97 protein-coding genes and 2 tRNA genes (2 of these 99 cut by a window edge) are annotated in these 115,343 nt (G+C 36.8%); 62 read left to right on the forward strand and 37 right to left on the reverse strand.

Annotation, left to right across the window (positions count from 1 at the left end; translation table 11 throughout):
* From purN to guaA, 4 genes are all read left to right on the forward strand, one after another.
* Nucleotides 1-230, forward strand: partial view of a phosphoribosylglycinamide formyltransferase gene (gene purN / locus NOV28_RS01125; RefSeq protein ID WP_255926690.1) — the end only. It extends 334 nt beyond the left edge of the window; the window shows 230 of its 564 coding nt (coding positions 335-564); the start codon falls outside the window, past its left edge; the stop codon is at nucleotides 228-230.
* 97 nt (nucleotides 231-327) lie between these two features.
* Complete coding sequence (gene purH / locus NOV28_RS01130; protein WP_255926692.1) at nucleotides 328-1,845, forward strand: bifunctional phosphoribosylaminoimidazolecarboxamide formyltransferase/IMP cyclohydrolase; 1,518 nt, start codon at nucleotides 328-330, stop codon at nucleotides 1,843-1,845.
* Between the two features lie 125 nt (nucleotides 1,846-1,970).
* The gene (purD, locus tag NOV28_RS01135; protein WP_255926694.1) at nucleotides 1,971-3,209 is read left to right on the forward strand and encodes a phosphoribosylamine--glycine ligase; all 1,239 of its coding nucleotides are present in this window, start codon (nucleotides 1,971-1,973) and stop codon (nucleotides 3,207-3,209) included.
* A 105-nt stretch (nucleotides 3,210-3,314) separates the two neighbouring features.
* Nucleotides 3,315-4,844, forward strand: a complete 1,530-nt coding sequence (gene guaA / locus NOV28_RS01140) for a glutamine-hydrolyzing GMP synthase (RefSeq protein ID WP_255926696.1) — start codon at nucleotides 3,315-3,317, stop codon at nucleotides 4,842-4,844.
* A 46-nt stretch (nucleotides 4,845-4,890) separates the two neighbouring features.
* Here the strand turns inward: guaA and NOV28_RS01145 are convergent, their stop codons facing one another.
* Nucleotides 4,891-7,047, reverse strand: a complete 2,157-nt coding sequence (locus NOV28_RS01145; RefSeq protein ID WP_255926698.1) for an outer membrane beta-barrel family protein — start codon at nucleotides 7,045-7,047, stop codon at nucleotides 4,891-4,893.
* Nucleotides 7,048-7,217: 170 nt separating this feature from the next.
* On the opposite strand from NOV28_RS01145, the gene NOV28_RS01150 reads away from it, so the two are divergent.
* The gene (locus NOV28_RS01150) at nucleotides 7,218-8,570 is read left to right on the forward strand and encodes a DEAD/DEAH box helicase (protein WP_255926700.1); all 1,353 of its coding nucleotides are present in this window, start codon (nucleotides 7,218-7,220) and stop codon (nucleotides 8,568-8,570) included.
* Nucleotides 8,571-8,610: 40 nt separating this feature from the next.
* Here the strand turns inward: NOV28_RS01150 and NOV28_RS01155 are convergent, their stop codons facing one another.
* From NOV28_RS01155 to NOV28_RS01190, 8 genes are all read right to left on the reverse strand, one after another.
* The gene (locus NOV28_RS01155) at nucleotides 8,611-9,057 is read right to left on the reverse strand and encodes a hemerythrin domain-containing protein (protein ID WP_255926702.1); all 447 of its coding nucleotides are present in this window, start codon (nucleotides 9,055-9,057) and stop codon (nucleotides 8,611-8,613) included.
* A 4-nt stretch (nucleotides 9,058-9,061) separates the two neighbouring features.
* A complete protein-coding gene (locus NOV28_RS01160) occupies nucleotides 9,062-9,718 on the reverse strand; it encodes a GDSL-type esterase/lipase family protein (protein WP_255926704.1) in 657 nt (218 codons plus the stop codon).
* Between the two features lie 140 nt (nucleotides 9,719-9,858).
* The gene (locus tag NOV28_RS01165) at nucleotides 9,859-10,713 is read right to left on the reverse strand and encodes a phage tail-like protein (RefSeq protein ID WP_255926706.1); all 855 of its coding nucleotides are present in this window, start codon (nucleotides 10,711-10,713) and stop codon (nucleotides 9,859-9,861) included.
* 278 nt (nucleotides 10,714-10,991) lie between these two features.
* A complete protein-coding gene (gene ahcY / locus NOV28_RS01170; RefSeq protein ID WP_255926708.1) occupies nucleotides 10,992-12,305 on the reverse strand; it encodes an adenosylhomocysteinase in 1,314 nt (437 codons plus the stop codon).
* A gap of 195 nt (nucleotides 12,306-12,500) precedes the next feature.
* Nucleotides 12,501-13,952 carry a TolC family protein gene (locus tag NOV28_RS01175; protein WP_255926710.1) on the reverse strand — a complete coding sequence of 484 codons (1,452 nt, stop codon included), beginning with the start codon at nucleotides 13,950-13,952 and terminating at the stop codon, nucleotides 12,501-12,503.
* Nucleotides 13,942-17,136 (reverse strand): efflux RND transporter permease subunit, encoded by a 3,195-nt coding sequence (locus NOV28_RS01180; RefSeq protein WP_255926712.1) that lies wholly within the window; start codon nucleotides 17,134-17,136, stop codon nucleotides 13,942-13,944. Before NOV28_RS01180 ends, NOV28_RS01175 begins: the two co-directional genes overlap by 11 nt.
* Before the next feature lie 14 nt (nucleotides 17,137-17,150).
* Entirely contained in the window at nucleotides 17,151-18,233 is a 1,083-nt protein-coding gene (locus NOV28_RS01185; protein ID WP_255926714.1) for an efflux RND transporter periplasmic adaptor subunit, read from the reverse strand.
* Between the two features lie 135 nt (nucleotides 18,234-18,368).
* Nucleotides 18,369-18,749: a hypothetical protein gene (locus tag NOV28_RS01190; RefSeq protein WP_255926716.1), complete on the reverse strand. Its 381-nt coding sequence runs from the start codon at nucleotides 18,747-18,749 to the stop codon at nucleotides 18,369-18,371.
* A gap of 221 nt (nucleotides 18,750-18,970) precedes the next feature.
* Between NOV28_RS01190 and NOV28_RS01195 the strand changes: the two genes are divergently transcribed.
* On the forward strand, nucleotides 18,971-19,582 hold the full coding sequence (locus NOV28_RS01195) for a 4'-phosphopantetheinyl transferase family protein (RefSeq protein WP_255926718.1): 612 nt from the start codon (nucleotides 18,971-18,973) through the stop codon (nucleotides 19,580-19,582).
* Here NOV28_RS01195 and NOV28_RS01200 read toward each other — a convergent pair.
* From NOV28_RS01200 to porU, 3 genes are all read right to left on the reverse strand, one after another.
* The gene (locus NOV28_RS01200; protein ID WP_255926720.1) at nucleotides 19,558-21,819 is read right to left on the reverse strand and encodes an FUSC family protein; all 2,262 of its coding nucleotides are present in this window, start codon (nucleotides 21,817-21,819) and stop codon (nucleotides 19,558-19,560) included. The two genes, NOV28_RS01195 and NOV28_RS01200, sit on opposite strands and share 25 nt — an antisense overlap.
* 77 nt (nucleotides 21,820-21,896) lie before the next feature.
* Nucleotides 21,897-23,015, reverse strand: a complete 1,119-nt coding sequence (porV, locus tag NOV28_RS01205; RefSeq protein ID WP_255926722.1) for a type IX secretion system outer membrane channel protein PorV — start codon at nucleotides 23,013-23,015, stop codon at nucleotides 21,897-21,899.
* 27 nt (nucleotides 23,016-23,042) lie between these two features.
* Nucleotides 23,043-26,948 carry a type IX secretion system sortase PorU gene (gene porU, locus NOV28_RS01210; RefSeq protein WP_255926724.1) on the reverse strand — a complete coding sequence of 1,302 codons (3,906 nt, stop codon included), beginning with the start codon at nucleotides 26,946-26,948 and terminating at the stop codon, nucleotides 23,043-23,045.
* 162 nt (nucleotides 26,949-27,110) lie between these two features.
* On the opposite strand from porU, the gene gldJ reads away from it, so the two are divergent.
* Complete coding sequence (gene gldJ, locus NOV28_RS01215; protein ID WP_255928670.1) at nucleotides 27,111-28,709, forward strand: gliding motility lipoprotein GldJ; 1,599 nt, start codon at nucleotides 27,111-27,113, stop codon at nucleotides 28,707-28,709.
* A 61-nt stretch (nucleotides 28,710-28,770) separates the two neighbouring features.
* Nucleotides 28,771-30,045 (forward strand): UDP-N-acetylmuramoyl-tripeptide--D-alanyl-D-alanine ligase, encoded by a 1,275-nt coding sequence (locus NOV28_RS01220; RefSeq protein ID WP_255926726.1) that lies wholly within the window; start codon nucleotides 28,771-28,773, stop codon nucleotides 30,043-30,045.
* Here the strand turns inward: NOV28_RS01220 and NOV28_RS01225 are convergent.
* Nucleotides 30,042-30,647, reverse strand: a complete 606-nt coding sequence (locus tag NOV28_RS01225) for an NUDIX hydrolase (RefSeq protein WP_255926728.1) — start codon at nucleotides 30,645-30,647, stop codon at nucleotides 30,042-30,044. The genes NOV28_RS01220 and NOV28_RS01225 overlap by 4 nt on opposite strands.
* A gap of 32 nt (nucleotides 30,648-30,679) precedes the next feature.
* Between NOV28_RS01225 and NOV28_RS01230 the strand changes: the two genes are divergently transcribed.
* A complete protein-coding gene (locus NOV28_RS01230) occupies nucleotides 30,680-31,066 on the forward strand; it encodes an SRPBCC family protein (protein WP_255926730.1) in 387 nt (128 codons plus the stop codon).
* Nucleotides 31,067-31,117: 51 nt separating this feature from the next.
* On the opposite strand, the gene NOV28_RS01235 is transcribed toward NOV28_RS01230, so the two are convergent.
* Nucleotides 31,118-31,816, reverse strand: a complete 699-nt coding sequence (locus NOV28_RS01235; protein ID WP_255926732.1) for an ABC transporter ATP-binding protein — start codon at nucleotides 31,814-31,816, stop codon at nucleotides 31,118-31,120.
* 168 nt (nucleotides 31,817-31,984) lie between these two features.
* Here NOV28_RS01235 and NOV28_RS01240 point away from each other — a divergent pair, with 168 nt between their 5' ends.
* The 7 genes from NOV28_RS01240 to NOV28_RS01270 all read left to right on the forward strand — a co-directional run bounded on the left by NOV28_RS01240 (nucleotide 31,985) and on the right by NOV28_RS01270 (nucleotide 39,667).
* Nucleotides 31,985-32,311: a Sec-independent protein translocase subunit TatA/TatB gene (locus NOV28_RS01240; RefSeq protein WP_255926734.1), complete on the forward strand. Its 327-nt coding sequence runs from the start codon at nucleotides 31,985-31,987 to the stop codon at nucleotides 32,309-32,311.
* Between the two features lies 1 nt (nucleotide 32,312).
* Nucleotides 32,313-32,882, forward strand: coding sequence for a phosphatase PAP2 family protein (locus NOV28_RS01245; protein ID WP_255926736.1), 570 nt, complete (start codon nucleotides 32,313-32,315; stop codon nucleotides 32,880-32,882).
* Between the two features lie 97 nt (nucleotides 32,883-32,979).
* Nucleotides 32,980-35,808 (forward strand): DNA polymerase I, encoded by a 2,829-nt coding sequence (gene polA, locus NOV28_RS01250; RefSeq protein WP_255926738.1) that lies wholly within the window; start codon nucleotides 32,980-32,982, stop codon nucleotides 35,806-35,808.
* Between the two features lie 18 nt (nucleotides 35,809-35,826).
* Nucleotides 35,827-36,096, forward strand: coding sequence for a YciI family protein (locus NOV28_RS01255; protein ID WP_255926740.1), 270 nt, complete (start codon nucleotides 35,827-35,829; stop codon nucleotides 36,094-36,096).
* Nucleotides 36,097-36,099: 3 nt separating this feature from the next.
* A complete protein-coding gene (locus NOV28_RS01260; RefSeq protein ID WP_255926742.1) occupies nucleotides 36,100-36,978 on the forward strand; it encodes a glycosyltransferase family 2 protein in 879 nt (292 codons plus the stop codon).
* Nucleotides 36,979-36,983: 5 nt separating this feature from the next.
* Nucleotides 36,984-38,606, forward strand: coding sequence for an amidohydrolase (locus NOV28_RS01265; protein ID WP_255926744.1), 1,623 nt, complete (start codon nucleotides 36,984-36,986; stop codon nucleotides 38,604-38,606).
* 2 nt (nucleotides 38,607-38,608) lie between these two features.
* On the forward strand, nucleotides 38,609-39,667 hold the full coding sequence (locus NOV28_RS01270) for a hypothetical protein (RefSeq protein WP_255926746.1): 1,059 nt from the start codon (nucleotides 38,609-38,611) through the stop codon (nucleotides 39,665-39,667).
* Here the strand turns inward: NOV28_RS01270 and NOV28_RS01275 are convergent.
* Together NOV28_RS01275 and NOV28_RS01280 are read right to left on the reverse strand one after the other, a co-directional pair.
* Nucleotides 39,664-41,142, reverse strand: a complete 1,479-nt coding sequence (locus NOV28_RS01275) for a lipopolysaccharide biosynthesis protein (protein WP_255926748.1) — start codon at nucleotides 41,140-41,142, stop codon at nucleotides 39,664-39,666. The two genes, NOV28_RS01270 and NOV28_RS01275, sit on opposite strands and share 4 nt — an antisense overlap.
* Entirely contained in the window at nucleotides 41,139-41,942 is an 804-nt protein-coding gene (locus tag NOV28_RS01280) for an FkbM family methyltransferase (protein WP_255926750.1), read from the reverse strand. The genes NOV28_RS01275 and NOV28_RS01280 overlap by 4 nt, the downstream gene beginning before the upstream one ends.
* A 126-nt stretch (nucleotides 41,943-42,068) precedes the next feature.
* Here NOV28_RS01280 and NOV28_RS01285 point away from each other — a divergent pair, with 126 nt between their 5' ends.
* Together NOV28_RS01285 and NOV28_RS01290 are read left to right on the forward strand one after the other, a co-directional pair.
* On the forward strand, nucleotides 42,069-43,694 hold the full coding sequence (locus NOV28_RS01285; protein ID WP_255926752.1) for an alpha-amylase family glycosyl hydrolase: 1,626 nt from the start codon (nucleotides 42,069-42,071) through the stop codon (nucleotides 43,692-43,694).
* A gap of 6 nt (nucleotides 43,695-43,700) precedes the next feature.
* Entirely contained in the window at nucleotides 43,701-44,216 is a 516-nt protein-coding gene (locus NOV28_RS01290; protein WP_255926754.1) for a TlpA family protein disulfide reductase, read from the forward strand.
* A gap of 18 nt (nucleotides 44,217-44,234) precedes the next feature.
* On the opposite strand, the gene NOV28_RS01295 is transcribed toward NOV28_RS01290, so the two are convergent.
* A complete protein-coding gene (locus NOV28_RS01295; RefSeq protein WP_255926756.1) occupies nucleotides 44,235-44,900 on the reverse strand; it encodes a DUF2461 domain-containing protein in 666 nt (221 codons plus the stop codon).
* Between the two features lie 141 nt (nucleotides 44,901-45,041).
* Here NOV28_RS01295 and NOV28_RS01300 point away from each other — a divergent pair, with 141 nt between their 5' ends.
* From NOV28_RS01300 to NOV28_RS01325, 6 genes are all read left to right on the forward strand, one after another.
* The gene (locus NOV28_RS01300; protein ID WP_255926758.1) at nucleotides 45,042-46,766 is read left to right on the forward strand and encodes a DEAD/DEAH box helicase; all 1,725 of its coding nucleotides are present in this window, start codon (nucleotides 45,042-45,044) and stop codon (nucleotides 46,764-46,766) included.
* 174 nt (nucleotides 46,767-46,940) lie between these two features.
* Entirely contained in the window at nucleotides 46,941-47,579 is a 639-nt protein-coding gene (locus NOV28_RS01305) for a DUF47 domain-containing protein (protein ID WP_255926760.1), read from the forward strand.
* Between the two features lie 28 nt (nucleotides 47,580-47,607).
* Nucleotides 47,608-48,750, forward strand: coding sequence for an inorganic phosphate transporter (locus tag NOV28_RS01310; protein WP_255926762.1), 1,143 nt, complete (start codon nucleotides 47,608-47,610; stop codon nucleotides 48,748-48,750).
* Nucleotides 48,751-48,860: 110 nt separating this feature from the next.
* On the forward strand, nucleotides 48,861-49,832 hold the full coding sequence (locus tag NOV28_RS01315; RefSeq protein ID WP_255926764.1) for a polyprenyl synthetase family protein: 972 nt from the start codon (nucleotides 48,861-48,863) through the stop codon (nucleotides 49,830-49,832).
* A gap of 88 nt (nucleotides 49,833-49,920) precedes the next feature.
* Nucleotides 49,921-50,871, forward strand: a complete 951-nt coding sequence (locus NOV28_RS01320; RefSeq protein WP_255926766.1) for a GSCFA domain-containing protein — start codon at nucleotides 49,921-49,923, stop codon at nucleotides 50,869-50,871.
* A gap of 108 nt (nucleotides 50,872-50,979) precedes the next feature.
* Entirely contained in the window at nucleotides 50,980-51,744 is a 765-nt protein-coding gene (locus NOV28_RS01325) for a TatD family hydrolase (protein WP_255926768.1), read from the forward strand.
* Between the two features lie 67 nt (nucleotides 51,745-51,811).
* Here the strand turns inward: NOV28_RS01325 and NOV28_RS01330 are convergent, their stop codons facing one another.
* The 5 genes from NOV28_RS01330 to NOV28_RS01350 form a co-directional block, all read right to left on the reverse strand.
* Nucleotides 51,812-53,065 (reverse strand): DEAD/DEAH box helicase, encoded by a 1,254-nt coding sequence (locus NOV28_RS01330; protein ID WP_255926770.1) that lies wholly within the window; start codon nucleotides 53,063-53,065, stop codon nucleotides 51,812-51,814.
* A 222-nt stretch (nucleotides 53,066-53,287) separates the two neighbouring features.
* The gene (locus NOV28_RS01335; RefSeq protein WP_255926772.1) at nucleotides 53,288-53,773 is read right to left on the reverse strand and encodes a DUF6438 domain-containing protein; all 486 of its coding nucleotides are present in this window, start codon (nucleotides 53,771-53,773) and stop codon (nucleotides 53,288-53,290) included.
* A gap of 89 nt (nucleotides 53,774-53,862) precedes the next feature.
* Nucleotides 53,863-54,846 (reverse strand): GTPase ObgE, encoded by a 984-nt coding sequence (gene obgE, locus NOV28_RS01340; RefSeq protein WP_255926774.1) that lies wholly within the window; start codon nucleotides 54,844-54,846, stop codon nucleotides 53,863-53,865.
* A gap of 72 nt (nucleotides 54,847-54,918) precedes the next feature.
* Nucleotides 54,919-55,497: an adenylate kinase gene (locus tag NOV28_RS01345; protein ID WP_255926776.1), complete on the reverse strand. Its 579-nt coding sequence runs from the start codon at nucleotides 55,495-55,497 to the stop codon at nucleotides 54,919-54,921.
* 42 nt (nucleotides 55,498-55,539) lie between these two features.
* Entirely contained in the window at nucleotides 55,540-56,094 is a 555-nt protein-coding gene (locus tag NOV28_RS01350) for a phosphoribosyltransferase (RefSeq protein ID WP_255926778.1), read from the reverse strand.
* A gap of 162 nt (nucleotides 56,095-56,256) precedes the next feature.
* Between NOV28_RS01350 and NOV28_RS01355 the strand changes: the two genes are divergently transcribed.
* From NOV28_RS01355 to NOV28_RS01445, 19 genes are all read left to right on the forward strand, one after another.
* Nucleotides 56,257-57,543 (forward strand): adenylosuccinate synthase, encoded by a 1,287-nt coding sequence (locus NOV28_RS01355; protein ID WP_255926780.1) that lies wholly within the window; start codon nucleotides 56,257-56,259, stop codon nucleotides 57,541-57,543.
* A gap of 214 nt (nucleotides 57,544-57,757) precedes the next feature.
* A complete protein-coding gene (locus NOV28_RS01360) occupies nucleotides 57,758-58,570 on the forward strand; it encodes an energy transducer TonB (protein WP_255926782.1) in 813 nt (270 codons plus the stop codon).
* Nucleotides 58,571-58,740: 170 nt separating this feature from the next.
* A complete protein-coding gene (locus tag NOV28_RS01365) occupies nucleotides 58,741-59,514 on the forward strand; it encodes a ParA family protein (protein ID WP_255926784.1) in 774 nt (257 codons plus the stop codon).
* A gap of 38 nt (nucleotides 59,515-59,552) precedes the next feature.
* Nucleotides 59,553-60,443, forward strand: a complete 891-nt coding sequence (locus tag NOV28_RS01370) for a ParB/RepB/Spo0J family partition protein (protein WP_255926786.1) — start codon at nucleotides 59,553-59,555, stop codon at nucleotides 60,441-60,443.
* Nucleotides 60,440-61,069 (forward strand): DUF5683 domain-containing protein, encoded by a 630-nt coding sequence (locus tag NOV28_RS01375; RefSeq protein ID WP_255926788.1) that lies wholly within the window; start codon nucleotides 60,440-60,442, stop codon nucleotides 61,067-61,069. The genes NOV28_RS01370 and NOV28_RS01375 overlap by 4 nt, the downstream gene beginning before the upstream one ends.
* A 30-nt stretch (nucleotides 61,070-61,099) precedes the next feature.
* On the forward strand, nucleotides 61,100-61,801 hold the full coding sequence (dapB, locus tag NOV28_RS01380; RefSeq protein ID WP_255926790.1) for a 4-hydroxy-tetrahydrodipicolinate reductase: 702 nt from the start codon (nucleotides 61,100-61,102) through the stop codon (nucleotides 61,799-61,801).
* A 71-nt stretch (nucleotides 61,802-61,872) separates the two neighbouring features.
* Entirely contained in the window at nucleotides 61,873-63,525 is a 1,653-nt protein-coding gene (lepB, locus tag NOV28_RS01385) for a signal peptidase I (protein ID WP_255926792.1), read from the forward strand.
* A 49-nt stretch (nucleotides 63,526-63,574) separates the two neighbouring features.
* On the forward strand, nucleotides 63,575-64,186 hold the full coding sequence (locus NOV28_RS01390) for a WbqC family protein (protein WP_255926794.1): 612 nt from the start codon (nucleotides 63,575-63,577) through the stop codon (nucleotides 64,184-64,186).
* 9 nt (nucleotides 64,187-64,195) lie between these two features.
* Nucleotides 64,196-65,899, forward strand: a complete 1,704-nt coding sequence (locus NOV28_RS01395; protein ID WP_255926796.1) for a S8 family serine peptidase — start codon at nucleotides 64,196-64,198, stop codon at nucleotides 65,897-65,899.
* Between the two features lie 106 nt (nucleotides 65,900-66,005).
* Nucleotides 66,006-66,485 carry a lipocalin family protein gene (locus NOV28_RS01400; RefSeq protein ID WP_255926798.1) on the forward strand — a complete coding sequence of 160 codons (480 nt, stop codon included), beginning with the start codon at nucleotides 66,006-66,008 and terminating at the stop codon, nucleotides 66,483-66,485.
* Between the two features lie 18 nt (nucleotides 66,486-66,503).
* Nucleotides 66,504-67,196 carry a YiaD family glycine zipper/OmpA-like lipoprotein gene (locus tag NOV28_RS01405; protein ID WP_255926800.1) on the forward strand — a complete coding sequence of 231 codons (693 nt, stop codon included), beginning with the start codon at nucleotides 66,504-66,506 and terminating at the stop codon, nucleotides 67,194-67,196.
* An 87-nt stretch (nucleotides 67,197-67,283) separates the two neighbouring features.
* Complete coding sequence (locus NOV28_RS01410; protein ID WP_255926802.1) at nucleotides 67,284-68,168, forward strand: UbiA prenyltransferase family protein; 885 nt, start codon at nucleotides 67,284-67,286, stop codon at nucleotides 68,166-68,168.
* The gene (locus tag NOV28_RS01415) at nucleotides 68,168-69,484 is read left to right on the forward strand and encodes an FAD-binding oxidoreductase (protein ID WP_255926804.1); all 1,317 of its coding nucleotides are present in this window, start codon (nucleotides 68,168-68,170) and stop codon (nucleotides 69,482-69,484) included. The genes NOV28_RS01410 and NOV28_RS01415 overlap by 1 nt, the downstream gene beginning before the upstream one ends.
* A 23-nt stretch (nucleotides 69,485-69,507) precedes the next feature.
* Nucleotides 69,508-70,233 carry an SDR family NAD(P)-dependent oxidoreductase gene (locus NOV28_RS01420; RefSeq protein ID WP_255926806.1) on the forward strand — a complete coding sequence of 242 codons (726 nt, stop codon included), beginning with the start codon at nucleotides 69,508-69,510 and terminating at the stop codon, nucleotides 70,231-70,233.
* Nucleotides 70,234-70,251: 18 nt separating this feature from the next.
* Entirely contained in the window at nucleotides 70,252-70,839 is a 588-nt protein-coding gene (locus tag NOV28_RS01425; protein ID WP_255926808.1) for an HAD family hydrolase, read from the forward strand.
* A 39-nt stretch (nucleotides 70,840-70,878) separates the two neighbouring features.
* A complete protein-coding gene (locus tag NOV28_RS01430; protein WP_255926810.1) occupies nucleotides 70,879-72,051 on the forward strand; it encodes a cysteine desulfurase family protein in 1,173 nt (390 codons plus the stop codon).
* Nucleotides 72,052-72,125: 74 nt separating this feature from the next.
* Nucleotides 72,126-72,443: a thioredoxin gene (gene trxA / locus NOV28_RS01435; protein ID WP_255926812.1), complete on the forward strand. Its 318-nt coding sequence runs from the start codon at nucleotides 72,126-72,128 to the stop codon at nucleotides 72,441-72,443.
* A gap of 137 nt (nucleotides 72,444-72,580) precedes the next feature.
* A tRNA-Asp gene (locus tag NOV28_RS01440) sits at nucleotides 72,581-72,654 on the forward strand.
* Nucleotides 72,655-72,688: 34 nt separating this feature from the next.
* Nucleotides 72,689-72,762: transfer RNA gene (locus NOV28_RS01445), tRNA-Asp, on the forward strand.
* Between the two features lie 453 nt (nucleotides 72,763-73,215).
* Here the strand turns inward: NOV28_RS01445 and NOV28_RS01450 are convergent.
* The gene (locus NOV28_RS01450) at nucleotides 73,216-75,435 is read right to left on the reverse strand and encodes a glycoside hydrolase family 20 protein (protein WP_255926814.1); all 2,220 of its coding nucleotides are present in this window, start codon (nucleotides 75,433-75,435) and stop codon (nucleotides 73,216-73,218) included.
* Nucleotides 75,436-76,085: 650 nt separating this feature from the next.
* Here NOV28_RS01450 and NOV28_RS01455 point away from each other — a divergent pair.
* The 5 genes from NOV28_RS01455 (at nucleotide 76,086) to apaG (ending at nucleotide 83,151) form a co-directional block, all read left to right on the forward strand.
* Nucleotides 76,086-77,354: a glucose-1-phosphate adenylyltransferase gene (locus tag NOV28_RS01455; RefSeq protein ID WP_255926815.1), complete on the forward strand. Its 1,269-nt coding sequence runs from the start codon at nucleotides 76,086-76,088 to the stop codon at nucleotides 77,352-77,354.
* An 81-nt stretch (nucleotides 77,355-77,435) separates the two neighbouring features.
* The gene (locus tag NOV28_RS01460) at nucleotides 77,436-78,473 is read left to right on the forward strand and encodes an SRPBCC family protein (RefSeq protein WP_255926817.1); all 1,038 of its coding nucleotides are present in this window, start codon (nucleotides 77,436-77,438) and stop codon (nucleotides 78,471-78,473) included.
* A 98-nt stretch (nucleotides 78,474-78,571) separates the two neighbouring features.
* Entirely contained in the window at nucleotides 78,572-81,382 is a 2,811-nt protein-coding gene (locus NOV28_RS01465) for a 2-oxoglutarate dehydrogenase E1 component (RefSeq protein WP_255926818.1), read from the forward strand.
* Nucleotides 81,383-81,416: 34 nt separating this feature from the next.
* Nucleotides 81,417-82,673: a 2-oxoglutarate dehydrogenase complex dihydrolipoyllysine-residue succinyltransferase gene (gene odhB, locus NOV28_RS01470; RefSeq protein ID WP_255926820.1), complete on the forward strand. Its 1,257-nt coding sequence runs from the start codon at nucleotides 81,417-81,419 to the stop codon at nucleotides 82,671-82,673.
* A 91-nt stretch (nucleotides 82,674-82,764) separates the two neighbouring features.
* Nucleotides 82,765-83,151 (forward strand): Co2+/Mg2+ efflux facilitator ApaG/CorD, encoded by a 387-nt coding sequence (gene apaG, locus NOV28_RS01475; protein ID WP_255926822.1) that lies wholly within the window; start codon nucleotides 82,765-82,767, stop codon nucleotides 83,149-83,151.
* Nucleotides 83,152-83,153: 2 nt separating this feature from the next.
* Here apaG and NOV28_RS01480 read toward each other — a convergent pair whose 3' ends face one another.
* From NOV28_RS01480 to NOV28_RS01490, 3 genes are read right to left on the reverse strand one after another with little or no spacing between them, the layout of a single operon-like run.
* Entirely contained in the window at nucleotides 83,154-83,711 is a 558-nt protein-coding gene (locus tag NOV28_RS01480) for a 3'-5' exonuclease (RefSeq protein WP_255926824.1), read from the reverse strand.
* 18 nt (nucleotides 83,712-83,729) lie between these two features.
* Nucleotides 83,730-84,692 carry a glycosyltransferase family 2 protein gene (locus tag NOV28_RS01485; RefSeq protein ID WP_255928672.1) on the reverse strand — a complete coding sequence of 321 codons (963 nt, stop codon included), beginning with the start codon at nucleotides 84,690-84,692 and terminating at the stop codon, nucleotides 83,730-83,732.
* An 11-nt stretch (nucleotides 84,693-84,703) separates the two neighbouring features.
* Nucleotides 84,704-85,585, reverse strand: a complete 882-nt coding sequence (locus tag NOV28_RS01490; RefSeq protein ID WP_255926826.1) for a lysophospholipid acyltransferase family protein — start codon at nucleotides 85,583-85,585, stop codon at nucleotides 84,704-84,706.
* Between the two features lie 85 nt (nucleotides 85,586-85,670).
* Here NOV28_RS01490 and NOV28_RS01495 point away from each other — a divergent pair, with 85 nt between their 5' ends.
* On the forward strand, nucleotides 85,671-86,246 hold the full coding sequence (locus NOV28_RS01495) for a thioredoxin family protein (RefSeq protein WP_255926828.1): 576 nt from the start codon (nucleotides 85,671-85,673) through the stop codon (nucleotides 86,244-86,246).
* 34 nt (nucleotides 86,247-86,280) lie between these two features.
* On the opposite strand, the gene NOV28_RS01500 is transcribed toward NOV28_RS01495, so the two are convergent.
* Nucleotides 86,281-87,642 carry an aldehyde dehydrogenase gene (locus NOV28_RS01500; RefSeq protein ID WP_255926830.1) on the reverse strand — a complete coding sequence of 454 codons (1,362 nt, stop codon included), beginning with the start codon at nucleotides 87,640-87,642 and terminating at the stop codon, nucleotides 86,281-86,283.
* A gap of 52 nt (nucleotides 87,643-87,694) precedes the next feature.
* On the opposite strand from NOV28_RS01500, the gene NOV28_RS01505 reads away from it, so the two are divergent.
* From NOV28_RS01505 to purF, 7 genes are all read left to right on the forward strand, one after another.
* Entirely contained in the window at nucleotides 87,695-88,501 is an 807-nt protein-coding gene (locus tag NOV28_RS01505) for an SDR family oxidoreductase (RefSeq protein WP_255926832.1), read from the forward strand.
* Nucleotides 88,502-88,605: 104 nt separating this feature from the next.
* Complete coding sequence (gene purB / locus NOV28_RS01510; protein ID WP_255926834.1) at nucleotides 88,606-90,033, forward strand: adenylosuccinate lyase; 1,428 nt, start codon at nucleotides 88,606-88,608, stop codon at nucleotides 90,031-90,033.
* A gap of 62 nt (nucleotides 90,034-90,095) precedes the next feature.
* Entirely contained in the window at nucleotides 90,096-93,791 is a 3,696-nt protein-coding gene (locus NOV28_RS01515; protein WP_255926836.1) for a phosphoribosylformylglycinamidine synthase, read from the forward strand.
* Between the two features lie 134 nt (nucleotides 93,792-93,925).
* On the forward strand, nucleotides 93,926-94,531 hold the full coding sequence (locus NOV28_RS01520) for a SatD family protein (RefSeq protein WP_255926838.1): 606 nt from the start codon (nucleotides 93,926-93,928) through the stop codon (nucleotides 94,529-94,531).
* Entirely contained in the window at nucleotides 94,531-95,232 is a 702-nt protein-coding gene (locus NOV28_RS01525) for a DUF3307 domain-containing protein (RefSeq protein ID WP_255926840.1), read from the forward strand. The genes NOV28_RS01520 and NOV28_RS01525 overlap by 1 nt, the downstream gene beginning before the upstream one ends.
* 37 nt (nucleotides 95,233-95,269) lie before the next feature.
* The gene (gene purC, locus NOV28_RS01530) at nucleotides 95,270-95,989 is read left to right on the forward strand and encodes a phosphoribosylaminoimidazolesuccinocarboxamide synthase (protein WP_255926842.1); all 720 of its coding nucleotides are present in this window, start codon (nucleotides 95,270-95,272) and stop codon (nucleotides 95,987-95,989) included.
* Nucleotides 95,990-96,012: 23 nt separating this feature from the next.
* Nucleotides 96,013-97,503: an amidophosphoribosyltransferase gene (gene purF, locus NOV28_RS01535; protein ID WP_255926844.1), complete on the forward strand. Its 1,491-nt coding sequence runs from the start codon at nucleotides 96,013-96,015 to the stop codon at nucleotides 97,501-97,503.
* A gap of 61 nt (nucleotides 97,504-97,564) precedes the next feature.
* Here purF and NOV28_RS01540 read toward each other — a convergent pair whose 3' ends face one another.
* Nucleotides 97,565-98,170 (reverse strand): porin family protein, encoded by a 606-nt coding sequence (locus NOV28_RS01540; protein WP_255926846.1) that lies wholly within the window; start codon nucleotides 98,168-98,170, stop codon nucleotides 97,565-97,567.
* Between the two features lie 308 nt (nucleotides 98,171-98,478).
* Nucleotides 98,479-99,519, reverse strand: coding sequence for a 3-dehydroquinate synthase (gene aroB, locus NOV28_RS01545; RefSeq protein WP_255926848.1), 1,041 nt, complete (start codon nucleotides 99,517-99,519; stop codon nucleotides 98,479-98,481).
* Between the two features lie 89 nt (nucleotides 99,520-99,608).
* Here aroB and NOV28_RS01550 point away from each other — a divergent pair, with 89 nt between their 5' ends.
* The 4 genes from NOV28_RS01550 (at nucleotide 99,609) to kbl (ending at nucleotide 106,245) form a co-directional block, all read left to right on the forward strand.
* The gene (locus NOV28_RS01550) at nucleotides 99,609-100,778 is read left to right on the forward strand and encodes a proline dehydrogenase family protein (RefSeq protein WP_255926850.1); all 1,170 of its coding nucleotides are present in this window, start codon (nucleotides 99,609-99,611) and stop codon (nucleotides 100,776-100,778) included.
* Nucleotides 100,779-100,883: 105 nt separating this feature from the next.
* On the forward strand, nucleotides 100,884-103,331 hold the full coding sequence (gene priA, locus NOV28_RS01555; protein WP_255926852.1) for a replication restart helicase PriA: 2,448 nt from the start codon (nucleotides 100,884-100,886) through the stop codon (nucleotides 103,329-103,331).
* A gap of 117 nt (nucleotides 103,332-103,448) precedes the next feature.
* On the forward strand, nucleotides 103,449-104,897 hold the full coding sequence (gene dacB / locus NOV28_RS01560; protein WP_255926854.1) for a D-alanyl-D-alanine carboxypeptidase/D-alanyl-D-alanine endopeptidase: 1,449 nt from the start codon (nucleotides 103,449-103,451) through the stop codon (nucleotides 104,895-104,897).
* A 154-nt stretch (nucleotides 104,898-105,051) separates the two neighbouring features.
* On the forward strand, nucleotides 105,052-106,245 hold the full coding sequence (gene kbl, locus NOV28_RS01565; protein WP_255926856.1) for a glycine C-acetyltransferase: 1,194 nt from the start codon (nucleotides 105,052-105,054) through the stop codon (nucleotides 106,243-106,245).
* A 53-nt stretch (nucleotides 106,246-106,298) separates the two neighbouring features.
* Here the strand turns inward: kbl and NOV28_RS01570 are convergent, their stop codons facing one another.
* The 5 genes from NOV28_RS01570 to NOV28_RS01590 all read right to left on the reverse strand — a co-directional run bounded on the left by NOV28_RS01570 (nucleotide 106,299) and on the right by NOV28_RS01590 (nucleotide 111,116).
* Nucleotides 106,299-107,606: a TSUP family transporter gene (locus NOV28_RS01570; protein ID WP_255926858.1), complete on the reverse strand. Its 1,308-nt coding sequence runs from the start codon at nucleotides 107,604-107,606 to the stop codon at nucleotides 106,299-106,301.
* A gap of 30 nt (nucleotides 107,607-107,636) precedes the next feature.
* Nucleotides 107,637-108,878, reverse strand: a complete 1,242-nt coding sequence (locus NOV28_RS01575; RefSeq protein WP_255926860.1) for a sulfate adenylyltransferase subunit 1 — start codon at nucleotides 108,876-108,878, stop codon at nucleotides 107,637-107,639.
* 81 nt (nucleotides 108,879-108,959) lie between these two features.
* Nucleotides 108,960-109,868, reverse strand: a complete 909-nt coding sequence (cysD, locus tag NOV28_RS01580) for a sulfate adenylyltransferase subunit CysD (RefSeq protein ID WP_255926862.1) — start codon at nucleotides 109,866-109,868, stop codon at nucleotides 108,960-108,962.
* A 65-nt stretch (nucleotides 109,869-109,933) separates the two neighbouring features.
* Nucleotides 109,934-110,626 (reverse strand): phosphoadenylyl-sulfate reductase, encoded by a 693-nt coding sequence (locus NOV28_RS01585; RefSeq protein WP_255926864.1) that lies wholly within the window; start codon nucleotides 110,624-110,626, stop codon nucleotides 109,934-109,936.
* Nucleotides 110,627-110,708: 82 nt separating this feature from the next.
* On the reverse strand, nucleotides 110,709-111,116 hold the full coding sequence (locus tag NOV28_RS01590) for an RrF2 family transcriptional regulator (protein ID WP_255926866.1): 408 nt from the start codon (nucleotides 111,114-111,116) through the stop codon (nucleotides 110,709-110,711).
* 83 nt (nucleotides 111,117-111,199) lie between these two features.
* Between NOV28_RS01590 and NOV28_RS01595 the strand changes: the two genes are divergently transcribed.
* Nucleotides 111,200-111,628 carry a DUF4268 domain-containing protein gene (locus NOV28_RS01595; protein ID WP_255926868.1) on the forward strand — a complete coding sequence of 143 codons (429 nt, stop codon included), beginning with the start codon at nucleotides 111,200-111,202 and terminating at the stop codon, nucleotides 111,626-111,628.
* A gap of 54 nt (nucleotides 111,629-111,682) precedes the next feature.
* Here NOV28_RS01595 and gldG read toward each other — a convergent pair whose 3' ends face one another.
* The 3 genes from gldG to NOV28_RS01610 are packed head-to-tail and all read right to left on the reverse strand — an operon-like array spanning nucleotide 111,683 to nucleotide 114,665.
* Entirely contained in the window at nucleotides 111,683-113,338 is a 1,656-nt protein-coding gene (gldG, locus tag NOV28_RS01600; protein ID WP_255926870.1) for a gliding motility-associated ABC transporter substrate-binding protein GldG, read from the reverse strand.
* 24 nt (nucleotides 113,339-113,362) lie between these two features.
* Complete coding sequence (locus tag NOV28_RS01605) at nucleotides 113,363-114,091, reverse strand: ABC transporter permease subunit (RefSeq protein ID WP_255926872.1); 729 nt, start codon at nucleotides 114,089-114,091, stop codon at nucleotides 113,363-113,365.
* A gap of 25 nt (nucleotides 114,092-114,116) precedes the next feature.
* Entirely contained in the window at nucleotides 114,117-114,665 is a 549-nt protein-coding gene (locus tag NOV28_RS01610; protein WP_255926874.1) for a CopD family protein, read from the reverse strand.
* A 139-nt stretch (nucleotides 114,666-114,804) separates the two neighbouring features.
* Here NOV28_RS01610 and NOV28_RS01615 point away from each other — a divergent pair, with 139 nt between their 5' ends.
* Nucleotides 114,805-115,343, forward strand: the start of a protein-coding gene (locus NOV28_RS01615; RefSeq protein ID WP_255926876.1) for a M12 family metallo-peptidase. Its footprint extends 1,621 nt past the window's final position; 539 of the gene's 2,160 nt are visible here — the first part of the coding sequence; the start codon lies at nucleotides 114,805-114,807; its stop codon lies beyond the right edge, outside the window.

The raw sequence follows: 115,343 nt of genomic DNA on the forward strand, positions 1-115,343 counted from the left end.
GAAAAGGAATGTGGGGACATCATGTTCATGAAGCGGTTTTGGAAGCGAAAGAAAAAGAAAGTGGTGCGACCGTTCATTTTGTAACTCCCGGGATTGATGAAGGCGAAATTATTCTTCAAAAATCATTTGAGATTTCAGAAGGTGAAACAGTGGAAACTTTAGCCCAAAAAATCCATCAAGTGGAATATGAAATTTTCCCGAAAGCGATTAATAAAGTTTTAGCAGATTGATTTCTATTGAAAATCATCAGTTTGAAGTAAAAAAATGATTGGAATTAAAATGAAAATTGATTTCCAAAGATTTAATAAAAAGTAAAAAAGAAAGAAAATGTCAAAAAAGAGAGCGCTGATCTCTGTTTCCGATAAATCCGGACTCATTGATTTTGCAAGGTTTTTAGAAGAAAATAACTACGAATTGGTTTCCACCGGCGGAACTTTCAAACATTTGAAAGATGCAGGTTTACATCCTATTCAGATTGATGAAGTGACCGAATTCCCTGAAATGTTGGACGGAAGAGTGAAAACTTTGCATCCGAAAGTTCACGGCGGTTTACTCGCAGTTCGCGATAATGAGGAGCACATGAATACCGTTCAGCAACATGAAATCGGGCTGATTGATATGGTGATTGTGAATTTGTATCCGTTTTTCGAAAATGCCAATTCCGATATTTCTTTAGATGAAAAAGTAGAATTTATAGACATCGGCGGACCTTCCATGTTGAGATCTGGAGCTAAAAATTTCAATTCGGTTAGCGTAATTACCGATGTGGAAGATTACGCAAAAGTTCAACAGGAAATCGCTGAAACCGGAAATACCACTTTAGAAACTAGAAAAAAACTCGCCGGAAAAGTCTTTAACTTGACTTCAGCTTATGACGGTGCGATTTCAAAAATGCTTTTGGATGAAGAATATCCGCAGTATTTGAATGCTTCTTACAAAAAAGTTTCAGATTTAAGATATGGTGAAAACCCGCATCAAACGGCAGCTTATTATGTTTCCACCACCGATAACGGAGCGATGAAAGATTTCGAAATTTTGGGTGGAAAAGAATTGTCATTCAACAACCTTCGCGATATGGATTTGTGTTGGAAAGTGGTAAATGAGTTCAAAAACGAAATGGCTTGTTGCGCCGTAAAACATTCTACACCTTGCGGAGTTGCGGTAGGAAATTCAGCTTTAGAAACCTATAAAAAAACCTTCGAATGTGATCCGGTTTCTATTTTTGGCGGGATTATTGGAATGAATTTTAACGTGGATGCAGCCACAGCAGAAGAGCTCAACAAAACTTTCTTAGAAATTGTGATGGCGCCATCTTTTGATGAAGATGCACTTGAAATTTTAAGAAAGAAGAAAAATTTAAGAATTATCAAGATTAAAAATCCAGTTTCCGATGCTCAAACTTGGGTGAAAGTGGATGGAGGAATTTTGGTGCAAGATAATGACAATCAGTTCTCAGAAAAAATTGAAACCGTGACGGTTTTTAAACCAACGACAGAACAAGAAAAAGCACTTTTGTTTGCGCAACGTGTTGTAAAATATGTGAAATCAAATGCAATTGTCGTTTCCAATGGTTATCAAGCTTTAGGAATTGGCGGCGGACAAGTAAACCGAATCTGGGCAACCGAGCATGCAGTAGAAAGAGCGAAAGAAAAGTTCCAAGGAGATTTGGTTTTGGCTTCTGATGCGTTTTTCCCTTTCCGTGACGTGGTTGATTTCTGCGCAAAAGAAGGAATAAAAGCCATCATTCAACCCGGTGGAAGTATGAGAGACGAGGAAAGCATCGAAGCAGCCAACGAACACGGGATTCCAATGATGTTCACCGGAATGAGACATTTCTTGCATTGATAATTTTTAAAAGAATAGCCCTCTGAAAAGGCTGTATTTTTAAGAAATGAATAAAATTTTTCTCCAAACTAAATTTGAGATTCCCTTTCAAATTAGTAATTTTGGAGAATCCAAATAATAAAACAATGAAAATATTAATCATAGGAAATGGAGCCAGAGAGTCTGCAATTGCAGTAAAACTGAAAGGCGACAAAAGAATTACGAAAATGTATTTTGCACAAGGAAATGCAACAACCGATCAACTTGGGCAAAATGTATATGAAGAAAGTGTAGAAGGGCTTAGAGATTTCGCCATCAAAGAACGAATCGATCTTACCATAGTAGGTCCTGAAGCGCCGTTGGTGGAAGGAATTGTAGATGAATTCAAAAAACATGGACTGAAGATTTTCGGACCTGAAAAAAGAACTGCAGAATTGGAAGGAAGCAAAGCTTTCTCTAAAAAATTCATGCAAACCAATAACATCAAAACCGCAAAAGCAGTCGTGTTTGATGCTTACCAAGATGCAATTGATTATGTAAGAAAGCAGCAATTTCCAGTAGTTATTAAAGCCAGTGGATTAGCTGGTGGAAAAGGTGTTGTAATCGCTGAAGATCTTACCGAAGCCGAATCTACTATTCACAAATTCATGATCGAAAGAATTTATGGCGATGCCGGAATTCAATTGGTGATTGAGGAATATTTGAAAGGTTTTGAGGCTTCTATTATCGCATTTTCGAACGGAAAAAATCTGTTCCCATGTATTCCTGTAAAAGACTATAAAAAAGCAGGAAACGGAGATACCGGACCGAATACCGGCGGAATGGGAAGTGTGGCTCCAAGTCCGGAATTTACGGCAGAACATTACCAAGATTTCGAAGAAAATATCATGAAGCCGACGCTTGCTGGTTTAGAATCGGCGAATATTCACTTCAAAGGTTTTATCTTTTTCGGGTTAATGGTGACCAACAACGGAACTTTCCTTTTGGAATATAACATGAGAATGGGCGATCCGGAAACTCAGGTGATTCTTGCTTTGATGGAAAACGAACTGTATGATGTCATTATGGATTGTTTGGAAGAAAGAGAAATCAGCTTGAAATTCAAGGATGAAAAAGCGGTTTGCCTCGTCATGTGTTCCGGCGGATATCCACGAAAAATAGAAACCGGTTTCGAAATCAGAAATATAGAGAAAGTACAACAAAGCCAAGTGCTTTTCGCTGGTGCAAAAGCTTCCGGCTCTCGAGTTTTAACTACCGGAGGAAGAGTTTTGAGTTTGGTCGCGACAGGTGCAACTTACGATGAAGCCCGCAAAAAAGTGTACGATGACGCCAAAACCATCCATTTCGATTACGAATTTTACAGAGAAGATATTGGCAAATTTTAAAAGTAAAAGGCGTGAGAAATCACGCCTTTTTTTATAAAAGATTTTGTTCTAATATTTTGAAAAAGAAGCAGTAAGAAAATAGAATTAATAAAAAGTAAAAATTTAATGAATAACGGTATTATCATCCTCGATTTTGGATCTCAGTATAACCAACTCATCGCAAGAAGAATCCGCGAACTCGGCGTTTATTCCGAAGTGCTTCCGTTCAATACAAGTTTAGAAGATATTTTAGCGAGAAATCCTTCCGGAATTATCCTTTCAGGCGGACCAAGTTCTGTGAATGCAGAAGATGCCCATTTAGTCGATAAAGCATTGTTTGAAAAAGGAATTCCTGTTTTGGGAATTTGCTACGGAATGCAACTCACCACGCATCTTTTAGGCGGAAAAGTGAAAAAAGGCGAAAAAGGCGAATACGGAAAAGCCAAATTTGAAATCCAAAAATCTAATTCATTGCTTTCTGGCATTAGCCGATTTTCAACGGTTTGGATGAGCCATTTTGATGAGGTAGAAACTGCTCCTGAAGGATTTGCCATCAACGGAACAACGGATGTGATTTCCGCCATTTCCGATGAAAGCAAGAAAATTTATTGCGTACAGTTCCATCCGGAAGTTTCTCATACCGAAGAAGGAGCACGAATGATTGAAAATTTTGTTTTTAATATTTGTAAAGCGCCAAAAGATTGGAAACTTACCAATTATATCGATAAAACCGTAGCCGAAATCAAGGAAAAAGTGGGAGATCAAAAAGTGATTCTCGGACTTTCCGGCGGTGTAGATTCTTCCGTGGCGGCAGTTTTAATTCATAAAGCCATCGGCAATCAATTGCAATGTATCTTCGTGGATACCGGACTTTTAAGAAAAGATGAAGCCGAAAAAGTGATGAAAAATTATGGGGAACATTTTCATCTCAACATCAAATTGATCGATGCAAAGGAAAGATTTATGGCCAAATTGAAAGGCGTTTCCGATCCTGAAGAAAAACGAAAAATCATCGGAAACGAATTCGTGGTGGTTTTTGATGAAGAATCCCATAAAATTGAAGGCGCAAAATTCCTTGCTCAAGGAACCATTTATCCGGATGTGATCGAAAGTCAGTCGGTAAAAGGTCCATCAGCAGTGATTAAATCGCATCACAACGTGGGCGGACTTCCCGAAGAAATGGATTTCGAATTGCTGGAACCTTTGAGAGAATTATTCAAAGATGAAGTTCGAAAAGTAGGCGAGGAGCTTGGTATTCCGCACCATTTGGTTCACCGTCATCCCTTTCCTGGACCTGGTTTGGGAATTAGAATCTTAGGTGATATAGATGAAGAAAAAGTGAAAATCTTGCAAGAAGCCGATGATATTTTCATCGAAGAATTGTATAAAAATAATTTGTACGAAAAGGTTTCCCAAGCATTTGTGGTTTTACTTCCGGTGAAATCGGTCGGAGTGATGGGCGATGAGCGAACTTACGAATATACCGCGGTGGTTCGTTCTGCCAATACCACCGATTTTATGACCGCGACTTTCAGTAAATTTCCTTGGGAATTTCTGGAAAATATATCGAACAGAATCATCAACGAGGTGAAAGGCATCAACAGAATTGCTTATGATATTTCGAGCAAACCGCCTGCAACCATCGAGTGGGAATAGGTTTTAATAAAAAAATCCTTCTGAAATTTCAGAAGGATTTTTCTTTTTATTCTTTACTTCCGCCACCGTCTTTTTCAACATTGGTTTTGGTGTTTTCTTTCACTTTCTGGTTTCCGAATCTTTTGATAAAGGTTAAAGAAAATCCGTACCAGTCGGCTTTGGTTGAGTTTCTGAAAGTTCCGATCGGTGTATAAGTGGTCACATCAAATACCGGTCTTTGGAAAATGTTGAACATCTGCAAACTCGCTTCCATTTGGGTTTTCGGGAAAATTTTAGTCACCGAAATATTATGGAAGAAATTCATTTGATTGCCATAAGAATTCCCGTAATTCTGACTAAACAGCCCAAACCACCCGTTGATATTGATATTTTTGTTGAAAAGATTGTTGTACGAAATGTTCGATGAACCGCCGAAATTGGTGAAATAATCTTTGGCATCTTTCAAATTATTCTGCGCGTTGAAATCGCTGTTGTCGGTATAATTTAAGTTCAAGCTTAAATTTACATTCAGTTTGTTTTTCAAAAATTGCTGATTGGTATTAAAATTCAAACCATATTTCGCCACTTTTCCCGGGAAATTTTCTTCCATTTGAATGGTTTTGTCGCCGTCTTTGAAATAAGTCGTCCAGTAATCCTGATTGCTGTACCAGTAACTCGCAGTGATAAAATATTTCTTGTAAAGACCAAGTTTCAGGCTGAATCTGTCGTTCGGGTTGGGTTTCAGATTCATATTTCCGCGCATATAAGTTCCGTTGTCCATAGGCAATTCGAAAGGATTCATTTCGCTGTACCAAGGTCGCCAAATATTGTGCTTGTAAGTCGCCGTAAGATCCGATTTTTCGGACAATGGATATTTCACAAGCAAATCAGGAAGCAACGTTCCATATGCATCTGTTTTTTCGATATTTCCTATGTCCTGTCGCACTTTAAACCAAATATATTCGTAGCGCAAACCGATTCGGGTTTCTAATTTTTTGAAAAATGTTTTGCTGAAATTGGCATACACCGAGTTTAAATTTTCCAAATAATGAAAATCATTGCTTCGGGAAAGATCCTCAAGCCAGTTGTTGGCCGTCAATCCGTAATAATCATACGGAATCACATAGTTTTTATAGCTGGTTTTTCCACCAAATTCAATCGTACTTCCGGATTTTCCCAAAGGTTGCGAATAATCTGCCTTGAAATAATAATCCCGGTTTTGGTTATCCGCCAAAATCCTAATTCCCGTCGGAATGCTGCTCGTACTCGAATTGATGAGGTGTTCGTTGGTATCCGTCACCGAACTGTAATTAATTCCCGCGTTCAAATCGAGGATTTTGTTTTTCTCTTTGTCGTAATATTTATAGAAAAGGTTACTTCCTAAATTTCTATTTAAACCGGTTAAATTTTGGGTTTTTACATAGTAATCCTGCAGATTATTTGCGATAAAATTTTCTCCGTACGCATCGGAAAAACTGGTTCTCTTGCTTTGGGAATATTCAAAAATAAAACCGACGTTGTTTTTGTCATTCAGTTCCAACTCGGAAGTGGTGGAGAATGAAGGTGATTTTCCCGTTTCCGTACTTTCCGTTTGTATTTTGGTGAGCGCATTGTTTTGCTCAATGAAATTTTCATTATAGTTTTTCATCACATAAGTATTGTCGCTGTAGCCTCCGGTGAGGGTTTCGGTGAAATTCTTTTTGTGATAATTAAGATTGAAATTGGCGTATTGCGAGTTCTTGGTATTCTGTGTATTGGTGAGGGAAACGCTGCCTTTTATGCCTTCATTTTCCATTTTTTTCAGCACGATATTGATGACCGGACCTGTCGCCTCATATCTTGCAGAAGGCGTGGTGATGACTTCAATTTTCATCAAATTATCTGCTGCGATGGTTTTCAGGTAATCTTTCAGTTCCTTTCCGGTGAAAACCGTTTTCCTGTCGTTGATGTACACCGTCACCGATTCTCCTTCTGCGAGCAGGTTATCATTGCTATCCATGCTCACTTGCGGCGTCATTCTCAGGATGTCCCAAGTGGTGTTTCCGGCGAGAATGGAGCTGTTTGCGACATTAAAAACCGTTCTGTCTGCTTTGTTTTCAATGGTTGGTTTTTTAGCAATTACCGTAACTTCGGCGATGTCTTTGGTTTTGGTAGAATCGTTTTTTACTTGTGCAGAAATCATCAATACAGGTAAAAAAGCCAAGATGGTTAATGTTTTTTTCATAAAGTTTTCAATCTTTCAATAAGACAACGGTACCTGCATCTTTGTTACATTATGTTTTCATTAAAAGGAGAAATAATGAATAATATTTATCAAAAGAGATGTTTTGTCTCTATTAATGAAACAGTTACAACTTTCAATTTCGTTTTTCTGAAATAAACTATCTTTGCAAAATGGAAAAAATCACTTTTGCCGATTTCGAACTGCCCGAAAAGATTCTCGACGTATTGGCCGATCAAAATTTATTTGAACCCACGCCGATTCAGGAAAAATCCCTGAAACCAATCCTTTCTGGCCGTGACGTGATGGGAATTGCCCAAACCGGAACCGGAAAAACCTTAGCGTATCTTTTGCCTGTTCTTAAAACCTGGAAGTACAACAAAAACGGAAATCCAACCGTTGTAATCCTTGTTCCTACGCGGGAATTGGTGGTTCAGGTGACCGAAATTGTGAAAAATCTTACCCAAAATATTACTGCGAGAGTAGTAGGAATTTATGGAGGCGTGAATATCAAAACTCAGAAATTACTTTTTGATAATGGTTGCGATATTTTGGTAGGAACTCCGGGAAGAATCATGGATTTGGCGATTGATAACGCAATTTCTTTGAAAGAAGTTCAGAAATTGGTGGTCGATGAATTTGATGAAATGCTGAATTTGGGTTTCAAAGTTCAATTGGCGAATATCTTTACCATGATGAGAGAAAAAAGACAAAATATTCTTTTTTCTGCAACGATGACTGAAGCTGTTGATGCGGTTTTGGAAGAATATTTTGCAAATCCGATCGAAATTTCCTTGGCAAAATCTGGAACTCCATTGGAGAAAATTGAGCAGATTTCCTTTAAAGTTGAAAATTTCAATACGAAGATTAATCTATTGGAACATTTGTTGAAAACCGATACTGATTTTTCTAAAGTGTTGATTTTCTGTAATAATAAAAAGAATGCCGATTATCTTTATACGAAAATTGATGAGCTTTTCCCTGATGAATTCGATGTGATTCACTCCAATAAATCCCAAAATTACCGTTTGAATGCGATGAGAAACTTCGAAGCTCAAAAAGTGAGAGGTTTGATTACGACTGACATTATGGCGAGAGGTTTGGATATTTCAGATATTACCCACGTTATTAATTTTGAAATTCCTGAAGTTCCGGAGCAATACATCCATCGAATCGGACGAACCGGAAGGGCTGATAAAAATGGGATTTCCATTTCGTTTGTTACTAAAAAAGAGGAAACTTTGCTTTTGGATATTGAATTGTTAATGGACAAAGAGCTGAAACTGAAAGATTTCCCATCGGAAGTGAAAGTGAATCCTGTAAAAATCGCTTCAGAAAAAGAAACGGTGGTGATGAAAAATGCCCACACCGTGAAATTGGAAGAAGGTGGCGGCGCTTTCCATGAGAAGAAAGATAAAAATAAAAAGATCAACCTCGGAGGACCTACCAAAAGGAATCCACCGAAGACAAAACCAACCAATCGCGCGCAAGCTAAAGCTAAATCGAAAGCGAAACGAAAAAAATAATCCCGGATTTCCGGGATTTTTTTTATAAAAATTGAAGTTGTTATTTCCAGAACAAGTCCTCGTATTCAGGCTCTTTGAGTTCAGGATAATTTTGTTTTAAAAGGTTTTGAAGTTCTTCCTCTGTGGCCGTTTTTTCAATCTCAGGGAAAATTTGTCTTTCTTCTGTTCGGATGTGGAGTTCGAGTAAATCGCGAAAAATCTGTATCTGTTCAGGAGTTTCAAAACCGTCAGAAATCATTTTTTCAAGTTCGCGATGTTGCGAAATGGCTTCTTCAATTAGAGGATGCGAGTTGCCTAAAATAAGAAAAATGGTTTCTTCTTCTTCTGCAAAATGAGGTTTTAGGTTTTGTTCATAAAAGAGAACGATATATTTTGACATTCTTTCCACGGAAATGTCTTTCTTTAAACCTTCTTTTAATTTCCAGCAGAGCAATAATCCAAAGTGATGATCTCTGCTCAACTGTACTAAAGCTTCATGTCTTTTCATCGTTCTATTTTAAATAAGGTTCCATTACTTTTTTCCAGATTTGATATCCTTCGGGTTTCATGTGAAGCCTATCTTCGAGAAAAAGCTCTTCCCGTATTTTTCCGTCTGCGCTGTTCATTGCTTTGGTAATGTCGATGTATTCAGCATTTTTTTTTCTATCCATGAATTTTTTAATCATTGCATTCGCAACAGTATATTTTGGCCACAATTTTTCACGACTCGGCGACATTTTCATCGACACATACGCTACGGGAACTTCGGGATAATATTTGCGGATTTCTGCATAGAAATGTTTAAAACGGTTAAAAACCTCTCTTGGTTTCAGGTTTTCGTTTGCTGCCAAATCGTTTTCACCACAATAAATAATGATTTGTTTCGGAGCATACGGTTTCAGCAATTCATCAGAATAGAAATTTAAATCAGTTAGGGTAGAACCACCAAAGCCACGGTTTACGAATGTTTTACCAGGAAAATAGCTGTTCACATCCCTCCAATAGGTAAATGAGGAACTTCCTAATAAGAGAATGGCTCCTTTCGGTGGTGGATTTTCCTTATTTAATGTTTTGAATTGCTGAATGTCGTCCCAAAAAGCGGGTTTGTTTTGACTGTAAACGTTTGCAAATAATAGAAATACAACCAAAAATGCTAATGCCTTTTTCATGTTTTTAATTTGAATTAAAAATACTGAAAAAAGCAATAGCAATACAAAAAACCAATAAAAATTTTAGCTATCAATGATTCATAAAACCATTATTCCACCGCCTTTTTATTTCAGTTAAAATGGTTTTATGGAGCAGTCCATTAATCTTTGAATAATGAAACCCGTGTCATGGAATCTACTACTACATCAACTGCTGCATCCGCTTCCATCCACAATTGATACCCTTTTCCTGTGGCCAAACTATCCGGATCGGCAATGGTGTAAAAATAAAAGGTTAATACTTGTGGATTTCCACTAGAACCGGATGGTAATAAGGAAATAGAATTGATCTCAAAACCAGTATTTGGATTTTTAAAAGTGGCTTTTACCGAACTTGCAGAGTTAGAACCTGCAGTAACTGTGGCGATTACTCTCCAAATATGAACTTGCCCATTAATTTCGTTTTCTCTCCAACGTTGGGTTGCTGCAGTAGTTCCTATATAAATATTTTCGGTTACTCCAGGAAATGGAACCGTAGTTTCTGGCCAACTGGTGGTAGGACTTGGTGCAAATATTAGTGGAGTAGTGTAGATAATTTGCTTTGCAGTGCCATAAGTACTTCCGTTAGCACCTAAATTTACGGTAGGTTTCGTTCCTCCGGCTCCGGAATTAATTTTTACTACCCCATCATTTCCGGCTTGCGAACTTGTTGCAACAAATAATTGTCGCCAAACGGTACCGTCCCAAAATTCAAAACGATTAGCGGTAGTGTTATAAATAAGAGTTCCTGAGGCAAGTGCATTGTTGACAACTCCTGCCGGTGGAATCGTAAGAGGATCGTTGTCTGCCAAACTAGTGTCTCTTTCAGTTGAGGAAAGCCTTGGAATGAGAATTCCCTTGGCATTGGAATTGATATCCAAAACAGTAGCTTTGTTAGGATCCTGAGTGTTGATGCCTACTTGTGCGAACGAAATAGAGAATAGCAATAATGCTACTCCAAGAGTAAATTTTTTCATCATTTGTGGTTTTGTGTACGTCAAAGTTAGTCACATTATGTGATTAAAATTAGGGTGTTTTCACCCTTTTTTTTCTAGTACTTTTGTAGGATATATCTAATACTCTTTTTTAATTAATTGATAGTATTTTTTTGAAGATTTTCTCGGTAATAAAGGCAAAATTTAAATGAATTTTTTACATAAAAAAAACGCTTCGGAATTAATCCAAAGCGATTTTTTATGTTTAAGATGTCTAATATCTAGTGTCTAGCATCTAACATCTAACATCTAATATCTAATTAGTATCTGTAATATTCCGGTTTGAAAGGTCCTTCTACTTCTACACCGATATATTTGGCTTGTTCAGGAGAAAGAGTTTCCAATTCTACACCGATTTTTTTCAAGTGAAGGGCAGCTACTTTTTCGTCTAATTTCTTAGGAAGGGTATATACTTCGTTTTTGTATGCTGCTGAATTGGTCCATAATTCAATTTGTGCCAAAGTTTGGTTACTGAAAGAGTTACTCATCACAAATGATGGGTGACCAGTTGCACAACCAAGGTTTACCAATCTACCTTCTGCAAGGATGATTATTTCTTTGCCTTCAATGTTGTAAATATCCACTTGTGGTTTTACTTCATATTTGGTGTCACCATAGTTTTTGTTCAACCATACCATGTCGATTTCATTATCGAAGTGACCGATGTTACAAACGATGGTTTTGTCTTTCATCTTTTTGAAATGTTCCGCTCTTACGATGTTGAAGTTACCGGTAGTAGTGATGATGATGTCAGCATTTTCTACCACAGTTTCCAATTTTTTCACTTCGTAGCCTTCCATTGCAGCTTGTAGCGCACAGATTGGATCTACTTCGGTAACAGTTACAATAGAACCAGCACCTCTGAAAGAAGCCGCTGTACCTTTACCTACATCACCATATCCACAAACAACTACTCGTTTACCCGCTAACATTACGTCGGTAGCTCTTCTCACTGCATCTACAGCAGACTCTCTACATCCGTATTTGTTGTCGAATTTGGATTTGGTTACCGAATCATTTACATTGATTGCCGGCATCACCAAAGTTCCGTTGGCCATTCTTTCATACAAACGGTGAACTCCAGTTGTTGTTTCTTCAGAAAGACCTTTAATTCCTGCAGTTAATTCAGGATATTTATCGAAAACCAAGTTGGTTAAATCACCACCATCGTCTAAGATTAAGTTCAAAGGTTTTCTATCTTCGCCGAAAAATACGGTTTGTTCGATACACCATTCGAATTCTTCCTCGTTCATTCCTTTCCAAGCGTAAACAGGAATTCCTGCAGCAGCAATTGCAGCAGCAGCGTGGTCTTGCGTGGAGAAAATATTACAAGAAGACCAAGTAACTTCAGCTCCTAATGCTACTAAAGTTTCAATCAAAACTGCAGTTTGAATCGTCATGTGAAGACATCCTGCAATTCTTGCCCCTTTCAAAGGTTGTGAAGGTCCAAATTCTTCACGGATTGCCATCAAGCCCGGCATTTCTGCTTCAGCGAGCATGATCTCTTTTCTGCCCCATTCAGCTAGGGAAATGTCCTTTACTTTGTAAGGAACGTATTGTGTTGTTGTGTTCATTGAATTGAAAAATTTTTGCAAAATTACGCAATTTTATTCTGACTTTCAAAAAGGTTCTACAGCAGTTTTTTTTGTAAAAAAAATTAGAATGTTGGGGATTCATCTTACTTTTTTTAAGTTTTTTTTCTTTTTGTTAAATAAAAATCTGCCTCATTACTGAGACAGATTTTTTGTAGATTGTTTTTCAATTTACATTTATTTCCAGCCGCCACCTAAACTTTTGTAGATGTCGACTACGGCTGAAAGTTGGTTTTTTTTGGCTTCCACAAGTTCCATTTTGGCATCCAGAGCATCTCTTTGGTTCAGTAAAACTTCGAGGTAATTTGCACGCGAGTTTTTGAAGAGCAAGTTGGCGATTTCATTAGAATCGTCCAATGCTTTGGATTGCTGAGCTTTCAGTTGGTAGTAACCATCCATGTTTTTGATTTTCGATAGGAGGTTGCTCACTTCCAGATAGGCATTAACAATGGTTTTGTCGTATTCATAAAGCGCTTCAATCTGTTTTGCATCGGCCGTTTTAAAGTTCGCCTGAATGGCTGTTTTATTGATAATCGGACCGGCAAAATCTCCCACAATATTGGCTGCAAGTGATTCAGGCATTTTCAATAAATATGCTGGATTAAAAGCATCTAAACCTAATTCCGCACCGATTCTTAAAGAAGGGTAGAATTCTTTTCTGGCAGCTTCCACATCGAGTTTTGCGGATTGAAGTTCCAATTCGGCCGCTTTGATGTCGGGACGGTTATCCAATAATTCACTCGGCACCCCGGTATAGACTGTTTGAGGGATGAGCTGCATGAAAGTGTCTTTGTTTCTTGCAATCGGTTGAGGAAATCTTCCCAATAATGAATTGATGAGGTTTTCCTTTTCGGTGATTTGCTGGCGAAGGTCGAATTCTGATGCTTTCGACTTGGCTAATTCCGCTTCAAATTTCTTCACGGCCAGTTCAGTGGTCGCCATCGCTTGCTTCTGAATTTTTGAAATTTCCAAAGCTCTTTGTTGCAAAACAATATATTTCTGAATGATTTCTAACTGATTATCGAGCGAAAGAAGATCATAATAATTCCCTGCAACTTCGGAAATAAGTTGAGAAAGCACAAAATTTTTCCCTTCCACCGTGGAAAGATAATGCGCAACCGCCGATTGTTTTTCGGTTCTCAATTTATGCCAAATATCGACTTCCCAATCCGCAGAAATTCCGCCGCGATAATCTGGGAGCCATTCCGGAACATCTTTTTCGCCATCCATTTTGGTGGAAGCATCGCCCGCTCCGGAACTGGTGTAACGACCAACTTTTTCAACTCCGGCGCCTGCACCAGCTGTTACGGTGGGTTTCAGCAGACCGTTTTTGTACAGAACATTGGCCTTAGCGATTTCAATTTCCTGCAGGGTAATCATCAAATCCTGATTGTTTTTCAACGCAATATCGATGAGCTGGGTCAATTCGGGATCGGTGAAAAACTGTTTCCAGGGCGTTAATCCGGTATTTTGTTTCGAAGCATCCGTTGGTTGGTTCTGAAAATTCTGTGGAATTTCTTCTTTTGTATGATCCTCAACGACAGTTGCCATCGGGGCTTTACAGCTATCGAGCATTGCCGTTAATGCTAATGCTGCGCCTATATATATTAAATTAAATTTAGTCTTCATTACCTTGTATTAAACTTGTGTTGTGGTCATCTAATTCTTCACTCAATGGATTGTCTTTTTCATAATGTGACAATCTCGATTTTGCGGCAATTAATCCGAAAATATAATAGAGTCCCGGAACAAGGAATAGCCCAAAAACCGTTCCTAGAAGCATTCCACCTGCAGCAGCGGTACCAATTGTTCGGTTTCCTACTGCTCCCGGTCCGGTTGCCATCGCTAAAGGAAGCAAACCTGCAATAAATGCAAAAGAGGTCATCAAAATCGGACGGAAACGTAGGGAAGCTCCTTCCAAAGCCGCTTCGCGAACAGAAACGCCTTCGTTTTTCCTTTGTACCGCAAATTCGACAATCAATACCGCATTTTTTCCAAGCAAACCGATGAGCATAATCATCGCGATTTGGGCATAAATGTTATTTTCTAAACCAAATAATTGCAAGCAAAGGAACGCTCCGAAAATTCCGGTTGGTAATGATAAAATGATTGGCAACGGCAATACAAAACTTTCATATTGTGCCGATAAAATCAGGTAAACAAATCCCAAACAAACCAAGAAAATATAAATCGCCTCGTTGCCGCGCGACACTTCATCTTTGGAAATTCCCGCCCAATCGATTCCATAACCTCTCGGAAGGGTTTTGTCGGCGACTTCCTGAACCGCTTTGATGGCTTCTCCGGAACTGTAGCCATTTGCCGGGTTACCACTCACTTCCGAAGAGTTGTACATGTTGTAGCGCGTCATTTCCGAAAGTCCATAGCTTTTTTTCAAACTCATAAAATCGGAATATGGCACCATTTCATCCTTATTGTTTTTCACATATAATTTAAGCAAATCTTGCGGCATCGCGCGGTATTGCGGACCTGCCTGAACAATCACTTTATAAGGTCTATCGAATCGGATAAAACTAGTTTCATAGTTGGAACCAACCATCGTCGATAGGTTGTCCATTGCATTTTCCAGTGTTACACCTTTTTGTTGGGCAATATCATTGTCAACATTCAAAGTATATTGAGGGAAACTCGCGGAATAGAACGTGAAAGCTTCGCCGATTTCAGGGCGTTTTTTCAATTCCTTCACAAAATCTTTAGAAACCTGTTCCATTTTGTGATAATCTCCGGTTCCGGCTTTATCTAAAAGTCGCATCTCAAAACCTCCTGCAGCTCCATATCCCGGAATGGAAGGCGGTTGAAAGAATTCCAATTCAGCTCCGGTAATGTTTTTGCTTTTTTGCTCTAATTCTTTGATGATTTCTTGGGCAGAATGTTTTCGATCTTTCCAATCTTTCAAGTTAATCATACAAGTTCCGGAGTTGGCGCCGGTTCCTTCTGTTAAAATTTCAAAACCAGCCAAAGAAGAAACAGATTGCACACCATCTACTTTTTCTGCTACTTTTTGAAGTTGAAGCGCGATGCTGTTCGTTCTTTCCAAAGTAGAACCTGGTGGAGTTTGAATTATCGCGTAAATCATTCCCTGATCTTCTTGAGGAATAAATCCGGAAGGAAGTTTATTGCCCAAAAGATAGATGAATCCACAGAAAAGCAAGAGCAAAGGAAGCGTAATTACTTTTCGAGAAACCGTTTTGCTTAAAATATTCTCATATTTTTTCTGTCCACGGTTGAAAACGTTGTTGAATTGATCTAAAAATCGGTTAACCGGTGTTTTTTTGCGCTCTTTTCCATGGTTGTTTTTTAAAATTAAAGCACACAAAGCCGGTGTTAAAGTAAGTGCTACAATCCCCGAAAGGATAATCGCAGAAGCCATTGTAATGGAAAACTGACGATAGAAAACCCCAACCGGACCACTCATAAACGCAATCGGAATGAACACCGACGCCATTACCAAAGTAATTGCGACAATTGCTCCACTGATTTCGTGCATCGCTTTTTCTGTTGCTCGCAAAGGAGAGAGATTTTCCTGTTCCATTTTTGCGTGAACGGCTTCTATGACAACAATGGCATCATCCACAACCACCCCAATTGCCATTACCAAAGCAAAAAGTGAAATTAAGTTTAAGGTAATTCCAAATGCCGACATTACGGCAAATGCTCCAACCAAAGAAACCGGAACCGCAACAATCGGAATAATGGTGGAACGCCAATCTCCCAAGAATAGAAATACTACGATTCCCACCAAAATAAAGGCCTCAAAAAGGGTGTGTACCACTTTTTCAATAGACGCGTCCAAAAATCGGGAAACATCATAGCTGATTTTGTAGTGCATGCCTTTCGGAAGGTTGTGTTTTCCGATGTCTTCCATCAAAGCTTTCACTTTGGTAATTACGTCGCTTGCGTTGGAACCATACGATTGTTTGATGGTAATTGCAGCAGATGTTTTGCCATCCAAAGTGGTGTAAATATCATACATACTACTTCCGAACTCGATATCGGCAACGTCTTTCAGGCGGATAAATTGACCATCAGAATTGGATTTAATGATGATATTGCCGTATTGTTTTTCGTCGGTATATCTTCCGGGATATTTAATGACATATTCGAAAGTTGAAGATTTTTTACCAGAACTTTCGCCAGTTTTTCCCGGTGAAGCTTCCAAACTTTGGGCACTCAAAGCACTCATTACTTCATCGGAAGAAATGTTGTAAGCTGTCATTCGATCAGGTTTTAGCCAGATTCTCATCGCATAATCACGATTTCCTACGATATCGGCTTCACCAACACCGGGAATCCTTTGCAATTCCGGCAAAATATTGATGTCGGCAAAGTTGAAAACGAATTTATTATCCACTTTCGGATCGTCGCTGTACACATTTACATACATCAAAATGTTGGGTTCTTCACGCGTAATTTTCACCCCTTCACGAATAGTTAAAGGCGGAAGTTTGTTGATCGCTGAAGAAACCCGGTTTTGTACGTTGATGGCAGCAACATTCGGGTCGGTTCCCAAATCGAAAACCAGATTAATAGACGCTTCACCGTCATTTCCGGCGTCACTTTCCATGTATTTCATTCCGGGAACGCCGTTCATTGCTCTTTCGAGCGGAATAATGACCGATTTTACCAAAAGTTCGTTGTTGGCACCGGGATATTCTGCGGTAATATTTACTTTCGGTGGCGAGATCGAAGGGAATTGAGTAACTGGAAGTTTTAATAAAGATAAAACTCCGAGAAACACGATCACAAGCGAGATCACGATGGACAGAACTGGTCTGCGTATAAATTTTTTAAACATGATACTCTTTCTTTTTAGTTCGCTTTATATTGTAAATTCTTTAAAACTGAAGCAGGATTTTCAAATTTCACTTTCAGTTTTTGGTCGTCTTTCACTTTCTGAACTCCATCCAATAAGATTTTGTCATTTTCTGATAATCCGGAAGAAATAATATAAATATCCGTCAGTTCGTTCCCGATTTTCACTTCGCGAGATTTGGCTATTCCATTTTTATCGATTACAAAAACGTAAGTTTTATCCTGAATTTCGTAAGTTGCTTTTTGAGGAATAATGATCGCACCGATGAGCGGAACTTGCATTTGGATTTTCCCGGTTTCGCCATTTCTCAGGATGCTTTTGGAATTCGGAAACTTCGCACGAAAAGCGATATTCCCTGTTTCACCGTCAAATTCACCTTCCACGGTTTGTACATAACCGGTTTCCGGGAATTTTTCGCCATTGGCCATTACCAATGAAACCGGAGTTTTCTGGTTTTCAGAAGAATGCGTCATGTAATTGATGTATTCCGGTTCCGCGACATTGAAATAAGCGAAAATTCCGGAGTTGTCGGATAGGGAAGTCAGCAAATCGCCTTCATCCACCAAACTTCCCAATTTCAGTGGCAAACGGTTGATGATTCCGGAAAACGGCGCACGAATATTGGTAAACGATAAATGAATTTGAGCGGCTTTCATTTCGGCAACTGCGGCATCCAATTTTGCTTTTGCCATGGCTCTTTCTTGTGGAGAAACCACATTGTTTTTGGATAAAGTACTCGCGTTTTGAAGCTCAATTTGCGCTTGTGTAACTTCAGCTTTGGCTTTCATATAATCTGCCTGATAAAGCTGTGGCATGATTTGGAAAAGCACTTGTCCTTGATGAACATATTGGCCTTCATCTACATACACTTTTTGTAGAAAACCCTTTTCCTGAGCGCGAATCTCGATGTTTTTTACTGATTTAATTTGTGCTACATATTCTTTGGTAAGCGTGGTGTCTTTTTTTACCGGATTGGTAACGGGATAAACCGCATTTTCTTCTTTTTCTTCGGGTTTCTTCGAACACGAAACTGCTAATAATGCGCTGCACAATGCAATGCCTGAAAATAATTTAAACATAACCATGGTAAGTTTTTAAAAAGTATTATTGATTTTTTTTAATAAAAGAATTGGTGTAGAATTTCGAATGAAATAATACAGGGATTAGCATTGAATATCTATGATAATCAATGTTTTAATAACGGAAATTGAATTTTAAAGGCGTAAATTCTCCAACAAAATATATCGTCGATTGACGTTTCTGTTGAGTAGAAAAAGGGTGAAAGGAGACAAAGATTTCTCCCGATAAAGAAAATGAAGGGCTAAGTTGAACAAAACCACAACACTAGCAATAAATGAAATGAATGAATAATCGGAAAACTGGATATCATCATCAGTGAAATCCTGTTTAAATCCTTCTATATTGTGTTTTTGTGATTTTTCTTTTTCAAAAATCTTTAATGAAGGATTATGAATTTTGGAAAGCGATTGACCTACAAAAACCTTCATATCACTGCTAAAATCCACGGCGAAAATGTTTTTCAACAGGAACAGTAGAAAAATTACAGGAAAAAGGTAAGTAAGTGCTCTCTTCATTTTCGGCGCAAATGTACAGTGATTGTAGAATATAAAAGAATAGCATTAACAAAATTTAACGTTTTTTAAGGACTTTTGTTTCCTATTTTTATGAAATTATCAAACAGTAATAGTAATTTTCAAAGGGTTTCTATGAAAGACAGATTTCGTAATGATGATTTATCACCTCAAAAAAAATAAGTATTTTTGCGAAGCTTCAATTCGTTTTGTATTGTTAAAATATGCCATTATACCGAGATTTTTCCGATGATCATGCCACCATACTTCTTTGGAAATATGATGAAAATGAAATGCTGGATCCTCAGGAATTGTTGGAAAAAGAAAATGATGATCGGATTAAAGATTATCATCCGACCAAGTTGAAAGAGTATCTTTTGGTAAGAAAAATCCTGAAATCGGTGTTGCCGGATTATAAAATTCTCTATAATGGCCGCGAACCTTATCTTTTTCCGAAAGATTTCGAGATTTCAATTACGCATTCGTTTCCGTACGCGGCTTTGGCGATTTCTAAAAACAAAGTCGGAATTGATATTGAGCCATTTAATCCGAAAATCGTCAGAATAAAGCACAAATTTCTGCATGAAGAAGAGGCTGGTTTTATAGAAAAAGACAAGGAAGTGGCCTATCTCACGGTGATTTGGTCGCTGAAAGAGAGCATGTACAAGATTCACCATTCCAATTACTGGTCGCTCAAAAAGCACTATGAAGTGAAGCCTTTCAGTCTCGATTTTCCCTTCAATATTATGTGTAGGGTTCACGATGATCAGGTTTCAGATTTGTACAAAGCCCGGGTCGAGTTTTTCGACCATTATTGCTTCACCATTGTAGACTGAATTTCCGGTTCCAGTTTTTCCGCACATTTTCGTTGTTCCTTCGCTACATCATAGATCAACTCGAGGATTTCTCTAAGGTTTTTCAACTCTGTCAATCGGGTGATTCTGTTTGGATCTCGGCGGTCTGAAATGTCGTTTTCCATGATTTCCTTCTTCCGGGTTTCAAGGAGTTTTTCTACGGTGTCTTCAGGTTTTAGTTGACTTTCTTCCACAATATCACGGTGGTATTTTTTCTGGTTCAGGATGAGTCCGGTGCGCAATAATTCGGCAGAAATTTTACGGTTCCAGCTGTCGAAATCGATTTCAGGGTAATCTTTTGCCTTTTTGGAATATTGGGAAAACGAAGCGATATAAGCTGTAATCAAATGTGCGGTATTCACAAATTGATGCACCAATTCCATCTTTTTTTGTTGGTTTTTAGGATCGGAAATCATTCTTTGGAAATTATCCGAAAGGTTTCCGAGATCGATGATGGCGTCTTTTCTTTTAAGTTTATAATCCTGAATTCCTGCGTTTTCATTTTTAAAGAAATCCATTGCAGCATTGAAATATTTCAAGTTGCTTTTAGTGGTTTTTTGCATTAAAACTAAATTCTGCGTATGCTCCCAAACCGGTAATATAAAGTAAGAAACCGCGAATGCAACGAGACCTGCGATTGCGGTATCAAGAATTCGGTCTTTGAAAATAAGGTTCACATTTCCGGGTGTGAGGAAATTAAAAGTCAGGAAAATATAAATCGTCATGAACAAAACTGCCCAGAAATATCTGGCTTTCAGAAAGGTGAAACAAAGAATCATCGAAAGCAATAAAAGCGTAAAAAGAACGCTATTGTTATCGATAAAAAACAAGATAAGATAGGCCAAAACCGCTCCCACAACTGTTCCATATAATCGCAAAAGATTGCGGTGTTTGGTGGTAGAGTAGGCCGGTTTCATGATCGCGACGAGGGTAATGAGAATCCAGTAGGAATGTCCGATTCCCAAGAAACTAAGCTTTGAAATGGCGTAACCAATCAGCAATGCGATGGTGATTCGCACCGAATGGCGAAAATGCGAGGATTTCAACGAAAGATTATTGCGCAGCACTTTGAAATTGATTTTCTCTTCCGCAGTTACAAATTTTCGGTAATCTAAGCCTGTTGAAAGACTTTTTGCCAACTTAATATCTTGGGTAAATACTTTATAAATGGTTTTTATTTCGTCGGTGATATCGGTAATTCGCACCAAGATGAGGCGCAGAATCATGAAATCTTCGAGGTTTTCCGCATTCAGGCGACTGGTTCTCAAGTCGAAATATTGCTCGTAAATATTGCTTAATTCTTCATCAATTTTATAAATCGGTTTTGCTTTGGTTCCACCTTGTAAAGCGATTCCGATATTGCTAAGTTCTTCCGAAATTTTCGAAAGGTATTCGCTGATTGATGTTAAAAATCCGGTATTTCCGAAGGTTTCCTGAATTTTTCGGTAGTCGCTTTCGGAAGTCATCAGTTTTTCGTGAAGATCGATAGAATTTAGGAACATCAACATCAAAAGCCGGCTTGTCGTGGTAGATTCATTGACGATTTTCCTTGTCTGGAAAACAGTTTCTCGAGTTTCTTCCTGAAGATTTTTAATTTTAATTTGCTGAGAAATTACTTGCGAATGAAGTAATGAAAAATCGGGATTTGGCTGATAAAATTTAGATTTAATGTTGAGGTAATCGGCAAGTTCGAGATAGTTTTCGCCAATCATTTGCCCCGCCAATTTATAGGGTTGAATTTTTGAAACAATTAAAAAAATAAGCAAATACAAAACTGCGCCCGCCAGAAAGGTGAGCAAACTTTGAAATAAATTTTCACCACTGAGATGTCCATCAATGAAAATTCCTAAAACGACTAAAGAAAGCGAACCCACTGCGGCAAGTCTTTGTCCATAGATCCCAATCATTGAGAAAAACATTCCGAAGAAAATAATTTCAAGATAGATCAATACTGGGAATGTTTTTAGAAAACTCGCCACTAATGCTACCAAAAAGAATGAAATCACGGCAAGAATGAGTGCGTTTCTTCGGCGGATAAAGGGGCCAGGTTGATCGGTAAGTCCTACAAAACTGGTTGCCAGAGGAAGCAGGAAGTATTCTTTAAGCAAACCAAAATATGCTAGAATAATGCTCGGAACCACAATCGCCAGAGAAATACGAATCGCCGAATAAATATATTGGCTTGTTGTAAATTTTCTGAGTTGTGCGGCATAATTCATAGGACAAATTTAAGAGTAATTCTACAAAAAAAGCCCCAATTTCTTGAGGCTTTTCGTATTTTTTTTATTAAATAAAATTAATAGTCAGCGTTGGAAGAATCTTCACCGATATTCCAAGTAAGTCCGAATCTTAAGGTATTATCTAATGCTGAATTTACTTTGGAAGTGTTGATAAGGTAAGACATATCTAATCCGAAAGACTGGTATTTCAACCCAACTCCGACGGTAGCGTATTGTCTGGCTCCTTGTTGCTCACTTTCGTGGAAATAACCGCCTCTTAAAGCGAATGCATTGTCGTATTCATATTCAACAGCGCCACTGAACATAACACTTTGTGGGTTGCTGAATGATTTTCCGATTCCTTCAATTACTCCGACATTTGGAACGTTTCCGGTTTCATCCGGACCAGCAACCAATAATTTGGAAGCTTCAAAGTTTACACCTACTCGGTTCAAATCATCAATAAATAAATCGTAACCCGCTCCTAATCTTGCAGTAGTTGGAAGATAAGATCTGGATTCTTCATCACCGGTATAATCCAATCTTGGACCTAAATTTTGAATGGCAAAACCTGCTCTTGCACGACCTTCGAATTCATTAATACTCGTGTGTCTTTCCGATTGGAAATATCCTGAAACATCTACTGCGAAAGAGTTTGCAGGCTTCAATGTGTTATCAGAGTTGAATCCTCCGGATAAATCTGAACGAATGAAACGACCAGTTACCGCCATGGAATAATAATCTGAAAGCTTCAGACCATATGCCACATCGATGGAAAATTCGTTAGGTTTTACTGTTCCTGATGATATGTCCGGTGTTAGGATATCCCTTAAATCTACTTCTCCCATGTTAAAATAGTAAATACTAGCAGAAATAGTAGCTCTTTCTTCTTCTCCCAAAAATTGATGATAGGCACCGTAAAGCAAGAAGGTATCATTTGTGAGCTTATTCATGTATGGAGTATAATTAACTCCAATTGCAGAAGTAGTTTTGCTGAATGGGTATTTCGCAGCGTTCCAGAACTGTGAGAAACCATCAGTAGTAGTTGCGACCCCTTGATCTCCCATACCTCCAGCTCTTGCATCCGGGGAAATCCTTAGAAACGGAGCTCCGGTAAGTACAGGCTGAATTTGCGAATAAGCAGCTACACTTACTCCTAAACTTAGTCCTAAAAATAATTTTTTAGTCAATTTCATAAAGTCGTTTTTTATCGTTCATATTTTTTATTTTAAAATGACCATTTTTTCTACAGCGGTTGCGCTTCCTTTGCATTTGTCCTGATTTTGACTTTTCGCAAAGATTTTAAATATATAAGTTCCTTTTCCTACCGCATCCCCAAAATCATCTTTTCCGTCCCATTCAATAGCAGTTCTTGGAGTTCTATAACCTTGGTAGAACAGCTCAGCGGTAACCGAAGTACTTATGGTTTTAACTAGTTTTCCTGTGATGGTATAGATCTGCACATTCACGTCTAAAATATCATCGCAATTGTGCTCGAACTGTACGTAGGTTTTGCTGGTAAAAGGATTTGGCCAATTTAAGAGTTTATTAACAATTAAATTTTGGTTGGTTTCATCTTTAACCATAAAGTTTAACGTTTGAGTAGTTGCATTATTGTTGATGTCCCACACTTTAAAAGTAAGTTGATGAGCTCCAGGTGATAAATTTCGGAATGGGTAACTTACATTTCCTTTCTGATAATCAGATAAAGAAGGATTAGTACATCCGTTTCCGTCGCCGGAAAAATAGAAATCATTCAGCGCTACAGTATTGATAATTTGCCCGTCGAGAACCACGGTGATGTCGTGCCCAATTCCCGAACCGGTAGAGTTGATTCCCTTGTCATCGGTTACACAAGCCAAAAGCATTGGATTCTGATCGGTAATTCCGCCATCCGCAAAATTGGTATTGTTCATGTAAAGTTGAACTTTCGGCGCTTCATTATCATTGATTCCATCCGGATTGATTCCGCCAATTTTTTGAACTTGATTGCTGAAAACATCAAAAACTTTATTATCAGCATAAGCTAAAATTCTGCCGTCACCAATTTCATAATTAATGTCTTTTGGAACATAAAATTCCACCGTGAAAGTGCCATTTACCGCTTGACCGGAAGATTTCACAATCGATCCACCTTCTTCTGTGTAATTGAGAACGGGGTTCATTTTTGGAACTCCGTCGTTGTTCAATGTTTTTTTGTTGAGTCTTTTATCAAAGATATTAATCGCCACTCTTCCGTTAAAGGTATTGTCAATCGTTCCGTCGGCTTTGTTGATGCGGCCTTTCACTTTCACGAAATCCAATGCGCGCAACTGCCCGGGAACCGGAGATTCGATATTATCGATGGTTAATAATCTTTTCGGACGGCTCATTTTGGTCGCTGGATCACCTAATAAATTCACTTTCAAGTGGTCGGCATGAGCTCCTTTTTCAATTTTAGCCTTTAAGAAAGCATCTCCTAAACTTGTGAAATCGTCATTCACCAAATTAAAAAGATGTCGGGTGAAAATCGTGGTAAATACTTCGCCATATCCAACACCGATTGCGCGGCTGGAAGTAAGCATCATCGAAGCACCACCTTGTTTAGATTTCATCACTTGTTCTCCCGCAGAAAACGTTGCCGGATCGTCCCAAAGCGTGAATTCACAGGTGATGGTAGAAACCAGCGGAAATCTTGCGTAAACGTTATTGTAATTATTGAAATTCTGAATTTCATCTAAAGTTAAAACTCTTTCTTGCGCCCATCCGTTGATTCCTCCATGTCCGAAATAAAACAAATAAAGGCTGTTTCCTACATCATTTGCGATGGCTTGGTTTATTTGAGGATATCTTTGTCCACCAGCGGAAGTTTGCGCAGTGAAAGCGTCAAGATAAAGTTTTCTTACGTTGTATTCTTTTCTTAAATCACCAGTTTCAAAAACATTCACCAATGATGCGTTCATTGTATTATGGAAAGGAAATTGATTATCCGCATCATCATCCACGACGAAATCGAGTTTCATTCGCCACTCTCCAAACGGGGAAGGTTGACCTGGAAGTGCGTTGTTGTAAGCCAAAGCTTTGTCTATTAAAAGTTTCGCTTCGGAAAGATTGGCTGCAGGTAATCTTCCAACAGGTAAATCGGGGAGGGAAGAAGAGATCAACACATTATTGGCTAGTTGTGGCGAAGTCATTGTATAATAATCATCAGTCACAAATGAGTTGGCATAATCTCCACTTTCTTCACTTTGGTAAGAAGGAACAATATCCGAACCTGGATGGTTTCTTCCTCGGAAATCGTAGGAAGTATCACCGAGGATAAACATATATTTTAGTTTTCCTGTTGGTGTATTGAGTTTTGTAGCGAAATCGCGGATGGCAGTAATATCTTTGCTGCCACTGCTGAATTCGTTGTAAATTTTATTTACATCAACTACTGCAACGTTATATTTGTCTTGGTAATAGTTGGCCAATCTTTGTGCTTGTCCCATCATTTCTGAGGAGGTAATCATCAAATAATCGATGTTTTGCAAGCCTGAAAGATCTTGATTTTCAATTTTTCCCACAAAAGCAGGAACATAAGCATCACTATTTTTGAAAGCTACAAATTCGTTTACAAATTGGGTGTTGTTGGCAAGGTATCCAAAGCTGAAAGTGCTGTTGCTGCCTGATTTATTTACCTTTTTAGATGCATTGGTAATATCTGAAACCTGCCAAACTTGTTCGATCGCCGATGCATCGGAAATATTGAAAGTATATAATTCTGAACTTCCTTCATTGATGTCGTAGCTGCGGAAATTCATTTGAGAATTATTGAATTTAAGGTCTTCTTTATATTGAACTTCGGCGTAATCAAAATAGAATTTTCCGTTAGGATTTGCGGCAGTGTTTGGTGTGAAATTAAAGGTAAGTTGGTTCCCTTGTAAATTGGTTACGGTACCGTTGTACACCAATGGAATTGCCTCTTTTTTCTCGGTCGGAAAAATGGAGGAAATACCAGGATTTTGGTTGTTAATGGTAGTGGTGATTTGGTTTCCGGCAGATTGATATCCCAACACTCTGGAACGATATCGAATTACATCGCTGGATTGTATCGGCGATTTGGTGGTGAAACTAAGTGTTTTAGTTCCTGAAATGACATCTCCGGTCCAGATTCGACCGATTTTCATTAAATTGAATTTTTCTTCATTAATGAATTGAAAATCATCATAGCGTGAAATAATATTGGAATTCACAGCCTGATCGGTTTCCTGAACTCTTTTTCCGGGACCTAAATCAAAATTGATGAAATAATAGGCATAATCTTCATAAATATTGACAAAATTATACGGTTTATCTGTTCTGGTATCGATTCGTCTGCTCCCAATTCCGTTTGGATAATCATAGTTTTTATAAAGGTTAAATCCGTGTGGTCCTTGTGCATAAAATAAAGCATAATCACCGTCGTTCCAGGCGCCATCTTCTTCGCCAACCACCTGAATTGCATTTTCTTGTAAAGCCGAATATCTGAAATCCAGATTGTGTTCAGGCAGCATCACTCCGCCATTTCCATAAATTCTGAAATTTTTTGGGTTAATATTGGCAGGGTTAATGCCATTATCTCTCAGAAATTGAGCGGTTATTTTAAAAATTCCGGATTTATTTACTTTTATTTTATAGAAATTTCCACTTTTCAATGGGTTATCGGTGGTGCCGATTTTTCCCGACAACATTGAGCTAGGTTGGGTAGATTCAGTGCTATTTGCAATGGTAAAAGATGTTAATCTATAAATATTTCCTTTTTCCGATTTCAAGGCAGCAACTTTTACATTCGAAGTAATTTCCTGGGTGTAAGGATTGGTGTAATTGCTTATGCCTGCTTGATCTGTATTGGAAATATTGTAAATACTTAAGTCAAAAAGTTCTTTTTGGGAGACTTTTTCCCAAACTAGATTGGTTACGGTTTGATTTTTTCCTGAAAATTTTCCCTTATTGCTATAATACACGTTACCGTTTTCATAAGAAAAAGCATCATCCTGAAAATAGGGTACAGTGAGTTGATAGCTTCCGTAGTCTATCTTTTTTGAGCCCTGCCATTGGATTTTAACGGTTTGCGCTGTTGTTAAACAAATCAGAAAAATAATAAAAACGAAAGTAAAAATACTTTTCATTGTGTTTGAAGTTTCAGGATTACAAATTAAACGAAAAATAATAGATTTCTTATGAACAATAAAATTAATTTGTTAACGTTTTCTAAAAAAAGTAAAATATTAATTTCATTTATTAGAGAAATTCTTTTTTCTTTGTACCTTGATAATATCTATATACCAACTATGAATAAACTTAAGTTGTTTACGTTATTAATGTTCAGTTCTACTTTTATACTTACAAGTTGTGGTGGAGGTGGTAACGGTAAAAAGGGCGGTGGAACTACGCGATTTGTTAGTAAAACAGGATGGAAACCTAATGAACAAAATGGTTGGTTTTTTAGTGGAAAACAGCAAAAAGGATGGCCAGGAATGGTCTATGTAGAAGGGGGTACTTTTACGATGGGATTAGTGAAAGATGATGTAATGCGTGACTGGAATAATACCCCAAGAAGAATGCAAGTAACTTCTTTCTATTTGGGAGAGACAGAAATTACCAACTATGAATACCGTGAGTATGTAACATGGTTGAAATTTGTTTTTCCACCATCTAATCCTGATTATAAAGAAATTTATAATGGAGCTCTACCAAATACTTCTGTTTGGAATAATGAACTTTCAAGAAATGATTTTGCTGAAACTTATTTCTATAGCCCTCAATATGATTACTATCCAGTAGTTGGGGTTTCTTGGTTGCAAGCTTCAAGGTATTGTGATTGGTTGACCGATAGAGCAAATGAAAAAGTGTTAATGCAACAAGGAGTGATCTCTAAAAATTTTTATAAAAATGAATCAAATAATTTAGGTGCAAATTCATTTAGCCTAGATAAATTTAAAGAGAATGATCCTGATACTGAAGACTATATCAATACCCAAAGATTGAAACAACGATTTGGAATTAAAACAACAAACCAACGAATTATTGCAGCAAATAAAAATGTGTCAGATGGAGTAGTTTCTAGATTTCGACTCCCAACAGAGGTGGAATGGGAATTTGCAGCTTTAGGGATGGAAAAAGAAAGAAAGTACAATATGTACTTGAATAAAAAACCGGCCATAGAACAATTGAAAAGTCAAAGAAAGAAAGATAATGGTAAATATCTGGATAATTTTAAAATTGGAAGTGGGGATTATTCTGGAGCTGGAGGATGGGAAAATGGTTCATCAACGACATCGGATGTAAAACAATATCCATCTAATAATTTAGGGCTTTATGGAATGTTTGGTAACGTTGCAGAATGGACCGCAGATGTTTATCGACCTATTATAGATCAGGAAGCTAGTGATTTTAATTATTATAGAGGTAATGTGGTTCAGGAAGTTGTTAAAAATGCAGATGGGACATTTAGAAAAATTGTAAACCCTAAATATGATACTTTAGCTGACGGTAGACTACTTTATAGAGGATTACCTGGACAATATGAAAGAGAAGTTGTTGCTGATAACAGAAACTTCAAGGATGGTGATTTCCAATCTTCATTAGATGCAGGTTACGGTAGAGGTGAAGACAGTACCACAGCTGGCTACAACATGTATAATTCTAAACAAAAAAGATTTATCGTTGATGGCCGCGGTAGAGTAGTTCTTCAAAAAGATCCTGTATCCAGAACAACCAGAGTATCTAACGAAGTAAGAGTTATCAAAGGTGGTTCTTGGTTGGATGGTGCTTATTGGCTAGATCCAGGACAAAGAAGATACCGTGATGAAGCTAAAGCTTACGGTTGGGTTGGTTTCCGTGTTGCACAGGATGCTAAATCTGCCGGAAAAGGTAGAACTAAAAGATAATTAGTATAAAATATTTCCCAAATCCTTCTGTTTTTGCAGAAGGATTTTTTATTTTTGAAAAATGAATGTAGCCTCTTTTTATCCTCTTTTTCTGCAAGCAGGAAAAGTAACCATCGACAGCAGAAAGATTGAATCTAATGATATTTTCTTTGCTTTTTCCGGAGACAATTTCAACGCAGCTACTTTGGCTGAAAAAGCTGCTGATGAAGGAGCTTTAGCGGTAATTGTAGAAGATCAGGCGTTTGAAAATATAGAACGTAACATTTTTCATGTGCCTTCTACATTGGTTTTTCTTCAAGAATTGGCGATTCATCACCGCAACCAGTTGAAAATTCCAATCATCGCATTGACGGGAAGTAACGGTAAAACTACTACCAAAGAAATCATCCACGTGGTTTTATCTCAGAAATATAATTTGCAATATACTTTTGGAAACTTAAATAATCATATAGGAGTTCCGCTAACCTTGCTTTCTATCAAGCCCGAACACGAAATGGCGGTAGTAGAAATGGGTGCCAATCATCAAAAAGAAATTGAAATGCTGTGTAAAATTGCACAACCCAATTTCGGTTACATTACCAATTTTGGGAAAGCGCATCTTGAAGGTTTCGGTGGTTTTGAAGGAGTTATTAAAGGAAAATCTGAAATGTATGATTATCTGAAAAGCCATTCTCAAACTATTTTGGTGAATGAAAATGATCCGATTCAGGTTGAAAAAACAGAAAATTATTCCCCAAAAATTACTTTTGGTAAAGCAAATTCTGATTATCTGTTTGAAGAATTTTCTACTGAAAATTTTGTAGGTTTAAGTTTTCAAGGTCAAAAAGCGCAATCCAAACTTACCGGAAATTATAATTTTACCAATCTTTGTGCTGCAGCGAGTTTGGGATTCCATTTCGGTTTAAATTTTGAGCAAATAAAAACCGCAATCGAAAATTACACGCCTACCAATATGCGTTCTCAAGTATTGCAAAAAAACGGGAAAACATTTGTGTTAGATACTTATAATGCCAATCCGAGTTCGATGGTGGAATCGTTGAAGAATTTCAGTACTTTCGAGGGTAGCAAAACGGTGATCATCGGCGATATGTTGGAATTGGGCGAGGAGTCTGAAAAGGAACATCAGGCGATTATGGCGCTTGCAGAATCATTGAATTTTGATGAAATCATCACGGTAGGAAAGCACTTTAAAAAAGCCAATCAAATCTCCAGATCTTTTGAAAATACTCAGGAATTTTCACAGTATTTGGTGTCGGAGCATATCAAATCAGAAAACATTCTGTTAAAAGCATCGAGAGGAATTGCGCTTGAGAAAATTCTGGACCTAATCGGTTAATTTAAATCCCAATAATCATTCAGCACCAATTTGATATTCTGGAAAGTAACAGGAAAGACTTCTTTCATAATCGCTTCTTGGTTTTTCCATGATACTTCAGAAATTCCCTCTTCGATCTGGGGTTTCGGCGTTTCGCTGCCCACATATTGCATTCTGAACCAATAAGTGGTTTTCAGGATTTTTTCGCCGTTTCTTTCGGTGTAAATGTGAAAAGTATTGTTGAGGAATTCTTCTAAAATAAGTTCCGATAATCCGGTTTCTTCTTCTACTTCACGCAGTGCAGCTTGTTCCAGAGATTCACCTTTTTCGATTTTTCCTTTCGGTAAATCCCATTTTCCGATTCTATGAATGAATAAAATTTCACCATTTTTATTGTTGACAACGCCTCCCGCAGCTTCAATCACTCTGAACATGTGGGTAAAATCTTCCCAGATTTCTTCAATATTTTCCCCATATACATTCAGTTCCGGGCATGAAGTATTTTGCAGAAGATCAATCGCGATTTCCAGAGTCGCAAAACCCTCGAAACGGAGCTTTTTTTCCACGTTTTCTGGGTATTTACTAAGCGTTAATTTTTTTTCATTCACAAAAACTTTATACATTTGCAACCATTTAATCTCACAAAAATATAAAAATGAATTTAGAAGGACGCAAAATTATTGTAAATAAATCTGTAAGCGAGTTAGTAGGGATGTTGAAAAATCCTGAAGATTATAAAAATCTGATGCCCGAATCTTTGCAGAACTTCGAAGTAAGAGACAACGGATTCAAATTTGGTTTAAAAGGAATGCCCGAAATCGCCCTTAAAATCGATGAAGTTACCGAAAACCAAGTTTTGCTTTCTTCCGCAAGCTCAAGTTTGGATTTCTTGTTGAAAGGTACAATGAATGCTTTGAATGAAAATCAAACCGAAGTTCAGTTGTTGTTTGAAGGAAAATTCAATCCGTTTATCAAAATGATGGTAGAGAAACCGCTTCAGAATTTCATCAATACCCTTACCGATAATATCGAAAAGTTGTAAAAGAAATTTTAAAAACAAAAAGCCCTGAAAGTATAATTTTCAGGGCTTTTTTTATGAATGGGTGTAATTTGCAAATGCTTCTTCTAAACTGCCGTATTTCCCTTTAAATTCATCAATTTGGGAATCCTGAATGATATTTCCTTGGTGAATGAGAATCACCCTTGAGCAAAGCGCTTCCACTTCCTGCATGATGTGGGTGGAAAGAATAACGGTCTTTTGACGCCCAATTTCCTTAATCACATTACGAATTTCAATGATTTGGTTGGGATCCAGACCATTGGTTGGTTCATCGAGAATCAGCAAATCCGGTGAATGCAAAATTGCCTGTGCAAGACCAACTCTTTGCTTGTAACCTTTTGAAAGTTGCGATATTTTCTTGGATTTTTCTGGTGTAATTCCCACCAATTCAATCACTTCATCAATTCTTTCTTTAGAAATTTGATGAATGTCCGCAACGAAATTCAGGTATTCTTTTACATACATTTCTGGGTAAAGCGGATTGTTTTCCGGCAAAAAACCCATTTTTTTCTTCGCGCTAATTTCGTTTTTGGTAATATCTTCTTCGTTGAACAAAATATGCCCTTCATCAATTTTCATCGCACCGACAATCGATTTCATCAGCGTAGATTTTCCGGCTCCATTGGGGCCTAAAAGCCCGATGATTTCGCTATTTCCGATCTCGAGGTTGATGTCGTTTAAAGCAACTTGATCTCCGAAATTTTTTTTTAAATGAATGATCTGAAGTGACATGAATTGTTTTTCTGTTGGTTGCAAATTTAAGCAATGATGTGCAATTGAGGAATTTTATTCCAGTGCAAATGCCTATTTATTGGTTTTAATTTAAATCGAATAAATCATCACAACGAAATAAGGATTTATTTTTTATTTGAAACGCAAAATCTTTTGTAATTTTGCCGAATGGAATTAAGTATAGGAGAGATGCTTTTGATCGCTGTAGCGATTGTAGTCTTGTTCGGACCCGATAAATTGCCACAAATTGCTCGTGACTTAGGTCAAGGAGTAAGAAAAATGCGTGGTGCGATGGAGGATGTGAAAACCGAAATTTTGAAGGAAACCGATAATCCTGTTGCTGAAATAAAAAGGGAAATTGATAAGGTGAAACAAGCCGCGAAAGATTACAACCCACTTGCCGATGTCGAAAATAAAGAAGCGCTCGCGGAAAGAGCTCAGCCAAAAGTAAATCTCGCGGAAAACGACGAACACGAAGGTCCCGTAAGCCGATAAAATGCAAGAAATCATTCAAGAAGATAAACAGCTGTTTTTATGCCTCAATAATTTGGGGAGTCAGCCATTCGATCAGTTCTGGATCATGGTTTCGGAGACTTGGATTTGGGTTCCGCTTTACATTATTTTCCTTTATTTGCTTTACAAAAAATTTGGAACCAGAAATTTGGTTTTTATACTCATTTTCATTGCTTTAGGTGTAACGGTTTCTGACCAACTTGCCGGGATTTTCAAAACCGGAATTTCCAGATTGAGACCTTGTCATGACCCTTCATTAGACGGTTTGTTGCGCGAAGTGAAATGTGGTGGACAATTTGGTTTTTATTCAAGTCATGCTTCCAATACCTTTTTTATTGCAACTTTGATGAGTATTTTGTTGCACAAAACACATCGGTATTTGCCTTATTTTCTATTCATTTGGGCGGCGATGGTTTCTTATAGCCGAATTTATTTGGGAGTTCATTTCCCGATGGATATTCTCATGGGCGCTTTGATGGGATTTTTCCTCGGAGGTTTCTTCGCAACGCTTTCATTGAAGGTAATTCACAAAAGACAACAATCGAATTCCTAAGTATTTTTTCACCTAAATCTTAATAGCAAGCGCAACGTTTCACGAATCTTCGCTCATTCCTTTTCGTGCATCGCTGTAAAATATTATCTTTGCTATTATGTCACACAACAACGATAAACGACTTTTCCTCATCGATGCATTTGCGATGATTTTCCGCGGATATTACGCCTTAATCCGCAGTCCGAGAATTACCAGCGATGGGAAAGATACTTCTGCTATTTTCGGATTTACCAATTCATTGATCGAGTTGATTCGTCGAGAAAAACCTACGCATTTAGCAGTGGTTTTCGATGTAGGTCAAGCGAGTGTAAGAACCGCTGATTTTGCAGATTACAAAGCCAATCGAAGCGAAACTCCCGAAGCTATAAAAATTGCAGTTCCCTATATTCACCGGATTTTGGAGGCGATGCACGTACCAATTTTGGGTGTTGAAGGTTACGAAGCCGATGATGTGATCGGAACCATTGCTTGCAAAGCGGAAAAGCAAGGTTATACCACTTTTATGGTGACTCCGGATAAAGATTTTGCACAGTTGGTGACTGATAAAATTAAAATTTACAAACCAGGTTTAAAAGGTGCTGAATTCGAGATTTTGGGTGTTGAAGAAGTAAAAGAAAAATACGAAATCGAAGATACAAAACAAGTCATCGATTATTTGGCGATGATGGGCGATGCTGTCGATAATATTCCGGGATTGGAAGGGGTTGGTGAAAAAACCGCCAAAAAATTTCTCAAAGAATATGGAAGCATCGAAAATCTGCTTGCAAATACCCATGAAATTAAAGGAAAGCTACGAGAAAAAGTAGAAGCCAGCGCAGAACGTGGGATTTTATCCAAGAAATTAGCAACTATTATTTGTGACGCGCCAATCGATTTCGAACAAGAAAAATATGACCTTGAAGTTCCGGATTTCGAGAAAGTGAAAGAAGTTTTCGATGAAATAGAATTCCGAAGATTATATGAAAATCTTTACCGCGCATTCGCTCCCGCAAAAGATACTGAAAAAGAAACCGATCCTAATAAAATAAGCCGTTTCGACAAGGTTGAAGATCAAAATAAACCGGTTCAGCTCGATCTTTTTGCCACTTATGAAGAGCTGGATCACGCGACGAATACGCAATCCAATATCGCGCAAAGCGACCATTTGTACCAATTTATCGATGCTCCGAAAGCTCAGAAAATATTGGTTCAGAATTTACTCGCTCAAAAAGCGGTTTGTTTTGACACCGAAACTACTTCTTTAAATGAGTTGGAAGCCGAATTGATCGGGATGAGTTTTTCCTATAAAAAAGGGCTTGCTTACTACGTTCCGCTCTCTGAAAATCGTGAAGAAGCGCTCGAAACATTGGAAATTTTCCGTCCATTTTTTGAGAAAAAAGAAATTGTTAAGATTGCTCATAACTTAAAATATGATTACAAAGTTTTAAAGCAATACGGAATTGAAGTGGAAGGTGCGATTTTCGATACGATGATTGCTCATTATTTGTTGAATCCCGACGGAAGACACGGGATGGATTACCTCTCGGAAATTTATCTTCATTATCAACCAATTTCCATTGAAACCCTTATTGGCAAAGGAAAAAATCAAGGAACATTACGTTCGGTTTCGATTGAAGAACAAACCAATTATGCCGCTGAAGACGCCGATATTACATGGCAATTGTACGAACTTTTCGCGCCACAACTTAAGAAAGAAAATCTTGAAGATCTCTTTTTTAAAGTGGAAATGCCTTTGATGAAAGTGCTTGCCAAAATGGAATTAGAAGGAGTTTCTTTGGATAAAAAATGGCTCGAACAGGAAAGCAAAGATTTGGAAAATGATCTTCGCGAACTTGAAAAAAATATTTTTGAACTTTCCGGTGAAGAATTTAACATGAATTCTCCGAAACAATTGGGCGAAATTTTATTTGAAAAAATGCAACTCGATCCGAAAGCGAAAAAGACAAAAACTGGTCAGTACGCCACTTCCGAAGATGTTTTGCAGAAACTTTCCGGGAAACACGATATCATCAAATATATTTTGGAATACCGAACTTACCAGAAACTGAAATCGACTTATGTGGATGCGTTGCCTTTGCAAATCGACAAAGATGATCACCGAGTTCATACCAATTTCTCGCAAACTACTGCTGCGACGGGTCGTTTGGCTTCAGTGAATCCAAACCTTCAAAACATTCCGATTCGTACATTGCGTGGTCAGCAAATTCGGGGCGCATTCGTAGCTGGAGAAGGGAAAAAAATTATTTCTGCCGATTATTCTCAAATTGAATTGCGTTTAATTGCCGAAATTTCCAATGAAGAAAACATGATTCTCGCCTTCCAAAATGGAGAAGATATTCATGCTTCTACGGCTTCTAAGCTTTTTAAAATTCCTTTGGAAGAAGTCACCAAAACCCAGCGAAGTCAGGCTAAAACGGTAAATTTTGGAATTATTTACGGACAAGGAGCATTTGCTTTGGCGGAACAAACCGGACTTTCAAGAACCGAGGCGAAACAAATGATTGAAGCGTATTTCGAAACTTATCCGCAACTGAAAAAATACATGGCCGAACAAGTGAAAAAAGCGCAAGATTTGGGTTATGTGGAAACTATTTTGCACCGAAAACGTCATTTAAAAGACATTAATTCCGCCAATTTTGTGGTAAGAGCTCATGCAGAAAGAAACGCGGTGAATGCTCCAATTCAGGGAAGTGCAGCCGATGTGATTAAGTTGGCGATGATTAAAATTGATGAAAAACTTCAGGAAAAAGATTTAAAAACCAAAATGTTGCTTCAGGTTCATGATGAACTTTTGTTTGAAGCACCGATTGATGAAGTGGAAACCGCTAAAACCCTGATAAAAACGGAAATGGAATCCGCATTTGAAACCAAAGTTCCGCTTCTCGTAGAAGTTGGCGTAGGCGATAATTGGTTGGAAGCGCATTAAAATTTAAAACCAATAATTATGAAAACAGTAATTTTTTACGAAAACAATCCAGAAGCGACGATGGAGCAATTTATGGAAGTTTATCCGAAGCATCAGGAAAACGAGGACAAATTTGTGAAAGCCGGAAAAGTCCTTGGAATTGGGCCGTTTTCCGTTCCTGGTGAAGGCGCGATGGGAATTTTCACCGATCTCGAATCTGCCGAAGAATTTGTGAAAGGCGATCCTTTTGTACAGGAAGGTTTGGTCGCGAAAGTGACTTACAGACAATGGCATGACGAACTTTTGTAGTCGATGAAGTTTCTCCTAATCATTCCCACTCACAACGAGGAAAAAAATATACTTTTCTGTTTAGAATCGCTGAAAAATCAGACGTTTCAAGATTTTAAATGCATTATTGTGAACGATGGTTCCACGGATAAAACTCAAGAAATTGTAGGAAGATTTGTTGAAAATAATCTGCAATTTGAAATCTTTAATTTAAAAGAATCCGAATATTCACCCGGCGCGAAAGTGGTTCGAACATTTAATAAAGGTTTGGAATCGGTTAATTTAAAAGATTTTGATATTGTTTGCAAATTCGATGCGGATATTATTTTTCCTGAAAATTATCTCAAAAAAATTAATGAAGTTTATGAGAAAAATCCAAAAGCAGGAATGGTTTCTGGAATTGTTAAAATTAAAAAATCCATTTTTGAGAAAAACCTCGCTTTCGATTTTAAAGACGAAAAATCGCAATGGACTTTCGAGAATATTTCCTCTAAAAATCACGTTCGCGGACCGATAAAATCCTACAGAAAAGAATGTTTTCAGGACATGAATGGTTTGCGACCAGTTTTGGGTTGGGACAATATCGATGTGATGTTGGCCAAAAAACACGGTTGGGAAGTATTGACAATCAAAGGTTTATGGGTGAAACATCTTCGTCCGACCGCTTATAAATACAAAAATCAGAAAGCCGAAAAATTGGGAGAATATTTCTATAATATCGGTTTGAGTTTTCCTTTAACGCTGATTTCTTCCGGAAAATCTTCGTTGAAAAATAAATCTTTTTCAGAGTTTTTCATCACTTTGAAATCATTTTTAAAACAAAATCATCCACGTTCATTATCGAAAGATGAAATTCAATTCATCAGAAATTTACGTTGGAAAGAAATGTTGAACAAAAAATAATCATCATGAAATCTATTTTAAGACTATTTTTCCTGCTTTTTTTAATGAATATTTCTGCGCAAAAACCCGCAGATTTGATCATTACCAATGCAAAAATTTACACTGTAAATTCCAAATTCGAAATTGCTGAATCGATGGCGGTTTCCAACGGAAAAATTTTAGCAGTTGGAAAAAACAAAGAAATTTTAAAGAAATTTCAATCTCAGAATATTCAAAATCTTGATGGGAAACCTGTTTTTCCTGGATTTATTGATGCACATTGTCATTTCACCGGTTACGCGACCGACAAATGGAAATGCGAATTGTGGGGAACAAAATCTTGGGAAGAAATCATTCAGAAATTGACCGATTATTCCAAAAATGCGCCTATGGAATGGCTTTACGGAAGAAGTTGGGATCAAAATGATTGGCCGGTAAAAGAGTTTCCGAACAAAGCAAAACTCGATGAATTGTTCCCAAATCGTCCGGTTTATTTGAAGCGAGTTGACGGTCACGCCGCGATTGCCAACCAAAAAGCGCTCGATATTGCAGGAATTACCGTGAATATCAAGATAAATGGCGGAGAAATAGAAGTAAAAAACGGCAAACTTACCGGAATTTTAGTTGATAATGCGATGCTTTTGGTGGAAAAACACATTCCAGAAATCAGCGATGAAATGGCGATTCAGTATTTTGCAGATTTGCAGAAAACCTGTTTTTCTTATGGTTTGACTTCGCTTCACGATTGCGGAATTTCTACGCATATATTTTCACTTTTAGAAAAAGCGCAGGATCAGAATGTATTGAAAATGAAAATTTTCGCTTTGCTGGAAGACAATCCTTCGACTTATGATGATTGGATTAAAAAAGGTCGATTTACCAAAGGAAATATCACTTTTGGTGGCTACAAAGTCTATTCAGACGGTGCGCTCGGTTCGCGAGGAGCCTGTTTGATTCACGATTATTCTGATAAAAAAGGATGGAAAGGTTTTCTGTTAAGCGACCAAAATCATTTTGAAACTTTAGCTAAAAAACTGAAAAATAGTGATTTGCAAATGTGTACGCACGCGATTGGAGATTCTGCAAACCGAACGATTTTAAACATTTATGGCGAAGTTTTAGGCATTAAAAACGACCGAAGATGGCGAATTGAACATGCGCAAATTGTCGATAAAAGTGATTTCGATTTGTTCGGAAAATATTCCATCATTCCTTCGGTTCAGCCTACTCATGCGACTTCGGATATGTATTGGGCGGAAGAAAGATTGGGGAAGGATCGTTTGAAATACTCTTATGCCTACGAAGATTTGCTGAATCAAAATGGCTGGCTTCCTCTGGGAACCGATTTTCCGGTCGAGGAAATCAATCCGATAAAAACATTTTTTGCGGCAGTTGCCAGAAAAGATAATAAAAATTTTCCGGCAAATGGTTTTCAGAAAGAAAATGCATTAACCAGAGAACAAGCGTTGCGTGGAATGACGATTTGGGCTGCGAAATCGGCTTTTCAGGAAAAGGAATTGGGAAGTTTGGAAGCCGGAAAATCTGCAGATTTTGTGGTTTTAAATCAGGATTTAATGAAAGTTGAGGAAAATAAAATTTTGGAAACAACGGTTTTGGAAACATATAGTTCCGGAAAAAAAGTACATTAATTTTGAAAAAAATCGCTTACATCGAACTCGATACGCATGCGGAAATTGCTGCGAATTTCATGGAATTAATGAATGATTCCCGCGAGTTTTCTGTGGATTATTATTTTAGTGAAAAAATCCTCAAAACCTTGGGTTTAAATGAAACTGAAAACATCATAAAAACAACTCCAGAAACGCTTTTTCGTCAATTATCAAGCAACGATTATCAATTGGTAATTATTGGAACTGTTCACCGATATTTTAATGTATTCAATGAAATTTCCCGAAAATTCAATACTTCTGTGATTGTTCACAATTTGAATTTCACAAAAATTTCAAAGTTTCAACTTTTTAAGAATATTTTTAAAAAGGATTTTAAATACCGTTTAAAACTTTTGTTGAAAGAAGATTTGCTTTCTGCAACTGAAGTTTTTAAAAACGCGAAAAATCTTTTGGTTTTGGATGAAACTTTAATTCAGGAAAATCAAAATTTCCCATTGAAATTTCTTCCGGTTTTCTTTACAAATGAATATTCCGAAAGCCGAAAATCGATCATTACGATTGCAATTCCCGGCGCAGTTTCTCAGGAAAGAAGAGATTATTTTCACCTTTTAGAAAAAATTAAAATTTTTAAAAGTAATGCAAGTTTTCAGTTTGTTTTTTTAGGAAAAGCTGAAGGGGAAGAGCTTTCTTGGCTTAAAGAATTTGAGAAAGTCAAGCCACAAAATATTTCTATTCAATATTTCACAGAGAAAGTTTCTCAACAAAATTTCGATGAATGGATGCAGAAATCCGATATTTTATGGTGTCCAATTCAAAGTGAAACGGAGTTTTTTAGTCAAAAAGAATTTTACGGAAAAACCAAAATGAGTGGGAATATTGGCGATGCCATCAAGTATGGAAAATTGGCGATTTTCCCTGAAAATTATCCAAATTCGCATCCATTTATTATTCCGGAAAACAAGAATGTGGAAGAACAGATTTTTAATGGTGAAGAATTAATGTCTTACGATTTTGGAGAAAATTTTGCTCGTGAGAAAGTGCGGAAAAATTTAGAACAAAAACTTCTGAATCTTCTTTAAAATTTAAAAATACTTCCAAGAAATTTTTTGTTGATATAGTCTTCCAATGGAAAAATTTTCAAGAAATAATTTCCGATGAAAAACAAGAGCAAAACGAAGGATGGTTTGTAAATTAAATTCACGAAACTGCTTTTAAAATCCGGTAAAATAATCGCAACGGTAATGCCTAAAGTTCCGATAATTAGGGCGTAAATCATTTCAATCGTCAATGGAAAAACTCCGAATTTGATGTAATTGAAAGTGATTTTGGCGATGTTGAAAAGCGTTAAAGAAATTGCTGTTGCAATTGCTACTCCGAAAAGTTCAAGATTGGTATTTTTTAGGAAGTAAATATTCAGCAAAACCGTTGTCACAGCCAGAAAAAGCATCACCACGATATTGAAACGGTAATATTTAGAAAGCGAAATTATGTGTCCGTTGAATCCGGTTGCCAAATCGAAAAGCATCGCAAAACCGAGTACCCAAATCACAGGTTCTGATTGTCGCAAAAGCTCACCGTTCTTGATAAAATGCGTTAAATACGGAAAACCAACCAATACACACGAAAGCAAAACCAAGCCAAGGAAAAATAAGATTAAGGAAGATTTTTTGTGCAAACGATCGAGTTCTTCATAATCGTTTTCAGCGAGATGTTTATTGATAATTGGCGCAGAAATACTGTACAATCCCATCGCCGGAACCGTGATTAGCGAAATGATGGAGTAGAGCGTATTGTACACTCCGTTTGGTTCAAAACCGAGGAATTCGCCGATCATCACACTGTCGATTCTCACCGCGATAAAATTCCCGATATTGCCTAAAAATCCATAGAAACTATAGTTTAAAACCTCTTTCCAAAGGTTATCTTTTTTAATATAATCTGTGGAAAAATCGGGTTTTATTTTTTCGAGTCGGTTGGTGTAATAAATATATCCGAAAAGCCCTAAAATAAACATTCCGATAAAGAAAAGGTACGCCGCTTTTTCAGGAAAGCCAATAAAAAAGAAGAGGCAAAATGCGCCCAAATTGGCAATTTTCGGCAATAAATTTTCAAAAATATTTGGTACGACGATTCGCTTGAAATTGGAAAGATATTTATTGAAAACTGCACTGAAAGCAAGTACGAGAATCAGCGGTAAAATCAGGCGTTTCATTTGCCACATTTCGGTTTGCTGAAGTTTTGGGAACAGCAAATTAATGGCGAAATATCCGATCAGAAAAATGATGAAATTCAATAAAATTCCCAACAAAGAAAGCGAAAGAAAATTCTGATGTTTTCCGTCTTGTTGCGTTTGGTTGAAAAATTTAACATTAGAAAAAGATAATCCAAAAACTACTACAGGAAGTAGCATTTCAGCTGTAGGAAGCACATAACGAAGTTTTCCGTAAAACTCCATATCGTGAGGAAACACGAAAATCGCCGAAAAAGTTCCGAGCAAAAATCCGAGATATCCAATTATGGAATATTTAAAACCCTGTCGCGCAACTACACTCATATTTCTTTGTTTTTAAGGGGTTTTGGGATGAAAATCATGTTGTTGATGTAGGCTTGTTTGGTTCCAACTTTGCCGTCATTATATTCGGAAATCAACTTTTCATCGAATTTTTCCAATTCAAAAGTTTCTCTGTTTAGGAAAAAGGTTGCATAGCCCCAATTTTCAATTTCAGAAATCAGATGTTGAAGCGGTTCGGTGTGATGCCTTTGCTCCATTTCGACCATCATTGTTGGATGAAATTTTTCGATCACGCTTTTTGCACCGCGTAAAGTTTGCATTTCATTGCCTTCAACATCTATTTTTATGAAATCAATTTTTTCTAATTTTTCCTGAGCAACCCAATCGTCCAATTTCATCACTTTTACCTGTTGTAAAACATGTTTCGCTTCACCGATTTCGCGGTAATCGACTTGCAAAGTTCCGCGCGATGCATATTTTTTTCCATTAATGACGGGTACTTTGAAAGTTGCAATTTCATTTTTATCGGAAAGCGCTAAAGGAAAAATATTGGTTGTAGGGAAAATTCGTTTTAACCTTGAAAACAGATTTTTATTTGGTTCAAAAGCGTAAATGTTTTTTGGAGACAGTTTATTTTCAAGTTGAAAAATAAAACTTCCGGCATTCGCCCCAATGTCCAAAAAAACAGCATCAGTTTTTAAATAATCCTTTATCCAAAGTAGTTCCGGTTCGATATTTCTCTCCGAATAATTTTTGCGGGTGATATTTTTAAAATATCTTTCCTTATAAAATTGGGGAGAAATAAACTGTAGATTTTCGGCAATTCTTTGGTATAAAGACATACTTTTTTTCGTTGAGGAAAACAAAGATAGAAAAATATGTTAAATAAATGTTAAAATAGAAGAGAAAGATGAAATCGGTTTCTGTAGAGCGCGGTAATCCTTATCTTTAACAATCAAATAATTTTTATGAAAAAGTTCTTTATTCTCGCTGGTTTTTCTGCACTTGTTTCATGCGGATCGCTTAATAATTCTAAAAAACAAAATTTCACTTGGGAAGGCGCAAATATGTATTTTTTGTTGACAGATCGTTTCAAAAATGGAGATGTTTCTAATGATGTCAATTTTGAAAGAAAAGAAAAAGCTGCGGTTTTACGAGGATTTGAAGGCGGAGATTTAAGAGGAATTATCCAGAAAATTGATGATAATTATTTCACCGATTTGGGAATCAATGCAATTTGGATGACTCCAATTGTGGAGCAAATTCATGGCGCAACCGATGAAGGAACGGGCAAAACGTATGCATTTCATGGATATTGGGCAAAAGATTGGACGAATCTCGACCCCAATTTTGGTACAAAAGCAGAACTGAAAGAATTGGTTGAAAAAGCCCATGCAAAAGGAATCCGCGTGGTTTTGGATGCAGTGGTAAATCATACCGGTCCGGTTACGGAAATCGATCCTGTTTACCCGAATTCATGGGTTCGTACTTCTCCACAATGTCAATATAATAATTACCAAAATACGACTGCATGCACTTTGGTTGCGAATCTTCCTGATGTCTTAACGGAATCCAACAGTCCCGCGGAATTGCCACAAATGTTGGTTGAAAAATGGAAAAAAGAAGGAAGGTATGAAGCGGAAATGAAATCTTTGAACGATTTCTTCACAAGAACCGGTTATCCGAAAGCGCCAAAATATTACATCATGAAATGGCTTGCAGATTATATTGAAGAATTTGGGATTGATGGTTATCGTGTTGATACTGTGAAGCATACTAATGAAGATGTTTGGAAGGATTTCCAGAAAATATGTCAGGAAGCTTTTGATATTTATAAAATAAATCATCCGACGAAAGTGCTCGATAATAATGTGTTTTTCACGGTAGGAGAAGTTTACGGTTATGGAATTTCGCAAAAGCAGAATTACGATTTCGGTGATAAAAAGGTCAATTATTATCAAAACGGATTCAAATCTTTGATTAATTTTGATTTTAAAGGAGACGCCAATAAATCATATGAAGAGCTGTTTTCCAACTATTCGAAGTTGCTTCATTCGGATTTAAACGGAAAAACGGTGATGAATTATTTAACTTCTCATGATGACGGTTGGCCTTTCGATAAGGAGCGAAAAAGAACTTTCGAAGCCGGAACCAAACTTTTACTTGCGCCCGGAATTTCTCAGGTTTATTACGGCGACGAATCTGCGAGAAGCTTGATTATTGAAGGAACACAAGGAGATGCAACGCTTCGAAGTAATATGAATTGGAATGAAATTCAAAATAATTCAGAAAGCCAAAAATTATTGCAACATTACCAGAAATTAGGGAAATTCCGTGCAAATCATCCTGCTGTTGGAGCAGGAGTTCATCAGATGATTTCGTCTTCGCCTTATTGGTTTACAAGAACTTTCAATACCGACAAAGTTTTGATCGGCTTGGATTTAAACTCTGGCCTTAAAGAAATTTCAGTGCGCGAAATTTTTGAAGAAGGAACAAAACTTCGGGATGCTTATTCGGGCTTAGTTATAACAGTTAAAAACGGGAAAGCCATTATTGATACTAACCAATCGATTGTTTTATTCGAGAAAATTTAGAAAACAATGAAAAAGATATTTAGCTTTCTCATACTTTTTATCGTCTGTACAATCTTTGCGCAAAAAGTTCCCCAAGTCAATAAAACGGAATTTTCAAAAGAAGCCCTGGCTCAGAAAATTACCTCGCAAAACGGCAAAAAACTTTCGGTATCGGAAGTTTTAAAAATGCATGAAGGTAAAATTTTAATCATCGACTTCTGGGCAAGCTGGTGCCGCGACTGTATTCTCGCACTGCCTTCTACAAAGGAACTTAAAGAGAAGAATCCTGAGATTGAGTTTGTCTATTTCTCCCTCGACCGTTCGCACGAGCAATGGAAAAAAGGTTTGGAAAAATACCAGATTACTGAAAATGAAAATTACTGGTTTGATGAAGGCTGGAAAAATAATTTCAATAATTATATCGATCTGAACTGGGTTCCGAGATTCATAGTTATTGACCAAAAAGGTGCGATAGCCAATTATTATTCCATCAATCCAAAAGATCCTGAGCTTCAGAAAACTTTAAATTCTTTAAAAAATTAAAGTTATTTTTTGGTAAAACTACATAAAAGGTGCACTCAGAAAATCATTGAGCGGTTTCATCGATTTGTAAATCTTAGCAATGTTTTTTGTAACATTTTCATTGATCAAATCTTCATTGGAAATTGGATGAACGACGATAAAGTTCTTTAATTTTAAGAATTCCGCCATTGGATCGTCCTTTTCGAAACCGTTGGGAACTCTTTGCAGCTTGCCTTCTACACTTAATCCGCGGAAATTATTGCGAAAATCATCCTGTTCCAAAATTTCCATAAATTCTTTAGCGTTCATCGAAATTTCTTTGCGAATTTCTTTTAAAACAGACGCGTCAGGTTGATAAACTCCGCCTGCGAGAAAAGATTTTCCAGGTTCGATATGCAAATAATATCCGGAAATTCTATTGCCTTTTCCCATTCCCAAACCTGCACCGAAGTTGGTTTTGTATGGGGATTTGTCTTTCGAAAAACGAACATCGCGATAAATGCGGAAAAGCGATTTCTTGGCATCAATTTTCAGAATTTCTTCATCAACTTCTCCGATTTTTTCAATTAAATCTTCCACAACGTTCACTACGTTTTGCTGAGCAGTAATATATAGGTTTTTATTTTCTGTAAACCACTCACGATTGTTGTTTTTGGATAGATTTTTAAGAAAATTCAGGGTTGAAGCATCGATTTTCGGGGACATATTTCTAAGATTTTAGCCCAAATTTACTGAAAAATTAGGGTCTAAGGATGATTAATGTATTCTTTAAGATAAATTTAATAAAACAATGTAATTTTTATCAATTCAAAAAAACGTATCTTTGCAAAATATTTAATATACTTAATGAATTTATTTACAGAAACCAGCCTAAGTCCAGAAATTCTAAAGGCAGTTGGTGAATTAGGGTTTACAAGCCCAACAGAAATCCAAAAACAGACCATTCCTTTTATCTCTACAGATATACGCGATATGATCGCACTAGCGCAGACAGGGACGGGCAAAACAGCAGCATTTTCGCTTCCGATTTTGGATATGATTAACGAGGGTAGTCGCAAAATCCAATTTTTGGTGCTTTGTCCGACAAGAGAGCTGTGTCTTCAGATTACGAAAGACATTAAAAATTATTCCAAGTATTTGCCGAACATTAAGACTACGGCAGTATACGGTGGAAGCAGTATTATGGATCAAATCCGTTCACTTCGCGATAAACCGCAAATTATTGTGGGAACTCCGGGACGTGTGATCGATTTGATTAACAGAAAAGCATTGGATTTTTCAGAAATTCAATGGTTGGTTTTAGATGAAGCAGATGAAATGCTTTCAATGGGTTTCAAAGATGATTTGGAAACTATTTTGAAAGAAACTCCGGAAACGAAACAAACTTATTTATTCTCTGCAACCATGAATAAAGAGGTTGAAAGAATTTCCAAGAATTATTTAACTTCCCCTCACCGTATTTCCGTAGGATCTATCAACGAGGTGAAGAAAAACATCAAGCACGAATTTTATGTGGTAGGTTACCGTCATAAAAAAGAAGCTTTGAAGAGATTGATTGATGCAAATCCGAATCAATATTCAATTCTTTTCTGTCGTACTCGTATGGAAACTCAAGAAGTTGCTGACTTTTTGATGCAAAACGGATACGCTGCAGATGCGCTTCACGGCGATTTGTCTCAGGCGCAGAGAGATACGGTAATGAAGAAATTCCGTCTCAAAAATATTGATATTTTGGTAGCTACTGATGTGGCTGCAAGAGGGTTGGATGTGAATTCATTAACTCACGTTATCCATTATTCTTTGCCGGATGATCCTGAAGTTTTCGTTCATCGAAGCGGAAGAACCGGTAGAGCTGGGAAAGACGGAATCTCGATGTCTTTGATTAAACCTGAAGAATCCAGAAAATTAAAACAAATCAAAGCTTCAACAAAAATTGATATTGTTGAGAAAAAAATCCCAACCGGAGAAGCGATTATCAAAGCTCAGGTAGGTGGTGTTTTCGAAAAATTATTCACAGAACATGAAGAGTTTTTCACTTTTGATGATTCTTTAATTCCTGATTTATCTGAATTCACCAAAGAAGAATTGGTTCACAAATTATTGCAATTGCAATTGAGAGATTTGGCAATGTTCTACAAAGACAAGAACGATTTGGCTGATCAGAAATTCAATAGCGATGACCGAGGAGAAAGAGGTGGAAGAGATCGTGATCGCGGAAGAGACAGAGATCGTGGAAGAGACCGCGACAGAGGTGATAGAAGAGATAACTTCCGAGACGGAGGACGTGATGGTGGAAGAGATCGCGACAGAAAGCCAAGAAAAAACAATGGCGATATGGTGAGATTTTTCTTTAATCTTGGTAAAAAAGACCAATTGAAGAAAATGGATATGTTGGAAATCATCAACAAATCTACCGCGAAATCTAAAAAACGACCAGATATCGGAGAAATTGAAATTTTAGAAAAATTCTCTTTCTTTGAAGTAGAAAAATCTTTTAAAGATGAAGTTTTGAAAGGTTTACAAACTCAGAAATTTAAAGGAAAAGATATGAGAGCCGAAGTGGCTAACTAATCTCTGCCTGAAAATTGATAAAATTTGATCAGTTCCATTTTTATAATGGGACTGATTTTTTTTATATGTTTTTGGTGGAAAACTAATCGCTAATGTTAATAAAACTTAATATTAAAACATAAAAGTTCGTCCACTTTTTCGGAAATTTGCACCACTAATTATAAATAAAATAAAATGGGAATTGGCAATATTTTCAAAGCATTCCAACCAAAAGACAAAGTGTTTTTTGTACTCTTCGAAAAAGTAGCAGCTACGCTAACAGAAATGTCCAAAGAATTTCATGAAGGATTGTTGGATTTTGATATCAATGATGATACAATGCTTAAGAATATGAGCGATTATGAGCATAAATTGGATGATCTTACTCACGAGATTTTTGTTCAATTAGGCGAAAATTTCATCACTCCGTTTGATAGAGAAGATATTAATCATCTTGCAAGTGGATTAGACGATATTGCCGACTTCATGTATGCATCTGCAAAGTATATTTATTTATATAAAACACCGCTAGATCCTGCTTATACAGAATTCTCACTACTGATTTACAAGTCTTGTGTGGAAATTCAAACTGCGATTAGCGACCTAAAAGATTTTAGAAATCCACAAGGAGTAAAAGAATCTTGTATCAAAATCAATTCTTACGAAAATATCGCTGATGATGTTCTAAGTCAGGCTACAGTGAAGCTTTTCGAAACAAACGATGCAATTAATATCATCAAAATAAAATCAGTTCTAGAATATCTAGAAACAGTAACTGATAAGGCAGAAGATGTTGCCAATACGATGGACAGTATTGTGATAAAATATGCGTAACCCGATCCTTTAACCTTAAAAATAAAGAATGGATTTACCAATATTATTAATCGTAATCATCGTTTTAGCATTAATATTTGATTATATCAACGGGTTTCATGATGCAGCAAACTCTATTGCTACTATTGTTTCTACCAAAGTATTAACCCCGTTTCAGGCTGTTTTATGGGCCGCATTATGGAACTTTGCAGCTTTCTTTCTTGCAGCTTACGTAATCGGAGAATTCAAAATCGGGAATACGATTGCCAAATCCGTCAATGAAGATTTTATCAATCTTGAAGTGATTTTGGCCGGATTAATCGCCGCTATCGCTTGGAATTTGCTCACTTGGTGGTTTGGGATTCCGTCTTCTTCATCACACACCCTTATTGGTGGGTTTTTAGGAGCCGCTTTGATGTATGCTTTGGTTTCAGACTATCATGCGATAGTTTTAGCACAACCGAACCTTTCATTTTTCGATACGATTTCGCTTACCTTCAAGCAGCTATTTACCCAAAATGTAGTGAAATATGATAAGGTCATTCCAATTATCCTTTTCATCTTCCTCGCTCCGGTTATTGGGTCTATTATTTCAATTATTATTACTTTAATTATTGTAAATATTGCCAAGAAAACCAATCCACGTAAAGCCGACAATATCTTCAAAAAATTGCAGCTGGTTTCTTCCGCATTATTTAGTTTGGGACATGGAACCAACGATGCGCAAAAAGTAATGGGAATTATCGGTGCAGCCGTGATTTATTATCATGTTCAAATGTTACATGATCCTGTTTATCTCGCAATGGATGGTTCGCATCAATTTACCTATTTCGTAGAGCATTATTGGTGGGTGCCTTTTACTTCATTTTTGATGATTGCTTTGGGAACCATGAGTGGTGGTTGGAAAATTGTGAAAACAATGGGAACCAGAATCACCAAAGTTACCCCACTTGAAGGTGTTGCAGCTGAAACTGCAGGTGCTGTCACTCTTTTCTTAACCGAACATTTCGGGATTCCGGTTTCTACTACCCACACCATTACTGGTGCGATTATCGGGGTAGGATTAACCAAACGAGTTTCCGCAGTACGATGGGGAATTACCGTAAGTTTGCTTTGGGCATGGATATTAACCATTCCAATTTCGGCAATCGTTGCAGGGATTACTTATCTGATTGTGATTGCAGTTCGATAAAATATTTTATACTAAAAAGATAAAACCACTTTCAAGGAAGTGGTTTTTTTTATCAACTATTAGGAACTAAAACTTTTTAAAATTGTAATTTTGTAAAAACAAGAAAATTTATGCAATTTTTAGACGAATATCAGGAAATCGTAGCCAAGGCTGTTGAAAAATACATCTTCAAAGATAAACCCACGGAGCTCTACGATCCCATGAATTATATTATTTCACACGGTGGTAAAAGACTGCGCCCAATCATGGTGCTTATGGCGAATGATATGTTTGGTGGAGACCTTCAGAAGGCGATAAAACCTGCATTGGCAATTGAGTTTTTTCATAATTTCACGCTGATTCATGATGATATTATGGATGAAGCACCACTTCGAAGAAACCAGCCTACCATTCATACTTTACACGGAATCAATACCGGAATTCTCTCGGGTGATGCACTTTTGCTAAAAGCTTATAAATTCTTTGAAGATTTGGAGCCGGATTTGTTCAAAGCTTGTATTCGAGTGTTCACACACACCGGACTTTTGCTTTGTGAAGGACAACAATATGATATCAATTTTGAATCTTTGCCGAATGTAACTTTTAATGATTATATCCGCATGATTACCTATAAAACTGGAGTTTTAAGCGCTTCTTCTTTCGAAATAGGTGCGTTAATTGCCGGTGCTGATTTTAAAGATGCTAAAGCGATTTTTAATTTTGGTAAAAATGTCGGAATTGCTTTCCAAATTATGGATGATTATCTAGATGTATTCGGGAACCAAGAACAGTTCGGAAAAAAACATGCAGGAGACATTTATGAAAACAAAAAAACTGTACTCTATCTCCTTGCCAAAGAACATGCTACCGAAGAAGAAAGAAAAGAACTAGATTACTGGTATTCTAAAAAAAGCGATAATGTAGATAAAATCTACAGTGTCGAAAAGATTTTCCGTCGCACGAAAGTTGATGAAAAAACCCTTCTTTTAATTCAAGAATACAACGAAATTGCACAAGGTTACCTCAATAAATTAAGTGTTTCCGATGAGAAAAAGAAACCATTTATTGAGTTGGCCAATTATCTTTTAAGAAGAGAATCTTAAAAGAACAATGTGTTGATTTGGAAATGAAGTAACCATTGAGTTCAATATTTTTCAAAGTAGCGCATTTTCAAATTCTCAAATAGAAAAAATGAAATTCCGAACCGAAGTAGAAATCCCTGCTTTCCCAAAAAAAATAGAAATTCAAGACCATGTTTTTTCCATTGGTTCTTGTTTTGCCACTGAAATGTCCGATTTGATGAAAACCGGACAAATTCAGGTTCTAAATAACCCTTTTGGAACCATTTTTAATCCATTTTCAGTGAATCAGGCGTTGAAAAAACTTCATGATGCCGAGTTTTATACCGAAGAAGATTTGATAAAATACAATGATGAAATGATCTCACTTGATCATCATAGCAGCTTTAATGCGAGGTTTGTACATCAGATTTTAGAGAAAATCAACCGAAATATCGAGCTCGGAAATGGGTTTCTTCAGAACACCAATTGGGTCATCATCACTTACGGAACTTCATTTATTTATGAATTTTTACCCAAGAAAAAACTCGTTGCAAATTGCCATAAAATTCCTGGGAAATTCTTCGAAAAAAGGATGTTAACCCACCTGGAAATCACCGATTCTATTTACGAAACTGTGACAACTTTGAAGGATATTTGCAATGAAAATGTACAAATTTTGTTCACCGTTTCACCTGTTCGCCACACCAAAGATGGAATCGTGGAAAATAATTGGAGCAAATCCAAACTGATCACCGCAATTCACGAGATTTTATCACAGTTTGAAAACTGTCATTATTTGCCAATTTATGAGATTTTAATGGATGATTTGCGCGATTATAGATTCTACAAAGAAGATTTAATTCATCCGAATCAACAGGCGATTCAATACATTTGGGAGAAATTTGGCAACGCCTTTTTTTCGGAATCGACCAAGGATTTCGTGGAAGAAAATTTCAAAATTGCGAAAGCTTTAGCACATAAAACTTCCGACGAAAAAAGCACGAAACATCTTGAATTTCTTGAAAATATCAAAGAAAAAATCGCCACACAACAAGCGAAAGTAAAGCATAAAATATTTTAAATTGATTTGGGCAGCTATTTCCGCCTTCCACTCCCGCTTTTTTGTTCCGCTTCGCTGCACAAAAAGAGCTCCGTTCAAGTCGGGCTGCAACCTTGAAAAACAAATAAAATGATCGATACACATACCCATTTATACGCCGAAGAATTTGACGAAGATAGAAAAGAAATGATTGAAAGAGCTTTGAATAAAGGAGTTTCTCATTTTTTTCTTCCGGCAATTGATTCTGAATCACACGAAAAAATGTTGGCTTTGGAAAGTGAATTTCCTAACCAAATTTATTCGATGATGGGACTTCATCCGTGTTATGTGAAACCCGAAACTTGGGAAAATGAACTCAAAATTGTTGAAAATTACTTGAATCAAAGACATTTTCCGGCGATTGGAGAAATAGGAATCGATTTGTATTGGGACAAAACAACTTTAGATATTCAGATTAAAGCTTTCGAACAGCAAATTGATTGGGCAATTGAAAGAGATTTGCCGATTGTGATTCATACCAGAGAAAGTTTCGATGAGACTTTTGAAGTTTTAGAAAGAAAAAAACACCCAAAATTGCGTGGGATTTTCCATTGTTTTTCCGGAGATTTGGAGCAAGCAAAACACGCTATCGATTTGAATTTCATCTTAGGAATTGGTGGAGTTGTCACTTTTAAAAATGGAAAAATCGATCAGTTTTTAAGCGAAATTCCTTTAGAAAAAATCGTTCTGGAAACCGATTCTCCTTATCTCGCGCCGGTTCCACATCGTGGGAAAAGAAACGAAAGTGGTTACCTCGATTTGGTCGCCGGAAAACTCGTGGATATTTATGGAAAAGAGTTCTCTGAAATCGATCGAATTACCACAGAAAATGCTTTGCAATTATTTAAAATTTAAACATAAAAAAACCGCGAATCAAAGTAGGTTTTTCCCTTTAATTCGCGGCTTCTATTAGTTTTTCGTTTTATTTGTTTCGCGAAAAATTACTTTTGTTTTTCGGTTTTTTGTAGCCGATATTCTCTTTACTTTGTGGTTTTGGCCGCGGATTGAAAGGTTTGTTGTTCGAATCTCTTTTCTGTGGTACCAAATTATCGGTATGAAAAGGATGATCGGTTTCTACAGGAATTTTCTTACCGATTAGCTTTTCTGTATTTTTCAGATTCAATAAATCTAGACCATCTACAAACGAGATCGATTTCCCTTCTGCACCGGCTCTTCCTGTTCTTCCAATTCGGTGAACGTAAGTTTCGGAAACATCGGAAAGCTCGAAATTTACTACATATTTTAACTCATCAATATCAATTCCTCTTGCAGCAATATCGGTCGCAACCAAAATTCTGGTTTTTCCAGATTTAAAATTGGTAAGCGCGTTTTGTCGTTGATTTTGGGATTTATTTCCGTGAATTGCTTCGGCCGAAATTTTGTGAGATTGAAGTTTTCTAGCGATTTTATCGGCGCCATGTTTGGTTCTCGAAAATACCAAAACTGAATCGGAAATATCTTGCTGAAGAATGTGCGTTAACAAATCTAATTTGTTGTCTTTCTCAACGAAATAAACTTTCTGCTGAATCGTATCTGCAGTTGCAGAAACCGGCGCCACTGCTACTTTTACAGGATTATTCAACATGGAATTTGCCAAAGTTTTAATCTCATCCGGGAATGTTGCCGAGAAGAACAAAGTTTGTCTTTTTTGAGGCAAAAGTTTCACAATTTTTTTCACATCATGCACAAAACCCATATCGAGCATTCGGTCAGCTTCGTCTAATACAAAGATTTCAAGGTTTTTCAAAGAGATAATTCCTTGCGAAATAAAATCTAAAAGTCTTCCCGGAGTTGCGACCAAAATATCTACACCTTTTTTAAGTGCAGCTTCTTGAGCGCCTTGTTTTACGCCACCGAAAACCACGAGATTTCTCATCTTCAAATGTCTTCCGTAAGCGTTGAAACTTTCTTCGATTTGAATCGCCAATTCTCTGGTTGGTGTCAAAATCAAAGCTTTGATTTGGTTATTTCGAACGTTTTTCTGTGTTAAGTTTTGCAGAATTGGAATCGCAAAAGCTGCTGTTTTTCCGGTTCCTGTTTGTGCAGTTCCGAGGAGGTCTTTGCCTTCTAATATGCTTGGAATTGCTTGTTGCTGAATTGGGGTTGGTTGTGTGTAACCTTCTTCCTGTAACGCTTTAGCGATAGGATCGATGAGTTTTAAGTCGGTAAATTTCAAATGAAAAATTTTTAATTAAAATAAAATGAACTGCGTCATTCTTTAGGTAATGTAACGAAGGAATGAAGTTGAAAATTTCGAAAAATTTCGGATTTCGCAGGTTGCGAATTTCATCAAGAATGACATCGTTCATAAAAAATCCTTCCGCGAAGAAGGAATTTTGTGATGCAAAGATAGTGTAAATTAATTTAGCATTAATTTTCTTTATTTTTAAGCAAATAATTATTTGATTTTAGTCCAATCTTGCGATTTTCTTAAATCTTCAATGATTTGATAAACTTCGTCTAATTTCTCGGTGCCCCCTTTTCCGTAATCTTCAATGTGTTTCTGAGTTCCATCAGCGAAAGTGATTTTTAAATGAGAAGTTGGCAAATCGCTTACGTTTTTGTTTCCGTAATAATCTTTCAGATTTTTTAAATCCAAAGAATCTAATTTTGATAAAAGTAATTGATAATCAGCTTCTTTGATGGTTGCTTTGAAAGTGCCTTCTTTCTCTCCGGACATATCATCTTTGGTTCTGCCTTCGGTAAAGGTAAATCGTTCCGCATCGATCACCGCAGTTCTATCGGGATTGATGGTGATTTTAAAAATCGGGCAAAATCCGAAACAAGCTCCGGCTTCGTATTCGATTTTAGAATATTGAGATTTGGTGGTGGTTGCACAAGACATTAGAAATGTAAATGATAAAAGTGTTAGTAGATATTTCATGATTTTGATTTGTTTGGATGGCTCAATTATTATACCAAAAAAAATAGATTCGAAAGTTTTCAAATCTATTTTCTGTTTTTTTTTGAATTTTAACCGTGAAGTCTTTTCCAGATTTCGTCTTTCAGCTCCATCAAGCCTTCTTGCGTTACTGCAGAGAAGAAAATCGGTTGTTTGTTTTCCGGGAATTTCTTGGAGATTTCGCCTTTCAGTTCCTCATCCAACATATCGGCTTTTGAAATGGAAATAATGAAATCTTTATCTAAAAGTTCAGGATTAAACTCTTTCAATTCGTTCTCCAAAATTTTAAATTCTTGGAAATAATCTTCTGCATCAGCGGGAATTAGGAACAGAAGAATCGAGTTTCTTTCAATATGTCTCAAAAATCGGTGTCCAAGACCTTTTCCTTCCGCTGCACCTTCGATAATTCCAGGAATATCGGCCATTACGAAAGATTTGTAGTTTCGGTAATCCACAATTCCTAAATTCGGAGTAAGGGTTGTAAATGCGTAATCAGCGATTTTAGGTTTAGCCGCAGAAACCGCCGCCAAAAGGGTAGATTTACCTGCATTCGGGAAACCAACAAGTCCTACATCAGCAAGAAGTTTCAGCTCGAAAGTTACAAAACCTTCTTCGCCGGGCATTCCGGGTTGCGCATAACGTGGAGTTTGGTTGGTGGAAGATTTAAAATGTTCGTTGCCTAAACCACCCATTCCGCCTTTCATGATGATGATTTCTTGACCGTCTTCTAAGATTTCTCCTAAAATTTCACCTTCTTCATTTTTGGCAATAGTTCCGATGGGAACTTCGATGTACACATCTTCACCATAAGCACCGGTAAGCTGGTTTTTGCCTCCATTGTGGCCTCGTTCTGCCTTGATGTGGCGGGTGAAACGAAGCGGAAGAAGCGTCCATTCATGAGCGTTTCCTTTCATAATTACGTGACCGCCGCGTCCACCGTCACCACCGTCGGGACCGCCTTTCGGAATATATTTTTCACGGCGAAGATGCGCTGAACCGGCACCACCATGACCACTTTTACAGTGGATTTTTACGTAATCTACGAAATTTGACATTTTTAATTCTTATAAGTTCTGAATGATAAAATAAGAAAAGATTTTTCGATAAAACCTGTTCTTATTTTTCATTTATTTTATTTTTTCTACTTCCGCAAAAAGTTTTTCTGAAATCTCATCGATTGCTCCGACTCCGTTTACTTCCACGTATTTGCCTTGTTGTTTGTACAATTCAGCAACTTCTGCGGTTTTCGCGTAATATTCTTTAATTCTTGTTCGGATGATTTCTTCGTTGGAATCATCGGTTCTTCCACTGGTTTCGCCTCTTTTTAGTAATCTTTCTACTAAGATTTCATCATCCACCACCAATGAAAGGCAAATAGAGATATCATCATTCAAAATTTCTTTTACGATGGTTTCCAAAGCTTCAGTTTGGTTGGCTGTTCTTGGATATCCGTCGAAAATAAATCCGTTGGTTTCGGTTGGTTTTTTCACTTCATCTCTCAACATATCCGTGGTTACCTGATCGGGTACGAGTTCGCCTTTGTCGATATATGATTTTGCCAAATTTCCTAGTTCGGTACCGTTTTTCATGTTGTAACGGAACAAATCGCCTGTAGAAATTTGCTTAAGGTTAAATTTTTCAATCAGGTTCTGTGCCTGAGTGCCTTTTCCGCTTCCTGGAGGACCGAAGAGAACGATGTTTATCATTTTATTAGATTTGAATTTGAATTTTAAAATTATTTAAGGAGATTATTCGTTAATACGACCTTCTTCCAGTTGGTACAAATCTTTCAGGTTTCTGCCGAGCTCGTCGTAATCTAATCCGTAGCCTAAAACAAATTTGTTGGGAATTTCTTTTCCGATGTAATCGAGTTTGAAATCCTTCTTATAAACATCAGGTTTCAAAAGAAAAGAAGCCAATCTTACCGATTTTGGGCGTTGGGTTTCTGTAAAATACTGAAACAAGCTTTCTACAGTGTTTCCGGTATCCACGATGTCTTCCACCAAAATAATGTGTCGGTCTTTGATGTCTTTAGTCAATTCCATTTTTTGATAAACAATTCCCGTAGATTGTGTACCTGCGTAGGAACTCATTTGGATAAAAGCGATTTCGCATTTCCCCGGATAGTGTTTCAGTAAATCAGAAAAAAACATGATAACTCCATTCAAAACTCCCACAAATATTGGGGTTTCGTCTTTGTAGTCTTCATAAATTTTCAGTGCAGTAGCTTTTACGATTTCTTGGATTTCTGCATCCTTTAAATAAGGAACAAAGGTTTTGTCGTGAACTTGAATAGATTCCATAGATTATTTACAATGTGCAAATTTAAGGTTTTTTTTAAATAATCTTCTTTTATTAAGTGAGCATTCGTTTTTTAGGTTAAAAAATGTTATTTTCTGGGATAAACTTTTGCCCAAAACTATTAATAAAACTATTTTTGTAGAAATCTAAAAAAAAGTAAAAATATGTCAACTTATGTGGTGGTAGGTCTTCAGTATGGTGATGAAGGCAAAGGTAAAATTACAGACGTTTTATCAGCAAAATCGGATTATGTAGTTCGTTTTCAAGGAGGCGATAATGCCGGACATACCGTGTATGTAGGGGATGAAAAATTTGTCCTGCACCTGCTTCCTTCAGGTGTTTTGCAGTGTAAAGGTAAATGCATCATTGCCAACGGAGTAGTGGTAAATCCAAAATCTTTCCTTAAAGAAATTGGACAAATTGAAGATAAAGGCATGAAAACCGATCATGTTTTTATCAGCCGAAGAGCCCATGTTATCATGCCTTATCACATTCTTCTCGACACTTATCGCGAAGAAGAAACCGGCGGAACTCACATCGGAACTACCAAAAAGGGAATCGGACCTTGTTACGAAGACAAAATTGCCAGAGTCGGAATTCGTATGGTAGATCTTTTGAATCCTGAAGTTTTAGCCGAAAAAATCAAGAAGAATTTAAAGATAAAAAATTCACTTTTTGAAAAATACTTCGATAAACCAACCTTAGAATTCGATGAAATTTATAATGAATTTATTGAATTAGGTCAAAAACTGAAAGATAGAATCGTAGATACAGAAGTTGAACTAAACCAAGCTATTCGCGAAGGAAAAAACATCCTTTTTGAAGGAGCACAAGCTGCCATGTTGGATATCGATTTTGGAACTTATCCTTATGTAACTTCCTCTTCACCAACAACCGGCGGAGTTTGTTCGGGAGCTGGAGTTCCACCAACAAGCCTTCAAAACCTTATCGGAGTGGCGAAAGCTTATACAACAAGGGTAGGCGAAGGACCTTTCCCAACGGAACTTGATAATGAATTGGGCGAGAAAATAAGACAAATCGGTTTCGAATTTGGCGCTACAACCGGAAGACCAAGAAGAACCGGTTGGCTCGATTTAGTGTCACTGAAACATGCCACAATGATCAACGGAATTAATAATCTCGTAATCACAAAACTCGATGTTCTTTCCGGAATTCCAACTTTGAAAATCGCAACGCAGTATAAAACCGAAGACGGAAAAATCATCGATTATTTCACTTCATCTACTACTAAACTTTATAATTATGAACCAATTTATGAAGAATTAGAAGGTTGGACAGAAGATATTACCAAAGTAAGAAGCTACGATGAATTGCCTGGAAATGCGAAAAAATACATCGAATTCATCGAAAATTACTTGGGAATCAATGTGTATCTAGTTTCTGTAGGCCCTGAAAGAAGCCAAAATATCATCCGAAAAGAATTGTTTTAAAAATTAATTAAACGATTATATAAAAGCTGTTGGAATTTTTCTGACAGCTTTTTTTGTGGTTTATTTTAGTGGAATTTCTCATATTGTTATGATTTGAATAGTATTCGTTTTAATTACGTAAAGAATTGGTTTATTTTTTGATAAGTTTTTATCAATTGTAAGTTGTTGGTGTAAAACTTATAAAACGATGTTTAATTTAATAAATCTTTTTGTGATGAAAAATCTATTCAAATCCGATCAAGATAATCGTTTCAACGAAATTCTCTTCGAAAACCGTAATAAGAATTATGGAGCTTATGTATTGAGAAATCAAGAAAGCGAAATTCTTCAAAAGTCATTATTAATAGGTGTTGCTTTTTTTGCGGCAATTGCTTTGACTCCTTTGTTGCTCAATTCGTTTTCTACAAAAACGGTGGTTGTTGCACCACCAACTTCTGGGCATGTTTTAAAACCTGTAGATCAGGCTCCGGAAAAAGCTCCGGAAATTGTAAAACCAATCGTTCCTCCAAAAGTGAACACTTATGATTCCCGAGTAGCAACTCCTACCAGAAATGCGAATGAACCAAAACCTGTGACCAAACAAGATATTGCGGATGCAGTTCCTGGAACTACTACAAGCTTGGATAATCCGCCGGTTACGGTTGTTAGTCCACCTCAAGTGGTTGTTCCAGCTGTGAAAACCCCCGATGTAGTCGCACCAAAAACAGTGGATAATAATCCGGTTACTACGGTTGATGTAGAAGCGAGTTTTAATGGTGGAATCAATGCTTTCAGGAGCAAAGTTGTTGGAAATTTTGATACTGAAAATTTCGAAGGAAGCGGAGATTTGATGAAAACTGTCGTAACTTTCATCGTAGAAAAAGACGGAACAATTTCCAACATCAAAGCCAATGGAAACGATTCACAATTCAATAAAGAAGCGGAAAAAACTATTCGCAGCATCAAAGGAAAATGGACTCCAGCGAAACTCAATGGCGAGAATGTGAGAAGTTATTTCAAATTCCCGATTTCGATACAGTTTGAGTAAAATATTCAGTAAATAAATCTTTAAACCACTTATCCACAAAAACTATGCTTTTGTGGATAATTTTTTTCATGCATAAACGACTAATTAACAATATTTTAACTTAAACGGAGTTATTAACAATCATCCGAAAATCAGAAAAAAGTGTATTTTTGAAGATTAAAATTTAAAGAATGGCTAAAGTTATAGGTGTTGCGAATCAGAAAGGTGGAGTAGGGAAAACCACTACCGCCGTTAATTTAGCAGCTGCATTGGGTGTTTTAGAGAAGAAAATTTTGTTAATTGATGCTGATCCACAGGCGAATGCAACTTCAGGATTGGGGATTGATGAAGCCGGTTTTTCTACCTACAACCTCTTGGAACACAGTGCAGATGCTCGTAATTGTATTCAAAAAACAGCTTCGCCTAATTTAGATATTATCCCTTCTCATATCGATTTGGTGGCTGCTGAAATCGAATTAGTTGATCGCGAAAACCGCGAATATATGCTGAAAGAGGCTTTGAAATCTATCAGAGATGATTACGATTACATCATCATCGATTGTGCACCGAGTTTAGGTTTGATTACCATTAATGCTTTAACGGCGGCTGATTCGGTGATTATTCCGATTCAGTGCGAATATTTTGCATTGGAAGGTTTGGGAAAACTTCTTAACACCATTAAAAACGTACAGAAAATTCACAATAAAGAACTTGATATAGAAGGTTTGCTTTTAACCATGTACGATTCCAGATTAAGACTTTCTAATCAGGTAGTGGAAGAGGTGAATTCACATTTCCCGGAAATGGTTTTCGAAACCATTATCAGCAGAAATGTAAGGTTGAGTGAAGCACCAAGTTTTGGAGAAAGTATATTGAATTATGATGCAGAAAGCAAAGGTGCGATCCAGTATCTTCAATTAGCAGAAGAAGTGCTTTTGAAAAACGATAGTTTAGTAAAGAACTAAACCGATTTAAGTTAAACATCAATCATCATTTATACCGAATGAAAGACAAGAAAAGAGCAATGGGACGCGGTTTGGGAGCAATTTTAAGTGCTGAATCTAAAGCTACCGTAAACTCCGCAACCGATGAAGGTGCTGATAAATTTGTAGGAAACATCGTAGAAGTTTCGTTGGAAGATATTTATGCCAACGCCACGCAACCGCGAACTTATTTTGATGAAAAAGCCCTGAATGATCTCGCGCAGTCGATCAAAAATTTAGGAGTCATTCAGCCGATTACACTCCGAAAAGAGGGCGATAAATTCGAAATTATTTCTGGTGAAAGACGTTTTCGTGCCAGTAAAATTGCAGGTTTAGAAACCATTCCAGCTTATATTCGATTGGTGAATGATCAGGAATTGCTCGAAATGGCTTTGGTGGAAAATATCCAGCGTGAAGATTTAGATGCTATCGAAATTGCACTTACTTATCAGCGATTGCTCGAAGAAATCGGGATGACTCAGGAAAATTTAAGCCAAAGAGTAGGAAAGGAAAGAAGTACGATTACCAATTCCATTCGTTTGTTGAGGTTGGATCCGGATGTTCAGAATTCCATTCGAAGTGGCGAGATTTCGGCCGGTCATGGTAGAGCAATTATCAGCTTGGACGATCCTCAGAAACAGCAAGAGCTTTTTAATAGAATCATTAAAAATAATTTGAGTGTAAGACAAGCTGAACAAGAATCTAATTTGCTTAAAAACCCTGTGGTTACAGAGAAAAAAGCAAAAGCTCCGGTTCCGAATCAGTTTAAGAAAGCAGAGAAAAATCTCGCTGATATCTTGGAAGTAAAAGTTGAAATAAAAACCTCCGCCAACGGAAAAAAAGGGAAAATTGTCCTCGATTTCAAAAATGAAGAAGAGCTCGAAAACATCCTTTCACACTTTAATAAATGAAAAAAATCATCCTAATTTTCATTCTGTTGTTTTCGCTGAAAATTTTCGCACAAGTCAGTCCGAAAGATACAATTCGTGTTGAAAATTATCCTACAGATTCCATTTCTACCAAAAATTCTTCCTCTGATGTTGAGGTAATTGCTGATATTGAGGAAGCGAATGCAACTCCGAAAATTGAGAAATATAATCCGACAAAAGCAGGACTTTACTCAGCAGTTTTGCCTGGTTTGGGTCAATATTACAACAAAAAATATTGGAAAATTCCCATCGTTTGGGGCGGAATTGGAACCGGTGTTGGGATTGTTCTTTGGAATCAAAAACAATATACGAGATATCGAAACGCATTTATCGCTCAGTTAAACGGACAAACTCACGAGTTTTCTGATATTCCGGGAATTACTGCAGATGCTTTGGGAAGAGTTCAGGATCGTGCAAAGCGTCAACGAGATTATGCAATCGCGGTGACGGGTTTGGTTTATATACTAAATATTGTCGATGCAGTAGTTGATGCGCACTTGTACGAAGGTCGAAAAGATCCTGATTTAGCTTTGAAACCCACAGTGATTTTTGATGAATTTGGTAACCAGAATTCTAAAGCTGGTTTAAGTTTAAGTTATAATTTTTAAAGAAAAAGAAGCGCTTCGGCGTTGAATAATATGAAAATAGCGATTGTAGGATACGGAAAAATGGGCAAGATCATTGCGGAGATTGCCGAAAAAAGAGGTCATGAAATCGTGGCAAGATTAACGGAAACGCCCACCAAAGAAAATCTCAATAATCCGGACGTGGCGATCGAATTTACCAATCCTGAAGTGGCTTTCAATAATATTAAAAGTTGCCTCGAAAACAAAGTTCCTGTGATTTGCGGAACTACCGGTTGGCTCGATCAGAAGCCAGAAATTGAGAAAATAGCTTCCGAAAATAATACCGCTTTTTTATATGGTTCCAATTTCAGTTTGGGCGTGAATTTATTTTTTGCCTTAAATGAAAAATTGGCCGATTTGATGAAAAATTTCAATGAATACAATGTTCAATTGGAAGAAATTCATCACACCCATAAAAAAGATGCTCCAAGTGGAACTGCGATTTCTTTGGCGGAAGGAATCATTAAAAATAATCAAAAATTCAACGCTTGGAAAATCGATGAAACCATGGAAAACCAGCTTGGAATTGTTGCGATTCGCGAAGATGAAGTTCCCGGAACTCACAGCGTTTTTTATAGAAGCGAAGTGGATGAAATCGAAATTAAACACACTGCTTTCAGCAGAGACGGATTTGCATTGGGTGCCGTAATCGCCGCTGAATGGATTCAAGGAAAAACCGGAAACTTCTCGATGAAAGACGTTTTGGGATTGTAACAAATTCCGCTATTATTAAACTAATGAAAAACTGCTTCGGACAAAATTCCTAAAGCAAAAAGCAAAAATATATGAACTACTTTCTTACTTATGCCGTTTATGTTCTCATTCTTTCTGTATTGATGGGGATTTCTACATGGAAGCTTTTCAAAAAAATGGGCTACAATCCGCTTTTTGCTTTTGTGCCTTTTTACAATTATTATATCATTCAAAAAGAGACTAAACACTCGAAATGGTGGGTTTCGATGGCGTATCTTCCGATTGTAGGACCGATTATGATGACGGTTTTTCATTTATTTTTAATGAAACATTTCGGGAAAAGTTCATTCACACAGAAATTGCTTACCGTTGTTCTTCCTTTTATTTATATGGCTTTTGTGAATTATTCTAAAGATGCAGAAGTTGAAAAAGAGGACGAATTATACCTCACTGAAGAAGAAAAAAATGAAAAAAAGAAAGAATCTTTCCTTGGTTCGGTAACATTTGCGGTAGTTTTCGCTACGATTGTTCATGTTTTTTTTACCCAACCTTTCGGAATTCCGACTGGTTCAATGGAAAGAACACTTTTGGTGGGAGATTTCCTATTTGTGAATAAGTGGAGCTACGGTTACCGAATGCCGATGCGTCCTGTGGCGATTCCGTTTTTGCAGGGAACCATCATGGATACTGGAGAAAAAGGAAATCCAAAAGACGATCCGAAATCGTATGTTGATGCGGTGAAGTTGCCTTATGCCAGAATTTTCCAATTCAGCAAACCTGAGAAAAACGATATCGTTGTATTCAATTATCCTCAAGATTCAGTGCATAAAGCGATTGATAGAAAAGATCCTTACGTAAAACGTTGCGTTGCTGTTGCAGGGGATGTTATCGAAATGAAAGCGGGCAGACTTTTCGTGAACGGCAAACCGGAAACGATTTTGGGCGATCAACAAGAACAACATAAATACATCGCAACAACCGGAAGCCAACTTGATATTCCTGCGTTATATAAACAATATGGTTTCCTTCCAGTTCAGGAAATCCAAACTGAAACCGGTTATCTTTATGATTTTCAAGGTTTAACTGATGAAACAGCTAAGGAAATTAAAAAACTTCCGCAAATTATTGAATTGAAAGAACATATTTGGGAAAAAGATTCCGCAGCGGTTTCTTATAAAGTAAATGCGGCGAGAGATGCTTATACCAAAAATGTTGATACGACACAATCGATTTTCCCTATCAACAAAAAATGGAATCAGGATTGGTATGGACCTTTGAGAATTCCTAAAAAAGGAGATGTGGTTACTTTAAACCAAGAAACTTTACCTGAATATCAGTGGATTATTTCCGAATATGAGCATAATAAACTCGAAAATAAAAACGGGAAAATCTTTGTAAACGGAAAAGAAACCAATCAATACACGATTCAGCAAGATTATTACATGATGATTGGTGATAACCGCGATGCTTCTTTGGATGCAAGATTTTTCGGTTTCGTTCCGGAAGAAAATATCGTTGGAAAACCGATGTTTACTTGGATGAGCGTTGAAGGTTTGTTCCCAGATAAAAGTTCATCTTATCAACCTGAAGGTAAAAAAATCCGTTGGGATAGAATGTTCAAAGCGACAAACACTGGTGAAGCCAACAAAACTTCCTATTGGTGGGTTGCGGTGATTATTCTTGCGTTGTTTTTCGGTTGGGATTATTTCGCGAAATTCTTTAAGAAAAAAGAAAAAGAAGATTAATTTCAGTGGATTTCAACTGAAAACTATCAACCATCAACTTTTAACTTAAATGGACGTTTTATTGCCTTTGTTTTATTTGCCGCCGATTTCGTGGTTTTCTGTTTTTTTGAAAGAGGAAAACAAAATTTCCATTGAGCAATTCGAGAATTTTCCGAAGCAAACTTACCGCAACAGAACCGTTATTTATGGTGCAAACGGAAGATTGACTTTAATAATTCCGACTTTGCATAACGGGAAAAAAACAATCAATGAAATTGAGGTTTCGCAAAGGGAAAATTGGCAAAAACTTCATTGGAAATCGATCAAAAACGCGTATCAAAGTTCACCTTATTTTGAGTATTATGAAGATCAATTAGAACAGATTTTCAGCTTTGAAACTCAGTCTTTATTTCAATTTAATTTGAATGCGCTACGAATCATTTTGAAAATTCTTAAAACAGAAAAGGCATATTCTTTGAATGAAGAATTCAGCAAAACTCCGGTTGCGGCAGATTTTAGAAATCGATTTTCTGCCAAAAAAGAATCGGAATTTGAAATGGAAGATTATTATCAAACCTTTTCCGACAAATTGGGTTTCGAGAAGGACCTTTCCATTTTGGATTTGATTTGTAACAAAGGACCGGAAAGTTTGACTTATTTAAGAAATGTTCAGTCAAAATAATAATTAATTATGAAAAGAATTCTCATTGCAGCCTGCTTTATGACGGGTTTTGCATCTTTTGCTCAAAATACTACTGCTTTGGATCCGATGCAGGACAAAGATTTGATGACTTGGTATCACAAAGATTTTTCTTCATCCAATGTATATGGTGTTAATACCCAAAATGCTTATAAATATCTCGAATCCAAAGGTTTAAAACCGAAGTCGGTGATTGTTGGAGTTTTAGATAGTGGTGTTGAAGTAGATCATCCAGGATTGGTAAAAAACATGTGGAAAAATCCAAATGAAGTTCCAAATAATGGTAAAGATGACGATGGAAACGGTTATGTAGACGATATTTACGGCTGGAATTTCATCGGCGGTAAAAACGGCGACATCGATGTTGATAATATGGAAGTTACCCGCGTGGTGAAAAAATATCAATCGATTTTCGAAGGCGCAAATTCTACGACCAACAAAGCAAATCAGGCAAAAATGCCGGAAGAATTTGCGATGTACATGAAGGCGAAAGAAATTTTCACCAAAAAAAGCATCGATGCAAAACAAGGCTACGAAACTTACTCAAGAATTCAGAAAATGATTCCGAGTATGGTGGCTTTACTTAATGGTAAAAACCTAACTACAGAAGCAGTTTCTGCGATAACACCTGCAACTCAGGAACAAGCGATGGCGGTTTCAGTTTTGGGGCAAATTGCGAAAGATCCTTCCGTTAATGGAAAATCTCCAGCGGAAGTTCAAAAATATTTGGAAAGCCAAATGAAAGAAGCTTTGGATTATTATGGTCCACAAGCAACAAAACAGTATAATTTAGATTTCGATCCAAGAGCAGAAATCGTGGGCGATCATTATGAAGATTATTCTGAAAGAAAATACGGAAATAATCACTACGAAGGTCCCGATGCAAAACACGGAACCCACGTTGCAGGTATCATTGCCGGACTTCCTCAAGGTAAAGAAATCCAGTACGGTGTAGGATATAAAGTTGCAAAAATAATGACTGTAAGAGCGGTTCCTGATGGTGACGAAAGAGATAAAGATGTTGCCAACGCGATTAGATATGCTGTAGATAACGGAGCGAAAATCTTAAACATGAGTTTCGGAAAACCTGTTTCTCCAGGGAAATCTGAAGTTTGGAATGCTTTCAAATACGCACAAGATAAAGGAGTTCTTTTGGTGAAAGCAGCAGGAAACGAGAATGAAAATGTTGCAGAACATGTTGCATATCCTACCAATTTTAAAGACGTAAACGATGCAAAACCTTTCGTTAATAACATGATTGTTGTAGGTGCATCAACCAATAATAATGAATTTTTGAGAGCTGATTTCTCCAATTATAACCAAAAAATGGTGAATGTTTTCGCACCAGGCGAGCAAATTTATTCTACCGTTACAGATGGAAAATATGAATATCTTCAAGGAACATCGATGGCATCACCAGTTGTTGCAGGAGCGGCTTCTATTTTGTTGGCGTACATGCCGAATCTGAAACCGGAGCAAATCATCGAATCTTTTGTTAAAACTTCCAACAAATCTTCGGTAAATGCAATGATCAATTCGAATACCAACAACAGATTCGATTTAATTTCAGAAGCTGGTGGAGTAATTGATGTGAGAAAAGCTGCAGAATATGCTTATACCAACTTCTATAAAGCGGCTCCAACTAAATCGACCGCAGCAAAAAAAGCATTGAAAAAACGAGTGAAAAGAAAATAATCTTCATTCAGAATAGTATAAAGTCCGATATTTTTCGGGCTTTTTTTATTTAAATCATCAACTTGGCACGGTTTTTTGTAACTTGAACTTAAATAATTTTATTACTATGAAAAATTTACTATTGGCCGGAATCATTGGAGCTGCATTTACAGTTTCTTGTTCCACAGCAAAAACAGCTCAATCAAATAGAAGTGAATTCTTAAAATTAAAAGGTGACTGGGAAATTACCAGCGTTGATTACGATAAGAATTTTAAAGTAAAACCTTTCGATGAAGGTGCGGATGCACAATGTTTCGTAGGAAGTCATTGGAGACTGATTCCAAACAACTGGACAGGTTCATATACCTTAAACGGTGGTGGTTCTTGCCCAAGTGTTATTCAGCCGATCAAATTTGAAGTGGTGAATGGTAACGAATTCAAATTCAAAAAATTATTGGAAGGATCTAAAGCAAAAGCAGTAACTGAAGGTTATTCTTTAAATTTAATTAGCCAAACTACAGATGGTTTCAGCTTGGAGCAAAATGTTCCTTCAAATGGCGAAAACGTAAGAATCGTATATAACTTTGCCAGAACTGGCATGAAATAATAATATAAATTTATAATTATGAATATTTTTAATAAAACAAATATCGCAGCTTTGTTCATTTCCTCTTCTTTGGTTTTGACAAGTTGTGAAGCAGTACAAAACGCAAATAACCAACAAAAAGGTACCGTAATTGGTACAGCAGCCGGTGCAGTAATTGGTGGTGTTTTAGGAAACAACATCGGTAAAGGTAAAAACGCTCCTGCAGGTGCAGTTCTTGGTGGAATCGTTGGTGGTGTTGCTGGTAACGTGATCGGTAGAAATATGGATAAACAAGCCAAAGAAATCAAAGAAACTTTACCTGGTGCTGAAGTAGAAAGAGTAGGAGAAGGAATTAAAGTTACCATGAAAGAAAATATGGTCAACTTCGGATTTGATTCTTCAAATTTAACTTCTGTTGCTATGGCAAATCTTGATAAATTGGCTGAAGTTTTGAAAAACAATCCTGATACCAACATCAATATCTACGGACATACCGATAGCAAAGGAACTGATCAATACAACCTTTCGCTTTCTGATAGAAGAGCAGCGGCTGTGAAGACTTATTTAGTTTCCAAAGGAATTGCTGCAAGCAGAATGCTTACAATGGGTGTTGGTGAGAAAGAACCTATCGCAACTAATGATACCGATGAAGGTAGAGCTCAAAACAGAAGAGTTGAGTTCGCGATCACTGCAAACGAAGACATGATCAATGATGCTAAAACAGCTCAATAAGACCAAACCTTTTTTATTATAATTAAGTCCGCTTCGGCGGATTTTTTTATTTTAAATTCACTATTTTTGGAATTGATTTTTACATTGATGACAAAATATTTAAAACTGCTGCGTGTAGAACAATGGGTGAAGAACCTTTTTGTTTTTGTGCCCCTTTTCTTTTCCGGAAATATCACCAATTTTGATCTGTTGATTAAAAGTTTTTTTGCGTTTTTAGTATTTTCTTTCGCAGCGAGTTCAGTTTATATTCTCAACGATTATTCCGACATTGAGTCTGATAAAATTCACCCTGAAAAAAGCAAAAGACCACTCGCGAGCGGAGCTATTTCCAAAACTTCAGCAATTATTGTTTTTATAGGTTTAATCATACTAAGTACTGTTTTAATAATCTTTGGTGAAGCTTATTTTCACCATAATTTCTGGAAGTTTGCATCTATCATTATTTTTTATTTTTTAATGAATGTTTTGTACACTTTTAAGCTGAAACATGTTGCTATTATTGATGTGTGTATCATCGCTATTGGTTTTGTGTTAAGGGTTTTGGCAGGAGGTTACGCCACCGGAATTTTTATTTCTCAGTGGGCGATTCTCCTTACGTTTGTCCTTGCTTTAGTATTGGCGATCGGGAAAAGACGTGGAGAATTGATCAATGCGCAAATTTCTGGGAAAACAAGAAAGGCTTTAGACGGTTACAATGTGCAGTTTGCCGATATAGCACTTTCCATCAGTTGTACGCTCGCTATTGTGTGTTACCTTATGTTTACGCTTTCTCCGGAGGTTCAGCAGCGTTTTCACCCAAGAGTTTTTTATACGGTGATTTTTGTGGTGTTTGCTTTTTTGCGCTATTTGCAGCAAACTTTGGTGTACAACAAAACCGAATCGCCGACCAAGATTATTTATAAAGACCGATACATTCAGATTACCTTGATACTGTGGCTTGCGGCCTTTTTACTTCAAATTTATTTCAAATAATGAAACCAAATTTTACACAAAAAGTTACGAATTGGGGCAATTTTTTGGTCGTGGAAAAAGAAATGAAATCTGAAGATTCTATCCAAAAAATTAAAGAATTCGTACAAAATAATAACGAAGTTATCGCTCGCGGAAACGGCCGATGTTATGGTGATGCCTCGCTTTCTGAACATATATTATCTACCAAAAGACTCAATAAATTTATCAGTTTTGATCGGTTGAACGGTGTGATTGAATGTGAATCCGGAGTGTTGCTTTCGGAGGTGCTCGAAGTTTGTGTTCCTCAAGGTTATTTTCTTTATGTGACGCCCGGAACTAAATTTGTATCCGTTGGAGGTGCTATCGCTTCGGATGTTCATGGCAAAAATCATCATTTGGAAGGTTGCTTTTCCGAATATGTGCAGGAGTTTTCTTTATTAAATGAAAAAAGTGAAGTCATTACTTGCTCGCGAACTGAAAATTCTGAAAAATTCTGGGCAACCATTGGCGGAATGGGACTTACAGGAATTATTATTTCCGCCAAATTTAAATTGAAAAATATTGAAACTGCATATATTCGTCAAGAATCCATCAAAGCCGATAACTTAGATGAAATCTTTAAACTATTCGAAGAAAGCGGTGCGTGGACTTATAGCGTAGCTTGGATTGACTGTCTGCAAAAAGGGAAAAAATTAGGAAAAAGTATTTTGATGAGAGGCGAACATGCCTTCAGACATGAATTATCCAAAAATCTTCAGGAAAATCCTTTAAGATTAAAGTCAAAATTAATGCCCACAATACCTTTTTATCTTCCAAATTTTGTTCTGAATAAATGGACGGTAAAGTTATTCAATTGGTTGTATTTCATTAAACAACAGAAAAAAGAGACAAAGAATTATGTGGATTATGAAACTTTTTTCTACCCTTTGGATGTGATGAATGACTGGAATAAAATCTATGGAAAAGAAGGTTTTATTCAATATCAAATGGTGATTCCCAAAGAAAATGGGAAAGAAGGAATGAAAAAAATCCTGGAAACCATCGCCAAAAGCGGAAACGGTTCTTTCCTCGCTGTGTTGAAACTTTTCGGGAAAAACAATCCAGAAGCTTACAACTCTTTCCCAATGGAAGGTTATACCTTGGCTTTGGATTTTAAAGTGAACAAAAATCTCAAAAATTTGGTGGAAAAACTGGATGTGATTGTTGAAGAATTCGGTGGAAGAATTTATTTAACCAAAGACAGCATGAGCAAATCCAGCTTGACCAATTATTTGCAAAATGTGCAGAATCCTAAATTTGTTTCGTTGCAGCACAAAAGAATCATTAATAATAACTGAAATATTTCTACTAATTCTAATTTATGATCATACTCGGAAGCAATTCAGAAGTTGCGCAAGCCTTTGTAGAAAAGGTTTTAGAAGCTGGTGGAAAATATTCAACGATATTTTTGGTTACCTCTAATCGGGAAACTACTGAAAAATTTGCCCGTCATCTCGATGTGAAATACCTTCAAGGTTCCGAAATCATTGAGTTCGATTTGTTGAAGGAAAATGAATACACCAAGTTGGAAGCGATTTCTTCTGATTTGCTGTTTTGCGCAACGGGTTTTCTGGGTGAAGGAACCGAAGAAGGATTGTATGACCCTAAAAACACTGCAAATATTGTCGATATTAATTACGCAAAACTGATTCCGTTGCTCAATTTTTTTGCTCAGAAAATGGAAAGACAACGTTCCGGAACAATGATCGTTTTGTCTTCGGTAGCGGGAGATCGTGGAAGACAGAGCAATTTCATTTACGGAAGTGCAAAAGCGGGTTTAACGGCTTATTTGAGCGGATTGAGGAATTATATGTTCAACCGAAAAGTTCACGTAATGACAATAAAACCAGGATTTATGGATACGAAAATGACCGAAGGTTTGCCACTGAATCCAAAATTGACTGCGACACCAAAACAAGCCGCAGAAGCCATTTACAGAGCATTTAAAAAGAAAAAAAATGTTGCGTATGTTCTGCCGATTTGGGGATTGATTATGTTGATTATCAGAAGTATTCCGGAATTTATTTTTAAAAAACTAAAACTCTAAGAAACAGGATTTCGATTGATGAAAAAATTATATTGCTTCGATTTTGACGGAACTTTAACCTACAAAGACACGATGTTTTTGTACTTGAAATTTTATGACGCTACGAAATTTAGGATTCAGTTTGTCAAGCATATTCCACTGTTTGTTTTGCTTAAATTAAAGCTTGCGGATGCCGAAAAAGTGAAGAAAAGTTTCATTGCATCCATTTTAAAAGGAGAAAGTAAAAGCAAAATCGAAAAGAAAGCAGAACTTTTTTTTAAAGAGTTTTATCCGCAAATTTTCAGAGAGAATGCTTTGGAATTCATCAAAAACATTGACTACGAAAATACCGAATCCTATATCGTTTCCGCTTCTTTGGATATTTGGGTAGCGCCTTTTGCTAATGAGTTTAAGATGAAGCTTTTGTCCACACAGGCCGAATTTAAAAATGATAAATTCACTGGAAATTTCATCGGTAAAAATTGTAATGGAGCTGAAAAAGTAAACCGAATTAAAGAAGCTGTTTCCGACAGAAAATTCGATAAAACCATCGCGTTTGGTGATACTTCGGGCGATCGGGAAATGTTGGCTTGGGCAAATGAAAGCCATTTTGAATTTTTTCACTAATTTTAACTGCTGAAAATCATAATAAGAAAGTACAAAAAAATGGACAAAATATATCTGGACAATGCTGCTACAACACCGCTTTCAGAAGAGGTAATTGATGCAATGGTGTCGGTAATGAAAGTTACTTATGGCAATCCTTCATCCACCCACAGTTTCGGGCAAGAAGCTAAAATCCTTATCGAAAAAGCTAGGAGAGAAGTTGCCGATTATTTGCATGTTACTCCGGCTGAAATCATCTTCACTTCATGCGGAACGGAGTCCAATAATATGATCATCAAATCTTGCGTGGATCATATTGGTGTGGAGCGAATCATTACTTCGCCATTGGAACACAAATGTGTTGCAGAAACAGTTCTGGAGATGAAAAACAGGAGAGGCGTTGAGGTGGTTTACCTTCGACCAGACCAAAAAGGGGATTTGGATCTCAATAAACTTGAAGAATTATTAAAAAACTCCGAAAAGAAAACTTTGGTAAGTTTGATGCATGCCAATAACGAAATCGGAAATCTTCTCGACATCAAAAAAGTAGCGGAAATTTGCAAAGAAAACAATGCTCTTTTCCATTCAGATACGGTACAATCAATGGCGCACATGGATTTGGATTTTTCCGATATTCAGGTAGATTTTGCGAGCTGCAGTGCTCATAAATTTCATGGTCCCAAAGGAAGCGGATTTGCTTTTATCAGAAAATCTTCAGGATTAAAAGGGATAATCACCGGTGGTCCGCAAGAAAGATCATTGAGAGCAGGAACTGAAAACGTTTGTGGAATCGTGGGTTTAGGAAAAGCGTTGGAACTTTCGTTGAAAAATATGAATGATTATGCTTCTCACATCAAAGGAATCAAAAATTATACAATCGAAAAACTTTCGAATGAAATAGAAGGAGTGAAATTCAACGGTAGAAGTGCTGAAGAAGGAAGTTTATACACTGTTTTAAGCGTTCTTTTGCCATTCAAAGATCCAATGATTGGTTTGAAACTAGACATGAAAGGAATCGCAATTTCTCAGGGAAGTGCCTGTTCATCGGGCGCGTCTAAACCATCAATGGTCATGATGATGATTTTGGATGAAGAAGAAATGGAACAATCAACGCCTCTAAGAATTTCATTCAGCCACCTCACTACTAAAAAAGATATTGATGTTTTAGTGGATGCTTTAAAAGAAATCGCTTCAGCTTCTAAGATAGAAAAAACAAATATTGAACATAGATAGAGGATTCGGCAAAGTCGCTAAAAAGTTGTAATTTTGAACCGAAAAAATAATTTTAATTATAAAAATTTATAAAAATGGCATTAGAAATAACAGATCAGTCATTCCAAGAAATGGTTTTGAATTCAGATAAACCTGTATTAGTTGACTTTTGGGCAGTATGGTGTGGACCATGTAGAATGTTGGGACCAATTGTAGAAGAAATTGCAACTGATTTCGAAGGAAAAGCGGTTGTAGGAAAAGTAGATGTTGACAACAATCAGCAGGTTTCTGTGGATTACGGCATCAGAAATATTCCTACCGTTTTAATCTTCAAAAACGGGGAAGTAGTAGATAAAATTGTAGGAGTTGCTTCCAAAGAAGTGATTGCTGAGAAATTATCTGCACATTTATAGAAAAAATAATCCCATAAGAATCAATGCTTTCCGAAAAAGAAAGCATTTTTTTTGCAAAAACATTTTGTAGATAGCCAAAAAGTTGTATTTTTGCACTCACCAAAAAGAAAGAAACTTTCTGAGTAGGTAATTCTAAAGATCCGGTAGTTCAGCTGGTTAGAATGCCGCCCTGTCACGGCGGAGGTCGCGGGTTCGAGTCCCGTCCGGATCGCAGAAAAGATTTACAATTTTATCTTCAAAAAATTGATCCGGTAGTTCAGCTGGTTAGAATGCCGCCCTGTCACGGCGGAGGTCGCGGGTTCGAGTCCCGTCCGGATCGCAAGCAGAAATGCAATTTATTACAAAACCCCTTAAATCTTGTGGATTTAAGGGGTTTTTATTTTGCTTGAAATGCAGAATCCGACAAAAAAAACAAAAATTAGGAGTCCAATTCGATTACCTTTCTAAATTGAAAATAAAAAGGACACCGAATTAAAAATCAGAAAAGAGAAAGATTTTCTTAGAAAATCCGAATCGAGAAATTCATTCTCAAAAAACGAGGATACCTCAACAAAAAAGGACACCGAATTGAGAAAAACAAGGACACCGAACCACTCCAAAACCCTGTGTTAATAGGCGTTCGCAAATTGAACATCTTGTAGGTAAAAATTGATAAAATTATTTTTAACCTACACTTTCTTTTGAAGATATACATCGTGTAATCAAGTAGGAAAACGCTCAAACTAACTACCCAAAATTTTAAACAAACTCATTTTAAATATGACAATTTGTTTCAATTGACCCATATTTCATCGATAGCTACTAATGGCTTTTTATTAGGATGGCTTTTCCATTCTGGCAATTGATCTAAAGGAGTAAATGAGACTTTAATATACTGTATGACATCATCCACGATGAAAGTAGTTTTTTGAGTGTTTATCGAATAGTTTTCTTCAGTATTTAGCATCTGTGGAGAGAATACCTGATAATTAATCCCATCTTTTGAAACGGATACTTGTACATTATTGGGTAGGAATATCCAGTGTCGCTGATCTTCTAAAAATGACATCGATATATCATGAACTCTTTTAGGGGAATCCATTTTTAAGGTTATGGTATTGGAAAGATTAAATAGAAGCCAGTTGTAGCTGAAATCTGGGAATCCATACATTCCATCTGTTAGTGTTTTTTCTTTTTTTCCTGGAAAATCAGAAATCCATGGATGCTCAAAATGAACCTCTGATCCAATCGCTGAATTGTCTAAGACTCCGGTCTTTATTATTTTTTTCCATTCTGTTTCGTATGTTTTAAGGGAATAGCCGCTTTCGGCTAGTTCTGTGATTCCCACCTTTTTTGCAGTGCTAATGAAAGTTTTTACCCTTTTGGGGATCGTTTTATTTAAGATCCATTTCCCATTTTGATTTTGGACATAGATCCCATTTTTATCACGACCGTAGAATCGCGCTTGTTGCAGATAGGCATAATCAAAGGCTAACCTAAGTTTTTGTATCCGGTGGATGATCTGCCTGTCTCCTGATGTTTTTTCTGCGTCGTCAAAGAGGCTGCTCATCTCATCCATAATTTCGGGAGTTAAATAAGATTGGTATTCACTTACAGGATTTCCATAAATATCCAGATTCCTTCCGCTTTCTTTTAAATAAAACTTCATTTTCTGAAGATATTCCTTAATGCGTGGTGCAGCTTTTTGATAATATCCCGCTAGGAAATCATCAAGCAATTGATCGGTATTTTCACTGCTATTCCATAGTTTTTTGGCTAATAAATAGGTTTTAATCTCATTTTGGTGTACGTAATGATTACCGCCTAGTTGGGCAAAGACTCCATCTACATTCATCGTTTTATAGTATTCTATATTTTCTCCAATATTTAATACATCAGGAAACGGTGCTACATAATTGGTAAATTGGGTATAATAATCCCAAATAAATACATTGGGCGTTTTCTGTAACCAGCCCTTGAGGTTGTCGACAAAAAATGCAGCAGATTTTTCTTTTGCAACCGGATCATTTCGAAAAAGGTCTATATTACTTAAAAAGATGATTACATTTTCTCGAGGTCTTGTTTGTAAGGGCGGTCTGCTTGTAGAACCGTAAGCGAGAGTTGTGAATTTTTTTTCTGGATATCTTTCTGATATTTTATTGATAAATCGCATAAGTGGACCTTGAGGACCTCCTTCTGCTTCATTAATGGGTCTGCATAGATCACATTCACAATATCCAATATCATCGTTGGGACTTATGGACCAGTACTTTGCCGTTGGATGTTCTTTAAAAAGTTTTTCTAACGAAACAATGGTCTCTTCAAATACTTTTTCATTGGATAAACAAAGTTGCTCTGGTCTTCTTTTTCCTTGAAAAAATGCAAAATACTCGGGATGTGCCTTAAAATTTTCTGGGGACACTAATCGGTTATAGCTATGTCCCCAAAGTCCCCATAAGTCTTCGAGATAGTGTAATTTATGCCAATCCATATACTCTTGATCATTGATGGCGGTAGAGTGAATTTCTCTATAATTGAATGAAGGGCTTTCGTTGATTTGTAAGGGGAGTTCTATATTAATCTCTTTTAAAGATGGGCATACAGCAGGCTCGTTGGGTGCCCATTTTTTACATTGTAAATAGTTTTCTATAAAATGATATACTGCGTAAAGGACGCCCTTATTTGGATTTCCAATCAATAGAATATCCTTGCCCTCATTCTTGATTTCAAAGGCATCTTGTTTTGAGGTGAGGTCTTGCATCTCCTTTTCACGGATGATGAGGTAATCATGATGAGGAGTCTTGTGATTCTCAATGGGAAGGTTTATTCCGGTTACTTCCTGAAAATAGTGAGAGATTATTTGGGCAGCTTTTATTTCTGTTGTTCCAGCCTTTTCAGAAATGAGTATGGCGTACGAGGAATTTCCTGATTTTGTCAGGCATATCTCCCTCTTTTGTGCATGATGAATGCTTGCAATCATAAGAAAAAATAGGGTAATACAGGTTTCTTTCATTCAATTACAAGTACTTTCATAAAGTATATTTTTGTAAATACCGTTTTCTTATAAAAAGTTAAATAAGAAAGTACAAATGTTAATCATTTTTTTTATAAAAACAATATTTTCCGTAAAAATTAATTTTCGATTCTGTTTTTCTGTAAATCAAAGATAATCAGTGCTGTGAAAGCTATAGGTTATTTTTAATAATTAGGTCATCAATGAAAAAATAACAACTTGAAAGATTCGGCAGAAGCATGTAGCGTAGGTTTGTCTAATGCTGTCCATACCAAATGCATGTTAAAGACGGGTTAGCTACCCATAAGTACCGTATCAACTTCGAGTTATCTTCAATAAAAAAGTATTAAAAATCCATTGTTTTTCCAATGTTTTATTAGACTTACTATGGACTTACTATAGATTTACTATGGACTTATCTCGAAGTATCCTAGAAGTGACCCGTCCTGAAATACAAGTAATATAGTTTTAATAATGTTACATCTGATAGCATCTTCAGTTTACGATTTCGTAAAGCTAGGGAGGTTTAAATGATGTTAAAATTTCTTTAAACTAATAATCATCATCAAATAATATTTTGTAGGATGCGTAAAAAATGCTAATATTGTTATGAATCCAAACGCATTAAAAATATTAAAAAAATACACAATATGAAACCCAGTGTGATTTCTATAGTTCTTGGTGGTGGCAGGGGAACTCGACTGTTTCCATTAACTTATTCGCGTTCGAAACCCGCAGTGCCTATTGCCGGAAAATACAGGTTAGTGGATATTCCGATTTCCAATTGCCTCAATTCGGGATTTAATAGGATTTTGGTGCTTACTCAGTTCAACTCTGCTTCGCTCAATTCGCATATCAAGAACTCTTATCACTTTGATATCTTTAGCAAAGGCTTCGTGGATATTCTCGCAGCCGAGCAAAATGTTGAAAATGACCAATGGTATCAAGGTACGGCAGATGCGGTGCGACAGTCGATGAAACACTTGTCAAAATACGAATACGACTATATTTTAATTCTTTCCGGAGATCAACTTTATCAGATGGATTTCCGTGAAATGATTGATTTCCATTGCAAAAATGAAGGCGATATCACTATTGCGACTATTCCGGTAAATTGCAAAGACGCCCCCGGATTCGGAATTTTAAAGTCGGATGATCAAGGAAACATTACATCTTTTGTTGAGAAACCATCACACGATATTCTTGAAGATTGGAAATCTGAAGTTTCTGAAAAAAGTAAATCTGAAGGGAAAGAATACCTCGCTTCAATGGGGATTTATGTGTTCAGTAAAAATGTCCTCAAAAAGATGTTTGAAAATATGCCCGGCGACGATTTCGGGGGAGAGTTGATTCCAAATGCTTTAGGAACCTATAAAACATTGAGTTTTCAATACGATGGATACTGGACTGATATCGGTACGATTGATTCTTTCTTCGATGCCAATATCGATTTGACCAGAGATTTTCCTCATTTTAATCTATTTAGCAATGCGCCGATCTACACCAGAGCGAGAATGTTGCCTCCTTCTAAAATTCTCGGTTCTTATGTGAGCAAAGCGATTTTCGGAGATGGATGTATTGTAATGGCCGATAAAATAGAAAATTCAATTGTAGGAAACCGAAGCCGCATCGACAAAGGAAGTACATTGATGGATACCTACATGATGGGAGCAGATTTCTATCAGGATACCAAAGATATTGTAGCGAATGATCAACATGGGGTGCCTAATTTGGGTGTAGGTAAATATTGCTATATCGAGCGAGCCATTCTAGATAAAAACTGCTACATCGGCGATAATGTAAGAATTATCGGAGGAAAACATCTTCAAGATGGAGATTTTGAAAGCTATTCCATCAAAGACGGAATTGTGGTCGTAAAGAAAAACGCAGTCATCCAACCCGGCACAATTATTCCTTAAAATTTTTTTTAGGAAACATCCAACCCGGCAATATTTTTATTGTCGTGTTTTTTTTGAAGTGGTTTTTTGTATTTTTGCCCCATGCGTTGGTTAAAATTAGGGAGTTTATTGGTGCTTTTTGCGATGGCAGTTTATGCTGTTGCGATGACGTTTGTGGAGGATGCAAAAAGCTTTACCATTCAAAAAGAAATTGCTTATCCTGTAGATCGGGTTTTTCCACAGTTTAATAACTTGCAGAATTTCACCCGTTGGAATGCCTTTTTCTCAGAAGATCAGGATTTCACTTTCGATTATTTCACTCCTTATGAAGGGCAGGGAAGTTCGATGAGTTATCACAACAAAAAAGATGCGGATCAATTCGGTGATTTCTTCATTCGCTACGAAAACCCTAATCGAACGCTTCGTTACCAACTTTTTGAAGGAAAAAGAAACAATCCTTACCTGATAGATGTGAAGTTCCGTTCTCAAAACAACAAAACATCGGTTACATGGTACATTCATACTCCAAAACAACCTTTATTGAAGCGGTCGCTGAATTTAATTACTGAAGATTTCATTGCTGAAAAGATTGATTTAAGCATGAAAAATCTCATGGATGTTCTGGGAAATAAAGTTCAAAAAGAACAACAACTTGAGAATTTGAAATTTGATAGTTTAATGGTGGAAGAACAACAAGGGCAACTGCTTCTCGGGATCAATGTGAATTCTAAAAATACCAAGGACGCTCTCTTCAAAAATATCGTCATGAATCACAACAAAACCCTGAATTACATAAAAATGGATTTAGGAAAAAGAAATGACGAATACGGAGAACCTGTGTTAATCACTGATGCAGATAATTTCAAGGATAAAGAGGTTTCTTATTACTACGGAATTCCACTTTCGAAAAGAATTGGGGTTTCTGATAATAATTTCAGTTTCAGAACAGTAAATGCTTCCAGAAACTATGTGATTTACTATCGAGGCAATTATTCCGGGCGCGTCAAGGCGATTCAGCAGCTTCTTTTAAAAGCAAAACACGACACCATGAGAACGGGAGATTTGCAACAAACTTTCCTTGAAGAGCCAAGCTCCGAAACAAATACACTCTTGAAATTATCGTTGCCGGTTTTTAGATAAATATTTAACTTATTTTTAAAGGGTTTTCGGCTTTAGTACTTCACTTTTTTTTGCTAAATTTGTCTTTTAAATAAAAACCAACAGTTAATCTGTAAATAATGGACAAATTTTCATTTCTGAATGCTGCACATTCGCAGTTAATAGAAGACTTATACCAACAATATTTAAAATATCCCGATAGTTTAGAGCCTTCCTGGAAAGCATTTTTCCAGGGATTTGATTTTGCATTGGAGAATTATGGCGATGAAACTCCGGGAGATAACAACTTTGTAGCTTCGGCTCCGAATGCGGTGCAATTGGCAAACAATGCTGCAGCAAACGGACTAATTCCTGATGATATTCAAAAGGAATTCAAGGTTTTGAACCTTATTGAGGCATACAGACAAAGAGGTCATCTTTTCACCAATACCAATCCGGTAAGAGAAAGAAGACATTACGAACCTACCTTGGCGATTGAAAATTTTGGGCTTTCTCAACAAGATTTGAACAAAAAATTCAACTCTGCTACAGAAACAGGAATGCCTGCTGCCGCAACTTTGCAAGAGATTATCAATCATTTAGAAAAAATCTATTGCGAATCTATCGGCGTTGAGTATATGCATATCAATAACGTTAAGGAGAAAAACTTCATCAGAGAATGGCTTCAGGTGAATGAAAATCATGCAAAATTGAATGCTGCAGAGAAAACTGAAATCTTAGGAAAACTCAATCAAGCAGTTGCTTTTGAAAATTATCTTCATACCAAATTTGTTGGGCAAAAAAGATTTTCCCTCGAAGGTGGCGAGTCTTTGATTCCTGCTTTGGATCAGTTGATTACCCGTTCATCGCAATTGGGTGTTGATGAGGTCGTTCTCGGAATGGCACACAGAGGTAGATTGAACGTATTGACCAATATTTTCGGAAAATCTTACAAGCAGATTTTCTCAGAATTTGAAGGAAAAGAATTTGAAGAAGATGTATTCTCCGGTGATGTGAAATATCACTTGGGTTCATCTAAAAAAATAAAAACTGCTTCCGGCGAGGAGGTTTCTATCAACTTAACGCCAAACCCTTCCCACCTGGAAACGGTTGCTGCTTTGGTTGAAGGAATTTGCCGTGCGAAAGTAGACGATAAGTATAAAGATTATAAAAAAGTATTACCGATCGTTATTCACGGTGACGGAGCGATTGCCGGACAAGGAATTGTGTACGAAATCGCACAAATGATGACTTTGGAAGGTTACAAAACTGGTGGAACGGTTCATATTGTTGTGAATAACCAGGTTTCATTTACCACCAATTATTTGGATGCGCGTTCATCAACTTATTGTACCGATATCGCAAAAGTAACCGAATCTCCTGTGATGCATGTGAATGCAGATGATGTGGAAGCGGTAGTTCACGCGATTAGATTTGCTGCCGATTTCCGTGCTGAGTTTGGTAAAGATGTGTACATCGATCTTTTAGGGTACAGAAAATACGGTCACAATGAAGGTGATGAACCAAGATTCACCCAACCGAATTTATACAAATTGATCTCAAAACATAAAAACCCGAGAGAAATTTACAAAGAACAACTCATCAAAGAAGGAATTGTTTCTGATGAGGTGCTCAAGAAAATGGAAACCGAATTCAAAACGCTTTTAGATGCTGATTTCGATGCTTCCAAAGAAATTGCAAAAAACACCATGGATATCTTCATGGCGGAGGACTGGAAACAATATCCGCTTTGCCCGAGAGGAGCTATGCAAAATGCTGTAGATACAGGATTTGATCTTGATAAATTGAAAAAACTGGCAGTAGAAATGACTACTTTGCCGGCTGATAAAAAATTCATCAACAAAATTACCCGACTTTTCGAAAATCGTTTGAAAATGATCGAAGGCAATTCTTTGGATTGGGCTTTGGGTGAATGGTTGGCGTATGCAACTTTATTAGTTGAAGGCAATAACGTGAGAATTTCTGGGGAAGATGTGGAAAGAGGAACATTCTCTCACCGTCATGCTGTTGTGAAAACGGAAGATACCGAGGAAGAATATATCCCATTAAGACATATTTCTGAGAGCCGTTTTGATGTTTACAATTCTCACCTTTCCGAATACGGAGTTTTAGGTTTCGATTATGGATATGCAATGGCTTCACCGAATACATTGACCATTTGGGAAGCTCAGTTTGGTGATTTTGTGAACGGAGCGCAAATTATTGTTGATCAATATTTAGCCGCTGCAGAAGAAAAATGGAAAGTCCAAAACGGATTGGTAATGCTTCTTCCGCATGGTTTCGAAGGACAGGGTGCGGAACACTCTTCCGCGAGACTTGAAAGATTCTTAGGTCTTGGTGCAAATGAAAATATGACGGTAGCTAATGCGACTACTCCTGCAAACTATTTCCACCTTCTGAGAAGACAAATGAAGTGGAATTTCAGAAAACCTCTTGTTGTAATGACTCCAAAATCATTGCTAAGACATCCGCAAGTAGTTTCTCCTCTTGAAGATTTTGCAACAGGAAGCTTCCAACCAATTTTGGATGATGCAACTGCAAATCCTGAAAAAATAGAGAAATTGGTGCTTTGTTCAGGTAAGATTTACTACGAACTTTTAGCTAAAAAAGAAGAACTAGCTTGCGAAAATATTGCTTTGGTAAGATTAGAGCAACTATATCCACTTCAGCAAGATAAGGTAGAGGAAATTTTAAGCAAATATAGCAACAGAAAACAATTGCTTTGGGTACAGGAAGAACCTGAAAATATGGGTGCATGGAATTATATTTTACGAAACTTCAGAAAATCCAATATCGATGTAATCGCGCCTGTAGCAAGTGGTTCACCAGCTCCGGGAAGTCATAAAATGTTTGAAAAAAATCAAAATAACGTAATTAATAGAGTTTTCGACCGAGACGATGCGCCTGCAAAAAGACCGGTTACCGCATAATTTCAATTTTAAATAATAAAAAAAAATATTCACGATGTCAATATTAGAAATGAAAGTCCCTTCTCCGGGAGAATCCATCACCGAAGTTGAAATCGCATCTTGGTTGGTAAAAGACGGCGATTATGTAGAAAAAGATCAACCAATTGCCGAAGTAGATTCCGATAAAGCAACACTTGAATTACCTGCTGAGCAAAGTGGAGTTATCACCTTAAAAGCTGAAGAAGGCGAGGTGGTACAAGTTGGTCAGGTTGTTTGTCTTATCGATATGGATGCTGCGAAACCAGCCGGTGAAGCTGCTCCGAAAGCTGAAAATGCTGAAGCTCCTCAAGCGGAACAAAAAGTGGTTGAAAAACCTGCGATCGTTCAGGAAGCGCAGAAAGAAGAAAAAACTACTGCAACTTCTTACGCTACAGGAACTCCTTCGCCTGCTGCTAAGAAAATTCTTGATGAAAAAGGAATTCCAGCTGCACAAGTTTCAGGTACCGGAAAAGATGGAAGAATCACCAAAGATGATGCTCAAACTGCGCAAGTTGCGGCTATGGGAACTCCTTCTTCTACAGGTGGATCCAGAGGTTCTAATACTACTAAACTTTCAGTTCTTAGAAGAAAAATCGCTGCAAGATTGGTATCTGTGAAAAACGAAACAGCAATGTTGACTACTTTCAACGAAGTGGACATGTCTGAAATTTTCAGAATCAGAAAACAATATAAAGAAGAATTTGCTGCGAAACACGGCGTTGGTTTAGGTTTCATGTCATTCTTCACCAAAGCAGTTACTCGTGCATTGCAAATGTATCCTGATGTGAATGCTTCCATCGACGGAGATTATAAAATTAACTACGACTTCTGCGATATTTCTATTGCTGTTTCCGGACCGAAAGGTTTGATGGTTCCTGTTCTTAGAAATGCTGAAAACATGACTTTCAGAGGGGTAGAAGCTAACATTAAAGATCTTGCCGATAAAGTGAGAACCGGAAAAATTACTGTTGATGAAATGACAGGTGGAACATTCACAGTTACTAATGGTGGAACTTTCGGTTCAATGATGTCAACACCAATTATCAACCCGCCACAATCTGCTATTTTAGGTATGCACAACATTCTTCAAAGACCAATGGCTGTTGATGGACAAGTGGTAATTCGCCCGATGATGTATGTTGCACTTTCTTATGACCACAGAATTATCGACGGAAAAGAATCTGTAGGTTTCTTAGTTGCTGTAAAAGAAGCAATTGATAATCCAGTAGAATTCTTAATGAACGGCGACGAGAGAAAAGCATTAGAACTTTAATTAATTTTAAAGTTTTTAAATAACAATAATCCCGTCCATAAAAAGGCGGGATTTTTGTATTGATATCAGTAAATTCTAAAAACCAAATGATATGTTTTCTACCACTACTTTCGACATTAAAGTCACAGTGATTCCGGAATACGACGCTAAAAACAGTTTTCCCTCAGAAAACAGATTTGTTTTTCGTTACAATGTTACTATTGAAAATTTGGGCGAAAATCCTATTGTTCTTCTCAAAAGAAGATGGCTTATTTACGATGTGGGCTTCGGTTTCACAGAAGTAGCGGGAGATGGCGTGATTGGTTTAACTCCCGAAATTAATCCCGGTGAAGAATTCAAATACTTCTCTCATGTCGTTTTGCGTTCCGGTGTTGGGAGTATGAGTGGGATGTATTTTTGTAAAAATCTGTTAAACAATAAGCCTTTGGAAATCGAAATTCCGAAATTTAATCTGATGGCGGAAGTTTTAAGCAATTGATTTTATAACATCTTCACACTTTTTTTCATCACTTCCTTCACTTCATCATTTCTTGTAATCATCAAATTTTGAAATGCCAAAAGTGAAATTTTCGCACAAACTTCTGCGTCATCGCCTGCGCGGTGGTGGTTGAAAGATAATTGATGTTGTTCTGCAAGGCTTTTCAAACCATATCTTGGTAAATTTTTCCAAGATTTTTTCGCAATTTGAATGGAACACAGATATTCCATTTTCGGTTTGAAAAAACCATAATAATCCAAACTACTTCTTAGTACACCTGCATCGAAAGCCGCGTTGTGAGCGATCATCAGATTTCCGTACATTAAATTTTCAGCTTCATGCCATACTTCTTCAAAAGTAGGAGAGTTTTGCACATCTTCCGGCCGAATTCCGTGTACGTCGATATTTCGTGGATTGAAATAAGGAAAACTCGGCGGTTTGATGAGCCAGGTTTGGGTTTTCACAATTTCACCATTTTCCACTACACAAATTCCCATTTCACAAGCGGAATTACGTTCGTGAGTAGCAGTTTCAAAATCGATGGCGCAAAAATCAAGCATTTTTTATGGTTTGAATTTTTAAATAAAATGTTTGAAAATCAACCATTTTGATTGGTAATAATTCTCTATTTGATGTTTTTTTCTCCGTTTTATGGTTCCCGGAAGTTGTGCATAGAACCCAAAATGGGCTCTCACAACCGCCCATAAATGAGCCGGACCGTTTTTGAAACCAAAATATAAACCGGCAATTCCGTCCAAACATAATCTGAAAAATATCAACCAGACCAGTTTTGGAAAAGACAAGTTTTTCAGCAACATTGAAAGATTATTTCGGATGTTAAGGTACGTTTTCTTTGGATTTTCTTTGTTTAATGTTCCGCCGCCGACATGATAAACAGTAGATTTTCCGGTATAGAATATTTTCTTTCCAGAGTTTTTCAAACGCCAACACAAATCAATTTCTTCTTGATGCGCAAAAAATCTTTCATCAAAACCATTTTCTGCCCAAAAATCTTTGGATCGAACAAATAAACAACAACCCGATGCCCAGAAAATCTCGGTTTCATCATTGTATTGACCTTTGTCTTCTTCAATTTTATCAAAAATTCTACCGCGACAATATGGATAACCAAGGTTGTCAATTAATCCGCCACCAGCGCCGGCAAATTCAAAGTGATTTTTCCGATGATAAGCCAATATTTTAGGTTGAATCGCTGCAATATTTTGATCTTTTTCAAATAATTCGAGAACGGGGTTTAGCCAGTTTTCGGTTACTTCAACATCAGAATTCAGGAGACAGAAAACTTCTGCATCAATTTTTTTTAAACCTTCATTATAACCGCCTGCAAATCCTGAGTTGGTAATATTTTGCACGATTTTCACCCCCGGAAAACTGGATTTCAGAAAATCTACGGAATCATCGGTTGATGCATTGTCGATGACATAAAGTTCAGCATTTTGGGAATGTGAAATCACATTGGGAAGAAATTTTTCTAACCAATTTTTTCCGTTCCAGTTGAGAATTGCGATCGCTACTTTCAAATCAATAAGGATTAAATTCGGGTTTCCATTACTTTTATCGCATGCTGATATTTCCATCTTCGGTGAGACCAAAGATAATTATCGGGTCTTTTATTGATGGTGGTTTCGAGCATTTTATGGAACTTTCTTACCACTTCATATTCTTCAAATTTTTCGCCATCGGGCTCGATTCGGTAGTAATTAACTTGATAATATCCACGTTTTACTTTTTTCATTTCACAAAAAACAAACGCCAGATCCATTCTGGTCGAAAGCCTGTCGTACCCTATGAAAGCCGGTGTTTTTTGGTTGAGAAAATTCAGTCCATAAGTTACTTCAGAAACATGAGGAGTTTGATCGGCAACGAACATATACACCGAATTTCCATCATTAGGATTTTTAAAAATATGTCGGATGACTTCTTTGGCTTCCAAGGCGTGATTGCCAAAACGGTTGCGGATTTCCTTTACTCTCTGTTCCCAGAAACTGCTCTGAACTTTGCGATACACGGGAAAACTTTTTTCCTGAGGAATAATCGTAGCCATTGCATTGAACCATTCCCAATTAAAAATATGTCCTGCGAGAAGAATTATATTTTTGTTTTCCGCTTTGGCTTCATGAAAAACGTCTTGATTAAGATGTTGCACGCGAACCCGCAATTCGTGGGAAGAAATGGTGAAAGATTTTAAAGTTTCCACAACATAATCGCAGAAATTATGGTAAAATTTCTTTCTGATGATTTTCAGTTCCGAATCGCTTTTATCTGGGAAAGAATTTTTCAGATTTTGGAATACAACCTCTTTTCGATAGCCAACTACGGAGTAAAGTATCACGAAAATAAAATCGGACAGCCAATACAAAACCTTTAAGGGTAATTTCGAAAAAAGGATAATTATTTTAAATAAAAAATTCATAAGTGTTTTGCAAATTTAGGAATTATAAAGTTTATAGTTGGCGCTATTTTTGTTATTTTGCAGCATTAATTTAATTGAAAAATCAATGAAAAGCAGTAAGATAAAATTGATGATGTTCTCGGCACTTAGTATCGGGAGTGTAACATTTGCACAATCAACCGACGCAACTACCGAGAAAACGTCGACAGTAGCGGAAGTTGACAGCGCAGCGATAGTGGCCGCCAACAAAAAACGCGCAGCAGAGGAAAAAGCAAAACTTCCGAAACCTTATAACGCAACTGAAAATGCTGAAGCTAAAATTGCTGAACTGGTGAAAAAAGCAAAAGCTGAAAATAAAAATATCATTTTACAAGCCGGAGGAAACTGGTGTATTTGGTGTTTGAGATTCAATAATTTCGTGCAAACAACTTCGGAATTGAAAGAAGTAGTAGACGAAAATTACCTTTATTACCATTTGAATTATTCGCCGGAGAACAAAAACGAGAAGGTTTTTGCTAAATATGACAATCCTGGAGCGAAATTCGGTTATCCGGTTTTCGTTGTTTTAGATCAGGACGGAAAAATGATTCACACGCAAGACAGCGCAGTGTTGGAAGAGGGAAAAGGCTACAGCAAAGAAAAAGTGAAAGAATTCTTTGAGAAGTGGGTTCCAAAATCATAAAACAAAAAGTTCCGGAAATTTCCGGAACTTTTTTTTATAGCAATTTCTTAATCCATGTCATTTTTTTCTCTGTATAAGGAGGATATTTTAGATCGGGTTCGCCCCAAGTGACGCGTTCCAGAACGGATTTTTTATGAGAAAATGTATCAAAACCAAATTTTCCGTGATAGTTTCCGATTCCGGAATTTCCAACGCCTCCGAATGGCAGATTTTCGTTGCTCAAATGCATCACCACATCATTGATACATCCACCACCAAAAGAAATTTTCGAAGTAAAGCTTTCTTTTTCTTCAGAATTATTGGTGAAAAGATAGGCTGCTAAAGGTTTTTCTTTTTCTGAGATTTTAAGCAAAGCTTCATTTAAGTTATTAAAAGTCAAAACTGGCAGTATCGGACCGAAAATTTCTTCCTGCATTACCGCATCATCCCAATCGATTGGGTGCAAAATTGTGGGTTCGATATGAAGTTTTTGTGAATCGTGATTTCCTCCGAAATAGATTTTGTCTTTTTCAATGAAGTTCACAAGTCTCTCGAAATTTCTTTGATTGATGATTTTTGTATAATGTTCAGAATCTGGTTGGTAATTGAATTTTTGAATATAAGATTTCAAAGTATCCAGAAAACTGTCTTTCACTTTTTCATCCACCAAAATATAATCCGGAGCCACACAAGTTTGTCCGGCATTCAAGAATTTTCCCCAAACAATTCTTTTTGCGGCTACCTCAAAGTCTGCATTTGCAGTGACAATTGCCGGGCTTTTTCCGCCCAATTCCAAAGTTACGGGCGTTAGATTTTTCGCAGCAGCTTCATATACAATTTGGCCAACTTTTGTACTTCCCGTGAAAAATATTTTATCGAATTTTAGTTTTAAAATTTCGGTAATTTCCTCTACACCGCCTTCTGCCACGAAAATATAATCATTAGGAAAATTTTCATTGATGATTTTTGCTATTGCTTTCATCGTGTTTTCAGCAACTTCGCTAGGTTTTATAATGCAGGTGTTTCCTGCTGCCATAGAAGTAACCAGAGGAGAAAGCGAAAGTTGGTACGGATAATTCCATGCACCGATGACAAGTGTACAACCGAGGGGTTCGCTGTGGATTTTACTCTTTCCCAACTGGTTGGCAAGATTGGTTCTCACTTTTTTGGGTTTTGCCAGTAAATTCAGATTTTTTAGGTAATATTCAATGTCTTTTAGGATAAAAGAAATCTCGGTATTATAGGTGTCAAATCTGGATTTTCCGAAATCTTTGTAAATCGCTTCATATAAAAACTCTTCATTTTTAATGATTAAATCGCGCAGTTTCTCCAGATACATTTTTCTGAATTTAATACTCTTTGTTTTCTGGCTGTTAAAAAATACTCGTTGATCGGCTAATATCTTTGTGAAATTCATTACATTTATTTTATAAAAACAAATTTACTTTAAATAAACAGATTAAAACAAGATGGATTTTAAGAAAAAAACGGTACTCATCACAGGCGGTTGTTCTGGAATTGGAAAAATTATGGCCAGAAAATCTCTGGAAAGAGGCGCTAGTAAGTTAATTATTTGGGACATCAATGAAGAGGCTTTGGTGAAAACCAAAGAAGAATTTTCTAAAATTGGTGGGGAAATTTTTACTTATAAAGTAGATGTTTTCGATCTGGATCAAATTAAAATTAATGCCCAAAAAGTAAGAACAGAAGTAGGAAAAACAGATATTCTAATTAATAACGCAGGAATTGTGGTCGGAAAATATTTTCATGAACACACTCATGAACAAATTGAAAAAAGCATGAACATTAATTCCAATGCAGTGATGCATATCGGTTTAGAATTTTTACCCGGAATGATGGCGGAAAATTCCGGAGCGATTTGCAATATTGCTTCTTCCGCAGGTTTGATTTCTAACCCGAAAATGTCGGTTTACGCAGCTTCAAAATGGGCAGTAGTCGGCTGGAGCGATAGTCTGCGCCTCGAAATGGAACAACTCGGCAAGAATATTTCGGTCACCACGATCATGCCTTTTTATATCAATACCGGAATGTTTGACGGCGTGAAATCTAAATTATTGCCCATTCTAGAACCTGAACCAACCGCTGAAAAGATTATTAAAGCCATTGAATCGAAAACAAAAATGCTTGCGATGCCGCTTCCGTATTGGTTTATTCGTCTTTCTCAAGGAATTTTACCATTACCTATATTTGATTGGGTGATGAAAAATGTTTTTGGAGTTTATGATACGATGAAAGATTTCAAAGGTCGGAAATAAGCAAGGTGAAGTTGTAGATTTTAATGCTAAAAAAACAGAAATGCAACCCTTCAAATTCTTATATTTTTCTTAAATTTGTGCATCTAAAAAAGTAAAAAGAAAGAATGAATTCCTACAAAAATCCCCTTGAAGAACGCTATTCAAGTGAGGAAATGCTCTATAATTTTTCGCCGAACAATAAGTTCAGAAACTGGCGAAAATTGTGGATCGCCCTTGCCGAAATCGAAAAAGATCTTGGTTTGGATATTTCCGACGAACAAATCGCAGAACTCAAAGAAAATGCAGAAAACATCGATTATGTGAAAGCTGCAGAATACGAAAAAAAATTCCGACATGACGTGATGGCTCATGTACACACGTACGGCGATGCGGCTCCTTCCGCAAAAGGAATTATCCATTTGGGTGCGACTTCCGCTTTTGTAGGCGATAACACCGATTTGATTCAAATGCGTGACGGATTGTTGCTTTTGAGAAAACAAATGGTGAATGTCATTAAAAATCTTTCCGATTTCGCTATAAAATACAAAGATTTACCAACTCTCGGTTTTACGCATTATCAACCCGCGCAATTGACGACCGTCGGAAAAAGAGCAACACTTTGGTTGCAATCATTAATTTTGGATTTTGAGGAACTCGAATTTTTCCTCGAAACTTTAAGATTCCGCGGTGTGAAAGGAACTACCGGAACCGCAGCAAGTTTTCTAGAACTTTTCAACGGCGATTATTCCAAAGTTAAACATTTGGATACAGAACTTTCAAAACGTTTTGGATTTGATAAAGTTTTTGGCGTTTCTGGGCAAACTTACGACCGAAAAATTGATGCGAAAGTTTTGGCTTTATTGTCGAATATCGCTCAATCTGCACATAAATTTACCAATGATTTGCGACTTTTGCAGAATTTAAAGGAAATTGAAGAACCTTTCGAGAAAAACCAAATCGGTTCATCGGCGATGGCTTACAAAAGAAATCCAATGCGTTCAGAGAGAATTGGTTCGCTGTCGAAATTTGTGATGTCACTTTCCTCAAGTTCCGCGATGGTGGCTGCAACGCAATGGTTTGAAAGAACTTTGGACGATTCTGCCAACAAAAGACTCGCAATTCCTCAGTCTTTTCTTGCGGTAGACGCTATTTTGTTGATTTGGAACAACATCATGAACGGAATCGTGGTTTACGAAAACCGAATCAAGAAACACATCATGGACGAGCTTCCTTTCATGGCGACAGAATACATCATCATGGAAGAAGTGAAAGCCGGTGGTGATCGTCAGGAAATCCACGAAACCATCCGTGTTCACTCGATGGAAGCTTCCAAGAAAGTGAAAATGGAAGGCAAAGAAAATGACCTTATTGAAAGGATTTTGAACGACGATTCGCTGAAATTGGATAAAACCAAGTTCATGGAAATGCTCGATCCGAAAAACTTCATCGGATTCGCACCGATTCAAACCGAAGAGTTTATCCAGAACGAGGTACAGCCGATTCTTGATAAATATTCCGACTTGATTGGCTTAGAAGCTGACCTTAAAGTATAAAGCGATGCAGGCAATTTTGTCTGCATTTTTTAATGAATTATTCCCTTTAAAATTGACATAGAATGTCTGATAATAAAAGAATTTTTGTAGAAAAGCGCGGTATTTTCGATGTAGAAAGTCCGAAAATTTTTAGTGAAATCAAAACCATCATTCCGCATATTCAGGATGTAAAAGTGTATAATATTTATGATGTTTTCGGTATCGAAGAAAGTGAACTTAATAAAGTGATTTTCAATACTTTTGTGGATCCAGTGGTGGATATTCTTCACACTAAAAATCCTGCTGAAAACCTTCATTTTGCTACCGAATTTTTACCCGGACAATACGATCAAAGAGCAGATTCTGCGCAACAATGTATCGCTTTGCTTACCGGAAATGAAAATTCAAAAGTAAGAAGCGGAAAACTCATCGAACTTTTCGGCGTTTCTGAAAATGAGGTTGAAAAAATTAAAAATCATTTAATCAATAAGGTTGAATCTCAGGAAAAAGATTTGTCTCAACTTGAAATTCCGGCCGAGGAAACTCCCGATCCGGTCATTATTAATGAGGGTTTTATCGATTTTTCTACGGACGAACTTAAAGAGTTTTATCTTCATCACGGTTTTGCTTTGGGATTCGATGATTTGGAATTTATTCAGAACTATTTTAAAACTGAAGACCGAAATCCTTCGGAAACTGAACTTAAGGTCCTCGATACGTATTGGAGTGATCATTGCCGACATACGACTTTCGAAACGGAATTGACTGATATTCAGTTTAATGATGGTTTTAAGGAAACTTTGAAAACTATTTTTAATGATTATTTAGAGAAAAGAAAATTCCTCGGAAGAGAAGCGAAACCGATTTCTTTGATGGATTTGGCGACGGTTTGTGCGAGATATTTCCACAAAACCGGAAAGCTCGAAAACCTCGTTGTTTCTGATGAAATCAATGCGTGTACCATAGAAATTGAAGCCGAATTTGACGGTAAAAAAGAACCTTGGTATCTTTTGTTTAAAAACGAAACCCACAATCACCCGACAGAAATTGAACCTTTTGGCGGTGCTTCCACGTGTTTGGGGGGCGCAATTCGCGATCCATTGTCCGGAAGAGCGTTTGTTTATCAAGCGATGCGACTTTCAGGAGCTGCAGATGTTTTGGAGCCGATTTCTGAAACTTTACCGGGAAAACTTCCGCAAAGAACAATTACGAAGCAAGCCGCAAATGGCTATTCTTCCTACGGAAACCAGATTGGTTTGGCGACTACTTTGGTGAATGAAATTTACCACGATGGCTACAAAGCAAAACGCATGGAAGTTGGATTTGTAGTCGGAGCGGTGAAAAAAGATTGGGTAAGACGCGAAAAACCGCAACCCGGAGATCTGGTGATTTTGCTTGGTGGAGCAACCGGTCGCGATGGAGTTGGAGGTGCAACTGGAAGTTCAAAAGAGCAAGATGAAACCTCTATTCATACACTTTCCACGGAAGTTCAGAAAGGAAATGCGGTGGAAGAACGTAAAATTCAGCGATTGTTTAGAAATCCTGAAGTCACTACTTTAATTAAAAAATCAAACGATTTTGGAGCCGGCGGCGTTTCTGTGGCGATAGGCGAAATCGCTGATTCTCTTGAAATCAACCTCGATATTCTGCCTTTGAAGTATGATGGATTAAACGGGACAGAGCTCGCAATTTCTGAATCTCAGGAAAGAATGGCGGTGGTGATTGATGCGAAGGACAAAGAAAAATTCATCAAATTCTGCGAAAAGGAAAATATTAAAGCCGTAGAAGTGGCGAAAGTAACCGATTCCGGAAGAATGCAGATGTTTTGGCAGGGAAATAAAATTGTGGATTTAAGCCGCGAATTTTTAGATACTAACGGTTGTGCAAAATCTCAACATGCGGAAATTTCACATTTGCAAAAAGTTGAAAATCAAAATATTAAATTCACTGATGAGAATTTCTTGAAAGCGATTTCGAGTAAAAATAGTGCTTCGCAAAAAGGTTTGGCTGAAATGTTTGATGCATCTGTTGGCGGAACTTCCGTTGCGATGCCTTTTGGTGGGAAATTTCAGGAAACGGAGATGGAAGGAAGTGTGCAAACTTTGCCGGTTTTAAATGCTGAAAATATCGAAACAGTTTCTTTGGCAAGTTGGGGATTTGATGCGGAAGTTTCTTCTCAAAACTCGATGATTGGCGCTGCAAATGCGGTGATTGAAAGCGTTGCGAAAATCGTAGCCATGGGCGGAAATTATAAAAATATTCGTTTGAGTTTTCAGGAATATTTTGAAAAACTGGGAAATCAACCTGAAAAATGGGGAAAACCTTTGGCGTCGCTTCTCGGCGCATACGATGCACAAATGAATTTGGAACTCGCTGCGATTGGCGGAAAAGATTCGATGAGTGGAAGTTTTCAGGATATCAATGTGCCGCCAACTTTGATTTCTTTCGCTTGCGCAAATGGTGAAAAGAAAAACATCATTTCTCCGGAATTCAAGAAAGCAGGAAACAAATTGTATTTATTCCATCACATTCCTCAGGAAAATGGTTTGCCGGATTATGATAAATTGAAACAAGTTTTCGAATTTATTCATGAAAATAGTAAGGCGAAAAAGATTGTTTCTGTGAAGTCCATCAAGGATGGTGGAGTTGCGGTTGCTTTAGCAAAAATGAGTTTCGGAAACCAATTAGGAGCCGAGATTTCGCTGGATCAACATTTACTTTTAAATAAAAATATTGGAAGTTTAATCATTGAAAGTTCTTCAGAATTAAATAATGATTTGATTCAATTGATTGGTGAGGTAAAAACTGATAAATATTTAATAATTAATGATTTAAAAATTTCTATCTCAAGTTTATTTGAGGTTTACAAAGGAACTTTTGAAGAGCTGTTTCCTACGATTGAAAAAGAAAAAATTGTGGTAGAACTGGACGAAAAATTCAATGCTACAAAAGCAGAAACCATAATAATCCGAAAACACGGAATTGCAAAACCTCGTGTTTTTGCACCTGTTTTTCCGGGAACCAATTGTGAATATGAAACTCAAAATGCTTTCCGAAAAGAAGGTGCAGAAGTTTCAAATTTGCCGTTGATCAATTTGAATCATCAGCTTCTCAATGAAAGTTTGGATGCGTGGATTTCTGAAATCAATCAATCGCAAATTTTGGTTTTTTCTGGCGGATTTTCTGCCGGTGACGAGCCGGATGGTTCTGCGAAATTCATTGTGAATGTTTTGAAAAACGAGAAAATGAAAAACGCAGTTCACGATTTATTGAACCGTGACGGAATGATTCTCGGGATTTGCAACGGATTCCAGGCCTTGGTAAAATCCGGACTTTTGCCTTATGGTGAGATTCGCGATTTGGACGAGAATTCTCCAACATTGGCGCATAATGCAATCGGAAGACATATTTCTCAAATGGTTGATGTGAAAGTTGTTAGCGATCAATCGCCTTGGCTAAAAGGGATGAAAGATCAAGTGTTTACGATTCCGATTTCGCACGGCGAAGGAAGATTTATGGCAAGTGAAGAAGTGATTAAAGAATTGTATGAAAGCGGACAAATTGCCACTCAATACATTGATTTTGAAGGGAAAATTGCACATGGAATGCCTTTCAATCCGAATAATTCCTTGTTTGGAATTGAAGGAATCGCGAGTAAATCAGGGAAAATTTTTGGTAGAATGGGGCATCCGGAAAGATTTTCGGAAGGTTTGTTGAAGAATATTCCGACCGCCAATTATCATAATATTTTCAAAAACGGAGTCGAGTATTTCAAGTAAGAAATGCTTTGAGAATGGATAAATATTTAAAAATAAAAAGAGATTAATTATAAGTAAATTCCCTTATAAAATAAATTTATTATCGATTTAGCTTATATTTAGGTTTTATAAGGGCAATTGCTTATATTTGCAGAATGATTGCCATTATTACCGGAGATATTATTAATTCTCAAAATACTGATTCTGAATTGTGGCTTCCTAAGTTGAAAAATTTGTTGGGAAGTTGGTCTTCAACTCCCGAAAACTGGGAGGTGTACCGTGGGGACGAATTTCAGTTGAAATGCAATGTTGATGAAGTTTTTTCAAAATCTTTAATGATAAAATCACTCATCAGGACTTTTGAGAATCTGGACGTGAGATTGGCAATTGGCATTGGAAATGAAGTTTTTCTCTCCGAAAAAATTACCGAGTCAAACGGTTCTGCTTACGTGAATTCTGGGCGACTTTTAAATGATATCAAAACTGAAGGACGAACTTTGGCGATAAAAACCGAAAATGATAAAGTGAACCGCGATTTGAATATTCTTTTTAAATGGGCTTCGATCGATTTCGACAGTTGGTCGGTTGCTACGGCGGAAATTATTCATCGGTTGCTCACCAATCCGGAACTTACTCAGGAAGAATTGGCAAAAGAACTTAATATTACTCAATCGTCAGTAAGTCAGAGAATTAAACGATCAAATTTTGATTTGATTCAGGAAACCGATTTGTTTTTCAGAAAAAAAATAGCAGAACTCTAATGATTTTTATTCCTCTCATATTGGCACATTTGTTAGGAGATTTTCTTCTACAACCCAATTCATGGGTCGCGGATAAAGAGAAGAAAAAGGGGAAAAGCATCTATTTGTATCTTCATATTTTATTGCATACAGTTCTCGCATTCGTTTTTTTATGGAATTTAGAACTTTGGTGGATCGCTGTAATCATCGGAGTTTCACATTTTTTTATCGATTGGGCAAAACTGAATTTTCAGAATTCAAAAACCAAAAGAACATGGTTTTTTGTTGATCAATTGCTCCATATTTTGGTGATTGTCGGCTTATCAATGGTGTATTTTCCGTATTTCCGATGGGAAGATTTCTTTAATTCTGAAACTTTAAAACTCATTACGGCAGTGGTTTTTTTAACGGTTCCATCTTCAATTTTCATCAAAATTTTGATCTCTATTTGGACTCCCGTTACCGTAGAGCACAGCAAGTTTCAAACAGAATCCCTCGTGAATGCAGGGAAATATATAGGAATTCTCGAAAGGCTTTTGGTGTTTGTATTCATCCTCGTCGATCATTGGGAAGGCGTGGGGTTTATGATTGCCGCAAAATCGGTTTTCAGATTTAGTGATTTGGCAGAAGCCAAGCAAAGAAAACTAACCGAATATGTATTGATAGGAACTTTATTAAGTTTCGGAATCGCTGTGTTGACAGGAATTTTAGTTAAAATTTAAATTAAAAACAATTGAAATAATCAAATAAAAAGTAAAAATGACAAAAGGAGCAATGCTTTATGAAGGAAAAGCAAAACAAGTTTTCGAAACAGATCAGCCAAATGAAGTGATTGTTCGATTCAAAGATGATGCAACTGCTTTCAATGCACAGAAAAGAGGAAGTGTAGACTTGAAAGGTGAAATGAATAATGCCATCACCACTATGATTTTCGAATATTTGAATGAGAAAGGAATTCCAACTCATTTCATCAAAAAGATTGACGAAAGAGAACAATTGGTTAAGAAAGTGAACATTATACCTTTAGAAATGGTGGTTCGCAACTATTCTGCAGGAAGTATGGCGCAAAGATTAGGTGTGGAAGAAGGCATCAAATCTCCGGTGACTATTTTCGATATTTGTTATAAAAAAGATGAGTTGGGAGATCCGCTTATCAATGATCATCACGCGGTTTTTTTGGGTGCCGCAACCTACGAAGATCTCGATGAAATGTACGAACTTACTTCAGATATCAACGAGATTTTGATCGACCTTTTCGATAAAATGAATATTATTTTGGTGGATTTCAAAATAGAATTAGGCAAAACTGCTGACGGACAAATTATTCTTGCCGACGAAATTTCACCAGATACTTGCAGACTTTGGGATAAAGACACGATGAAAAAATTGGATAAAGACCGTTTCAGAAGAGATTTGGGCGAGGTGACAGAAGCTTATGTCGAAATCTACGAACGATTGAAAAAGGTACTGAACAAATAATTTTTTTTGGAGAAAAGAAAAAAATGAAAGATTTACAACAACATAAAGTAAATTATTTAAACCAGTTCAAAGAAAGAACATACGGAAGGAATTTGCTGAAATCGGATGACGTTTTTGACGCTCCTTCTGAAGAATGCGGAATTTTCGGATTGTATTCTGATACCGATTTAGATACTTTTTCGCTTTCGCAATTTGGCCTTTTCGCATTGCAACATCGCGGTCAGGAAGCTTGCGGAATTTCGGTGATAAAAAATGGAAAAATTGTCAATGTTAAAGATGAGGGTCTTGTTCTCGATGTCTATAAAAACATTCGCGAACCCGAAACTTTCATGGGAAACTCTGCGATCGGACATACAAGATATACGACGGCGGGTGACAAAAAGAAATACAATTTCCAACCGTTCTTTGCCAAAAACGAATATGATCAAATTATTCTTTCCATTGCTCATAACGGAAATTTGACCAACGCTCAAGAGCTTAAAAAAGAACTCGAAGCTGAAGGTGTAGTTTTTAAAGCAACTTCCGATTCTGAAGTCATTTTGCGTTTAATCCAAAAAAATCTGGATCTTGGTTTGCGGGGCGCTATTAAAGCTACGATGGAAAAAATAGAAGGTGCTTATTCGGTGGTTGGAATGACGAGAAATAAATTCTTTGCCTTCCGCGATTTCCACGGAATTCGACCTTTGGTTTTGGGAGCGATTGACGAGAAAACTTTCGTTGCAGCATCGGAATCAGTTGCATTAGACGCTGTTGGTGCGCAATATGTTCGCGATATTTTGCCAGGAGAAATCGTTTACACCAGCGAAAATGAAAAGGGACTCAAATCGTTTTTGGTTAAAGAAAACTGCGTAAATAAAATCTGCGCATTCGAATATATTTATTTTGCAAGACCCGATTCTGTTTTGGAAAATATCAATGTTCATGAAATTCGTGAAAAATCCGGAATGAAAATCTGGGAACAGGCTCCTGTAGAAGCAGATATTGTAATTGGAGTTCCCGATTCTGGAGTTCCTGCGGCGATTGGTTTTTCCATCGCTTCGGGCATTCCGTTTCGTCCGGTTCTAATTAAAAATAGATACATTGGGAGAAGTTTCATCGTTCCGACGCAAGAAATGCGGGAAAGAATAGTGAATTTAAAACTCAACCCCATTCTGTCCGAAATTAAAGGGAAAAGGGTGGTCATTATTGATGACTCTATTGTTCGTGGAACCACTTCAAAGCGTTTGGTGAAAATTTTGAAAGATGCGGGAGTTAAAGAAATCCATTTCCGCAGCGTTTCACCACCGATTATTGCGCCGTGTTATTTGGGGATCGATACGCCTTCGAAAGACGATTTAATTTCCGCCAATATGTCGGTAGAGGAATTGCGTAATTATTTGGGCGTAGATTCGTTGGAGTTTTTAAGTATGGATAACCTGAAAGTTATCCTGGGAAGTTCCAACCATTGTTTCGGTTGTTTTACCGAAGAATATCCGGTGCCAGCCGGGCCAAACCCAGATTATACTGATGAATAAATAAAAAAAGGTTGGGAAATTTCCCAACCTTTGTAATATTAAGTGTAATATGAGTGTTGTCTTAGAATTTATAAGCTAAACCAACTTGGAATACGTTGTTTTTTACAGCGTCACCAGAGTTTTGTCCATCTTTGTAAATATCAGTAAAACCAGCAACATATCTTGCAGTTAAACCTACATTAGGTGTAAAATAGTAACCTGCACCAAGACCTAAACCAAAGTTAAATCCATTTAGATCATCTTTATAGTTGTCTGATTCAGTTACGGTTTGACCTGAAGTTTCATTTTTTACTTTATTTTTTGCACTTACCAACAATCCGAACTCAGGACCTGCTTCTAAATAAAAACTTGGAGTCGCGTTATATTGGAACATTACAGGTAAAGTTACATAGTCAAGTTTTCTTGAATAAGAGTATTCGTTTCCTGCGATAGTAGCGTTAGCTTTATCACCGTACTGAGAATAAAGTAACTCTGGTTGGATGCTAAAGTTTTCTGCTAATGGAGCATTCATGAATAAACCTGCATTGAAACCAATTTTAGATTTTTGATCATCTAAACCTTCCTCAGTAGATAGTGAAGAAACGTTCATACCACCTTTAATACCAAATTGTTGTGCGAATGTTAATGAACTCATTGCGATTGCTGCACCTAAAAATAACTTTTTCATAATTCTTAAATTTTAATTAAATTTTTTTGGAATTTGATAATCGCTTCTTCTAAAATAAAAAGATTTAATTTTAATCCTTCTTGCATTTAGAAACGCTTCTCAAATTCACGTTTTTTAAATTGTTTTACGGGTGGGATGTTTCAAACGCTGTGCCAAAAATGATATGTCTTATGAAAAATTAAACAATAGTTTAAAATTATTCAATTGTAAATAATTGATTTTTAGTAATTTAAATTTGGTTTTTGGAAATAGAAATTTTATAAAATTTATAAAGATGTTATGCGTTAAATAATGTCAAAATTGAATTTTTACCCTAAATTTTGATAAAAATGTAATGCTGAAATGATGTTTTCTTCCGAAACCGAACGATCAAATTGGCAATTTCCAATCTTGTCAATCAACGAAAAACTGATTTTTCCGTCAGAATTTTTCTTATCATTCTTCATTAAAGCCAAGATTTGCTCCGTTGAAAAGGCATTAATTGAAATATAAGGATAAAATTTCCTGATTTTTTCGATGATGTTTTTCGCCGTTTCCGAATTGATGAGATTTTCCAAAACAGAAAGCTGCGTTTCGCAAATCATTCCGAGAGCAACCGCTTCCCCGTGAGGAATGAGTTGATTGGTTTGCAAAAATAAACTTTCCACGGCATGACCAATCGTGTGTCCGAAGTTTAAAGTCTTGCGAATGTTTTGTTCTTTAAAATCAATTTCTACCACCTTTTGTTTAATCTTCATCGAAGTTTCAATAAAAGGATAAATTTTTTCCGGATCTAAGTTTTCAATGGAAATAAGGTCTTTCCAGTGTTTTTCGTCGGCAATTAAACCGTGTTTCAACATCTCAGCAAATCCACTTCGAAGTTCAACGAAAGGCAAAGTTCGCAGGAAATATGGGAAAACGAAAATCTGTTCCGGCTCAGCAAAAGTTCCTACAATATTTTTCAGAAACTGATGATCTATTCCTGTTTTTCCGCCAATTGACGCGTCGCACATTCCTAAAAGTGTGGTTGGTAAATTGATGAACGGAATTCCGCGCTTGTATGTAGAAGCCACAAATCCGCCCAAATCGGTGATCACACCGCCACCAAGATTTAGCATCAATGATTTTCGATCGGCTTCAAATTCGGAGAGAATTTCCCAAAGTTGCGTCGCCGTTTCGATGGTTTTCAGTTCCTCGCCGGCTTCAATTTCGATGATTTCAAACGGGATTTCGTTTTCCAAATTTCCCAAAACTGTTGGAAGACAATATTCATGTGTATTTTCATCAACAAGAATAAAAAGTTTCGAAGGTTTTAATGTATTTAAAAATTGATTGAGTTGAGAAAAATTTTGGTCTAAAATTGAAATCATAATGCTGAAATTTATCACAAAATTAAACTTTAAATTCGTTTTTTCAATTCATATAGTATTATTAAATTTGCGAGTATTAAAAAGTATTAATGAGTATTTTCAATAACACACAATTGGCTTTTGCCGATAAATCCAATTCCCAGCTAAAAAAAGCTTTCTGGATGTTCAAATTAATCGAGCAGCCGGCTTTAACCAAAATAGGGACCCGAATTTTGAATTTTACCGTTCATAATGACTTTCCTCTTGCCGGAGATTTGGTAAAAGCTACTTTGTTTGAGCAGTTTTGCGGTGGCGAAACCCGCGAAGAGAGCATGAAATGTGTAACTAGAATGTTCAGACGTGGAGTAGGCAGTATTTTCGATTATTCGATTGAAGGAAAAGAAGAAGAAGCTACTTTTGATGCGGTTTGCAAAGAAATTAAAGATATTGTAAAGTTTTCTGTTGGCAATCCTGCGATTCCGTTTATTGTTTTTAAACCAACTGCTTTTGGCCGAATCGATATTTACGAAGCGGTTGGAAAAGGAATCGAATTGACAGAAAGCCAAAAAGAAGAATGGGCGCGTGTGGTAAAAAGATTTGATGAAGTATGTCAACTTTGTCATCAAAACCATAAAAAAGTAATGATCGATGCGGAAGAATCTTGGATGCAAGATGCAGCAGATCATTTGGTAGAAGAAATGATGGAGAAATACAACCGTGAACAACCCATCGTTTGGAATACCATTCAGATGTACCGAACCGGAAGGCTTGAATATATGCAGGAAAATCTTCAGCGCGCGAAGGAAAAAGGATATTTTATCGGGTACAAAATTGTGCGCGGTGCCTATATGGAAAAGGAAAGAGAAAGAGCAGCGGAGAAAAATTATCCGGATCCGATCCAGCCTAATAAAGATGCTACCGATAAAAATTACAATTCTGGAATCGACTTCGTGATGGAAAATATCGATCGGGTTTCTGCATTTTTCGGAACTCATAACGAGATTTCTACCGAACTTGTGATGAATAAAATGAAAGCAAAAGGCCTTGAAAATATCACCGAAAGCATTTATTTCGGGCAACTTTACGGCATGAGCGACAATATTACTTACACGCTTGCCGACCAAAAATATAATGTTGCAAAATACCTTCCGTATGGTCCGGTGAAAGATGTGGTTCCTTATTTAATTCGCAGAGCCGAAGAAAATACTTCTGTAGCAGGACAAACAGGTCGCGAATTGTCATTGATTAGTAAAGAATTGAAAAGAAGAAAAGGTAATTAATCGTTTTTCTTATCATTTTAAATAGAACAGAGTTGGATTTTTTCCAACTCTTTTTCATTAAATTTGTGCTTCGAAGCTTCGTGAATTTTCAAATAATCTATTGAATTGACTTTTGCCCAAATCATTTTGCCGCTCAATCTTGCAGGGACTTTTACCTATAAAGTTCCCGATGATTTAATTGAAATTTTGCAACCTGGAATGCGCGTTTTGGTTTCTTTTCGTGGCAAGAAAATTTATACCGGTATCGTTGTTGAAATTCATGATCGAAAACCGGAAAATTTTGTACCGAAAGAAATTGTTAATATCCTCGACGATTTTCCGATTCTTCCCGAAGAACAAATCCTTTTCTGGCAATGGATTTCCGAGTATTATCTCTGCAATTTGGGCGAGATTTATCGGTTTGCTTTCCCTTCATCTTTAAAGTTGGAAAGCGAAACTTATCTTAAATTAAAACCTAATATCACGGTCGATTTCGAGAATTTGGATGTGAATGAAATGTACCTGATTCAGGCTTTGGAAGTTCGGCAATTGATCAATTTAACCGAAATTGAAGCATTTATTCCGAAAAAAGAAATTGTGAAAACCATCAATTCGTTAATTGATCTTCAATACATTGAAATTGATGAAAAAATTTCGGAAAAATACAGCGCAAAGGAAGTTGCTTACCTGAAAATCAACGAACAAGAAATCGAAAAGCGGAAAATTCCGGAAATTCTTTTGGAACTGAAACGTTCGCCAAAACAGCAAGAACTTTTTCTTTATTTGCTTGAAAAATTTACCGAAAATCCTAAAAAAGATTTGAAAAAATCTGAAGTTTTTGAAGAAGGAAATTTCTCGCAACCACAATTGAAATCTTTGGTTGAAAAGAATTTAGTTCAGGAATATTTTCTTCAAAGAGATCGTTTGGAAGCTTATGAAGGCGAAATAGAAACCATCGAAAAACTCACGGAAACTCAGTTGCAATCGAAGAAAGAAATCGATGAAGCTTTTGAAATTGGGAAAAATGTTTTGCTTCACGGCGTCACTTCGTCCGGGAAAACGCATATTTATTTAGAGAAAATCGAAGAAACGGTTTCTGAAGGTAAAAATGTGCTTTTTTTGCTTCCAGAAATAGCGCTTACCAAACAAATTGTGCAGCGTTTAGAAAAAAAATACGGCAAACAACTTGGTTTTTATCACCAAAAACTGACCGATTTTGAAAAGGTCGAGGTTTGGCGAAAAATTAAAAATAATCAGTTGAAAATACTGATCGGAACTAGGAATTCTTTGTTCCTCCCATTTCAGAATTTGGGTTTAATTATCGTTGATGAAGAACACGATTCGGCGTACAAACCGCGAGAAGTTTCGCCTTTTTTTAATGCGAAAGATGCGGCGCAAGTTTTAGCAAAATTGTATCAAGCTCCGGTGATTTTGGGTTCTGCAACGCCATCGGTGGAATCGTATTATTTGGCCAAAACCGAAAAACTGAAATATATTTACCTTTCGGAACGATTTGGAAATGTAAAACTTCCTGAATTTGAATTGATTAACTTTAAAGAAGCACAAGATTCTAAAAAAGTAATGGGGAATTTTTCTTTGAAATTAATTGATGAAATTAAGCATGAAATTGAACATAAAAAACAAACTATGATTCTCCACAACCGCCGTGGATACGCCAATGTGGTGGAGTGTGAAAGTTGCGGTTATGTGAATTATTGCTCGAATTGTGATGTGGTTATGACTTATCACAAATATTCGAATGAGATGAAATGTCATTATTGTGGGCAAAAATCGGCGAAACCAAAAGTTTGTCCGAAATGTCATTCTGAAAATCTGAACGAACGTGGAGTAGGTGTGGAGCAGGTTCACGAGGAAGTTCAGCGACTTTTTCCAAATTCGGAAGTCGATCGAATGGATGTAGATTCAATGCGTAAAAAATTCGCCTACGAGAAATTATACGAAAAAATAGAAAGTGGCGAAACCGACATTTTGGTTGGTACTCAAATGATTTCCAAGGGATTAGATTTTGATAATATTGAATTAGTGGCGATTCCACGAGCGGATTCAATGTTGTATGTACAAGATTTTCGGGCGGAAGAAAGAGCTTTTCAATTGATTACTCAAGTTTCCGGAAGAGCGGGAAGAATTTCTGGTGAAGGGAAAGTTTTAATTCAAACTTATAATCCACAACATCTTGTATTTCAATTAATTAAAGATAATGATCAGGATAAAATTTACCGACATTTTTTGGAAGAAAGAAAGAAATTTCTTTATCCACCGTTTGTAAAACTGATTATGATTGAATTGAAACATCGAAAAGAAGACAAGGTGAATCGCGCGTCTCAGTTTTTGGGTTCAATTCTGCGAAAATATCTTCCGGAAGAATGTATTCTCGGTCCGGAAAAATCGCCAATCGGAAAACTGAATTTGATGTATCAATATCAAATTTTACTCAAATTTCCGCGAGGTAAAAAGTATAAAGAATTTAAAGATCTTTTGCTCAAAAGTTTTGAAGAATTTGACGAAATTACTGCATATCAGAGCATTAAAAAACTGACTTTTGTTGATTTTTAACACTTTTTAACAAAATTAACGGTGTTTTATAAGGGTGAAAACACGGTAGCTCGGTAATAATTTATATTTTTGACCGTTGAATAATAAGCATTATTCAGATTATCAAATTAAATTTAAATGATTAGACTTAAAAATATATTGGTCTCTACTGCTTTTGCACTATCTGCACTGGCATTCGGGCAAGGAACTTTTACTTCTTCAAATTATCCTCAATCTTACGAAACTCACTCTTCCAATATTTCTGCACCAGAAAAATTAATGTCGGCTAAAGAATTGGTCGATATCAAAATCAATTCGATCATGAACGATCCGGTGCTTCGAAATGCGAATTGGGGTTTTGTGATTTACGATCCTAAAACCAAAAAAGTAGTAAGTTCATACAATGAAAACGCTTCTTTGGTACCAGCTTCAACTACAAAATTGTTGACTACAGAAACTGCAATTAATCTTTTGGGAGAAAAGTTCCGTTGGAATACTCAGCTTGAATATTCAGGAAATATTGATGCAGAAGGTGTTTTGCAAGGAAATCTGTATGTAGTTGGAAGTGGTGATCCTTCTTTGGGAACTAATAAAGCTGGAGCATCTTCCTATAGCATGATTATTTCAGATTTTATGGCTGCGATTTCGGAAAAAGGAATTAAGAAAGTAAATGGCGATATCATCATCCAAACTGCTGTTTTTAAGATGAACAAAATGCAGCGTTTACCGGCCAATATCGTTTGGTTAGAAAACGGAAGTTACTATCTTCCAGTTGGTTCTACGTTTGAAATTAATCCTCAAAACGAGAAATTAATTGCCAAACAAGCCAACCCTTTTGCTGAAAACAAGAATTTCTATTACATCTCACCATATATCAACCAGATGGTTTATGCAGATAATTTTAACGGATTGGGACTTACCACAAAATTGCCTGATGCGCCGGCTTATCTTGCGAATAATTTGCGAGCAAACATGTTGAAAAGAGGTTTGCCAGTAACCGGAAAAGTGGTTACCAAAACGACAGATTTGAATCCTGAAAAAAGAGAATTTATTACCACTTATCAATCGCCAACTTTATCGGAAATTATTTATTACACCAATCAACACAGTGATAATGCTTTGGCAGAAGCGACTTTGAGAATGGTTGGTTTTCAGAAAAATGGAGATCAAACTTTAGAATCTGGAAGAAAAGTGGTGGTAGATCATTTGACGGAAAGTTCTTTCGATACGAACGGACTTAATTATATTGATGGAAGCGGTTTATCGCGAAGTAATTTGGTAACTCCGATTTCGCAAGTGAAATTTTTAACCAGTTTAATGAACCAAAAATACTATAAAACTTATTTCGATTCATTGCCGATTGGGGGACAAACCGGAACTTTGAAGAAAATGTTTTTGGGAACCGGAAACGGACAAATTTTTGCTAAAACAGGCACATTAAATAAAGTGAAAACTTTGGCCGGATATATGAAAACAAATAGCGGTAAAACTTTAGTTTTCTCTTTGCTTATCAATAATTACGCAGGTTCGGTAGATCAAGTAAAAAGCAGGATGGAACAACTTTTGGAACCTGCGCTGAATCTTTAATTAAATAATAAATCAACAATATCCTTAACCTTTCAATAATAATTGAGAGGCTTTTTTTATTGAAAAAGAAATTAAATTCTTTCCTAAAAAGAATTAGTTTAATATTTCTGTCGAAGCTTTTTTCTTAAATTAGCATTTCTAAAAAATTTGAATTATGATTTCTAAAAATTATCTGGAAACCCTTCAGAATGAATTACAAAATATCAAAAACGACGGTCTTTTCAAAACTGAAAGAATTATTACTTCCCAACAATCTGCGGAAATCGAAGCTAATGGAAAAAAATTGCTCAACTTTTGTGCAAACAATTATTTAGGACTTTCTAATCATCCGGAAGTGATGAAAGCTTCTCAAGATATGATTGAAAGCCACGGTTACGGGATGTCTTCCGTTCGTTTCATTTGCGGAACTCAGGATATTCACAAAGAATTGGAAGTGAAAATTTCGAAGTTTTTGGGAATGGAAGATACTATTCTTTATGCAGCTTGTTTTGATGCGAATGGTGGTGTTTTCGAACCTTTATTTTCAGAGGATGACGCTATTATTTCTGATGAATTGAACCATGCTTCAATCATTGACGGCGTTCGTCTTTGCAAAGCTGCGAGATACCGTTACAAAAATAATAATATGGAAGATTTGGAAGCACAATTAAAAGCAGCTTCTGAAAAAAATCACCGTTTCAGAATCATTGTTACCGACGGAGTTTTCTCCATGGATGGAATTGTTGCTGATCTAAAAGGCGTTTGCGATTTGGCTGAAAAATACGATTGTTTGGTGATGGTTGATGATTCCCACGCAACAGGATTTATTGGAAAAACCGGTCGTGGAACTCATGAAGCCAACGAAGTGATGGGAAGAGTTGATTTGATAACTTCAACTTTGGGAAAAGCTTTAGGAGGCGCGCTTGGCGGATTTACTTCCGGTAAAAAAGAAATTATTGACATGTTGAGACAGCGTTCCAGACCGTATTTATTCTCGAATTCCTTGGCTCCGGGAATTGTTGGTGCGGCGATGAAAGTTTTAGATATGATTTCTGAAGATACTTCGTTGCGAGATCGCGTGATGGAAAATGCAGAATATTTCCGAACTGAAATGAAAGCCAAAGGTTTCGATATTCCGGATGGTGATGCTGCGATTGTTCCGGTGATGTTATACGACGCACCTTTAGCTCAAAAAATGGCAGAAAAACTGATGGATGAAGGAATTTATGTAATCGGATTTTTCTATCCTGTGGTGCCAAAAGGGAAAGCCAGGATTCGTGTCCAACTTTCTGCTGCGCATACCAAAGAACAATTGGATAAAGCAATTGCCGCTTTCGAAAAAGTGGGGAAAGAATTGAGTGTTATTTAATAGAAGAATATTAAAAAACTAAAAAACCTTCCATTTTGGGAGGTTTTTTTTATTTAGAAAAATATTTTATAAAGATTTCTTCCACTCGAAATAATGAGTAATAAAGCTACCAAAATTAATGCAGTTTTTCTTGGCATTTTTCCTGCTAATCGAGCTGCGATCGGTGCTGCCAAAATTCCACCGATAATTAATCCTAAGATAATTTCAATGTTGGAAACTCCCAAACTTGAGAAAAAAACAATCGCTGCAGCAAGGGTTACGAAAAATTCTGCCATGCTCACTGTTCCGATTACGTAATTGGTTTTTCTTCCTTTGGAAAGTAGGGTAGAAGTCACAATCGGACCCCAACCTCCGCCTCCGAAAGCATCCATCATTCCACCCAGAAAACCGAGTCTTCCGATGTGAGTTTTCTGTTTTACTACAATTTTTTTGAAGGCAAGCCTTGTAATTCTGTAGCCCATAATTAGAGTGTAAGTTGCCATCAATCCTTTCGCTAAATCTTCATATTGATTTCCCAAATAAATGAGCAACAAAGATCCGGAAATTGCGCCAATAACTCCTGGAACCGCGAGATAAAGCAACATTTTTTTGTTTACATTTCCGTATTTATAATGCGAATAGCCGCTCATCGCACTTGAAAACATTTCCGCAGTGTGAATAGAACCGGAAATCGAAGGAAGTTTCACGCCCATTCCCATCATCAGCGTAGAACTCGTCAATCCATAACCCATTCCTAATGCACCATCAACCATTTGGGCAAAAAATCCGATTGCGAGCATCCAGTAAAATTCATTTGGAATTTCATAAACAAAATCCTTTGCCTGCGCGTATGAAAAGTAATTATCAAATGCAATTCCTAAGAAAAAAGCTGCAAAAGTGAGTGATAAATAAATCACGATACGCCGGTATTTTTTGGCTTCTTTGGAGTATTGCCATTTCAATTTTTGCTCTTCCTGAATGATTTCGCGTTTTTTTGTAATAAAATTCTCAAGTTGGAAATCACTCAGCTCGGGTTGATTAGCAATGCTGATAAGCACATTTTTCTTCTGAACAATATCGATAATCTCAGTGTAAAATTCTGTGCCCAGATCGGTGATCAGCGCGATGTGTGCATTGTAAAAATCGTCTTCGAAAAACCGTCTTTCCTGAATCCGGATGTTGTCTTTACCTTCTGCGAAAAGTTTAATTTCATCAGAAACCGATTCGAAAATCAAGTTGATTTTAGTATTCGGAAAACTGTTAATAATTGTTTTAAGACTTTCAAGAGCTTCGTTCCCGCCACCTACAATAAGCACTTTCAGGTTCTCCAGATTCAGGAAAACGCTCAAAGATTGATGCTGAATATTGTTTTCGGACGACATTAAATTCAGTAAATAATTTTTGTTAAAAATTTACAAAAGCATTACCGCACCAACGGTTGAATTGCTGGTTTCATCGACCAAAATTGCACTTCCTGTTGAATTATTCTTTTCGAAAGCATCAAAAACTAATGGTGATGAAGTTTTCAGACGTACTTTCACAATTTCATTTAATTTTACTGCGTCGGTAACTGGCGTTTGTTGCAATGTATTAACATCGATTTTGTATTCGATTTCCTTGACGATAGTTTTTAGAAGTCTGCTTTTGTGTTGAATAAAATATCTGTTTCCTTCGGAAAGTTCGCGTTTATCGAGCCAGCAAACTAAAGCTTCAAATTCATTTTCAACGCGAGGTTTATTTTCAGATTTAACAAAAAAATCACCACGACTTACATCAATATCGTCTTCTAAATGCAAAACAGCAGGTTGCAAAGCGAAAACTTCATCTACTTCATTTCCGCCGGTTTCTACTTTAGAAATTGTGGTTTCAATATTTTCTGGGAGAATGGTTATTTTATCGCCTTTTTTATAAGTTCCGGAAATTATTTGACCTGCATACCCGCGATAATCGTGCAATTCTTCGGTTTGCGGACGAATCACATACTGAACCTGAAACCTTGCGTTTTCGTAATCTACATCTTCATTTACCTCGACATTTTCTAGAAAAGTGAGCAAAGGTTCTTCTTCAAACCAAGCCATTTTCTCGGATTTTTCTACAATATTATCGCCATAAAATGCTGAAATAGGAAAGTAAGCCACGTTTTTCAAACCGAGACTTTCTGCAACTTGTTCGTAATCTTTTTTAATTTGGTTAAAAACTTCTTCGGAATAATCAACCAAATCCATTTTATTTACAGCAACTACCACGCGTTTCATTTTCAGAAGCGATGCGATGATGGAATGTCGCCGAGTTTGCTCGATAACGCCTTGTCGTGCATCAATTAAAATGATGATCAACTGTGAATTCGACGCGCCTGTGATCATATTTCGGGTATATTGTACGTGTCCCGGAGCGTCTGCAATAATAAATTTCCTTTTTGGTGTAGAAAAATATCGATACGCAACGTCGATCGTGATTCCTTGTTCTCTTTCGGCGCGCAAACCGTCGGTGAGAATCGCTAAATCGATTCCGTCTGCGTTTTTGTTTTTCGATTGTTTTTCGAGAGCTTCTAATTGGTCTACCAAAATACTTTTGCTGTCGTAAAGCAGTCTTCCAATTAAGGTACTTTTTCCGTCATCTACACTTCCGGCGGTAATAAATCTTAATATGTCCATATTTAATTTGATCATTAAAAATCACTAATGAATTTGATGTTTAAACTCACTAATAATTAGTAATTTTTCTCTGTTAATTTGTTAAAAATATCCTCCTTTTTTGCGGTCTTCCATTGCAGCTTCGGTCACTTTATCGTCAATTCTGGTTTCGCCGCGCTCGGAAATTCTAGAAGCTGTAATTTCATTCACCACTTCGTCCAAAGTTGCGGCATCGCTTTCTACAGCAGCGGTACAAGTCATATCGCCCACAGTTCTGTAACGCACCTTTTTGTTGATAATCGTGTCGTTTTCATCAATAGTAATGAAATCGGAAACTGCAATTAATTGACCTTCATATTCAATAACATCGCGCTGATGAGCAAAATAAATCGAAGGAAGTTGAATTTTTTCTTTTTTAATGTAATTCCAAACATCAAGTTCGGTCCAGTTTGAAATTGGGAAAACTCTTACATTTTCACCTTTGTGAATTCTTCCGTTGTAGATATTCCAAAGTTCCGGTCTTTGAAGTTTGGGTTCCCACTGCCCGAATTCATCACGAACAGAGAAAAAACGTTCTTTCGCTCTGGCTTTTTCCTCATCACGACGTGCTCCGCCGATGCAAGCGTCAAATTTGAATTCTTCAATCGTATCGAGAAGAGTATGCGTTTGAAGCCAGTTTCTCGACGCGAATTTTCCTTTAGGTTCGGTGAGTTTTTTCTCGCGAATCGTGTCTTCTACTTTTCTTACGATCAGTTCGGCGCCGATTTCTTTGGCTAAATTGTCGCGATATGCTAAAGCTTCTGGGAAATTGTGTCCGGTATCAATATGAACCAACGGAAAAGGAATTTTCATAGGTGCGAAAGCCTTTTTTGCGAGATGAACCAACGTGATAGAATCTTTGCCACCACTGAAAAGCAGCGCTGGATTTTCGAATTGTGCCGCTAATTCGCGCATGATAAAAATACTTTCGGCTTCTAATTGTTCCAGGTAGTCTAATTGATATTTGCTCATATTGATCACTAAAGAATTTTTGAGATTGAATTAAAATTTTTAAAATAAAGAATTTTGGAAGTAGTTTACTTCGAATGTAAACCGCATTCTTTCTGGGATTCTTCCCAAAACCATCTTCCAGCTCTTGGATTTTCGCCTTCTGTGATGGCTCTTGTACAAGGTTTACAGCCCACGCTGATGAAGCCTTTTTTGTGAAGAGGTAAATCTTGCACTTTATTTTCTTCGATGTATTTCAAAACATCATTGTAAGTCCAATGAATCAGCGGGTTGAATTTGAAAAGGTTTCTCGTTTCGTCCCATTCGATCATTTTCATGCTTTCGCGGTTTTCAGATTGTTCGCTGCGTAAACCAGTAATCCATATTTTAGTTCCTTCCAAAGCACGATTCAAAGGTTTTACTTTTCGGATGTAGCAACATTCTTTTCGGTTTTCTACGGAATGAAAAAATGCATTAATTCCCTTTTCGTTTACATATTTTTCCACATCATTTGCATCGGGAAAATAAACTTCCGTTTTGGTTTTGTATCGAGCGTTGTTCTGAGAAAGTAGTTCGTAATGTTCATAAAAAAGCCTTCCGGTATCCAAAGTGAATACTTTAATGTTCATTTTATTTCTAAAAATCATGTCCGTAATCACTTGATCTTCTTGTCCCAAAGAAGTTGAAAAAACGGCTCCTTCCGGGAATTTTTCCGCGATGAATCGAAGACTTTCTTCGGTAGATAAATTTTCGAGATTCAGAATATCGTCGGTTGAAAGCATATTGAAATCTTTATTTAGGAGGCAAATTTACTTCATAAAAATTTAATCTACAAAAATGGTAGACTATTAAATCAAAAAAAGGTTAGTCTTTTAGTTCAAGAAGCGATTTTTTCTCCAAAATTGCCAAAGTAGCATCACGAACTTCGATCAAAACATCGTGTAATGCGCAGTGCTCTTCTGTACAATTGGTGCATTTTTCATAAAAATTTAGGCTTACACACGGCAACATCGCGATTGGACCATTTACCAATCGAATGATTTTTGCCAACGAAATATCCCGTGGATTTTTACTGAAAAAATAGCCTCCACCTTTCCCTTTTTTACTGTCGAGAATTTCAGCTTTTTTGAGTTCAAGAAGGATATTTTCCAGGAATTTAAGAGGAATTTTCTTTTTTTCTGAAATCTCGGAAATCAAAATCGGACCTTCATCTTGTTTGTCAACAAGATATGAAAGTGCTTTCAGGGCGTATTGAGATTTTTTGGATAGCATTTAGCAAAAGTAATAAAAATAGGAGAATATAAAATTTCGGCTTCAATAGAAAATTGATTAAGTTCGCATAAATTTATTTAAAAATGTTTAGCAAACAAGAAGCGCAAAAGCTCAAAAAAGATTTTTGGATCGCTTTCGGGAAAAGTTTTCCTAGAAAATGGTTGTTGTATGACACCAAAATTAAGGATTTTTCTTTTAAATTTTACGCAGATAACAAAAAAGCGGAAGTTTCTATCGATATTGAAATGAAAGACGAACTCTTTCGAAATGCCTACTACGAAAAGATTTGGTCGCTGGAAGAAAAGCTGAAAGAAGAAGTTGGCGAATTTTATAAAGATGAATTTTACACTTTGGAAAACGGAAAAGTAATTTCCAGAATTTGGGTCACCAAAGAAAATGTTTCAGTTTTCAATAAAAATACTTGGCAAGAAATTTTCGAGTTTTTTGTAGAAAAAATGGAAGGTTTCGAAAGATTTTTCTACGATTATGAAGATTTTATCAAAGATATTTAAACAAAAAAACGGTTCCAAAATTTGAAACCGTTTTCTTTTTATTTAACTGAATTTTTAAGCAAATTTCTTTTTTCTAAGCCAGAAGAAAAATCCTCCCAAAAGCCCGATAATCGCAATAGGAATCAGTAAATTGATCCATTGCCATTTCGATCTTTCTTCGTCAATTCTCTGCCGATCGAGTAATCTCGCTTCGATATTTCGGTTCCGGAGTTCCATTAAATTAGCATCATCCAAAAGGAAATCGAGTGCATTTCTTAGGAATTGTTCGTTTCCGTAGGTTTGTTTGGTGAGCAAATCTTCACCTAAAGGCAACGCTTTTCCTTTGTAAACTTGGTTTCTCCCGATATCTCCGTCGGCAATTACAATCATTTTATTGTCCAAGCTTTGCGATTTGAAATTCGGATAAGTCGTTCTTTCGCTACGTGTTGCGTATGCTGAATTGAATTTTCCTTCTAAACTTACCGCAAAAATTTTCGGTGAACTTGGTTTGTCGAATTCGCTGAGAGAATCAGCGCGTACAATTTCGCCCAACGCAACATAATTGGGAACTTGCTTCGTATTGGTTCTTTCGCTGGATTCGAAAAGAACATTGGTTTTGATATTTTTTCTTCCTAAAGTATCGATGGAAGTTGGAAATTCAAATTTTACCGGATTGATGTTTTTGGTAATCGGATTTTTATTTTCGGCAATTCCTAAAGGAAAATAAGGCCAAAGAAAACTACTGAATTGCGGATTTCCGGCCACTTCACCGGAAACAATTCTGATGAGTGCCGATTTTTTCATATCCTTCACCAATCCTGGATTAATTCGGATTCCGTAATTGAAAAAGAAATCTGTCAATTTCGTATCCATCGGATAAGCCATGATTTTTTTCGATCGGAAAAGTGTGTCCATTTCTGCATTCACAGCGTCAATCATCCACAACGTTTTCCCGCCATTCATGATGTATTGATCGAGAATTACTTTTTCGTTTTCGGTGAATGGTTTTCTGGGTTTTGCGATCACCAAAGCGTCCATTTTTTTTAATTTAGGAAGATCGGCTATAGTCAATTCTTCCTGATTTTCGGGAATTATCGGACCAGCGTTGTAATTTTCGAGTGCCATTTCCATAAAACCTTGAAATTGCTCCGGACTCAATTCGTCTTGATTGATCAGAATTCCGATACTTTTCTTTCTTTCTTCGGTGATGGCTTTAATATTTGAAGCAAAATTATATTCCAAACTTTCGATAGATCGGGTTAATTGTTCGGAAGCGTCGATTCCGGTTTGGTTGATGATTAAAGGAATTGAAGCGCCGTAAGAATTGTATTTGATCGCAGCAAACGGAAACATCACGATTTCCGAGATTTTCCCGTCTTTCATGTCCGGAAGAATCGAAGGTTGCATTCCCATCGCGGCCAAAGTATCTTTCGACATTTTGGTTTTTATCGGATCGATGAATTTATAATCGATTTTCGGATTGATTTTTCGGAATTCTTCGAGCATAAATTTCGTTTCATTCTGCAATTGACGGAAACTCGCTGGGAAATCGCCTTCCAGATAAACATCCACCTGAAGCGGTTTGTCGACTGATTCCAGAATTTTCACGGTAGAATCGGAGAGGGTGTAGCGTTTTTCTTGAGTAAGATCGAGTCGTTTTGAGAAAATTCCGAAAACTCCGGCCAATAAAATTAATGCAAGAATGCTATATATAATGTTCTTTTTGTTCATTTTTAAATATCTAAACAGTTCAGTTTATTTTTTCTTTTCTACAAAAATTTTAGCCAAAAACAGGCAAATTACTATCACTAAAATGAAATAGAAAACATCTTTTGCATCGATAAGACCTCGTGTGAAAGCTAGAAAATGCTGATAAAAACCAAGATTAGAAAGTACATAATCTACACCGCCCAATAATTTATAACTCGCTAATTGTTCGATCCCAAAATAGAAAATAAAACACATGAAAACACCGAGCAAATACGCCATAATTTGGTTCTGCGAAAGGGAAGAAGCCAAGATTCCAACAGCTGAAAATACTGCGGTAAGAATAATTAATCCGAAATAACTTCCGTAAGTTGCGCCCAAATCGATGTTGCCTTCTGGAACGCCCAAAACGTAAACCGTGTACAAATAAATTACCGACGGAACCAAGCAAAGTACACCCACCAACCAAACGGAAAGGAATTTCCCTATGATAATTTCGGAGATTTTGATCGGTTGCGAAAAAAGCCAATTCAAGGTTCCGGATTGTTGCTCTTCTGCCAAAGTTTTCATGGAAATTGCGGGCATAATGAACATCAGTAACCACGGAACAAGCACGAAATAACTTTGAAGGGAAGCCGTTCCGATATCGAAAATATTGGAATCGTTTTCGAAGAAAAACAGAAAAAGCGTTCCGATTAAACTAAAAGCCGCGATAATTAACCACGCGCTCCAATTCCCAAAATAACTCCAAAGTTCTTTTTTGAATATTGCGATCATTTTTATAATGAATTATTGAGAAAAATTAAGATTTCTTGTTTTTATTAACGAGTTTCACGGTCGTCATGATGAGCATAACCAAAACGATAAATCCTACAATTAATTGCCACCAATATTCGATAACCATTGATTTCAGAATTACTGTGAAAACCACTAAAAATAAGATGAAAGTAGCAATTTCGTTGGCTTGTCGAAGTTTAATATTCTCGATTGGTAATGTATTTCCGGCGAGAATTTTCATTTGCAAAACTTTTTTCCAGCACCAGAAATGGTAAAATGCAAGTCCAACCAAAAAGGTGAGTTTGAGGTGAAACCACGGCATTTTCATTAAACCAAAATTTAGAAAAATCATAGTTAAACCACTTGCAAGCATGATGATTCCTGCCGGAACGGTGATGATATTCCATAATCTTCTCGCCATGAAAATATATTGTTCTCTCAGGATTTGTTTTTTTTGATTCTCAAAAACATCAGTGTCTTTATAATAAACGAAGAGTCGTACCAAGTAAAAAATACCTGCGAAATAACTGACCATGAAGATAATGTGAATGGCTTTGATAATGGTATAAAGCATCTGAAAAATTTATGTGCAAAGATAAAAGATTTATGTTTAGAAAAACTATCGATAAGATTAATGTTAAAATGGATTTTTTAAAGGGATTTTCAGCTTTTTTTTAGTTTTTTTGTAATCTAACAATGTTTAATATATCAATATGAAAAGAATTTTCCAATTGTGTTTCGGTTTGGCATTTTTCTCTTTCGGTTATTCTCAGGATTTAAAACCGATTGCTGAAAAAGTAAAAAGCTCACACATTGCCAAAAAAACGTTTGTAAAATACAGCCCATTTACTGTAGATTCCTTACTAGAAAAGCAAGTGACTTATCGAACCGCAGCGGAAGGTATTACAGTAATGAAGTTGCGAAAAACTGAACTTCAAAAAATTAATTCGGAAAAACCCGATGCTATGCAAATGGATTTTCTGTTTGAAGGAAAAAATATTACTGTAGAATTGGTGAAAAACAACTTTTTCACCCAAGATTTTAAGGTGAATACCGATAAAGGTTACATCAACTACACACCGGGAGTATATTATCAAGGAATTGTGAAAGGTGATAATGAATCTCTTGTGGCGATCAGTTTTTTCAAAGATGATATTGTTGGGGTAACTTCGATTAAAAATGTTGGAAATATCGTTATAGGTAAATCTAAAACTGCTGATGAATTCGTTTCCTATAACGATCAAAAACTGAA

This window comes from Kaistella montana (genome assembly GCF_024436175.1).
In the GTDB taxonomy this organism is placed as follows: Bacteria; Bacteroidota; Bacteroidia; order Flavobacteriales; family Weeksellaceae; genus Kaistella; species Kaistella montana.

Coding starts and splice junctions, on each gene's coding strand:
- purD (WP_255926694.1), top strand. CDS start 1,971: ATGAAAATATTAATCATAGGAAATGGAGCCAGAGAGTCTGCAATTGCA.
- purB (WP_255926834.1), top strand. CDS start 88,606: ATGAATTCCTACAAAAATCCCCTTGAAGAACGCTATTCAAGTGAGGAA.
- purH (WP_255926692.1), top strand. CDS start 328: ATGTCAAAAAAGAGAGCGCTGATCTCTGTTTCCGATAAATCCGGACTC.
- NOV28_RS01420 (WP_255926806.1), top strand. CDS start 69,508: ATGATCATACTCGGAAGCAATTCAGAAGTTGCGCAAGCCTTTGTAGAA.
- obgE (WP_255926774.1), bottom strand. CDS start 54,846: ATGTCAAATTTCGTAGATTACGTAAAAATCCACTGTAAAAGTGGTCAT.
- NOV28_RS01605 (WP_255926872.1), bottom strand. CDS start 114,091: ATGATCGCAATATTCAAAAAAGAACTTTGGAGTTATTTTGGGAATTGG.
- NOV28_RS01320 (WP_255926766.1), top strand. CDS start 49,921: ATGAAATTCCGAACCGAAGTAGAAATCCCTGCTTTCCCAAAAAAAATA.
- NOV28_RS01425 (WP_255926808.1), top strand. CDS start 70,252: ATGAAAAAATTATATTGCTTCGATTTTGACGGAACTTTAACCTACAAA.
- NOV28_RS01175 (WP_255926710.1), bottom strand. CDS start 13,952: ATGAAGACTAAATTTAATTTAATATATATAGGCGCAGCATTAGCATTA.
- NOV28_RS01230 (WP_255926730.1), top strand. CDS start 30,680: ATGAATTTAGAAGGACGCAAAATTATTGTAAATAAATCTGTAAGCGAG.
- gldJ (WP_255928670.1), top strand. CDS start 27,111: ATGAATAAACTTAAGTTGTTTACGTTATTAATGTTCAGTTCTACTTTT.
- NOV28_RS01335 (WP_255926772.1), bottom strand. CDS start 53,773: ATGAAATATCTACTAACACTTTTATCATTTACATTTCTAATGTCTTGT.
- NOV28_RS01390 (WP_255926794.1), top strand. CDS start 63,575: ATGGACGTTTTATTGCCTTTGTTTTATTTGCCGCCGATTTCGTGGTTT.
- NOV28_RS01355 (WP_255926780.1), top strand. CDS start 56,257: ATGTCAACTTATGTGGTGGTAGGTCTTCAGTATGGTGATGAAGGCAAA.
- NOV28_RS01325 (WP_255926768.1), top strand. CDS start 50,980: ATGATCGATACACATACCCATTTATACGCCGAAGAATTTGACGAAGAT.
- NOV28_RS01495 (WP_255926828.1), top strand. CDS start 85,671: ATGAAAAGCAGTAAGATAAAATTGATGATGTTCTCGGCACTTAGTATC.
- gldG (WP_255926870.1), bottom strand. CDS start 113,338: ATGAACAAAAAGAACATTATATATAGCATTCTTGCATTAATTTTATTG.
- NOV28_RS01190 (WP_255926716.1), bottom strand. CDS start 18,749: ATGAAGAGAGCACTTACTTACCTTTTTCCTGTAATTTTTCTACTGTTC.
- dapB (WP_255926790.1), top strand. CDS start 61,100: ATGAAAATAGCGATTGTAGGATACGGAAAAATGGGCAAGATCATTGCG.
- NOV28_RS01415 (WP_255926804.1), top strand. CDS start 68,168: ATGAAACCAAATTTTACACAAAAAGTTACGAATTGGGGCAATTTTTTG.
- NOV28_RS01465 (WP_255926818.1), top strand. CDS start 78,572: ATGGACAAATTTTCATTTCTGAATGCTGCACATTCGCAGTTAATAGAA.
- porU (WP_255926724.1), bottom strand. CDS start 26,948: ATGAAAAGTATTTTTACTTTCGTTTTTATTATTTTTCTGATTTGTTTA.
- NOV28_RS01520 (WP_255926838.1), top strand. CDS start 93,926: ATGATTGCCATTATTACCGGAGATATTATTAATTCTCAAAATACTGAT.
- NOV28_RS01430 (WP_255926810.1), top strand. CDS start 70,879: ATGGACAAAATATATCTGGACAATGCTGCTACAACACCGCTTTCAGAA.
- NOV28_RS01490 (WP_255926826.1), bottom strand. CDS start 85,585: ATGAATTTTTTATTTAAAATAATTATCCTTTTTTCGAAATTACCCTTA.
- aroB (WP_255926848.1), bottom strand. CDS start 99,519: ATGATTTCAATTTTAGACCAAAATTTTTCTCAACTCAATCAATTTTTA.
- NOV28_RS01350 (WP_255926778.1), bottom strand. CDS start 56,094: ATGGAATCTATTCAAGTTCACGACAAAACCTTTGTTCCTTATTTAAAG.
- NOV28_RS01550 (WP_255926850.1), top strand. CDS start 99,609: ATGAGTATTTTCAATAACACACAATTGGCTTTTGCCGATAAATCCAAT.
- NOV28_RS01540 (WP_255926846.1), bottom strand. CDS start 98,170: ATGAAAAAGTTATTTTTAGGTGCAGCAATCGCAATGAGTTCATTAACA.
- guaA (WP_255926696.1), top strand. CDS start 3,315: ATGAATAACGGTATTATCATCCTCGATTTTGGATCTCAGTATAACCAA.
- NOV28_RS01255 (WP_255926740.1), top strand. CDS start 35,827: ATGAAAACAGTAATTTTTTACGAAAACAATCCAGAAGCGACGATGGAG.
- NOV28_RS01160 (WP_255926704.1), bottom strand. CDS start 9,718: ATGAAAAAGGCATTAGCATTTTTGGTTGTATTTCTATTATTTGCAAAC.
- NOV28_RS01400 (WP_255926798.1), top strand. CDS start 66,006: ATGAAAAATTTACTATTGGCCGGAATCATTGGAGCTGCATTTACAGTT.
- NOV28_RS01460 (WP_255926817.1), top strand. CDS start 77,436: ATGCGTTGGTTAAAATTAGGGAGTTTATTGGTGCTTTTTGCGATGGCA.
- NOV28_RS01180 (WP_255926712.1), bottom strand. CDS start 17,136: ATGTTTAAAAAATTTATACGCAGACCAGTTCTGTCCATCGTGATCTCG.
- NOV28_RS01185 (WP_255926714.1), bottom strand. CDS start 18,233: ATGTTTAAATTATTTTCAGGCATTGCATTGTGCAGCGCATTATTAGCA.
- lepB (WP_255926792.1), top strand. CDS start 61,873: ATGAACTACTTTCTTACTTATGCCGTTTATGTTCTCATTCTTTCTGTA.
- NOV28_RS01150 (WP_255926700.1), top strand. CDS start 7,218: ATGGAAAAAATCACTTTTGCCGATTTCGAACTGCCCGAAAAGATTCTC.
- NOV28_RS01305 (WP_255926760.1), top strand. CDS start 46,941: ATGGGAATTGGCAATATTTTCAAAGCATTCCAACCAAAAGACAAAGTG.
- trxA (WP_255926812.1), top strand. CDS start 72,126: ATGGCATTAGAAATAACAGATCAGTCATTCCAAGAAATGGTTTTGAAT.
- NOV28_RS01505 (WP_255926832.1), top strand. CDS start 87,695: ATGGATTTTAAGAAAAAAACGGTACTCATCACAGGCGGTTGTTCTGGA.
- porV (WP_255926722.1), bottom strand. CDS start 23,015: ATGAAATTGACTAAAAAATTATTTTTAGGACTAAGTTTAGGAGTAAGT.
- NOV28_RS01295 (WP_255926756.1), bottom strand. CDS start 44,900: ATGTCCCCGAAAATCGATGCTTCAACCCTGAATTTTCTTAAAAATCTA.
- NOV28_RS01165 (WP_255926706.1), bottom strand. CDS start 10,713: ATGAAAAAATTTACTCTTGGAGTAGCATTATTGCTATTCTCTATTTCG.
- NOV28_RS01395 (WP_255926796.1), top strand. CDS start 64,196: ATGAAAAGAATTCTCATTGCAGCCTGCTTTATGACGGGTTTTGCATCT.
- NOV28_RS01590 (WP_255926866.1), bottom strand. CDS start 111,116: ATGCTATCCAAAAAATCTCAATACGCCCTGAAAGCACTTTCATATCTT.
- NOV28_RS01375 (WP_255926788.1), top strand. CDS start 60,440: ATGAAAAAAATCATCCTAATTTTCATTCTGTTGTTTTCGCTGAAAATT.
- kbl (WP_255926856.1), top strand. CDS start 105,052: ATGATTTCTAAAAATTATCTGGAAACCCTTCAGAATGAATTACAAAAT.
- NOV28_RS01480 (WP_255926824.1), bottom strand. CDS start 83,711: ATGCTTGATTTTTGCGCCATCGATTTTGAAACTGCTACTCACGAACGT.
- NOV28_RS01310 (WP_255926762.1), top strand. CDS start 47,608: ATGGATTTACCAATATTATTAATCGTAATCATCGTTTTAGCATTAATA.
- NOV28_RS01245 (WP_255926736.1), top strand. CDS start 32,313: ATGCAAGAAATCATTCAAGAAGATAAACAGCTGTTTTTATGCCTCAAT.
- NOV28_RS01145 (WP_255926698.1), bottom strand. CDS start 7,047: ATGAAAAAAACATTAACCATCTTGGCTTTTTTACCTGTATTGATGATT.
- NOV28_RS01570 (WP_255926858.1), bottom strand. CDS start 107,606: ATGTCGTCCGAAAACAATATTCAGCATCAATCTTTGAGCGTTTTCCTG.
- cysD (WP_255926862.1), bottom strand. CDS start 109,868: ATGAGCAAATATCAATTAGACTACCTGGAACAATTAGAAGCCGAAAGT.
- NOV28_RS01155 (WP_255926702.1), bottom strand. CDS start 9,057: ATGAAAAGACATGAAGCTTTAGTACAGTTGAGCAGAGATCATCACTTT.
- NOV28_RS01370 (WP_255926786.1), top strand. CDS start 59,553: ATGAAAGACAAGAAAAGAGCAATGGGACGCGGTTTGGGAGCAATTTTA.
- NOV28_RS01360 (WP_255926782.1), top strand. CDS start 57,758: ATGAAAAATCTATTCAAATCCGATCAAGATAATCGTTTCAACGAAATT.
- NOV28_RS01595 (WP_255926868.1), top strand. CDS start 111,200: ATGTTTAGCAAACAAGAAGCGCAAAAGCTCAAAAAAGATTTTTGGATC.
- NOV28_RS01575 (WP_255926860.1), bottom strand. CDS start 108,878: ATGGACATATTAAGATTTATTACCGCCGGAAGTGTAGATGACGGAAAA.
- NOV28_RS01260 (WP_255926742.1), top strand. CDS start 36,100: ATGAAGTTTCTCCTAATCATTCCCACTCACAACGAGGAAAAAAATATA.
- NOV28_RS01410 (WP_255926802.1), top strand. CDS start 67,284: ATGACAAAATATTTAAAACTGCTGCGTGTAGAACAATGGGTGAAGAAC.
- purF (WP_255926844.1), top strand. CDS start 96,013: ATGAAAGATTTACAACAACATAAAGTAAATTATTTAAACCAGTTCAAA.
- NOV28_RS01365 (WP_255926784.1), top strand. CDS start 58,741: ATGGCTAAAGTTATAGGTGTTGCGAATCAGAAAGGTGGAGTAGGGAAA.
- apaG (WP_255926822.1), top strand. CDS start 82,765: ATGTTTTCTACCACTACTTTCGACATTAAAGTCACAGTGATTCCGGAA.
- NOV28_RS01585 (WP_255926864.1), bottom strand. CDS start 110,626: ATGCTTTCAACCGACGATATTCTGAATCTCGAAAATTTATCTACCGAA.
- NOV28_RS01315 (WP_255926764.1), top strand. CDS start 48,861: ATGCAATTTTTAGACGAATATCAGGAAATCGTAGCCAAGGCTGTTGAA.
- dacB (WP_255926854.1), top strand. CDS start 103,449: ATGATTAGACTTAAAAATATATTGGTCTCTACTGCTTTTGCACTATCT.
- odhB (WP_255926820.1), top strand. CDS start 81,417: ATGTCAATATTAGAAATGAAAGTCCCTTCTCCGGGAGAATCCATCACC.
- NOV28_RS01450 (WP_255926814.1), bottom strand. CDS start 75,435: ATGAAAGAAACCTGTATTACCCTATTTTTTCTTATGATTGCAAGCATT.
- NOV28_RS01525 (WP_255926840.1), top strand. CDS start 94,531: ATGATTTTTATTCCTCTCATATTGGCACATTTGTTAGGAGATTTTCTT.
- NOV28_RS01285 (WP_255926752.1), top strand. CDS start 42,069: ATGAAAAAGTTCTTTATTCTCGCTGGTTTTTCTGCACTTGTTTCATGC.
- NOV28_RS01235 (WP_255926732.1), bottom strand. CDS start 31,816: ATGTCACTTCAGATCATTCATTTAAAAAAAAATTTCGGAGATCAAGTT.
- NOV28_RS01195 (WP_255926718.1), top strand. CDS start 18,971: ATGCCATTATACCGAGATTTTTCCGATGATCATGCCACCATACTTCTT.
- purC (WP_255926842.1), top strand. CDS start 95,270: ATGACAAAAGGAGCAATGCTTTATGAAGGAAAAGCAAAACAAGTTTTC.
- NOV28_RS01300 (WP_255926758.1), top strand. CDS start 45,042: ATGAATTTATTTACAGAAACCAGCCTAAGTCCAGAAATTCTAAAGGCA.
- NOV28_RS01610 (WP_255926874.1), bottom strand. CDS start 114,665: ATGCTTTATACCATTATCAAAGCCATTCACATTATCTTCATGGTCAGT.
- NOV28_RS01220 (WP_255926726.1), top strand. CDS start 28,771: ATGAATGTAGCCTCTTTTTATCCTCTTTTTCTGCAAGCAGGAAAAGTA.
- NOV28_RS01280 (WP_255926750.1), bottom strand. CDS start 41,942: ATGTCTTTATACCAAAGAATTGCCGAAAATCTACAGTTTATTTCTCCC.
- NOV28_RS01405 (WP_255926800.1), top strand. CDS start 66,504: ATGAATATTTTTAATAAAACAAATATCGCAGCTTTGTTCATTTCCTCT.
- NOV28_RS01240 (WP_255926734.1), top strand. CDS start 31,985: ATGGAATTAAGTATAGGAGAGATGCTTTTGATCGCTGTAGCGATTGTA.
- NOV28_RS01275 (WP_255926748.1), bottom strand. CDS start 41,142: ATGAGTGTAGTTGCGCGACAGGGTTTTAAATATTCCATAATTGGATAT.
- NOV28_RS01345 (WP_255926776.1), bottom strand. CDS start 55,497: ATGATAAACATCGTTCTCTTCGGTCCTCCAGGAAGCGGAAAAGGCACT.
- NOV28_RS01515 (WP_255926836.1), top strand. CDS start 90,096: ATGTCTGATAATAAAAGAATTTTTGTAGAAAAGCGCGGTATTTTCGAT.
- ahcY (WP_255926708.1), bottom strand. CDS start 12,305: ATGAACACAACAACACAATACGTTCCTTACAAAGTAAAGGACATTTCC.
- NOV28_RS01455 (WP_255926815.1), top strand. CDS start 76,086: ATGAAACCCAGTGTGATTTCTATAGTTCTTGGTGGTGGCAGGGGAACT.
- NOV28_RS01290 (WP_255926754.1), top strand. CDS start 43,701: ATGAAAAAGATATTTAGCTTTCTCATACTTTTTATCGTCTGTACAATC.
- polA (WP_255926738.1), top strand. CDS start 32,980: ATGTCACACAACAACGATAAACGACTTTTCCTCATCGATGCATTTGCG.
- NOV28_RS01265 (WP_255926744.1), top strand. CDS start 36,984: ATGAAATCTATTTTAAGACTATTTTTCCTGCTTTTTTTAATGAATATT.
- NOV28_RS01500 (WP_255926830.1), bottom strand. CDS start 87,642: ATGAATTTCACAAAGATATTAGCCGATCAACGAGTATTTTTTAACAGC.
- NOV28_RS01200 (WP_255926720.1), bottom strand. CDS start 21,819: ATGAATTATGCCGCACAACTCAGAAAATTTACAACAAGCCAATATATT.
- NOV28_RS01225 (WP_255926728.1), bottom strand. CDS start 30,647: ATGTATAAAGTTTTTGTGAATGAAAAAAAATTAACGCTTAGTAAATAC.